Source organism: Streptomyces sp. NPDC039462, assembly GCF_055639375.1.
On sequence record NZ_JBVKAO010000007.1, the window covers coordinates 1 to 115,343 of the forward strand.

Genomic DNA, 115,343 nt, shown 5'->3' on the forward strand with positions numbered 1-115,343 from the left:
TCGGCCCCACCCCTGGCCGTCCGGGTCAAAGTCAACGTGCGGTGGAGGGGCGGGAGTCAAGGGTGGAGCGGAGCGGAATCGGCGTAGCCGACGCGACCGCAGGGAGCGCCCTTTACTCCCGGCCCGGAACCGCCACACTCCGGAAAGTCCGGGCGGCCCCGGTCACCATCCAAGGCACGGGCCCACCGAAGCCGCGCCGCGCTACTTCGACAGATTCGGCGGAGCCGGGGGTATCGGGGAAGCCGCCAGGGACTGAGGAGACGTGGCGGAGGCGTAGGCGGAGGGGGCCGCCATGGAGGCGGAGGGGTCCGAGGGGTCCTCCTGGACTGCCAGCGGCAGACCGCCCACGATACGGATCCCCGCCTCATCGAACGCCCGTTTGATACGCCAGCGCAGCTCACGCTCGACACCCAAGGACTGCCCGGGCATCGTCTTCGCCGAGACGCGAATCACCATCGAGTCGAGAAGGACGCTGTCCAGGCCGAGGATCTCCACGGGCCCCCACAGCTTCTCGTTCCACGGCTCGTCCTTGGCCATGGCCTCGCCGACCTCCGCCAGCGTCGCCTTCACCTTGTCCAGGTCCTCGTCCGGGCGGACGGTGACGTCGACGCCCGCCGTGGACCAGCCCTGGGAGAGGTTGCCGATGCGCTTGACCTCGCCGTTGCGGACGTACCAGATCTCGCCGTTGTCGCCGCGCAGCTTCGTGACGCGCAGGCCGACCTCTATGACCTCGCCGGAGGCCACGCCTGCGTCGATCGAGTCGCCCACGCCGTACTGGTCCTCGAGGATCATGAAGACGCCGGAGAGGAAGTCCGTCACGAGGTTGCGCGCACCGAAGCCGATCGCGACGCCCGCCACACCCGCGGAGGCCAGCAGCGGGGCCAGGTTGATCTCGAACGCGCTCAGGACCATCAGCCCGGCCGTGCCGAGGATCAGGAACGAGGCGACCGAGCGCAGGACCGAGCCGATCGCCTGCGAGCGCTGGCGGCGGCGCTCCACGTTCACCAGGAGGCCGCCGAGCGCCGTGCCGTCCACGGCCTGCGCCGTGCGGTTCATGCGGTCTATCAGCTTGGTGATGGCGCGGCGCACCAGGACGCGCAGGACGACGGCGATCGTGACGATCAGCACGATGCGCAGGCCGATACCGAGCCACGTGGACCAGTTCTGCTCGACCCAGCTGGCCGCGTTCGTGGCGCTCTCCTGGGCGTCCTCGAGCGTGGGCGGCTTGGTCTGTGGCGTGTCGTCCGGGTCCGTTCCGGCTGCCGACAGGACGGACAAGAACACGGCAGGTACCTCCAGGTATCGCGGCCTGCCCGGCGAACGAAGAACCGCCATCGAAGCGGAACCGGCGGAGTGGGGGGAGCCGGGCAGATTCACCACACTAACGGGGCATCGTGTGTGGATCGTTGTCATGTTCGAGGGAGAGACGGTGCTCACTCGGGAAGAACCAGGGAGAAGAAGAGAGAGACGGCCGCCGCGGCCGCTGTGGTCGAAAACACTTCAAGGCCGTTACGAGTACATGCTGGCGCTACGACCAGGCATGAGGGGAGACTGGCTTGCAGATCGTCCCGGCGCGAGCCACGCGCCGCCGGCGTACAAGGAGGCATCCGTGCCGCATGTCCTGGTCCTCAACGCGTCGTACGAGCCCCTCGGCGTCGTACCGCTCCGCCGCGCGCTCGTCCTCGTCCTGGAGAACAAGGCTCTCTGCCTCGAGGAATCCGGCGCCTTCATGCACAGCGCGACGCGCACCGTCCCCGCACCCAGCGTGGTCCGCCTCAAGCGGTTCGTCCGGGTCCCTTACAGGGGGCCCGTTCCGCTGACCAGACGGGCGCTCTTCGCCCGCGACGGCGGCCGGTGCATGTACTGCGGTGGCGTCGCAACCAGCGTCGACCACGTCATTCCCAAGAGCCGAGGCGGCCAGCACGCCTGGGACAACGTGGTGGCTTCCTGCCGCCGCTGCAACCACGTCAAGGCCGACCGGCATCTCATGGAGCTCGGCTGGCGGCTGCGGCACAAACCCGCGCCGCCGTCGGGTCTCGCGTGGCGCATCATCGGGACCGGACATAGGGATCCGCGCTGGCTGCCGTACTTGCAGCCGTTCGGCGCGGACGACGCGATGGCTCGGATCGACGGCATTTCCGCCTAGCAGTCGATCCGGGCCTTTGTTGTACGTGTGTGCGAACACACTCGGGCCGTACGCGGTCGCCGCTAATCCTCGGCGACCGCGTACGCCTCCACGGACCAGAGCGAGTAGCCGAAGCGGGTGGCCCGCTCGTTGCCCTGCACGCGGATGTAGCGGGTGTCACGCGCGTCCATGCGGACCGCCTCGCGGCCGCCCCTGCCGTCCCGGACGGTGGCCGCCGTGCGCCAGGTCCGGCCGTCGGCGGACGTCTGCACGCGGTATCCCTTCGCGTACGCGTCCTGCCAGCGCAGCACCACCTGGCCGAGCCTGACCGGCTCCGCGAGCTCCACCTGCCACCACGCGCCGTCCTCGGCCGGCGACGACCAGCGGGTCTCCGAGTCGCCGTCGACGGCGCCCGACGCGGGGAAGTCCTTCGTCTCGTCGCCCGACGACGACGCCTTCGCGCCGCGCGCCAGGTCGGGCCCTGCGGTGCGGGGGAAGGCGCGGACCGAGACCGTGCGGGTCTCGCCGCCGAAGGTGAGCGGAATCTCGTACGTCCCCGCGCGCATGCCCGCCGGCACGGTGATGTCGACCGGCACGGCGACCTCCGTGCCGCGCGGCAGCGTGGACCTCTCCGGAACCCGCACCTCGATGCCCTCGGGGGCCTTCGCCCGGAGCCGTCCGCCGACGTCACCGGGGCGCAGCGGGAGCAGCTTCGCGGAGATCCGCAGCGGGCCGCCGCCGATCTCCGCGTCGGCCTCGGTGCGGGACAGCGACAGGCGGGCGGCGGGGGTGTCGGCGAACCAGGGGACGAGGTGGCGGACGGTGCCGACGGCGGGCGCCACCCGGACCGCGTCGGCGCGCACCGGCTCTCCCTTCGTGAGGTCGAGCTCGGTGAAGCCCTTCTCCGAGAGAGCGCCGATCCGCTGCCAGCCCTTCCCCGGGACGTGCGCCTCGACGGCGCCCCGCGTGCCGGGGTCGGTCAGCGCCGTCACCGCGGCGAGCGCCCGGTCGCGGCCGAACCGCGCCGTCGCGCCGTCCGAGGCCCGCTTCCCGTCGGTCCCCGCCCACGCCGCGTACGCCTTCTGCACGCGCGCGAGGAACGGGTCGAGGACGCCCTTGCCGACGGTGACGCCGCTGTGCCCGAGCTCCTTCCTGAGCTTCGCCAGGGTGCGCGCACCGTGCCAGGCCGCCGCGCCGTCGCCGGCGGACTGGGCGGTCAGGAGGTCGACCGCGGTCTCGCCGGCCTCGCCGTAGCGCGCAAGCTGCTCGATCCAGGGGCGCACCTCGTCGTCGAGCGCGCTGTCGGCGAGGCGCTCGGGCGCCTCCCGCATCACGGTGAAGGCGGCGCGCAGGCGCTCGGCGGCGCGCGCGTTCCGCGCCCGGTCCTTCGTCGTACGGGCGCGCCACAGCTCGCTCATGAGCGGCCGCAGGTACGCCGATTCGTCGGCGCCGAGCACGGAAGAGGCGTCGTTGCCCGCGAGGGCCCGCAGCGCGCCCCGCGCCTTCGGATCGCCGCCCGCGAGGTCGTCGATGGCGGCGAGCCAGGACTCGTGGGGGCGGTAGGCGCGCGGGTTCCAGGCGTAGTCGGCGGCCGTGAAGAGGGGGATGCGGGAGGCGGCCGGCTGCTCCATGGCGTTGCCGAGGAGGGCGGCCGAGCCGGTGGCGACGGCGGGTTGGCGGCCGGTGTAGGGGCCGAGGAAGATGCGGTCCTGCGCGAAGTCGTTGACGGGGTAGTTGTCCATCGTGACCAGCGGGTGCGCGCCGAACGCCTCGCGGGCGCCCGCCAGTTCGCGCCCGGTGATGGTCCGCGGGACGACGCCGACGCCGGTCCAGGCCACCTCGACGCGGTGGTCCAGCGCGCGGGACAGGGCCGCGCGGTACTCGGTCGTCCCCTTCTGGAAGTACTCGGTCGGCATCAGGGAGAGCGGGTGCGCGCCCGGGTGGCGGGCGGCGAGGTGCGCGGCGACCGCGTTCGCGACCCGTGCCTGCGCCTTCGCGGCGGCCTCCGGCCCCGACCCGAAGGTCTCGGCGTCCTGCTCGCAGTGCCACTCGCTGTAGCTGACGTTCTGGAACTGGAGCTGGAAGGCGCGCACGCCGAGCGCCCACATGGCGTCGATCTTGCGGGTGAGGTCCTTGACGTCCCGCTCGGACGACAGGCACATGGCCTGGCCGGGGGAGACGGCCCAGGCGAGCGTGACGTGGTTGGCCTTGGCCCGCCGCGCGAGGGCGCGGAAGTCGGCCCGCTGGTCCGCCGGGTAGGGCTCGCGCCAGCGGGCCTGGCGGTAGAGGTCGTCGCCGGGGGCGTAGAGGTACCGGTTCTGCTTGGTGCGCCCCATGAAGTCGAGCTGGGCGAGCCGCTGCTCGCGGGTCCAGGGGGTGCCGTAGAACCCCTCGGCCATGCCGCGCACGGCCGTGCCGGGCCAGTCCCGGATCTGGACGCCGGGGACGAGGCGGGTGCCCTGCGCGCCGCCGACGATCTGCCGCAGGGTCTGTACGCCGTGGAAGAGGCCGTCCGCACCGGCTCCCGCGAGGGCGACGGTGTCGCGTCCGCCGACGCGGCCGACGGCCAGCCGGTAGCCGCCCGCCGGCAGGTCGCCGTGCTCGCGGGCGCCGAGGGAGCGCAGCGCCCGGTCGGCGCCGGTCCCGCCGGCGCGGACGACGAGGGTGCCGCCCGCGGGCAGCGGGTCGCCGTCCCGCACCTCGGTGATCCGGCGGGCGCCCGCGTCGCGCAGGACGGCGCGGAGGGCTTCCAGGGCGTACGGGTCGGCATCGGCGCCGTCCGGCTTCCCCTGGGGTGTCCTGCCGTCGGCCGTGACCAGCACGACGTCGTCGCCGACGGTGACGGCGCTTCCCGCCGCGCTCATCGACTGGGGGCGCGGCCAGACGGACGGCAGGTCGGAGACGGCGGCCCCGCGGCCGTCCTTGCCGCCGCCGTCGGGGGACGTGGCGGGAACGCCGGGCCGGCCGGGCGCTCCCGGGGCCGCGAGGGCGCCGTGCGCGCCGCCGAGCGTGCCCGCGATCACGGCGACCGCGATGGCGGCCGCACCCTTCCTGCGCCGCAACTGCACGGCCCTCGCCCCTGTTCTCGTCCCTCGGGGTCCTTGCGGTCCCTTGCGTCACATGTGGCAGTGAGCCCACCACTGAGGCGGCTGAGGTGTCAACGGGAGGCGGTACCGGCCGGGGGATTCTTCGCGGAACCTGCCCGAATTTCCGGAACGGGGGGCTAGGGGGTGACGACGGTGGACATCTTCCCGGCGGCGGACGGGGCGGAGCCCGTTCTTCCGGGGCGGGACGGGCTGCGGAAGACAACTTCCGTACGGGGAAGTGGATGTGACCAGGGTCACGTTGTGGCAACGTATACGTCTGCGCGTCCGCGCACTGGGTAGGGCTGCCGAGACCTGCCCCCTGAAAAGGAGCTCCCACGTGGCCGCTTCCGCCAACCTTCTGCTCTCCGCGCTCTCCAAACAGGTCTCCCACCCCGACTCGGGCCTCGACGGCTCGTTCTCCTGCGGCTGCGGCGAGCCGCCCCTCACCAGTGAGCCCCCGCTCGCCGACGCCGCGCCGCTGACCAGCGAGCCGCCCCTCGCCGACGCCGCGCCGCTGACCAGCGAGCCCACCTCCACCGGTATGGCCTCGGGCCTGGACACCATGGCGGTCTGATGCCTCTTGCGCGGCTGGCCGCTTCGTACGGCGTGGCCACCTCCTACTCTCCGTCCCCGGGGCACACCGTCCCGGCCTCCGACGCCGCGGTGATCGCCGCCCTGGCCGCCCTGGGTGTGGACGCGAGCACTCCGGAAGCCGCCGGGGCCGCGCTGGCCGCACGCGAGACGGAACTGTCCGCACGCCTGCTCCCGCCGACCGTGGTGCTCTGGACGGACGCCCCCCTGCCCCCGTCCCTCGCGGAACTGCCCGCGGGGTCACGGGTGCGGGTGGACCTGGAGGAGGGCGGAACGGCCGAGTGGACCGTGCCGGACGGCCCAGGCGCGCCGGACGGTGCCGCGCGGCTCCCCGAGCCCCTGCCGCCCGGGGTCCACCGGCTCCGCGTGCGGTGCCCCGGCCGCAGTGACGCCGAGGCCCACCTCATCGCCGCGCCCCGCCGGATCAGGACCCCGGAGCGGCGCGCGCACGGGCTGCTGGTCCAGCTCTACTCCCTGCTGTCCCGGCACTCCTGGGGCATGGGGGACCTGAGCGACCTCGCCGATCTCGCCGCGTGGTCCGGCCGCGTCCTGGGTGCGGGCTTCGTCCAGGTCAACCCGCTGCACGCGGCCGTGCCCGCCGCCCCGGAGGGGCATGGGAGCGATCCCTCCCCGTACCGGCCCTCCTCGCGCCGCTTTCCCGACCCCGTGCACCTGCGCGTCGAGGCGGTCCCGGAGTTCGCGTATCTGCGGGGCGCGGCGCGCGAGCGGGCCGAAGAGCTGTGCCGGCGGGCGGCCCGGCTGCGCGAAGGGGTCCTGGAACAGGACGAGTTGATCGACCGTGACGCGGTCTGGGCCCTCAAGCGCGAGGCGCTCGAACTGCTCCACGACGTCCCCCTAGGCCCCGGCCGCCGCGCCGAGTACAACGCCTTCCTCGCCGAACAGGGCCCCGCCCTGGAGGACCACGCCACCTGGTCGGCCCTCGCCGAGATCCACGGCCCCGACTGGCACTCCTGGCCCGCCGCCCTGCGCGACCCGGACTCGCCCGGCACGGCCCGCGCCCGCCGCGAGGCGATGGACCGCGTCGACTTCCACTGCCGCCTCGCCTGGCTCACCGACACCCAGCTGGCCGCCGCCCAGCGCGCCGCCCGCGAGGCGGGCATGGACATCGGCCTGGTGCACGACCTCGCGGTCGGCGTGCATCCGGGCGGTGCCGACGCCTGGGCGCAGCAGCGGCACTTCGCCCCGCGCATGTCGGTCGGCGCCCCGCCGGACGCCTTCAACGCGCGCGGCCAGGACTGGGGCCTGCCGCCCTGGCGCCCGGACCGCCTCGCCGAGTCCGGCTACGCCCCCTACCGCGCCCTCCTGCGCGGCCTGCTCCGGAACGCGGGCGCGCTCCGCATCGACCACGTCATGGGCCTGTTCCGGCTCTGGTGGGTCCCGGAGGGCCGCGAGCCCACCGAGGGGACGTACGTGCGGTACGACGCCGAGGCGATGCTCGCCGTCCTCGCCCTGGAGGCACACCGCGCGGACGCCCTCGTCATCGGCGAGGACCTCGGGACGGTCGAGCCGGGCGTCCGCGAGACCCTGCGCGAGCACGGCGTGCTCGGCACCTCGGTGCTCTGGTTCGAGCGGGACTGGCAGGGCACGGGCCGCCCGCTGCCCGCCGACGCCTGGCGCGCCGACTGCGTGGCCACCGCCACCACGCACGACCTGCCCCCGACCGCCGCCCGCCTCACCGGCGAACACGTCCGGCTCCGCCACGACCTGGGCCTGCTGACCAGGCCGCTGGCGCAGGAGCGGGCCGAGGCCGCCGCGGACGTGCGCGAATGGCTCGGGCTGCTCTGCCGGCTCGGCATGCTGCCCGGCGGCATCGGCTGCGAGGAGGACGAGATCCGCGCCGTGCACCGCTTCCTGCTGGCCACCCCGGCCCGCATGATCGGCGTCTGGCTCCCGGACGCGGTCGGCGACCGCAGGCCGCAGAACCTGCCCGGCACCTGGGACCAGTACCCCAACTGGCGCCTGCCCGTGGCCGACGCCGGCGGACACCCCGTCACCCTGGAGGAACTCGCCGCGTCGCCGCGGCTGCACGCCCTCATGGCGGTGTTCCGCGACGGTTCGGCGGAGGGCCGGGGCGCCCGTACGGCACCCCCGGGCGCGCACCCCGTTTAGGAGTTCGCTACGTTGGCACCGTGGACAAGAAGAACGCACTGCGCGCCGGCGCCCTGGCCTCCGGCACGACGCTGATGATGCTGCTCATGTCGTCCCCCGCCCTCGCGGCCGTGCGTGACGACGGTGACGACCCGGGCCCCGGCCTGAGCGTCATCGACACGCTCGGCCTGTACGTCGCCGCGCCCATCGTGCTGTTCCTGGTGATCGCGGGCCTCGTGATGGTCGGCGACAAGTCCCGCAAGCAGCAGAAGCAGGGCTGAACCGCAGCCTCCGGGCTTTCCGCGCCGAGGGCGCCTTCCGACGACGTACCGCAGACGTCGCCGGAAGGCGCCCTCGGCGTGCTCACGGGCGTTCGGCCGTCAGATAGCGCTGGAGCGTCGGCGCCAGCCAGTCCGTGATCTCCTCCCGCGTCAGCGCCGCCGACGGCGGGAACCGCAGGACGTACCGCGTCAGGGCGAGACCCAGCACCTGCGCGGCACAGAGCGCCGCCCGCGTCGGCGCCTCGGCCGGGTCCGGACAGACCTCGCGCGCGACCGGCAGCAGCTGTGCCGCGAAGATCTCCCGCATGCGCTCCGCCCCCGCCTCATTGGTGATGCCCACCCGGAGCAGCGCGGTGAGCACCTCGTCGCCCTCCCACACATCGAGGAAGTGCGTCACCAGGACCCGCCCCACGTCCGCTCCCGGCACCTCGGCGAAGTCCGGCAGCCGCAGGTCGACCGAGGTGGCGGCGGCGAAGAGCCCCTCCTTGTTGCCGTAGTAGCGCATCACCATCGAGGGGTCGATGCGGGCGTCCTTGGCGATGGCGCGGATCGTCGCACGCTCGTACCCGTCCGCGGCGAAGCGTTCGCGGGCCGCGGCGAGGATGCCGGCCCGAGTCGTGTCGGAGCGGCGGGCAGGGGTCGTTTCGGTCATGCCAACAAACGTAGGCCAACAGCCGTTGACAGTCCATGGGCGCGGTCGTACGTTGGCCAACGAGCGTTGACCCACAAGTGTTGACCAACGAGCGTTGACCCGCACGTGTGGCATCAGGAGGCGGCCATGAACGGCACGACCGGCGACACGAAGAAGAACGCAAATCCCACCGAAGGCACCGGCACCGGCAGCAGCCCCGTCGTGGTGGTCGGCGCCGGTCCCACCGGGCTGCTGCTCGCCGGGGACCTCGCCGCCGCGGGCGTCCCCGTCACCCTGGTGGAGAAGCGGGCGCCCGGCATCAGCAACCTCTCCCGCGCGATGGTCCTGCACGCCCGCACCCTGGAGCAGCTGGACGCGCGGGGCCTCGCCGACGAGCTGGAGGCCGAGGGGGAGCCGCTCGACAGGCTCCGCCTTTTCGGCCGCCTCTCGCTGGACTTCTCGCGGCTGCCGTCCCGCTTCCGGCACCTCCTCGTCCTCCCGCAGTATGAGGTCGAGCGCGTCCTGGAGCGGCGCGCGGCCGACGCCGGGGTGCGCTTCGCGTACGAGACCGAGGTGACCGGACTCGTCCAGGACGCGGACGGTGTGACGCTCCGGGTCCGTGGCCCCGGCGGCGAGCCGGGCACGCTGCGCGCCGCCTACGCCGTCGGCGCCGACGGCCTGCGCAGCGCCGTGCGCGAGTCGGTCGGACTGCCCTTCCCCGGCAGGTCCGTCATCCGCTCGCTCGTCCTCGCCGACGTCAAACTCGCCGAGAAGCCGCAGACGCTGCTCACCGCAGACGCCGCCGGTGACGTCTTCGCCTTCATCGCGCCTTTCGCCGACGGCTATTACCGGGTCATCGGCTGGAACCGCTCGCGCGATGTCCCCGACGACGAGCCCCTGGACCTCGACGAGGTCAAGGGAATCGTCCGGCAGGCGCTCGGCCGCGACTTCGGGATGCACGACGCCCGCTGGATGTCCCGCTTCCACAGCGACGAACGGCAGGCGCCCGCCTACCGGGTGGGCCGCGTCTTCCTCGCCGGGGACGCCGCGCACGTCCACTCACCGGCCGGCGGCCAGGGCATGAACACCGGACTCCAGGACGCCGCGAACCTGAGCTGGAAACTGGCCGCCGCGGTCCACGGCCGCGCCCCGCACGGCCTTCTGGACACCTACGAATCCGAGCGGTACCCGGTCGGCAGGGCGGCGCTCCGCAGCAGTGGCGGGATCGTCAGGCTCGCGATGGCCAAGCACCCGTGGACGCGCGCGGCCCGCACCGCCCTCACCGCCTTCGTCGACCGTGTGCCCGCGGTGCGCGCCAAGGCGACGGGCCGGGTCACGGGCGTCGGGATCGCGTACCGGTCCCCGAAGGGCGCCCACCGGCTCGTCGGACGGCGGGTCCCCGACATCGCACTCAAGGAGGGGCGGCTCTACGAGGCCCTGCGCGCGGGCGAGTTCGTCCTCATCACACCGGAGGGCGAGAAGGAGTGCGGGACGGGGCGTGCCGTGCCCGCCCACTGGTCGAGCGGCCGCCGCACGACGGTCCTGGTCCGCCCCGACGGATACGTGGCGTGGGCGGCGGACGACGCGGGGGCGGGGGAGGTGGCGGCGGCGCTGGAGGAGTGGGGCGCGGCGTAGCCCGGACAGCCCCCCACGGAACCCTTCAGTTCCCCTTCAAAGAATCGGCGAAAAGATTCGATGGACCTGATGGGTGTGAGGGTGTCACGGTGGTCCCGCACCGCACCGAGACACCCCACACACCCCGCCACCGCGGGGAGAGAGGCAAGGGATACCCCGTGGCAGTCCTGGACCGGACCCCCGCTCACACCGCGTCGGCCGCCGCGAAGGCGGCCGCGCGCCCCATCGGCGTCGGCCTCGCCCTCGCGGCCCTCGCCACGGTCGTCTGGTCGGGCAGCTTCGTCACCTCCCGGGCCCTGCACGACAGCGTGCCGCCCGTTCAGCACGCGTTCTGGCGCTGGATCATCGCCATCGCGGCGGTCGCGCCGTTCGCGGCGCGCCGGACCTGGCGGCAGCGGAAAGTGCTCCGTGAGCACCTCAAGTTCCTGCTCGTCGCTTCCCTGTTGGGCGTCACCGTCTACAACACCCTCGTGAACCAGGCGGGGATGACGACCACCGCGGGCAACATGGGCATGATCATGGCGGCGTCGCCCGTCCTGATGGCCGGCTACGAACGGCTCGGCGGCGCCCGGCTCGGCGCGCGCCGCGTCACCGGCATGCTCGTCGCCTGCGCCGGCGTCCTGCTCCTGGTCAGCAAGGGCTCGCTCGCCATGGACTTCGCGGTCGGTGACCTCTGGATCATCGCGGCCGCGCTCTCCTTCGGCTCGTACAGCGCGCTGCTCAAGCGCAAGCCCGCCGAGATCGACGGACTCCCCTTCCTCTTCTCGACGTTCGTGCTCGGCGCGCTGATGCTGCTGCCGGTGTTCCTGGTCAGCTACGCGGTGCAGGGCGGTTTCGAGCCCACCGTCGGCACGGTCTCCCCGCTCCTCTACGTCGGCGTGGTGTCGTCGGCGGTCGCCTTCTTCGCCTGGAACAAGGCGATCTCGATCATCGGCGCCGCCCGCGCCGGGGTCGTCTACTACCTCCAGCCGGTCTGCGTCGCCCTGCTCTCCTTCGCGGTCCTCGGCGAGGCGATGGGGTGGCTGCAGGTGCTGTGCATGGGGCTGATCCTGGGCGGGGTCGTGCTCGGCGCGGCCCGCACGAAGTGATGCTCCTGACCAGTCGGTACGTTGGGCTCATGAGCGAGTGGGACATCAAGAAGCTGCAGATCCTGCGCACGTTGAGTGAGCGGGGGACCGTCACGGCGACGGCGCAGACGCTGCGGATGACGCCTTCTGCGGTCTCGCAGCAGCTGTCCAACCTCGCCAAGCAGCTCGGCGTACCGCTCCTGGAAGCGCACGGGCGGCGGGTCCGCCTCACCGACGCCGCACATCTCGTGCTGCGGCACGCGGAGGCGGTGTTCGCCCAACTGGAGCGGGCCGACGCGGAGTTGACGGCTTATGCACAGGGGGAGGCGGGGGAGGTGCGGGTCGGCGCGTTCTCGACGGCCGTGCCCGCGCTGGTCGTGCCCGCGGTGCGGGCGCTGCGGGAGGCGGCGCCCGGCATCTCCGTACGGGTACGGGAGACCGAGGCGGCCCAGGCGTACGAACTCCTCGCGGCCGGTGAGGTCGACATCGCCCTGTCCCTGGCCGTCCAGGCGCCCGCGGAGACCGACGCGGACACACGGTTCACCCGGGAGTCCCTGCTCGCCGACCCGCTGGACGTGGCGCTGCCCGGCGACCACCGGCTGGCGTCGGCGGAGGGGCTGCGCCTCGCCGACCTCGCCGCCGAACCGTGGATCTTCGGCGGGAGCGGGCCCTGGTCGGAGATCACCCGGGCGGCGTGCGAGGGGGCGGGCTTCACTCCGGAGCAGGCGCACTCGGCGTCCGGGTGGACGGCGATCCTGGCGATGGTGGAGGCGGGGATGGGGGTGGCGCTTGTGCCTCGTATGGCTGCGGCGAGTCGCGCCGGTGTGACCATGCGCGCGCTCTCTGACGATCATCCCACTCGGCATGTTGTTGCTGCGGTGCGGAGGGGGGCGGCTGGGGGCACGGCGGTGGCCCGCGTCCTCGCCACCCTCCGGGCGGCAGTCCCCACGCGATCCTCTGCCCCTCACTGACCCGGCTTGCCTGCGGGTGGTGTGTGGCCCCCCGCGCAGTTCCCCGCGCCCCTGGGGTGGCTGCTGTCGTTCTTCGGCTGCCGGTTGTGTGTGGCTGGGCGCGCAGTTCCCCGCGCCCCTGGGGCGGCTGCTGTCGTTTTTCGGCTGCCGGTTGTGTGTGGTTGCTCGCGCAGTTCCCCGCGCCCCTGGGGTGGCTGGCCTCTGTCTTTTCGCCGGCGGTTGTTTGTGGCCGGTCGCGCAGTTCCCCGCGCCCCTGAAGTGGCTGGTCTCGTTTTTTCGCTGCGGCATTGAGGGGCTCCCCCGCCCCTTGGCTGCCGGCAGGCAGTCCAGGGGCGCGGGGAACTGCGCGCGCAACCACATGCGGCCGGTGGGTGGGGGACGGCGGGGGTACCCCCAGGGGCGCGGGGAACTGCGCGACCAGCCATGTGCGGGCCGCAGGGGGAGGGGCCTGCCCGGCCCCCGGTGGGGGCGGGCAGGCCGGGGGAGGTTATGCGTCTGCGGCGCGGGCTCGGAGGGCGCGGTCGATTCCGGCGCGGGACTCCGTGATGAGACGGCGCAACGCGGCCGACGGCTCCGCCGCGGCAAGCCACGCATCCGTCGCATTCAGCGTCTCCTGAGAGACCTGGAGCGACGGATAGAGCCCGATGGCGATCTGCTGGGCCATCTCGTGGGAGCGGGAGTCCCACGCGTCCTTCACCGTGGCGAAGAACTTCTCCGTGTACGGAGCGAGGAGTTCGCGCTGGTCGGTCTGGACGAAGCCGCTGATCACCGCCTCCTGGATGGCGTTGGGCAGCGTGTCGGACTCGACGACCGAAGCCCAGGCCGCCGCCTTCGCCTCGGCGGTCGGCAGCGCCGCCCGGGCGGAGGCGGCGTGCCGCTCGCCGGCCGCCGTCCTGTCCCGCTCCAGCTCCGCCTCGATGCCCGCCTCGTCGAGCCGCCCGGTCGCCGCGAGCCGCGCCACGAACGCCCAGCGCAGCTCGGTGTCCACGGCCAGCCCGTCGATCGACTCCGAGCCGTCGAGCAGGCGCTCGAGGAGCGCGAGGTCCGCGTCCGTGCGTGCCGTCGCGGCGAAGGCGCGGGCCCACGCCAGCTGGTGGTCGCTGCCGGGCTCGGCCGCCCGCAGGTGCTCCAGCGTTGCCTCGGTCCAGCGGGCCAGCGCCGCGTCCCGGCGCGCCGGGGCCGCGTACAGGTCGAGGGCCAGCTTCACCTGGCGGTGCAGCGACTGCACGACGCCGATGTCGGACTCCTTGCCGATGCCGGAGAGGACCAGGGAGAGGTACTCGTGCGTCGGGAGCTCCGCGTCGCGCGTCGTGTCCCACGCCGACGCCCAGCACAGCGCCCGCGGCAGCGACGCCTCGAAGTCACCGATGTGGTCGGTGACGAAGGCGAGGGACTCGCTGTCCAGGCGGACCTTCGCGTAGGAGAGGTCGTCGTCGTTCAGGAGGATGACCGCCGGGCGGGCCTTGCCCACCAGCTCGTCCACGGCGGTCAGTTCGCCGTCGACGTCCAGTTCCACGCGGTCCGTGCGGACCAGCTTGCCGGACGCGTCGTCCAGGTCGTAGAGGCCGATCGCGATCCGGTGCGGACGGAGCGTGGGCTCGCCCTTCGCGCCCTCGGGGAGCGCGGGGGCCTCCTGCTTGACGGCGAAGGAGGTGATGACCCCCGAAGTGTCGACGTCGACCACCGGCCGCAGGATGTTGATGCCCGCGGTCTCCAGCCACTTCTTCGACCAGGTCTTCAGGTCCCGGCCGCTGGTCTCCTCCAGCGCGCCCAGCAGGTCGGACAGGCGCGTGTTGCCGAACGCGTGCCGCTTGAAGTACGCCTGCACGCCCCGGAAGAACTCGTCCTCGCCGACGTACGCGACGAGCTGCTTCAGCACGCTCGCCCCCTTCGCGTACGTGATGCCGTCGAAGTTGACCAGGACGTCGTCCAGGTCACGGATGTCCGCCATGATCGGGTGCGTGGACGGCAGCTGGTCCTGGCGGTACGCCCACGTCTTCATGGAGTTGGCGAACGTCGTCCAGGAGTGCGGCCACTTCGAGTCCGGCGCGTACGCCTGGCAGGCGGCCTCGGCGTAGGTGGCGAACGACTCGTTCAGCCACAGGTCGTTCCACCACTCCATGGTGACCAGGTCGCCGAACCACATGTGGGCCAGCTCGTGCAGGATCGTCGCGGCCCGCACCTCGTAGGCCGCGTCGGTCACCTTCGAACGGAACACGTACTGGTCGCGGATGGTCACCGCGCCCGCGTTCTCCATCGCGCCCGCGTTGAACTCCGGGACGAAGAGCTGGTCGTACTTGGCGAACGGGTACGCGTAGTCGAACTTCTCCTGGAACCAGTCGAAGCCCTGCCGCGTCACCTCGAAGATCGCGTCCGCGTCGAGGAACTCGGCGAGCGAGGGACGGCAGTAGATGCCGAGCGGCACGGACTGGCCGCCGGGACCCTCGTACGTCGAGTGGACCGCGTGGTACGGGCCGACGATCAGGGCCGTGACGTACGTGGACATGCGGGGCGTCGGCTCGAAGTGCCAGACGTCGTCCTTCGGTTCGGGGGTCGGCGAGTTGGAGATCACCGTCCAGCCGCTCGGCGCCTTCACCGTGAACTGGAAGGTCGCCTTCAGGTCCGGCTGCTCGAAGGACGCGAAGACTCGGCGCGCGTCCGGGACCTCGAACTGCGTGTACAGGTACGCCTGTTGGTCGACCGGGTCGACGAAGCGGTGCAGTCCCTCACCGGTGTTGGTGTAGTCGCAGTCGGCGACGACCTTCAGCTCGTTGCGACCCTCGCGCAGGTGCCGCAGCGCGATGCGCGAGTCGCGGAACACCGCGGCCACGTCCAGCGCGTGGCCGTTCAGGACGACCTCGTGGACCGCGGGGGCCACCAGGTCGATGAAGGTCTCGGCGCCCGCCTCCGCGGAGTCGAAGCGCACCGTGGTCACGGACCGGTAGGTGCCTCCTTCCTGCGCGCCGGAGAGGTCGAGATCGACCTCGTACGAGTCAACGGTGAGCAGCTTCGCCCGCTGCTGCGCCTCTTCGCGGGTCAGATTGGTGCCGGGCACGCGGTCATCTCCTCGTACGACGTGTCGCGTCTTCGTGGGTGCGACTTGTGGTGTTTCCGGCCATCCTTCCATGCCCCTCCGGATGGCCGCCCGGGCCATTGTTCTCCCGCTGCGGTGCGGCTACGCTCCGCGCGTCCGCACCGGTCCCGGCAGGCCGCAGACCACGGCCACAAGGGCGGTCAGGAAGCACAGGGGGACACGGAAGATGCTGGGGACCGAGAGACCGGCCGCCACCGGCCGCGCCGCCCGACGGCCATGACCGACGTACTCGTGGCGGGCGCGGGCATCGGCGGGCTCACCGCCGCGCTCAGCCTGCACGCGGCGGGCATCGAGACCCGCGTGGTGGACGCCACCGACCAGCTGCGGCCCGTCGGCGTGGGCATCAACCTCCTGCCGCACGCCGTGCGGGAGCTGACCGAGCTCGGGCTCGGCGACCAGCTCGCGGCGACCGCCGTCGCGCCCGACGTGATGGTCCACTTCGACCGGCACGGCAACCGCATCTGGGCCGAACCGCGCGGCCTCGCCCTCGGCTACCGCTGGCCCCAGTACTCCATCCACCGCGGCGCCCTCCAGCTGCTCCTCCTCGACGCGGTCCGCGAGCGGCTCGGCGACCACGCGGTCCGCACCGGCACCGCCTTCGTCCGGCTCGCCGAGCACGAGGGCGGCAGACTCCGGGTGATCCTGCGGGACATGGCGCGCGCCCGGGAGTACGGCGTGCGGGTCCGCGCCCTGGTCGGGGCCGACGGGCTGCACTCGGCGGTACGGGCCGTGCTGCACCCCGGCGAGGGGCCGCCGCTGTGGAACGGCATCCGGATGTGGCGCGGCATCGCCGAGTGGCACCCGGTGCTCGGCGGGCGGACCGTCGCGGTGGCGGGCAGCAACGCCACCGCGAAGCTCGTCGTCTACCCGATCTCCCGGCGGGCCCTGGAGCGGGGCAGGACGCTGCTCAACTGGGTGGCGGAGGTGCGGTTCCCGCCGACGCACCACCACGGGATGGCGGGGCCCGCCGACTGGAACCGCTCCGGGCGGCTCTCCGACGTCCTGCCGCACTACACGGGCTGGCGCATCGGCGACCTGGACGTGCCCGCGCTGCTCGCCGCCACGCGGCACATCCTGGAGTACCCGATGGTCGACCGCGACCCGTTGCCCCGGTGGGGCCGCGGCCCGGTCACCCTGCTCGGCGACGCGGCGCACCCGATGTACCCGGTGGGGTCGAACGGCGGCTCCCAGGCGATCCTCGACGCCCGCGTCCTCGCCCGCTGCCTCGCCCACACCGCGCCGGACCGGGAGGCGGGGCTGCGGGCGTACGAGGAGGTACGGCGGGAGACCGTCAACGCGATCGTCCTCGCCAACCGCGACATGCCGGCCGACCGCATCCTCCAGACCGTCGCGGAGCGCGCCCCGGAGGGCTTCCACCGCGTGGAGGACGTCCTGACCCAGGAGGAACTGGCCGAACTGGACGCGGCGTACCGCAGAACGACGGGCGCGGACGTGGCGGAACTGAACGGGCGCGGGTCGTGGGGGGTGGGGTGGGGCGGCCAGTAACACGTGGCCAGTAATGCGCGGCCCGTAACGCGTGACCCATGACGCGTGACCCGTGACGCGTCGCCCGTAGCGCGATGTCCGATATCCGCCAGCCCCCTGCCCGTCCCCCGCGCGAGGCTCGTCTCATGAACACCACGCACGCAGGGACCACGGTCCCGACAGCCACCGCCTACACCCCCCTCCCCATCACCCCCGAAGTCCTCGCCCGGCTCCGCGTCACCGACGACGCGGGGCGGCCCTGCCTCCCGTACGTCGACCCGGAGGGCGGCGATCCGCTCCGCTGCTGTCTGCGGCCCGTCGCGCCCGGCGAGCGCATCGCCCTCGTCTCGTACGCGCCGCTGCGCCGCTGGGCCGCCGAGACCGGCGCCACCCCCGGCGCCTACGACGAGCAGGGGCCCGTCTTCATCCACGCCGACCCCTGCGAGGGGCCGGCGGAGGAGCGTGCCGGGTATCCGTTCTCGCGGGCCGGGGCGCTGCGCACGGTCCGCCGCTACAGCGCCGAGGGGCACATCCTCGGCGGCCGCCTCCTGGAGATCCCCGAGGACGAGGAGCGGGGCTTCGACGCCGCGTTCGCCGAGGCCTTCGCCGACCCGCGGGTCGCCCTCGTGCACGTCCGCGCCGTGGAGTACGGCTGCTTCCACTTCGAGGTGCGCAGGCCGGAGCCGGCCGGGGTCTGACAGAGGCTCAGGCGTCGTCCGCGGCCACCGCCCGCGCGAACTCCCTCACCCGCTCCGTCTCCCCGTCCCGGTGCCACACCATCCCGAGCACCGAGTCCGGCAGCCCGTCCACCGGCACGAAGACGACGTCCTTGCGGCCGTGGTACTCCGCCGTCGGACGGCACAGCAGCATCGCCCCCCGGTCCGCCGCGACCAGCGTCAGCCCCTCCTGGAGCGTGCGGACCGCCGGGCCCGGCGCGGCGGAAGGGGCGTGTGCCTCGCGCCAGTACGCGGGCGCCGGCGCCGCCGCCGCGATCAGCGGCGTGCCCGCGAGCTCCGCCGCCGCGAGCGACTCGCGCCCCGCGAAGGCGTGCCGCACCGACACGGCGACGGTCTGCCGCTCGCTGGAGAAGACGGGGCCGAGCACCAGATCGGGCTCGGCGACCGGCAGCAGCACGATCGCCGCGTCCACGGCCTTCTGCCGTACCGCCCCGAACGGGTCGGAGAAGGGGATCTCCACGATCTCCGCGACACAGGCCGGGTGCCGCTCCTGGAAGACCGCGATGGCCCGCATCAGACGGTCGTCCGCCGTCCCCTGGAAGCCGATCCGCAGCGTGCCCTCGACGCCCCGCGCCGCCGCCCTGGCCCGCCCGACCACCGATGCCAATTCGTCGTACGACGGGCGGAGTTCGGCAAGGAAACGTTCCCCTAGTGTGGTCAGTGCGACCCGTCGGCTCGTACGCTCCAGCAGGCGCGCGCCGATCCGTCGCTCCAGGGCGGCGAGCAGTTGGCTGACGCGGCTCTGCGAGACGTACAACCGCTCGCCGGCCCGCCCGAAGTGCAGCTCTTCGGCAAGCACCAGGAAACATTCCAGTTCCCGGATCTCCAGCCCGTTCCCGCTCATGGCGCGCGGCTCCTCTTCCTTGATCGTCCCGGTCGTCGATCATCGCTGATCGATGAACCCGGCTCATACAAGGATGAGATCTTCCGCGTTGTTCCCCGGCGGGCACCCCCACAGGGTGGATGCCATGTCACAGACCACACAACTCCCCACACCGGACGTCGCGTTGCAGCGACGGCGCGGCGGTCCTGCCGTCCTCGCCGTCGCCGCCGCCACCTTCTCCGTCGTCACCACGGAGATGCTCCCCGTCGGACTCCTCACCTCGATCGGCGCCGGCCTGCACGTCTCGGACGGCACCGCGGGCCTCGCCGTCACCCTGCCCGGCCTCGTCGCGGCGCTCGCCGCCCTGCTGCTGCCCGTCGCCGTGCGCCGCGCCGACCGGCGCACGGTCCTCGCCGTCCTGATGGCGCTGCTCGCCGCCGCCAACGTGGCCTCCGCGCTCGCGCCCGCCTTCGGCGTCCTGCTCGCCGCCCGCGTCCTGGTGGGCGTCTGCATCGGCGGCGTGTGGGCCATCGCCGCCGGGCTCGGCGTGCGGCTCGTCCACGAGGAGGGCGCGGGGCGGGCCACCGCGGTCATCTTCAGCGGGATCGCGGTGGCGTCCGTGCTCGGCGTCCCCGCGGGCACGCTCCTGGGTGAACTGGCGGGCTGGCGCTGGGGGTTCGCGGCCCTCGCGGTGCTCGCCCTCGCCGTCGCGGGGCTGCTCGTCGCGGTCCTGCCCCGGCTCCCCGCGGACCGGGGCGTCAGGCTCGGCACCTTCCCCGGCCTGCTGCGCATCGGCAGGCTGCGGGCCGGGCTCCTCGCCGTCACCCTCCTGGTCACCGGCCACTTCGCCGCGTACACCTACGTCCGGCCCGTCCTGGAGCGGGTGCCCGGCATCGGCGCGGGACTGGTCAGCGGGCTGCTCCTCGCCTACGGAACAGCCGGCATCGTCGGCAACTTCGCGGGCGGTGCCGTCGCGGCCCGCGACCCGCGCAGGGCGCTGCTCGCGATCTGTGCCGCGCTCGGCGCCGTGGTGCTGCTCATGGTGCCCGCGGGCGCCTCGCTCGCCGCGTCGGTGGCGCTGCTCGTGGCCTGGGGCCTGGCCTACGGCGGGGTCTCGGTCTCCGCCCAGAACTGGGTGATGGCGGCCGCCCCGCACGCCCGCGAGGCGGCGTCGGCGCTCTTCGCCGGGATCTTCAACGTGGCGATCGCCCTCGGCGCCTTCGCGGGCGGCCGGGTCGCGGACAGCCGCGGGGCCGGTGGCGTGCTGTGGCTCGGCGGCGCGCTCGCCGGGCTCGCGCTGGTGGCGGTGGCGTGCGCAAAGGGGACGGCCACTCAGGAGAAGGGGACGGCCACGCAGGAGAAGGGGGCGGCCACCCGGTGAAGGGTGACCGCCCCCTACGGGACGTACAGGAGGTCAGCCCTTGAGCTCCGCGGCGACCAGCTCCGCGATCTGCACGGCGTTCAGCGCCGCGCCCTTGCGGAGGTTGTCGTCGGAGATGAAGAACGCCAGGCCGTTCTCGACGGTCTCGTCCTTGCGGATGCGGCCCACGAACGAGTCGTCCTTGCCCGCGGCGACCAGCGGCGTCGGCACCTCGGTGACGACGACGCCCTCCGCCTGCTCCAGGATCTCGGTGGCGCGCGCGGGGCTCAGCGGACGCGCGAAGCGGGCGTTGACCTGGAGGGAGTGGCCGGTGAAGACCGGGACGCGCACGCAGGTGCCCGACACCTTCAGCTCCGGGATCTCCAGGATCTTGCGGGACTCGTGGCGGAGCTTCTGCTCCTCGTCCGTCTCGTTCAGACCGTCGTCGACGACCGAGCCCGCCATCGGCAGGACGTTGTACGCGATCGGCGCGACGTACTTGTCCGGCTCGGGGAACTCGACCGAGGAGCCGTCGTGGGTGAGCTTCGGCGCGTCCTCGCCGACCTTCTTGATCTGCTCGAAGAGCTCGTCGACGCCGGCGAGACCGGAGCCGGACACCGCCTGGTAGGTGGCGACGACCAGCGCTTCGAGGCCCGCCTCGGCGTGCAGCGGCTTGAGGACGGGCATCGCGGCCATCGTCGTGCAGTTCGGGTTGGCGATGATGCCCTTGGGGCGGTCCTTGATCGCGTGCGGGTTCACCTCGGAGACGACGAGGGGGACCTCGGGGTGCCGGCGCCAGGCCGACGAGTTGTCGATCACGACGGCGCCCTGCGAGGCGACCTTCTCGGCGAGGGCCTTCGAGGTGGCGCCGCCCGCCGAGAACAGCACGATGTCCAGGCCCGTGAAGTCGGCCGTGGAGGCGTCCTCGACGGTCACGCCGTCGATGACCGTCCCGGCGCTGCGGGCCGAGGCGAACAGGCGCAGCTCGTCGACGGGGAACTTCCGCTCGACGAGGATCTTGCGCATGACCTTGCCGACCTGACCGGTGGCTCCGACGATTCCGACCTTCACGGGGATGTCCTCCATATGTGCGTGCGGCCTCGTGACCTCGGCCGGTCTGTGGGGGGTGGCTCCATGATGCGTCTGTCCAGGGCCGCCTTGTCCAATCCATTGTCCGAGGTGCGGGACGCCACATTCGCCGTGCGCCGCCGTGAACGTTTCGCACGCCCGGGGCGTCCTAGGGGAAACGCGGGGAGGGGAGGGGCACATTGCTGCGCAGAAAAACGCGCCGTGCGCAGACGGGGGCCGGGGGAGCGGACCCGCTGGACGCGGCCCAGGAGGACCGGGTGCGGGCCGTGCTCGCGCTCGGCGGGGTGCCGCACGCCGATCTGCCGGACGGGGTGCAGCAGGTGCGGCTGAAGCTTCTGGAGCGGGCCGCGGACGGGCGCGAGGCGCCGCGTGACGTGTCCGCGTGGGCCGCCGTCGTGGCGTCGAACCTGGCCATGGACTGGCACCGGGCCCGGCGCAGGCAGGAGCGGCTCGGCGAGCGGCTCGCCGTCCTGTGGCGGGAGGCCACCGACGAGGACGGCGCGGAGGCGCGGGCCACCTCGCTGGCCGTCGCCCAGGGCCTCGGCGAGCTGCCGGACGCCCAGCGGCAGGTCCTCGTCCTGCGTTTCTACGCCGACCTGCCGGTCCGGGCCATCGCCGACGAGCTCGGCATCCCGGAGGGCACGGTCAAGAGCAGACTGCACACGGCGGTACGGCTCCTGCGGGCGCGGCTGCACGAAGGGGAGGTGGTGTGACGGTGCGGGACGAGGACTTCGACGCGCTGATGCTCGCGATCACGGACGATCCCGTGCCCGGGGAGGCGCTGCGCGACCCCGACTTCGTGGCCGCCCACGCGGCGGCCGTCGCGGACGTCGCCCTGCTGAGGGAGCGGCTCGGGGCCGTGGGCGACGCGCTGGCGGCCGGCCCCGCCCCGCCGGAGAAGGCCGTTCCGCTCAGGCCCTCGCGCGCGGCGGCCCGGCACCGCTTCACGGTCTCCCTCGGCGCGGTCGCCGCGACGGTGGCCGCCGTCGTGGTCGGCGGGCTCGGCTGGCTGGCGGTGGACGCCGGGCAGGGGACGAGCAGTGACGCGGACGGGGCGAAGGGTGCCGCGTCCGGCCAGCAGCGGGACGGGAAGCAGGAGGGGCAGCGGGACGGGGACGCCGGGGGCTCCGCGGAGGCGGACCTCACCCCCGAGGGCTTCGTCGCGTGCTCGCGGCTCATCGTGGAGGGCACGGTCACGGCGGTCGACGCGGTGCCCGGCGCCGCGCGGGACCGGGTCACGCTCGACGTGACCCGCTATTACAAGCCGAGGACGGGGGACGGCACCGTCACCTTCCCCATGGACCACGACGTCGACCCGCGTCTGAAGGCCGGCGACCGCGTCCTGATCACCATCCCCCGGGGCGGGGCCCAGCCCGACAACTGGGCCGTGGGCAAGGACCGCGACAGCCTGCGCCGCACGGTCCTCAAGGCCCTGCCGGGTGCGGCGAAGACCCGCTGCGGGGAATGATGCGGGGAACGAAAAGAGCCGGTCGGGCTCGGCAGAGCCCGACCGGCGGTACTTCAGGCGCACACCGTTACGGCGTGACCTTCTCGACCTTCACGCTGCCGCTGCCCGCGACCGTGCCGCCCGCGTTGAGCAGGGACACCTCGCCGAACAGCTCACGGCCCGCGGCGGCCGGGGCCTTCGCCTCGACCTTGGCCTCGACCTGCGCCGAGGCGCCGTTGCCGAGCTTCACCGGCTTCGACTCGTCGACGGTCACCTGGCCGAGCGCGTCCGAGAAGAAGACGTCCCGGTAGTCGTACGCGGTCGAGCCGGACGGCACCGAGTAGCCCGTCACCTCGATCGTGTACGTACCGGCGGCCGGCTTCTTCAGGCTCACGGTCTCCTCCGAGTCGCCCTCCGCCGACGAACCGACGACCTGGCCGTCCTTCTTCACGGCGAGGTCCAGGTCGGCGGCGACGTCCGCGGGGGAGCCGATGGCGACGTCGAGACGCTCCGCGCCCGCGGGCACGACGACCTCGGTGGTCTGCGTCTCGTTCTGCTTGATGCCGGGCCGCGCCGACTTGGACGAGCCGAGCGAGCCGCCCTTCAGCTTGCCGTCGACGGCCGCGAAGTTGTTCGTGGCCTTCCAGGAGACGGGCGCGGGCGTGCCGACCTTCGCCTCCGGCAGCGTCTGCACGGCCGGGTCGAAGTCGACACCGAGCGCGGCGACGTTCAGCTTGTACGGGTTGTCGAGCAGCGGCGACGTACGGCGCGACTCGACCTCGATCTCCCAGACACCGGCCTGCGGCTCCGCGTACGAACGCAGGTCGGGGCGGCAGGTGTTGGCCGGGTTCTCGTAGTTCGGGTAGCAGACGATCGACGAGGTGGAGTCGACCGGGACGCCGTACGGGTGGATCGCTATGAAGCGGGTCTGGCTCTTGTCCTTCAGGCCGCTGAGGGAGACCTCAAGGGACTTGGCGCCCTTGGGGACCGTCACGAAGTAGGACTGAGGGGCGCTGCGCTGCACCGTGCCCTCGGCGGAGAAGGTGAACGACGGCTTGGCGAGCGGCGCCGAGACGACGACCGTCGACATGACCTGCTGGTCGATGCCCTCGGTGCGCTCGTCGTCGACGGTGAGGATCGCGCTGTGCAGGCCGGCGGACTTGGCCTTCGCCTGGACCTTGACGGTGATCGGCTTGTTCAGCGGCAGCTTGATGTCGTCGTCGCCGAGCAGACGGAAGGTCTTCTCGTGGTTGTTGACGAGGTCCAGCTCGTGGCTGATGGAGCGGACCGGGCCCGAGGTGCGGGTGATCGTGACGTCGTACGTCCGCTTCTGGCCGGCCTTCAGGCCGCCCTCGCGGTCGTAGATGCCGGTGCCGGGCTTCTTCAGCTCCTGCTCCAGGGCGGTGTCGACCGGGGCCTTCACCGTGTACGTGTGGGCCTTGGCGTCGTCCTCGATGGCCTTCCAGGCGTCGACCACGTTGATGCGGCCGGTGCCCTGGGCGTACGCCTGCTCACCGCGGATGCGGTCCGCGGTCGAGGTCAGCGCGGTGCGCAGCTTCGCCGGGGTGAGGTCGACCTTCTCGCGCTTCGCGGCGGAGAGCAGCAGCGCCGAGGCGCCCGCGGCCTGCGGGGACGCCATCGAGGTGCCCTGCAGCATCGAGTAGCCGGCCGGGAGCTTGTAGCCCGCCTCGGCGACCGGGGAGCCCGGCAGCCAGGTCTGGGTGGTGTTGATGGCCGAGCCGGGCGCCGAGATGACCGGCGCGAAGCCGCCGTCCTCACGCGGGCCGCGCGAGGAGAACGGCATCATCGCGTACGGACGCTCCACCTGGGAGCCGTAGTTGGCGGCCCAGGTCTCCTTGGAGATGGCGGCGCCGACCGAGATGACCTTGTCGGCCAGGCTGGGGTCGCCGATGGTGTTGGCGCCGGGGCCCGAGTTGCCCGCGGAGATCACCAGCTGCACGCCGTAGGTGTCGATGAGGCGCGTGTAGAGCTCGGCGCGCGCGTTGTTGCCGTCGTTGAGGGCCGGCAGGCCGCCGATCGACATGTTGACGATGTCGACGCCGCGCTTCGTCACGAGGTCGATCATGCCCTCGGTGAGCGCGACGTTGGTGCAGCCGCCGGTCCAGGTGCAGGCGCGCGAGGAGACGAGCTTGGCGCCGGGCGCGGCGCCGTTCATCTTGCCGCCGAAGAGGCCGTTGGCCGCGGTGATGCCCGCGACGTGCGTGCCGTGCTCGGACTCGATGACGCCGATGTTGACGAAGTCGGCCTTCTTGCCGACCCAGTCGCCGCCGTACGGGTCGGTCGGCACGTCCTTGCGGATCTCGACGACGAACGGGACGCGCTCGACGATGTCGGTCGCCGGGTCGTCCTTGCCGAAGTAGGCGACCTGGTGGCCGTCCTTGTACGGCTTCATCACCTCGTCGTCGGTGAAGTCCTTGTTGTTGTTCAGGTCGACGCGGACGGTGCCGGCGGCCGGGTCGTAGAGCATGCCCCAGCTGTCGGTGGTGTCGCCGTCGCGGTTGATGTCGCCCTTGGCGTCGCCGCCGGTGGTGGCCGACTCGCGGAAGCGGTTGACCTGGAAGGAGCCCGCCGGGGCCTGCCAGGTCTCGCTGTCCCAGGTGAAGGTGGGGCCGGTGACCGGGTTGGTCATGCGGCGCCAGGTGCCGTCCGCGTCCACGATCGGGTCGGTCGCGGTCACCCAGTCGGTGATCTTGCGCTCGCCGGTGGTGGTCTTCTTCAGCGCGGGGTGGCCGAGGTCGACGCCGGAGTCGAGGATGCCGATGGTGGTGCCGCGGCCGTCCGCCTTCGGGTGCTTCTTCACGAAGTCGACGGCGCCCGTCTCGGCGGCCGGGTTGTACGGGTTGTCCGCCGGGGTGTTCTTGTCCGGGCCCGGGTACGTCCCGCGGGCGGCGGTCTTCCCGCCCTCGGCGCGGTCGGCGGCCGGGGTCGGGTCGTCCAGCTCGATCTCGTGGCGCAGGTCGATGGCGTGCACCGACGACAGCTTCGCGGCCGACTTGATCGCCGCGTCGGCCTTGCCGGTCGGCACGGTCGCGCGGACGTAGCCGAGCTTGTCGTAGGTGCGGCCGACCGAGCCGCCCTTGACGGCGTCGAGCTGGTCGGCGACCTGCTCGGTGGCGCCGGGCGCGGTGGCCACCATCATCGTGACGGTCTTCTCGCCCTCCGCCTTGGCGTCGGCGAGCAGGTCGGCGTCGGCCGGACCGAGCTTGCCGCCCGCGGACTTGGGGGCGGGGACGGGGGTCTCGTCCGCCGCGAAGGCGAGGGGCACGGCCCCGGTCGCGCAGAGCGCGGCGGTGAGACCGACGGCTATCGCGAGACGGGGCGCGCGTCTGGCGCTGGAACTGGATCTGGGCATCGGCATCCCTGTGCGTGAAGGTCGGGAAGGAGGGGCGACCCGGCCCCGGGCTTCCGAAGAGTTCCGGAATGCGGGGCCGGATGACCGCTCAGCCTTACGCAAGTGACAGCTGTTTGGGGAGAGTTGTCCGAGCTGTGATCAGGGCGTGACGCAATTCCGCCATGCGCCATCGAGGACATGGGCGGCTATAGGGGGACATGGGGAGCGGTTGCGCCCCTGGAAGGGGCGCGGGGAACTGCGCGACAAGCCACGGCGAACTCGCAGATGAACGACGGGCAAAGGAAGAACCGCCTAGCGTCAACCTGTGCAGAGAGAACTCCGGGTGGCGGCCTACGCCGTATGCGTACGCGACGGGCAGGTGTTGCTGGCCCGCTGGGTGGCGGGCGACGGCAGCAAACGCTGGACGCTGCCCGGCGGCGGCATGGACCACGGGGAGGACCCCTACGACACCGTGATCCGCGAGGCCGACGAGGAGACCGGCTATGTCGTCGAGCCCGTCACGCTCCTCGGCATCGACTCGCTGCGCCGCCGCTACCCGCGCAGGCTCGGCGCCGTCGCCGACTTCCACGGACTGCGGATCGTGTACGAGGGGCGCGTCACCGGCGGCGAACTGCGCCACGAGACCGACGGGTCCACGGACCTCGCGGCCTGGCACCCCCTCGCGAGCGTGCCGGACCTCGACCGCGTCGGGCTCGTCGACATCGGTCTGGAACTGTGGCGCCGCCGCCCGGCCGACGGACACGGCCGCGCCTCGGGCCCGGCGCGCTGACCTCCCCCGGAGCCTTCCCTTCCCCGCGAGGTGAACGTGGAGTGACCGCTTCCTCTCCGGTCGGAGAGGAGTGCATGACCGCGCAGGGTGCCGGGTGATCCACGTACGGTGATCGGCGCTGCCCGTTGCCGTCTCGTTCACGCGCAGGCCATTCCGGATGCCAACGATCCAGTACGAGCGGAAGTCCGCAGGCCGCAAGTCGGGCCGGGGCGACCGCGACCACTGCCGACGCGTTCGCACTCGGGGAGACCGCGCATGCCGCGCATACGCTCTGTCGCCACCGCAACAGTCACCGCAACCGCCGGCGCGACGGCCCACGCGGCCTCCGCCGTGGCCGGCGCCGCCGCCCGACTCGACCGCCGCGCGTTCCTCGCCGCCACCGGAGCGGTCACCCTCTCCGCGGGCGTCGGCTACGCGATGGGTCCCGGCGCCGGCTCCGGGAACGCCGCACCCGCGGGCCACGCCACCGTCCCGCGCTCCCGCCCGGCGCCCGCCGCACCCCTCATGCCGTACAAGAACGGCACGACCCTGCTCACCGTCGCCGCCCCGCACGGCACCACCGGCTACCGGCGGCTCGGCGACGGGCCCGCCTGGCCGCGCGTCGTGCGCGGCGACCTCGCGGCGGCCGGGGCGGGCCGCGAGGAGCGGCGGACCCCGCTCGCCGCCTTCGTGCAATTCACCGACCTGCACCTCGTCGACGTCCAGCACCCGTTGCGGTACGAGTACTTGCGTGCGCAGACCGCGAGCGCCTGGCGGCCCCACGAGTCCCTGTCCGTGGCGGGCGCCGTCGCCCTCGTCGAACGCGTCAACGCGCTGCGCGGCGCGCCCGCCACCGGCGCGCCCCTGCACTGCGTCGTGACGACCGGTGACAACACCGACAACAACTCCAAGGCCGAGCTCGACTGGTTCCTCAAGGTGATGAACGGCGGCCGCATCACCCCCAACACGGGCGACCCGCGCCGGTACGAGGGCGTGCAGGCGAGCGGCCTCAAGCTGTACTGGCACCCGGACGACACCCTGCGCGACGCCGACAAGCGGCTCGGCTTCCCGCACCTGCACGGCTTCCTCGACGCCGCGATCCGCGAGGTCAACAGCCCCGGCCTCGGCCTGCCCTGGTACTCCACGGTCGGCAACCACGACGCGCTCCCCGGCGGCTGCTGGGCGCCCAAGAACTCGTACTTCACCGACTTCGCCGTCGGGGGAAAGAAGTTGATGTCCCTCGACGAGTCGCGCGGAGCCGCCCTCTGGAAGGCGGTCAAGAAGGGCCGTGACCCCAAGGGCGCGCAGTTCAAGGAGCTCCTGCGGAGCGAGAAGCGGCGGATGCGGTCCGTCACGCCTGACCCGTCCCGGGCGCCCTTCACCCCCGTCGAGTACCTCCAGGCGCACCTCGACCCCGCCCACACCGGCCCCCACGGCCACGGCTACACCCAGCAGAACCTCGCCGCCGCCACCCAGTACTACTCCTTCCGCGTCAGCGACGACGTGCTCGGCATCAGCCTCGACACCACCGACCCCGGCGGCCACTACGAAGGCTCCCTCGGCACCGCCCAACTCCGCTGGCTGGAACGCGAGCTCAAGGCCAACGAGCGGCGCGCCGGCGGCCCGTCGTACGTCGTCGTCTTCAGCCACCACACCAGCAGGACCATGCGCAACCTCCGCCACGACCCGGCACGCCCCGGCGAGGCCCGGCACGGCGGCGACGAGATCGTCTCGCTGCTCGGCCGGTACCGCTCCGTCCTCGCCTGGGTCAACGGCCACAGCCACAAGAACAGGATCACCCCGCACCAGACCCCGCACGGGTCCTTCTGGGAGGTGTCCACCGCCTCGCACATCGACTTCCCGCAGCTCGCCCGGGTGGTGGAGATCGCCGACAACCACGACGGCACGGTCTCCGTCTTCACCACGCTCATCGAATCCGCCGCCCCGCACCGCACGGACTTCACCGACCTCTCGCAGACCGGCCTGGCCGCGCTCTACCGCGAACTGTCCTTCAACGCGCCCGGCGCGAAGCCCGCGCTGGGCGGCGAGGCGGGCGACCGCAACACCGAACTGGTGCTGCGGAAGGGCTGAAACCCGCCCAACCCCCGGGACGCCGCTCAACCCGCCGCCACGGGCCACGGGTCCCACCGGCCAAGGGCGGCGAAGCCCTGCCGAGGCGACCGGAGGGACGGTACGGACATGGCGGTACTCAGGAGACGGCGGACCGGTGTGGCGGCGGCGCTGGCCGCGGCGGCGGTGGCGGGCGCGCTCGCGGCACCCGCGGCGGTCGCGGCCCCCGGGAGCGGGGACCGGCACCGGGAGACCCTGCGCGCGATGGAGGCGGCCCTGAGCGAGGACGTTCCCGGGGTGACGGCGCAGGCCACGGACCGGCGCGGCCCGTGGAACGCCGCCGCGGGCATCGGCGACCTGGACCGGGGCACGCCCCGCGGGGCCCATGACCACTACCGCGTCGGCAGCATCACCAAGACCTTCGTCGCCACCGTCCTCCTCCAACTGGCCGCCGAAGGACGGCTCTCCCTGGACGACACGGTCGGACGGTGGCTGCCGGGCGTGGTCGAGGGCAACGGCCACGACGGCGACCGCATCACGGTCCGCCAACTCCTCAACCACACCAGCGGCATCTTCAACGTCACGGCCGACAAAGGCTTCCGGCAGCGGGTCTTCACCGAGGAGTTCCTCGACCACCGCTACGACACCTGGACACCCCGGCAGCAGGTCGCCATCGCCATGCGCCACGAACCGGACTTCGCCCCCGGCACCGCCTGGAAGTACTCCAACACCAACTACATCCTCGCGGGCATGATCATCGAGAAGGTCACCGGCACGCCGTACGCCCGGCAGATCGAACAGCGCGTCATCGAACCGCTCGGCCTGCGCGCCACGTCGGCCCCCGCCACGAAGCCGACCCTGCCGCGGCCCAGCTCACGGGCGTACACGAAATTCTCCGACGCACCCGGCGCCCCGCACCACGACGTGACGGAACTCAACCCGTCCGTGGCGGGCGCGTCCGGCGGCATGATCTCGGACTCGGCGGACCTCAACCGCTTCTACACGGCACTGCTGCGCGGCAGGCTCCTGCCGAAGAAGCAGCTCGCCGAGATGAAGACGACCGTCCCGAAGGGCGGGGAACAGCCGGGCGGACGCTACGGACTCGGCATCGAACCCGTCACCACCTCCTGCGGCACGGTCGTCTGGGGCCACGGCGGTGACATCCACGGCTCGGAGTCCGTGGCCATGGCGACGGCGGACGGCCGCCACGCGATGGCGTTCAACTTCAACGGTCCCGGTGCGGACTTCATCCCGGTCATGGAGGCGGAATTCTGCGGACGTGACTGAGGCCCGCCGGGAGCCGCCGGGAGCCGTCGTTCACTGTCCGACGGCTCCCGTCCCACGTGTCATCGGGGCAGCACCGCGACATACGCCGCCGGCTCACGGTCCGTCGACGCCATCAACGCGGTCCGCACCACGGTGGCCTGCTGCTCCGCCGAGTCCCTGAGCTTCTTCGGGGTGATGTGGACGACGGTGATGCCGAGCCGCTCCAGGTGCTCCCGCTTGCGGACGTACTCGGACCACAGCATGTCGTCGTCCTGCCGGAGGCCCTGGCGAGGGGCCCGCGTGTCCAGCTCCACCGCCACGGCCTGGTCGGGCCAGTAGGCGTCGACACCGCCGAGCGGCGGACCGCCGGGCAGGCGCAGGTCGACGTTCCACAACGGGGCGGGCAGCCCGTAATCGTCGACCATCCGGTACAGCCGGTCCTCGGCGATGGCCCGCCCCTCGGCGAGCAGCGAGTCGACGGCGTCCACCACGTGCGGCCGGGTCAGCAGCCGGGCGAGGTTCAACTCCCGCACGACGGCGGCCGGTTCGCAGTGCCCGCCGCGCACCGCCTCGGTGAGCAGCCGGCGCACCGCACCCGCCTCGGAGAGCCGCGCCACGGCGTCGGCGATGGCCCGCGGCACGGGCGCGACCGGAACCCCCGTGACCTGCTGCGGAGTCGGCATCGCCGAGGTGCGCACGAGCCGGGCGAAGCCGACCGAACGCAGGCGCCGGGTGCGGGGCACCAGGACGTCGATGCGGTCCAGGGAGAGCAGCGGGGGAGCGGACGCGAAGCGGTGCAGGGCGAGCGCGGCGAGGCCCGTGATCATCGCGTCCGCGTACGCGGCGTGCGGCTCGCCCGCGCGGGGCTGGGCGGGCACGCCCCCGGCCTGCCTGGCCGGCGGCCGCCCCGCGTACAGCAGCGCGCCGTGCAGCCGCTCCTCGCTGGTCGGCGGCCCCGGGTGCAGCAGGCAGACGCCCGGCAGCAGCTGCTGCCAGGGGCCGCCGGGACGGCAGTGGGCCCCGGCGTCCGCCGCGGAGACGCCGTGCTCGCCGAGCTGGGCGGTGCTCATGACGCGGGGCCGGGCGTCGGCGAGGTGCCGGAGCGGCAGGGGGAGAGGGAGGGGGGAGAGCGGGGTGTTGTAGTTCATGACCCGGTCGTTCCTCGCCCGGTCACCCCGCTAACCGCTGTTACAAGCCCGTCGACAAACCCGGACAAGCTCGCCCTAAAGCACGGGCGTTCGACAGCCGATGAGTGTCCGCGCAGACCGGCCCCCCTGACCTGCGCCCGCGGGCGCCCCACCGTGCCCAGGGAGCACCGTGGAACGCCCGCACCTCCTCGGGTGACCCAGGGCGTGTCCTAGGCCGCGGCCCCCGCGTCGCACGCCTGTGCCCGCAGCGCGCGGGCCAGGTCGTCCCGCGCCTCCAGGACCAGGCGGCGCAGGGCCGGCGCGGCCCCCTCGTGGGCGGCGAGCCACTCGTCCGCCGCCGCGAGCGTCGCCGCGTCACCCTGCAGATGGGGGAAGAGGCCCTTCACCACGTCCATGCCGATCTGGATGGACCGCTCCGCCCACACCCGCTCGAGGGCGGCGAAGTACTTCGCCGCGTACGGCGCGGTGAGCTCACGCTGCGACGGCTGCGTGAATCCCGAGATGGTCGCCTCGACCAGCGCGTTGGACAGCGCGTCGGACTCGACCACCGAGGCCCAGGCCTGCGCCTTGACGGCCGCCGAGGGCCGCGCGGCCAGGCACCGCACCTGGTGCCGCTTGCCGGAAGCAGTGTCGTCCCTGGCCAGCTCGGCGGCGAGGACCTCCTCGTCGGCGGCGCCGTGCGCGGCCAGCGGGTTCAGGAACGCCCAGCGCAGCTCCTGGTCGACGTCCAGACCGTCGATCTTCGCGCTGCCCGCCAAAAGCCCCTGCAGCAGCTGCAGATCGGCGGGCGACGACGCCACCGCGGCGAAGAACCGCGCCCACGTCAGCTGGTGCTGGCTGCCCGGCGCCGCGATCCGCAGCTCCCGCAGCGCGCCCTCGGCGAGCGCGCGGCCGCCCTCCTCGCGCCACTCGGGCGCGGCGTAGTGCGTGAGGGCGGACCGCACCCACGCGTGGAGCATCTGGAGCACGCCGATGTCGCTCTCGCGCCCGGCGAAGCGGAGCACGAGCCCGATGAAGTCGCGCGCGGGCATCAGGCCGTCCCGCGTGAGGTTCCACAGCGCCGACCAGCACAGGGCGCGGGCCAGCGGGTCGGTGATGTCGCCGAGGTGGTCCCGCAGGGTGGCGAGGGAGTTCTCGTCGAAGCGGACCTTGCAGTACGTCAGGTCGTCGTCGTTGACCAGGACGAGCTCGGGCGCGGCCTCCCCGGCCAGCTCGGCCACGACGGTGCGCGGCCCGTCGACGTCGATCTCCGCGCGGGCGTACCGCTCCAGGTCGCCGTCCGGCGTCCGGTGGTAGAGGCCCACGGCGACGCGGTGCGGGCGGAGTTCGGGGTGGGACTCGGCGGCTTCCTGGAGGACGGAGAGCTCGGTGATCCGGCCCTCCGCGTTCAGGATGACCTGCGGCGTCAGGGTGTTGACGCCGGCCGTCTGGAGCCAGGACCGCGCCCAGGAAGCCATGTCGCGCCCGGACGTCTCCTCCAGGACCGAGAGGAGGTCGCCGAGGACCGTGTTGCCGTACGCGTGCCGCTTGAAGTAGCGGCGGGCGCCCTCCAGGAACGCGTCACGGCCCGCGTACGCCACGAGCTGCTTGAGCACCGAGGCGCCCTTGGCGTACGTGATCCCGTCGAAGTTGAGCTTGGCGTCCTCCAGGTCGCGGATGTCGGCCGTGACCGGGTGGGTGGAGGGCAGCTGGTCGGCGCGGTAGGCCCAGGCCTTGCGGTTGTTGGCGAAGGTGATCCAGCCGTTGGTGAAGCGGGTGGCCTCCACCATCGAGAAGGAGCCCATGAAGTCGGCGAAGGACTCCTTGAGCCACAGGTCGTCCCACCAGCGCATGGTGACGAGGTCGCCGAACCACATGTGGGCCATCTCGTGCAGGATGACGTTGGCCCGGCGCTCGTACGACGCCTGGGTCACCTTGCCGCGGAAGATGAACTCCTCGCGGAAGGTCACCAGGCCCGGGTTCTCCATGGCGCCGAGGTTGTACTCCGGCACGAACGCCTGGTCGTACTTCCCGAAGGGGTACGGGTAGTCGAAGTTGTCGTGGAAGAAGTCCAGGCCCTGCTTGGTGACCAGGAAGACGTCGTCGGCGTCGAAGTGCGGGGCGAGACCCTTGCGGCACATCGCGCCGAGCGGGATCTCCAGGCGGGTGCCGTCGTCGAGGACGCGGGTGTAGGAATCGGTGACGTAGTGATAGGGGCCCGCGACGACCGCCGTGATGTACGTCGAGATCGGCTTCGTCTCGGCGAACCGCCACACTCCGTCGGACAGTTCGCCCACGCCGTTGGACCACGCGGTCCAGCCCTCGGGGGCCTGCACCGAGAAGCGGTAGGGCGCCTTCAGGTCGGGCTGCTCGAAGTTGGCGAAGACGCGGCGGGAGTCCGCGGGCTCGTACTGCGTGTAGAGATAGACCTCGCCGTCCTCCGGGTCGACGAAGCGGTGCATGCCCTCACCGGTGCGGCTGTAGGCGCACTGGGCGTCCACCACCAGTTCGTTCTCCTCGGCGAGGTCCTCCAGGGTGATCCTGGTGCCGTCGAAGACCTCGGAGGGGTCCAGGTCCTTGCCGTTGAGCGAGAGGGCCGTGACGCTCGGCGCGATCAGGTCCGCGAAGGTCGCGGCGCCCGGCTCGGCGCTGCGGAACCGGATCGTGGTGACCGAGCGGAACGTGCGCGGCTCCTGACCGCTCTCGCCGACCGCCGACCGCAGGTCGAGGAAGACCTCGTAACCCTCGACGGAGAGCAGCGCGGCCCTCTCGCGGGCCTCGTCGCGGGACAGATTCTCACCGGGCACGGGCGGCACTCCCTTGTGACTCGCATGACTGTGATTCGCATGATCGGCACGAGTCGACTCGACTCGCATGACTCACGTGACTCGTACGAATGTCTACGATCCTCGCATGTGCCGTCTGCGGCCGACATCCGGGAATGCCCCGGTGCGCCACTGACGTTTCCCCGGCCAGATGCGAACGGATTCCCTAGGGAGAGACATGTCCGAGAACGGCAGCAAGACCCCCGTCGACTTCTGGTTCGACCCGCTGTGCCCCTGGGCGTGGATGACGTCGCGCTGGATGCTCGAGGTCGAGAAGGTCCGCGACGTGGAGGTCCGCTGGCACGTGATGAGCCTCGCCGTCCTGAACGAGGACAAGCTCGACGAGCTGCCCGAGGAGTACCGCGAGATGCTGGCCACGCAGGCGTGGGGTCCCGTCCGCGTCGTCATCGCCGCCCAGCAGAAGCACGGCGACGAGATCACCGGCAAGCTCTACACCGCGCTCGGCACCCGCTTCCACAACCGCGGCGAGGGCGCGACGCGCGAGGCCGTCGTCGGCGCCCTGGAGGACGTCGGCCTGCCCGCCGACCTCGTCGACTACATGGACTCGGACGCCTACGACACGGAGCTGCGCGCCTCCCACAAGGAGGGCATCGACAAGGTCGGCCAGGAGGTCGGCACGCCCGTCATCGCCGTCCCCGGCGCCGACGGCGGCCAGGTCGCCTTCTTCGGGCCCGTCGTCACCCCGGCCCCCAAGGGCGAGGCCGCGGCGAAGCTCTGGGATGGCACGCTGCTCGTGGCGTCGACCCCGGGCTTCTACGAGATCAAGCGGACCCGCACCCAGGGCCCGATCTTCGACTGATCCGGGGCCGCTCCGGCGGCCGGCGCGTACCGAAAGGCCCCCGTGAGTCACGTCCTCACGGGGGCCTTTCCTTCATTCACCTGCCTCGGTGAAGGTTGAGAAGACGATCACGAGGCAGGATCTTCACGGGCTGTCAGCCGGGGGAGCGGACGACAGCCCTGGCTCACGGGGCGAGCAGCAGGCTGTTGACCCGCTCCTTCGCGGCGGCGTAACGCTTCGCCACGTCCTGCCAGTTGACGACCTGCCACATGGCCTCGATGAAGTCGACCTTCTGGTTCTTGTACTGCAGGTAGAAGGCGTGCTCCCAGGCGTCGAAGACCAGGATCGGCGTCGAGCCCTGGCCGACGTTGCCCTGGTGGTCGTAGACCTGCTCGACGATGAGGCGGCCGCTGAGCGGCTCGTAGGCGAGCACGCCCCAGCCGGAGCCCTGCGTCGTCGCCGAGGCCTTGGTCAGCTGGGCCTTGAACTTGGCGAAGGAGCCGAAGGACTCGGTGATCGCGTCCGCGAGGTCGCCGACACCGTCGGCGGCCAGCGGCTCGCCGCCGCCACCGTCCTTCGGGCTGTTCATGTTGTGCCAGTAAATGCTGTGCAGGATGTGACCGGAGAGGTGGAAGGCCAGGTTCTTCTCCAGGCCGTTGATGGCGCCCCACGTCTCCTTGTCGCGAGCCTCCTCCAGCTGCTCAAGGGTGTCGTTCGCGCCCTTCACGTACGCCGCGTGGTGCTTGTCGTGGTGCAGCTCGATGATCTGCGGGTTGATGACAGGTTCGAGCGCCGCGTAGTCGTACGGAAGTTCAGGAAGCGTGTAAATGGCCATGAGTCCGAGCCCTCCGACTGCTGCTCTGCTGTGGTGCGCTGTTGTGTTGCCCAACTTATTGCAACTATCTCGCAAGTGCAGGCTAGCAGCAGGAACCCTGAGAAGTTGATCAGCCCTTCGTCCTAGGTCCGCAGGGGAATACCGGGACGCGAGAAGGCCCCGGACCACGAGGTCCGGGGCCTTCTCGTACGTCTCGTCTCGGGCTGCGACGCCCTAGGCGGCCGCCGCCCGCTTCTCCGCCATCTTCTGCCGCACGAACCCGATCACGGCGAGCCCCAGCGTCAGCGCGCCCGTGGCGAGCAGCTGCTTGCGCGTGTCCGGCTGGTCGGTCATCAGGTAGAAGACGTACGCCATGGCGGCCAGCGCCACCCAGGTGAGGAACGGGAAGCCCCACATCTTCACGACCAGCGTCTCCGGAGCCTCGCGCTCCGTCCTGCGGCGCAGGATCAGCTGCGAGACGGCGATGAAGATCCAGACGACCAGGATCATCGCGCCGATCATGTTGAGCAGCCAGGGGAAGACGTCGTCGGGGCTCCAGTAGCTGAGCAGGACGCAGACGAAGCCGAAGACCGAGGAGGCGAGGACGGCCAGGCGCGGGACGCCGCTGTACACGCGGCCGAGCACCTTCGGGCCCTGGCCGCGCTCGATCAGGGAGTACGACATGCGCGAGGCGCCGTAGATGTTGGCGTTCATCGCGGAGAGCAGGGCGACCAGGACGATGACGTTCATGATCTCGCCGGCGCCGGGGATGCCCAGGTGGTCGAGCGTGGCGACGTACGGGCCCTTGGCGACGACTTCCTTGTTGTCCCACGGCAGCAGCGTGACGACGACGAGCATCGAGCCGACGTAGAAGACGGCGATGCGCCACATTGCCGTGCGCACGGCCTTGGCGACGCTCTTGACCGGGTTCTCGGACTCGGCGGCGGCGATCGTGACGGTCTCCAGGCCGCCGTACGCGAAGACGGAGGCGAGGAGGCCGATGATCAGGCCGTCCGTGCCGTTCGGCATGAAGCCGCCCTCACCGGTGAGGTGGGCCGTGCCGGGGGCCGGGACGTCCGAGCCCGGCAGGATGCCGAGGATCGCGAGGGCGCCGATGCCGAGGAAGAGCGTGATGGCGCCGACCTTGAGGGCGGCGAACCAGAACTCGAACTCGCCGAAGTTCTTCACGGCCGTCAGGTTCGCGCCGCAGAACACCAGCATGAAGAGGGCGACCCACATCCACTTCTCGGTGTCGGGGAACCAGCCCACCATGATCTCCGCAGCGCCGATGCCCTCCAGGCCGACAGCGACGCAGAGCAGGAACCAGAAGCCCCAGCCCGCGGTGAAGCCCGCCCACGGGCCGATGGCCCGCTCGGCGTGGACCGAGAAGGAGCCCGACGCCGGGTTCGCGGCCGACATCTCGCCCAGCATGCGCATCACGAGCATGACGAGCGCGCCGGACAGCGCGTAGGCGAGGACGATCGAGGGGCCGGCCGCGGCGATGCCCGCCCCGGACCCCACGAAGAGACCGGCCCCGATCACGCCACCGAGAGCGATCATGGAAAGATGCCGCTGCTTGAGGCCGTGCACGAGCGGCGAGTCGGCCTTGGGGACCTCTTCGGGTGCTGCGTCCTGCTGGGTGGACGTCCGAGACATGGGCGTGCCCTGTTCAGTAGCCGAGACGGGGGAGCGAGCGGCCCACAGTCTGAGGTCCGGTACCGCTGACAGGGAACACTTGACCGCTATACGGACACGACGCTCACACGTCGTGAAGAAATGCGCACAACAAGTTCATCTGCCGTTCACACGTGCCGCGTGCCACTCCCGCAGCCCCGCGATCGCCAGGACGAGCCCCGTCGCCCCCGCCGACCACAGCAGCTGTGGCCGCGCCCCCTCGTCCGTCAGCATCAGGCCGAGCACGGCGGCCATCGCGGCCAGCGCCGCCCACGTCAGATACGGGAACGCCCACATCCGCAGCACGAGCCGCTCAGGGGCCTCCCGCTCGATGCGCCTGCGCAGCCGCAGCTGCGAGACCGCGATCAGCGCCCATACGAAGAGGAGCACCGCCCCGACGGAGTTGAGCATGTAGAGGAAGACGGAGTCCGGCCACTTCAGATTGAGGACGACCGACACGAAGCCGAAGGCGACGGACGCGAGGACCGCGCGGCGCGGCACCCCACCGCCCGACACCTTCAACAGGGCCTTCGGCGCCTCGCCGCGCTCCGCCAGCGAGAAGACCATCCGGGACGAGCCGTAGAGGTTGGCGTTGAGCGCGGAGAGCAGCGCCACGAACACCACGATGTTCATGATGGTCCCGGCCGACGGCACTCCGATCGAGTCGAGGACCGTCACATACGGACTGGCACCGGCCCGCTGCGCCGTCCAGGGCAGCACCGTCACGATGACGAGCATCGACCCGACGTAGAAGAAGAGGATGCGGTAGACCGCGCTGCGCACCGCGCGGGCGACCGAGCGCACCGGGTCGTCGGACTCGGCGGCCGCGATCGTCACGACCTCCAGGCCGCCGAACGCGAAGACGACGGCGAGGACGCCCGAGACGACGCCCTCCCAGCCGTTCGGCAGGAAGCCGCCCTGCCCGGTGAGGTGGGTGAGGCCCACCGGGTCCGTGTCGGGCAGCACGCCGAAGACCGCGAGCAGCCCGAGGACCAGGAACGCGACGATCGCGAAGACCTTCAGGGCCGCGAACCAGAACTCGAACTCGCCGAAGTTCTTCACCGAGGCGAGGTTGGCCGCGGTGAAGACCAGCATGAAGATCAGCACCCAGGCCCACTGCGGCACCGCGGGCGCCCAGCCGTGCGCGATCTGCGCGGCGCCCGTCGCCTCCACGGCGAGCACGACCACGAGCAGGAACCAGTAGAGCCAGCCGACGCTGAACCCGGCCCACCGGCCGAGCGCGCGCTCGGCGTGCACGGAGAAGGAACCCGAGGCGGGCATCGCGGCCGACATCTCGCCGAGCATCCGCATCACGCACATCGCGAGCGCGCCCGCGATCAGGTACGAGACGACGATGCCGGGGCCCGCGACCGAGATCCCCGCCCCCGACCCCACGAACAGTCCGGCGCCGATGACGCCGCCGAGCCCGAGCATGGTGAGGTGACGCTGCTTGAGGCCGCCGGAGAGCGGCTCCGACACCGTCTCCGGCATGCCCCCGGTGCCGGGTACCGAGCGGTCGGGGGGTGCGTCGTGCATGGTGCTCAGGCTGCTCTCGGGGTCACAGGACTTTGGCGGGACTCCACAGTCTCCCCGGGCGGCCGCCCCTCGCGCAAAACGGGGCACCCACCCGCCGACCTCCGTGACGAGCGTCACGCCGCCCGAGGTGTACGAGCACCGCTTTGTACGGAGCCCACCAAGGCCCCGCCCCCGGGTTGTCGGCCGATGACCGTGTTCCCGCGCCACCGCCTGGGATAGCGTCGACGCGTTCCCCACCTGCCCACGTCCCCGCGGAGTCCCGATGAGCATCGCCGCTGCCACCACCCGTCCCGGCCAGGTCCTCGCGGACCTGCTGCCCGCGTCCCGCGTGAAGGACGCGGCGCTCGTGCTCGGCGGCGCCGCGCTCACCGGGATCGCCGCCCAGATCGCGGTGCCCGTGCCGGGCTCCCCGGTGCCGGTGACCGGCCAGACCTTCGCCGCGCTGCTCGTCGGCACGTCGCTGGGCGCCCGCCGCGGCTTCCTGTCGCTCGCGCTGTACGCCCTCGTGGGCATGGCGGGCATGCCGTGGTTCGCCCAGGCGGGCTCCGGCGTCGCCGCCCCGTCCCTCGGCTACGTCCTCGGCATGCTGCTCGCCGCCACGGTGGTGGGCGCGCTGGCCCGCCGCGGCGGCGACCGCTCGGTGCTGCGCACGGCGGGCACGATGGTCCTCGGCTCGGCGATCATCTACGCGGTCGGCGTCCCGTACCTGGCCGCCGCCACCGGCATGTCGCTGACCCAGGCCGTCGCCGCCGGCCTCACGCCCTTCCTGATCGGCGACGCCCTGAAGGCCGCGCTCGCGATGGGCGCGCTGCCCACGGCGTGGAAGCTCCTCGACCGCTGACAGCGGGCGTCTAACCGACGTTGTGGTTCCGCCTGAAGAGGTTCGCCGGGTCGTACGTGGCCTTCAACGCGGCGAGCCTCTTCAGCGTTTCCGGGTCGTACAGCCCCTCCGGCCGGTCGTTGCCGCCGAAGACGAAGTTCAGGGAGCGCCCCAGGGTCTGCGGTGCCAGGAGCCCGAACGCCTCCGCGTGCACCTTCCGCTGGGCCTCGACGTCCGTCCCGTCCAGCGGCGACAGGAGCCGCAGGAGCCAGCCCGCCTCGCGGTAGGGCACCGCGTTCCGCGCGGGCCGGGCCAGGGCTCCGCCCAGGTGGTTGAGCTGCAGGACGTGCATGGTGGCCGCGCCGGGCCCGGCGAGCGCGAGGACGTCGGCGGCCGCGTCGACGTCGAGCTCGCTCAGGAGCACGTTGTCGCCGTAGAAGGCGTGCGGGAAGTCCGGGTCGCCGTGGATGGAGGGGCTCTCGGCGTACGGCATCTCGCGCAGCGTGTCCGAGACGGTGGGGCCGATCTCCCGCAGGGGTGCCACGAGCCGCTCGCCGTCGGCCGCCGAGCCGGTGGAGGCGACCCGGATCAGGAGGAGGTAGCGGCCCTTCAGATGCGGCGGGAGCTGCGGCAGGTCCGGGTAGACGAGCGCCGCGAGCGACGAGGTCACCTCGTCGGGCAGGGTCCGCGTCCACTGCTCGTAGCCGCGCAGCACGGCGGCCGGGTCGACCACGCCGCCGTCGAACGCGAGAGCGCCGCCGTACAGCCTGGCCACCGGCACCAGACCGATCTCGAGCCCGGTGACGACGCCGAGGTTCGCGCCGCCGCCGAGCAGCCCCCAGCAGAGCTCGGGGTCGCTGTCCGCCGTGACGTGGCGCAGGACGCCATCCGCGGTGACGACGTCGAGCGAGCGGACGTGGTCGGCCGCGTATCCGAACTCCCTGCCGAGGATGCCGAGTCCGCCGCCGAGGGTGTACGAGACGGCGCCCACGCTCGGCGCCGTGCCGTTGAGCGGGGCGAGGCCGTGCCCGACCGCGGCCTCGACGACCTGGCCCCAGCGGGCACCGGCGCCCACGGTGACGGAGCGCGCTTCGGGGTCGACGCGCACGGAGTCCATCCGCCGCGTACTGATCAGGACGCCGCCCTCCGACGCGCCCGGCACGCCGTGCCCGGTGGCCTGGACGCCGACGGGCAGGCCGGCCCCGGCGGCGTACGACACCGCGGCGACGACGTCGTCGGCGCTCTCCGCGCCGAAGACGATGGCGGGCCGCGTCGCGAAGCCGGTCTGCATGCCGGCGAGTTCCTCGTCGTATCCGGGATCGCCCGGCCGGAACACGAGTCGCTGTGCGGTGAAGTCCACGGGAGCCTCCGTTGAGCGGCCGGGCGGCGTCCGACCGCCGCCCTGCCTGCATACGTTGAGACGGGTGTCTCGTCTGACAGGGAGAGCATCCCTCACAGACGTGAACACCCGTCGTCAACTGTCCCGGCGCTCCACCGGAATTCAGGTCAGGCGGCCGTCCGGGGCCGCACCTTCTCGCGGACGAGCGAGAAGACGACGACGAAGGCGGCGGCGAGGAGCGAGAGCAGTACCTGCTTGCGTCCTGCCTCGTCGGTCAGCATGTAGACGAGCACGAACGAGATCATCGCGATCGTGACCCACGTCAGGTACGGGAAGAGCCACATCTTCACGACGAGCTTCTCCGGCTCCTCGCGCAGGATGATCCCGCGCATCCGCAGCTGCGTGAAGCTGATGATCAGCCACACGAAGAGGGCCACCGCGCCCGAGGAGTTGAGCAGGAAGTCGAAGACGGTGTCCTTCCACTGGTAGTTGAACCAGACGGCGACGAAACCGAAGACGACGGAGCCGAGGATCGCGGCCATCGGCACGCCCCGCGCGTTGGTGCGCGCGAAGGACTTGGGCGCGTCGCCGCGCTGGCCGAGCGAGAAGGCCATGCGGGAGGCGGTGTAGAGGCCGGAGTTGAGGCAGGAGAGCACGGCCGTGAGGACGATGACGTTCATGACCTGGCCGGCGTGCGGAATGCCGATCGAGTTCAGTGCGGCGACGTAACTGCCGTGCTCGGTGATCGACTTGTCGTTCCACGGCAGGAGCGTGATGACGACGAAGATCGAGCCCAGGTAGAAGACGCCGATGCGCCAGATGACGCTGTTCGTCGCCTTGGTGACGGCGCGCTGCGGGTCCTCGGACTCGCCCGCGGCCAGGGTGACGATCTCGCTGCCCATGAAGGAGAAGACGACCATCAGTACACCGGTGAGGATGGCGCCGGCGCCCTTGGGCATGAACCCGCCCGCGTCGGTGAGGTGCGCGAATCCGGCGCCGGGGTTGTCGGAGCCGGGCAGCAGCCCGAAGACGGCGAGCAGACCGATGACGACGAAGCCGCCGATGGCGACGACCTTGATCCCGGCGAACCAGAACTCGAACTCGCCGTACGAGCCCACCGAGACGAGGTTCGTCGCGGTGAGGACGACCATCACGATCAGCGCCCAGCCCCACTGCGGGACGGCGGGTATCCAGCCGTTGAGGATGACGGCGCCGGCGGTGGCCTCCACGGCGAGCACGACGACCCAGAAGAACCAGTACAGCCAGCCGATGGAGAATCCGGCCCAGCGGCCGAGCGCCTGGTCCGCGTAGGTGGAGAAGGAGCCGGAGGCGGGCCGGGCGGCGGCCATCTCGCCGAGCATCCGCATCACGAGGACGACCATCGTGCCGACGAGGGCGTACGAGATCAGGATCGCGGGCCCGGCGGCGGCGATGCCGGAGCTGGAGCCGACGAAGAGGCCGGCGCCGATCACGCCGCCGATGGCGATCATCGAGAGGTGGCGGTTCTTCAGACCCGCCTTGAGGCCGTCGCCGGTGTCACCACTCTGGCCTGACTGCGGATCCCCAGGGGATGCGGGGCTGCTGTCTGCCTTCGCAAGGGAGGGTTGCGAGGTCATGGACGAATCCTTAAGTTCTCGGGTCACGAGCCCCCGCATTCAAACTCAGGGGCGAACGGGACGGAAGTCCTGAATCCGGATCGTTGTATTCCGGCCAATGGCCTGGACCAAGGTCCCGTCCGGAGTGATTCCGGGGAGATCTCGACAAGATCAAGGTCCTGCCCGCTCGCGGCCACCCGCCCCGCGACATGCCACACTCGGTCCCATGCGCGTGTACCTCGGCTCGGATCATGCCGGCTACGAACTCAAGAACCACCTGGTCGAATGGCTCAAGAGCCACGGCCACGAGCCCGTCGACTGCGGGCCCCACATCTATGACGCCCAGGACGACTACCCGCCGTTCTGCCTGCGCGCCGCGGAGAAGACCGCCGCGGACCCGGAGGCCCTCGGCATCGTCATCGGCGGCTCCGGGAACGGCGAGCAGATCGCCGCGAACAAGGTGAAGGGCGTGCGGGCGGCCCTGGCCTGGAGCGAGCAGACCGCGGCGCTCGGCCGCGAGCACAACAACGCCAACGTGATCTCGATCGGCGGCCGCATGCACACCCAGGAAGAGGCGACGAAGTTCGTCGAGATCTTCCTGGCCACGCCGTACTCGGGTGAGGAGCGTCACACGCGCCGCATCGAGATGCTGTCGCGGTACGAGGAGACGGGCGAGCTGCCGGAGATCCCGGCGCACCACCCGCAGCCGTAGCGAGGCCACGGGGCCCTGCCCCGGACCCCGTCCTCAATCGCCGGAGGGGCTGATCCTCAGCCCCTCCGTACTCACGTCCGGAGGGACACCGTGCCGGAGGGGCACACCATTCACCGGCTGGCGGCCGACCACCGGGAACGCTTCCTGGGCCGCCCGGTCCGGGCCACCAGCCCGCAGGGCAAGTTCTCCGACAGCGCCGCCCTCCTCACCGGCCAGGTGCTGGACAGCGCCGAGGCCCACGGCAAGCACCTCTTCCTGGGCTTCGCCGAGACCGGCTGGGTCCACATCCACCTCGGCCTCTTCGGCAAGTACGCCCTCGGCGAGTGCCCCGCCCCGCCCCCCACGGACACCGTCCGCCTGCGCCTGCAGACCGAGTCGTACTACTCCGACCTGCGCGGCCCCACCACCTGCGCCCTCATCACGGACGAGGAGAAGCGGGCGATACACGACCGCCTCGGCCCCGACCCCCTGCGGGACGGGGACGACCCGGAGAAGGCCTACCGCCGCATCTGCCGCAGCCGCACCACCGTCGCCGCCCTCCTCATGGACCAGAAGGTCATCGCGGGCGTCGGCAACGTCTACCGGGCCGAGGTCCTCTTCCGGCACGGCATCGACCCGTACACCCCCGGCAAGGACCTCACCGAGGCGCGGTGGACCGCGATCTGGGCGGACCTCGTGGAGTTGATGCGCGAGGGGGTGCGGCTGAACCGCATCGACACCGTCAGGCCGGAGCACACCCCGGAGGCGATGGGCCGCCCGCCGCGCGTCGACGACCACGGCGGCGAGGTCTACGTCTACCGCAGGGCGAACCAGCCCTGCCACCTCTGCGGCACCGACATCCGCACCGCCGACCTGGCCGCCCGCAACCTCTTCTGGTGCCCGACCTGCCAGCGCCCGGCCTGACCCGGGCCTTTGCCCCGCTTAAGATCCACTGACCGCTTTCACCAGTTTCACCGGCTCAACGGGGGCTCTCGCATGTTCGGCACCACATGGATCGACGGACCGATCGCCATCGCGATCGGCGTGCTCTTCGTCGCCTTCTTCCTGCTGCCGTCCCTCATCGCCTTCAACCGGGACGCCGAGAACCGCTGGCTGGTCCTCGTCATCAACCTCGCCTTCGGCGCCTCGGTCATCGGCTGGCTGATCGCCCTCTACCTCGCCACCCGCCGGCCGAAGGCGGCCCGGTCGCCCCGAACCGCCTAGCGTCTGCCCGGCAGATCCTAGAACCCGTGCGGCAGCCACGGCGCCACGTCGGAGCCGAAGGCCACCGAGGCCTCGGTCAGGGCGCCCTGGCGCAGTTCCCGCACCCGGCCCGCGCCCGCCAGTGACGTCAGGGATGTGCCGCCGAGGTAGGCGGCGCCCAACTCCCGTACGGACAGGGTGAGATCGGCCGCGTCGTCCGTGCGCTCGCACGAGGCGCCCTTCGTGTCGCCGGTGAGCCGCCAACGCCCCGCGTTCCAGGGGCAGAAGGCGTCCTCGACCTCGAACACCACGTCCAGGGGCGTCTGATACGTCCGCGCCTCCAGCGCCGCGCCCACCTCGACGAGCCGCACGTGCAGCGAGTCGGCCACCCGCAGGTCGCACCGGCGGACGTCCGAGACGAGCTGGAGCAGCGGGTCGTCCACCGGCCGGTTCCGGGCGACGACCGACGACGTCAGGTCGATGTCGAAGAGGAACCGCCACAGCGCCGCGTACGCCGCCGGGTCGAGCGCCTCGATGTCGCGCACCCTCACCACGCCCTTGGGGCCCTTGGTGTCCCACTCCGGCTTGATGGCGTACCGCACATAGCCGACGAGCTCCCCCGCGCGCTCGGCGACCACGCACTGCAGCGGTGACGCGCCGTCCCTGCCCTCCTTCGGGTCGAGCAGCCCGAGCCGCTCCCAGCCCGGCTGCCGGGCCAGCATCCCAGGACGCCCGGTGACCCGGCGTGCGTACAGCGCCTCGCACGCGTCGTGGACATCGGCGGCCTTCGCGTACCGGAGAGATACGTCATCCGTGCCGACGGGGACGGACAGCCGCACCCGGGTCGTGTCGATGTCGGCCCGCAGTATCTGGGTGGCCGCGCCGTACCCGAAGCGGCCGTAGATGGCCGGCTCCGACGCGGTGAGCACGGCCAGCGCCTCGCCCCGCGCGCGCACGTCGTCGAGCTGCCGCCGCATCATCGACGTCAGGATCCCGCGCCGCCGGTGCGTCGCCGCGACGCCCACCATGGTCACGCCCGCCGCGTCCACCAGCGCGCCGCCCGGCACGGAGATCCGGAAGGAGAACGCCCCCGCCGCCCCGACACAGGCGTCCCCGTCCCACACGCCCATCGACCGGTCGAACTCGACGAGCTCGTGCCACAGCTCCTGCTCCTCCCGGGACTCCGGCACGCCGCCGAACGCGACGTCCAACGCCCCGTACCAGGTGTCCCATTCGGTCTTCGCGAGCGTGCGCAAGTCTGTCGTCATATGCCATGCCTACCAGGGCGATACGCCCGGTGCGACAGGATTTCCACGCCCGCGGCCCGCCTCCGACGGGGGACAACCGGGACCTCCCGTGCGAAGTACGCGGCCCGCTGGATAAGGTCCACGAGCAATGGTGGTACGACGAGAAGGGCGCGCGCACCGCGAACGGCGCGCGGAAGCCGACACGTTCACGGCCCGGATGAAGAAGAGGGTGCACCGGGCCCGTATCGTGCTGCGCAAATCCGGGGTCGACTACTTCCGCGGCGACGGCTCCGACTGGGTCGCGCTGGCCGGACTGCTCCTCACCGTGCCGGTGATCACCTTCTGCACGATCGTCAACAACGTGTGGTTCTCACCGGCCGCGCTCGTCCTGCCCATCGTCGCGGGCGGCCTGCTGCTGCGCCCCGCCAGCCTGCTCGGTCTCTACGCGGCGTCGGCGGTGGCCCTCATCGTGGAGTCCGTCCGGCTCGGCCCGTACACGGAAGGCGCCTCCCGCGTCACACCCGGCGTCGTCCTGGTGGTCGCCGCCTGCGGTTTCTTCGGACTCCTCATCGCCCAGTTCCGCAGCCGGGTCGGCGTCCCCTGGCGCGGCGGCGGCACCATGCTCTTCGACCTGCGCGAACGCATCCGCGTGCAGAGCAAGCTGCCGAAGCTGCCGCGCGGCTGGCACCGTGAGATGGCGCTGCGCCCGGCCGGCGGCCAGTCCTTCTCCGGCGACTTCGTGGTCGCTGCCCGCACGAACGGCGGCCGCACCCTGGAGGCCGTCCTCACCGACGTCTCGGGCAAGGGGATGGACGCCGGGTCGCGGGCGCTGCTGCTCTCCGGCGCGTTCGGCGGGCTGCTCGGCTCGCTGCCCCCGCACGCCTTCCTGCCCGCCGCCAACGGCTATCTGCTCCGCCAGGACTGGGACGAGGGCTTCGCGACCTCCATCCACCTCGTCCTCGACCTGGAGACCGGCGACTACGAACTGTTCTCCGCGGGCCACCCGCCGGGCCTCCAGCTCAGCGCGGGCAGCGGCCGCTGGGAGGAGAAGGCCGGGCAGGGCCCCCTCCTCGGCGTCTACGACGGCGCGCAGTTCGACCCCGTCAAAGGCGTCCTGCGCCCCGGCGACGTCCTGATGCTCTTCACGGACGGACTCGTCGAGACGTCCGACCGGGACATCGCCGAGGGCATGGACCGGCTGACGGGCGAGGCCGACCGGTATGTGGCCGGGGGCTTCCACGGCGCGGCCTGGCATCTGATCGAGGCGGTCGCGAAGGACGTGAACGACGACAGGGCGCTGCTGCTGATCTGCCGGGAGGCGTGAGCCGCCCCCGGGCACGGCCTAGGCCGCGTCCGCCAAGGCGTGGTCGCGGCCACCCGGCAGGATCCGCGCCAGCCACTCCGACCGTCCCGCGGCCAGCGGTCCGAGGACCGCGAGCAGCAGCACGTACCCCGCGATGAAGGGGGAGAGCCGCTCGTCGAGGCCCGCGCCCGCCGCCATCGTGGCGAGGATCAGCGCGAACTCGCCGCGGGCGAGCAGCGTCGTGGAGATGTTCGCCGCGGGGCCCGCCCCGAAGCCGTACACCCGCGCCGCCCCGAGGCCCGCGAGGACGTTCATCAGGAGCGTCACCGCGACCGCCGCGAGGACGGGCCAGAGCACGACCGGCAGGTCGCCGGGGTCGATGGAGAGTCCGAACGCGAAGAAGAAGATCGCCCCGAACGCGTCGCGCAGCGGATGCACCAGCTTGCGGATGCGGTCGCCGGACGCCGTGCTGCCCAGCATCAGACCGACCATGAACGCGCCGATCGCGTCGGCCACGCCGAACCACTCGGAGACTCCGGCGACGAAGACGGCGGCGCCGAGGAAGGAGATGACGAGCAGCTCGTCGTCGCGGGTGTCCATCAGCCGGCCGACGAGCCGGGTGCCGAAGCGGGCCGCGAGCGCGAGGAGCAGCAGGAAGCCGAAGGCCTTGCCGCCGTCGAGCACGGCCGCCGAGAGGCTGTCGGCGCCGGACAGGATCGGCTGGAGCGCCGCGAGGTAGAGGGCAAGGAAGATGTCCTCGACGACGATGATGCCGAGGATCGGCTTGGTCTCCGGATTGCCGAGGCGGCCGGTGTCGACCAGGACCTTCGTGACGATCGCGGAGGACGAGATGCCGAGCACTCCGGCGAGGACCAGCGCTTCGGAGGTGCCCCAGCCGAGCGCGAATCCGAAGCCCAGGCCGGCGCCGACGTTCAGGGCGAGGTAGGTGCCTCCGGCGACGGCCATCCTGCGGCCACCGGTCTTGAGGTCGTCCATGTGGAACTCGAGGCCCAGATAGAAGAGCAGCAGGACCAGGCCGAGCGCCGAGAGCATCTCCAGGTCGTGGGGGTCGGAGACCAGGACCACGCCGGGGGTGTGCGGGCCGAGGAGGATCCCGGCCAGGATGAACAGGGGAATGGTGGGAAGTCCGATGCGGCCGCCGAGGCGGGCGAGGACGGCGGCGGCCAGAAAGGCACCGCCCATGGCTATCAGGGTGTCTGCGTGTCCGATGGGCCCGCTCCTTCGAGATATCGGGTCAAGGATTCGTAAAGAACGCGTCAATAGTTAGCTTACCAAAGGGTTTCCCGGGGGTGCCGGTGAGTCGCCCCCGGGGGTGCGGACGAGCCGAGGGGTGGGGTTTCCCCTACCTGGCATCGGCCGGGAGCCGTCATGGTCCACAGCACCCCCTTCTCCGTACGTTCGAGAGGTCGAATTCGTACGGAGAGGTGGACAGGAACATGGGGCTGCGGCGGAAGAAGAACCAGGTCGTCGAGGAGGACGTGCGCGTCGTCGGCGCGTCGGCACACGGCGACTGGGCCGTCGAACTCCGGGGCGTCCGCCGCCAGTACGGCCGTGGCTCCGGCGCCGTGCACGCCCTCGCCGGCATCGACCTCGCCCTGCCCCGCGGCAGCTTCACCGCCGTCATGGGACCCTCCGGCTCCGGCAAGTCCACCTTCCTGCAGTGCGCCGCGGGCCTCGACCGGCCGAGCGCCGGCACCGTCCGCCTCGGCGGCACCGAGATCACCGGCATGAGCGAGAACAAGCTCACCGCCCTGCGCCGCACCCGCCTCGGCTTCGTCTTCCAGGCCTTCAACCTGCTGCCGTCGCTGACCGTCGAGCAGAACGTAGTCCTGCCGATGCGCCTCGCCGGACACCGCCCCGACCGCCGCAAGGCCGCCGAGATGCTCACCCGCGTCGGCCTCGGCGACAAGGCGCGCCGCCGCCCCGGCCAGCTCTCCGGCGGCCAGCAGCAGCGCGTCGCCATCGCCCGCGCCCTGGTCACCCAGCCCGACGTGATCTTCGCCGACGAGCCGACCGGCGCCCTGGACACCACCACCGCCACCGAGATCCTCGCCCTGCTGCGCTCCGCCGTCGACGGAATGGGCGCCACCGTCGTCATGGTCACCCACGACCCGGCCGCCGCGGCCTACGCCGACCGCGTCCTCTTCCTCGCCGACGGCTCCCTCGTCGACCGCCTGGAGCGCGCCTCCGCCGCACAGATCGCCGCCCGCATGACGGCCCTCACCGCGCCCTCGTACGCGGGGGTGGCCGCGTAATGGCGTACGTGCCCAACGGCCTCGCCCGCGCGGCCGTCCGCTTCAAGCCCGCCGCGTTCGCCGGCACCTTCGTCGCCCTGATGATGGCCTCGCTGATCGTGGCCGCCTGCGGCATCCTCCTGGAGACGGGGCTGCGCGCCTCCGTGCCGCCCGAGCGCTACGCGGGCGCCCCCGTGGTCGCCGCCGCCGACCAGTCCGCCCACTTCGTCAGCGGCAGCGGCGACAGCAGGTCCGAGTCGAACACCCCGCTGCCCGACCAGGCCCGGCTCGACGACTCCCTGGTCGCCAAGGCCGGTGCGGTGCCCGGCGCCCGAGCCGCCGTCCCCGACGTCACCTTCCCCGTGCACTCCGGCGGCAAGGACGTCACCGCACACGGCTGGGGCTCCACCGCCTTCACCGGCGAGAAGCTGACCGCGGGCCGCGCCCCGCAGCCCGGCGAAGTCGTCCTCGCCGCACCCGGCGCCTCCGTCGGCGACCGCACCACGCTCACCACCGCGGACGGACCGCGCGACTTCCGCGTCTCCGGCACGGTGAAGGCCCAACAGGGCGCGCCCACCGCCTGGTTCGCCGACGCAGAGGCCGTCCGCCTCTCCGGCCACCCCGGCCGCGTCGACGCCATCGCCGTGCTGCCCAAGGCGGGCGTCCCCGCCGACACCCTCAAGTCACAGGTGGCGCACGCCCTCGGCAAGAAGGCCGACGTCCACACCGGCGACGACCGCAGCGCGGCCGAGGGCTCCGAGCTCGCCTACGCCAAGGAACTGCTCACCGCCCTCGGCGGCTCCTTCGGCGGCATCGCCGCGCTCACCGCCGTCTTCACCTCGGCCGGCACCGTCGCGCTCTCCGTCGGCCAGCGCGCCCGCGAATACGCGCTGCTGCGTGCCATCGGCACCACCCCGCGCCAGGTCCGCCGCACCATCGCCACCGAGACCCTGCTCGTCGCACCGGTCGCGGGCGCGGTCGGCGTGCTGCCCGGCATCGCCCTGGCCACCTGGTGGTTCGGGCAGCTGAAGGAGAAGGGCGCGGTCCCCGAGGCCGTCGACCTGTCCGTCTCCTTCATCCCGCTCGTCTCCGCCGTCGGCGTCGCCGTCCTCACCGCACTCGGCGCCGGGTACATGGCCGCCCGCCGCCCCTCCCGCATCAAGCCGGGACAGGCGCTCAGCGAGGCGTCCGTGGAGCGGGTGCCGCTCGGCTGGATCCGTACGCCGCTGGGCGTCGCCGCCGCCGTCGGCGGCGCGGTCTTCGCGGGCTTCGCCGCGCACAACACCGGCGAGGACGCGGCGAACGCGGCGCTCGGTGTCGTCATGCTCTTCATGCTCGCCGTGGCCCTGCTCGGCCCGCTGGTGGCCCGCGGCTGCGCCGCCCTGTTCGGCCTCCCGCTGCGCGGCGCCGGAGCCCCGGCCGCACTGGCCGCCGCCAACTCCCGTACGAACGCCCGCCGCCTCGCCTCCGCGATCACCCCGATCGTCCTCGCCATGGCCTTCTCCTCCGTCCTCGTCTTCATGCACACCAGCGAGGACCGGGTCGCCGCCGACCAGCAGCGCGCGGGCATCACCGCCGACCACATCGTCACCTCCGCGTCGGGCCTCGCCCCGGGCGCGGTGACGAAGGCAGCCGACGCCGACGGGGTCACCTCCGCCGTCGGCCTGCTCAAGACCTCCGTGCTCGTCCCCGTCGGCTCCGGCGGCGACCGCTGGCTGGAGTCGGCGTCGGCGCAGGGCGTCACCGGCACCGCCGCCGACCTCGCGAAGGTCCAGGACCTGAAGGTCGAGACGGGCGCCCTGCGACTCGGCAGGGGCGAGATCGCGGTCGACGCCAACCTCGCCCGGTCCGCGCACGTGAAGGCCGGCGACCGCATCGACATCCGCCTGCCCGACGGCACCAAGGCCGCGCCGAAGGTCGTGGCGACGTACGGCAGGGGGCTCGGCCTCTCCCAGGCGACCCTGCCCGCGGCCGACCTGAAGCAGCACGTCACCTCGTCCTTCGCCACCGAGATCTGGACGAAGGGCGGCTCGGAGCGGTCCCTCGCCGGCCTCGGCACCCTCAGGGACCGCGACGGCTACGCCACCGCCCAGTCCCTCGACCGCGAGCTCAACGCCTGGGCCAACACCACGATGGCGGCCGTGCTCGGCGGCTTCGCGGCCGTCGCCGCGGTCAACACCCTGGTGATGACGGTCCTCGACCGCCGCCGCGAACTCGGCACGCTGCGCCTGATCGGCTCCACGCGCCGCCAGGTGATGCACATGATCCGCTGGGAGGCGCTGCTCGTCGCCTGCGCGGGCATCGTGATCGGCTCGGCGATCGCCCTCGCCACGCTCGTCCCGATGATGAAGGGCCTGACCGGCGAGTCCCCGTACATCCCGCCGCTGACGTACGGCTCCTTCGTGGGCGCGGTCCTGGTCCTCGGCCTGGCCTCGGCGACGATCCCGGCGCGGGCGGCGCTAAAGTCGGCCGCATGACGTCCGTCGGCCGAGGTCAGCAGCTCCTGTCCCTTCCCGAGGTGGAGGCCCTCGCCCGCGAGGCCCACGCCACCCAGACCGACAAGGCGGGCCGCCCCTACGCCGAGCACCTGCGGGCCGTGGCCGACGGGGTGCGCGCGAGGGGCGGCGACGACGAGCAGATCGCCGCGGCCTGGCTGCACGACTCCGTCGAGGACGACGCCCTGTCGGAGCGGTGGCTGCGCGAGGCCCCCCTCGCCCCGCGCACGAAGGACATCGTCCTGGCGCTCACCAAGCGCGCCGGGGAGTCCAAGGAGTCGTACGCGGAACGCATTCTCGCCACCCCCGGCGCCCGCCTGGTGAAGGAGGCGGACCTGGCCCACAACGCGGACCCGGCCCGCCTCGCGGTGCTCGACGCGACGACAAGGGCGCGCCTGACGGCGAAGTACGCCACCATGCGCGCCCTGTTGGGGATCCGCTGAGGGTCCGCTAGCCGGACCTGCCCCGTTCCCGGGCGAGCTGCGCCGCGTCCCGCCTGAAGGCCCACTCCATCTTGGGCTCCATCGCGAAGCGGAACATCCGCTGCACCGGAGGCGTGCACAGCAAGGTGACGACCGTGGCGGCGACCACCGTCACGAAGATCTCGCCGAGCGGCTTGTGCAGCCATGCGTAGTCCTCGAACCAGCCCCAGAAGCGGGAGCCCTTGGCGAGGAAGCCGTGCAGCAGGTAGCCGTACAGCGTGCCGGCGCCGAGGATCGTGAACCACATCTTGCGGCGCGGCACCCATGCGAAGAAGCACGCGGTGAGGACGACGGAGCAGCCGAAGAGCGCCAGCGTCATCACGATGCCGACCCACCACGGCACGCCCAGCTCCTGGGCGCTGTCGCGGCGGTAGAACCACACGGAGGTCATCCGGGGCGCCGCCCAGTAGGCGAGGAGCACCGCGGCGGCGAAGACCGGCACGGACAGGATCCGCACCTCACGGCGGCGCACCAGCTGGAAGTACTCGGGCTTCATGAAGAGGCCGAGCACGAAGAACGGCATGAACTGCAGGACGCGCTGCAGATCGAGGTCGTCGCCGATGTCGGGCGAGATCACGGCGAGCATGGCGACGGCCAGCGCGAGCGGCACCGGCCAGCGCACGATCTTCCACAGCGGCACGGTGAGCCGCCACACGAAGAGCGCGACCAGGAACCAGGTGAGGTACCAGGGGTCGAGCAGGCTGATCGGATGACCGGGATCGTCGTCGGCCCAGCGCTTGAAGAGGCTGTACGCGACCTCGAAGATGACGTACGGCACGGCGACGCCGGTCACGAGCCGCTTCAGCCGGTCGGGGCGCATGTCGAAACTGCGCGAGAAGTAGCCGGAGATCACGATGAACGCCGGCATGTGGAAGGTGTAGACGGTCATGTACAGCGCCTCGGCGGCGCGGCTGTGATCCGTCAGCGGTTCCCATGCGTGGGCCATCGCCACGAGGACGATCGCCAGGTACTTGGCGTTGTCGAAGAACGCGTCCCGCTGCTTGGCGGGCTTCGACGTGCTCTGGGCGGTGCTGCGGCCGACCGGGGTGGGGGGAGCTGTGGCGGTGGCCTGCTGGGTCGTCGGGTGGGGGGCGCGGGGGATGGTGACTCCGGCCGCCGGCGCCTGGGCCGGGGGGAGCGGCGCCCGGTGGCGTCCGTGCGGGTGCACCGAGTTGGTCACAGGCCCTCCCACCACGAGCTCGGTGAGACGATCCGGGACCGCACTGCGCCTGCGGGGGTGGTGGCAGCGTGGAACATCTGAGGCACCCTAGCGTCGCCCCGGTGTATTCGTAAAACCCCCGTCGCTTTCGTCGGCTCAATCCCCGGGAATCGGTTGAGGCGACAAAGAGAGTCGACAAAGAGATGTGCCAGTATGCGCGCGCATCGCGTCCGGTACGTCACAACTCATCCGGTTTAAATGGTGCATAACACCCCCGGCCGACTCCGGTGAAATGTCCGGTTGGCCGAATGGGAATTTCTTGCGAACGTCGTGTGTGGCGGTGGCAACGATCACGTCGAATTCACGTGTCCGTACGTCGTCGAATTGCTGTGCGACCGTGCGCCGCGCGGGCCCCCGCGGGGCGCCCCCGCGCGCCGGGGTCGGAAAGCGTTGGCCGACGATGTGTCACCGGCCGCATGGAGGACGCCTGTTGGTGGCACGATGGTTTCTGGCGGGGGTGTGCGGGGCCGTACCCCCCGGGCCGGGAGAGCGACCGACCTAGGGTGTGATCAGTGTGGCCATTTCGCTGTCAGTGGTGCTGCTGTTGGCGATCATCCTTGTGGTGCTGATCCGCGGGGGATCGCTCAAGACGGGCCCCGCGATCGTCGCGGTGCTCTTCGGCTTCTTCCTCGCCTCCACGGGCATGGCTCCGTCCATAAACCGCTTTCTTAACGAAGTGGCGGAGACCATCAACTCGATCAGCTTCTGACCGATCGGCTTCTGACCGATCGGCTTCAGAAACGGCGAAACCCCAGACCGTCGCCGACCTGGGGTTTCCTCGCAAGAGCGGGCGACGGGAATCGAACCCGCGTAGCTAGTTTGGAAGACTAGGGCTCTACCATTGAGCTACGCCCGCACAGTTCGCGCCACGGGCGGAAGCCGCGGCACGACAGGCATCGTAGCGGGTCCCCGGGCCCGGGCGCACGTGCCCCCTCACATCCGGCCCCGTTTAACCGGGAGCCGCACTGCCTGCGGGCATGTACCCTACGTGTCGCACCGACGGGGTGTGGCGCAGCTTGGTAGCGCGTCCGCTTTGGGAGCGGAAGGCCGTGGGTTCAAATCCCGCCACCCCGACCACCTTGTTCCTCCCCGCGAGGCCCACCGTTCCTCTCCGCGAGCCTCCGGCGAAGATCGCATTGTGGCTCGGCTCCCGCTTGCCGTTACTATGCAAGTTGTGTGCCCGTGTGTCTCTGAGCCGGGCAGAATCCCAAGAAGTCAGCCCCAAGGAGACCGAACCGTGAAGAGCGCCGTGGAGACCCTGAACCCGACTCGGGTTCGGCTCACTGTTGAGGTGCCCTTCGAGGAGCTCAAGGACAGCCTCGACGCGGCCTACAAGAAGATCAACCAGCAGGTCACGGTGAAGGGCTTCCGCAAGGGCAAGATCCCGGCCCGAGTCATCGACCAGCGGTTCGGCCGTGGCGCCGTCCTCGAAGAGGCCGTCAACGACGCGCTCCCGAAGTTCTACACCGAGGCCGTCAACGAGGCCGAGCTCAACGTCCTGGGCCAGCCCGAGGTCGACATCACCGAGCTCAAGGACAACGAGACCCTCAACTTCACCGCTGAGGTCGACGTCCGCCCCACCATCGAGATCCCGGACTACTCCGGCATCGAGGTCGAGGTCGACGCCATCGAGGTCAGCGACGAGGACGTCGACAAGGCCGTCGAGGAGCTGCGCGAGCGCTTCGCCTCCACGTCCCCGGTCGAGCGTGCCGCCGAGGACGGCGACGTCGTGACGATCGACCTGCAGGCCAAGGTCGACGGCGAGGTCCTGGAGGACGGCGTCGCGAAGGACGTCTCCTACACGATCGGCTCCGGCGAGCTCCTCGAGGGCATCGACGACGCCGTGAAGGGCCTGGAGGCCGGTGGCGAGGCCACCTTCACCTCCGAGCTCAAGGGCGGCTCGGCCGCCGGCAAGGAGTCCGAGGTCACCGTCAAGGTCACCCAGGTCGCCAAGCGTGAACTGCCGGAGCTGGACGACGACTTCGCGCAGCTCGCCTCCGAGTTCGACACCCTCGACGAGCTCAAGGCCGACAGCCGCAAGCGCCTCGAGAACATGAAGCAGTACGACCAGGCCACGCAGGCCCAGGAGCGCGTCCTGGAGAAGCTGCTCGAGCTGGTCGAGGTCCCCGTCCCCGAGAAGCTCCTCGCGGACGAGATCCAGACCCGCAAGCACAACCTGGTGAACCACCAGCTCGGCCAGATGGGCCTCGACCTCGCGAAGTACCTGGAGATCCAGGGCAAGACCGAGGAAGAGTTCGACGCCGAGACCAAGGAGCAGGCCGAGAAGGGCATCAAGACGCAGTTCGTCCTCGACGAGCTCGTCAACAAGGAGAAGCTGAACGTGAACCAGGAGGAGCTCACCGAGCACCTCATGCGTCGCGCGCAGTCCTCCGGCATGTCCCCCGACCAGTTCGCCCAGGCCGTCGTCGAGGGCGGCCAGGTCCCGATGCTGGTCGGCGAGGTCGCCCGCGGCAAGGCCCTCGCGGTCGTCGTCGAGGCCGCCACGGTCAAGGACACGAACGGTGAGGTCGTCGACCTCGAGGACGACGAGGACGAGACGGCCGAGACCGTCGAGGCTTCCTCGGACGAGGCCGCCGAGGAGAAGACCGAGGCGTAAGCGCTGCCGCTCGGCTGAACGCACACCGGGGCTCCCAGGACTTCACGGTCCCGGGGGCCCCGGTGCCGTTCAGGGGCGCGGGGAACTGCGCGAGCAACCACGCACAAGCCGCACCCGCCGTGAAACCTGGCCCGGCAGACGCGCCTGCGGCCCGGCGGGGGCTGGCCGCGCCCACGCGGCGGAGCCGCAAATCGATACGGCCCCGCGCCCCTGACGGGGCACGACCTGCGCTCACAGCGAACAGTCAGGCCTCCGGGATTCCCGGAGACCCCCCGCGCGTTAGGGTCCATGAATACGAGGGCAGGGGAGTCCCCGACGCCGCCCCGGAGCGGCGCCGCACGCGGGCCCCCGGCCCCAGCTGAAGACGTGAGACGGCCCGGCGCCGTCGTAAGACGAGCAGGTGGATACGTGACGAATCTGATGCCCTCCGCCGCCGGCGACCCCTCCATCGGTGGTGGCCTCGGCGACCAGGTCTACAACCGGCTGCTCGGCGAGCGGATCATCTTCCTCGGCCAGCCGGTCGACGACGACATTGCCAACAAGATCACCGCACAGCTGCTGCTCCTTGCCTCCGACCCGGACAAGGACATCTACCTCTACATCAACAGCCCCGGCGGCTCGATCACGGCCGGCATGGCGATCTACGACACCATGCAGTACATCAAGAACGACGTGGTGACGATCGCGATGGGCATGGCCGCCTCCATGGGTCAGTTCCTGCTCAGCGCCGGCACGCCGGGCAAGCGCTTCGCCCTGCCGAACGCCGAGATCCTGATCCACCAGCCGTCCGCGGGCCTCGCCGGCTCCGCGTCGGACATCAAGATCCACGCCGAGCGCCTCCTCCTCACCAAGAAGAAGATGGCCGAGCTCACGGCGTTCCACACCGGGCAGACCGTCGAGCAGGTCACGCGCGACTCGGACCGCGACCGCTGGTTCGACCCGCAGGAGGCCAAGGAGTACGGCCTCATCGACGACATCATGTCCAGCGCCGCCGGCATGCCGGGCGGGGGCGGCACCGGAGCCTGAGCCCCTTGGTTCAGCGCCCCGAAGCCAATACCCAAGCCCCTCCCTCCTCAGGAGAATCAGAGATGAACCACTTCCCCGGCAGCGGCCTCCTCGGGCGTGCGCAGGCCGAGAGCGGCCAGGCCGAGTTCACCGGCGCCAGCGCCGAGTCCCGTTACGTCATCCCGCGCTTCGTCGAGCGCACCTCGCAGGGCGTGCGTGAGTACGACCCGTACGCGAAGCTCTTCGAGGAGCGCGTGATCTTCCTCGGCGTGCAGATCGACGACGCGTCCGCCAACGACGTCATGGCGCAGCTCCTGTGCCTGGAGTCGATGGACCCGGACCGCGACATCTCGATCTACATCAACAGCCCGGGCGGCTCGTTCACGGCCCTCACGGCCATCTACGACACGATGCAGTTCGTGAAGCCCGACGTGCAGACCGTCTGCATGGGCCAGGCCGCGTCCGCCGCCGCCGTGCTCCTCGCGGCCGGCACGCCCGGCAAGCGCATGGCTCTGCCGAACGCGCGGATCCTGATCCACCAGCCCTACAGCGAGACCGGCCGCGGGCAGGTCTCCGACCTGGAGATCGCCGCCAACGAAATCCTCCGGATGCGTGCGCAGCTGGAGGAGATGCTGGCCAAGCACTCCACGACGCCGATCGAGAAGATCCGCGACGACATCGAGCGCGACAAGATCCTCACGGCCGAGGACGCGCTCGCGTACGGCCTGGTCGACCAGATCATCTCCACCCGGAAGATGAACAATTCCTCGGTGGCCTGACGCAGCGCTGTAGCATCTGCCGCTCCTCGGCACGGTTCGCGCACGACTCGCGTCGAAGTGAACCGTGCCAAGGGGGGCCCGAACGGGGGGCCCGGCAAGGTACCGTCGGATAGAGGCACCAGGAGCCGCTGAACGTGGCGTCTCCCAGGCGAAGGGGAAGCACCTCGTGGCACGCATCGGTGACGGCGGCGATCTGCTCAAGTGCTCGTTCTGCGGAAAGAGTCAGAAGCAGGTCAAGAAGCTCATCGCAGGCCCCGGTGTGTACATCTGCGACGAGTGCATCGACCTCTGTAACGAGATCATCGAGGAAGAGCTCGCGGAGACGAGCGAGGTGCGCTGGGAGGAACTCCCCAAGCCTCGCGAGATCTACGAATTCCTTGAGGGCTACGTCGTGGGCCAGGAGCCCGCGAAGAAGGCCCTCTCGGTAGCGGTGTACAACCACTACAAGCGGGTCCAGGCCGGAGAGAACGGCGGCGCACAGGGCCGTGACGACGCGATCGAACTCGCGAAGTCCAACATCCTGCTGCTCGGCCCGACCGGCTCCGGCAAGACACTCCTCGCGCAGACACTCGCCCGCATGCTGAACGTCCCGTTCGCCATCGCGGACGCGACGGCGCTGACGGAGGCGGGCTATGTCGGCGAGGACGTCGAGAACATCCTCCTGAAGCTCATCCAGGCCGCTGACTACGACGTCAAGAAGGCCGAGACCGGGATCATCTACATCGACGAGATCGACAAGGTGGCCCGCAAGAGCGAGAACCCGTCGATCACGCGCGATGTGAGCGGCGAGGGCGTCCAGCAGGCCCTGCTCAAGATCCTGGAGGGCACCACGGCCTCCGTGCCTCCGCAGGGCGGCCGGAAGCACCCGCACCAGGAGTTCATCCAGATCGACACGACGAACGTGCTCTTCATCGTGGGCGGCGCCTTCGCCGGCCTCGAGAAGATCATCGAGTCGCGGGCGGGCGCGAAGGGCATCGGCTTCGGCGCCACCATCCGCTCGAAGCGCGAGCTGGAGGAGAAGGACCAGTTCGAGGACATCATGCCGGAGGACCTGGTGAAGTTCGGGATGATCCCCGAGTTCATCGGCCGCCTCCCCGTGATCACCTCGGTCCACAACCTCGACCGCGAGGCCCTGCTCCAGATCCTGGTCGAGCCGCGCAACGCGCTGGTGAAGCAGTACCAGCGCCTGTTCGAACTCGACGGTGTGGAGCTGGAGTTCGAGCGCGAGGCGCTGGAGGCCATCGCGGACCAGGCGATCCTGCGGCAGACCGGCGCCCGAGGGCTCCGCGCCATCATGGAAGAGGTTCTCCAGTCGGTGATGTACGAGGTGCCGTCCCGCAAGGACGTGGCCCGCGTCGTCATCACGGCGGACGTCGTCCGTTCGAACGTGAACCCGACGCTGGTGCCCCGCGAGGCGCGCGGTCCCGGCGCCGGGGAGCAGAAGTCGGCGTAGGTCCGGCACACACGCACAGGGGCGCCCGGCGATTCGCTCGCCGGGCGCCCCTCTGTGCGTACCGCAGGATTACTTGATCTCGACGCGGACGTCGTCGCGCAGGTTCGCGACCTGGGTGGCGACGTCGTCCAGGGAGATCTCCTCGCCGCTGCCGGTCGCGGCGACGTCGGAGTACGTGGCGGACGCGACCGTGCTGTGGTCGCCCCAGACGCACACCGGCGTCTGGAAGCTGCCCGGGACGCCTTCGTCGTTCGCGCCGGTCTCGCCCATCTTGAACTCGGCCTTCTGGCACTTCATGATGCCGTTCTCGAAGCCGTCCGGCGTGAACTCCTCGGGGCTGCCGGTGAGCTTGAAGCCGCCCTCCGAACCGTTCGCCTGGTTCTTCTCCATCTCGGCGAACATCGCGTCGACGACCTTCTCCGGGTCGTCGATCTCGCCGTACACACCGGAGTAGTTGAGGGACTTCATCGTCGCGCCCTTGCCGTAGTTGTACGCGGCGTGGGCCTCCTTGGGGTTCTTGACGCCCTGCTTCTCCAGCTCCGCCAGGTCGCTCGACGACATCCCGCCCCCGTCGCCGGCCGACGTGTCCTTCTTGTAGCTGCCGAGCACCGTCTCGGGCGCCGTCAGCTTGTACGTCTTGCCGTCGTCGGAGACGGAGGAGGCGCTGACCTTGTCGTAGACGAAGTACCCACCCACCGCGAGCGCGGCCACGACGACCACGGCGCCTACGACAAGCCCGGTCTTCTTCTTGCCGCCGCCCTGCGGGGGGACGGGGCCGTAGGGGGCCTGCGGGTACTGGCCGTACGGCTGCTGCGGCGGGACCCCCTGCGGCGGCTGGCCGTACGGACCGGGCTGCTGAGGCTGTCCGGCGTACGGACCGGGCTGGTTGTAGCTCACTGCGTGGGTTCCCCTCGTTGGTCTTGCGGTGGTGCGGTGGTGCGGTGGTGCGGTGGTGCGGGTGTCGTGGTGCGGGGCGCGTCAGGCCTTCACGCGGACTTCCTTGCGGACCTTGAGCGCGGTGGCCGAGGCGCTGCTGAGCGAGGTCTTGCCGGCCATGGCGTCGACGACCTTGACGGGGACCACGACGGCGACGGTGCTGTGGTCGCCCCAGATGCAGACCGGCATGTGGATCTCCTTGGGGCCCGAGGCCGATCCGCCGCCCGCGTTGTCGTTCTTCAGTACGGACTCCTGGCACTTGATGACCACGTCGTCCGTGCTGAAGTCCTTGGGGCTGCCGACCATCTTGCCCGTCTTCGCGCCCGGCTTCTCGGAGTCCTTCTTGACCTTGGCGAACATGCCGTCGACGACCTTGCCGGGGTCGTCGATCTCGCCGTACACGCCCATGAACTGAATGAGCTTCTGGGACAGGGGGTTGCTCTCGTCCCCCGCCTGGTACGCGGCGTCGACGTCCTCGGCGTTCTTCACGCCCGCCTTCTCGGCGGCCTTCATGTCACTGGAGTTGAAGCCACCGGCCGGGCCGTCGCCCTTCTTGTACTCGCCGAGGATCGTGTCGGGCGTCGTCAGCTTGTGCGGGCCGTCGTCCGCCACGGAGCCGCCCCCGCCCCCACTGCCGCTGTCGCTGCCGCCGAGGACGAAGTACGCGCCGACGCCGAGCGCGGCGACCACGGCGACCGCGCCGATGATGATCCCGGTCTTCTTCTTGCCGCCGCCCGGGGGCGGGGGCGGGACCTGGCCGTAGGGGGCCTGGGGCTGCTGGCCGTACGGGGGCTGCGGGGGGACCTGCCCGTAGGGGCCCGGCTGCTGGGGCTGGCTGTAGCCGCCCTGCTGCGGGGCCTGCTGCGGGTAGCCGTAGCCGGGCTGGGGCTGCGGCGGGGGAGCCTGCTGGGGGTAGCCGTAGCCGGGCTGCGGAGCCTGCGGCGGCTGGCCGTAGGGGCCGGGCTGCTGCGGCTGCTGGCCGTACGGCCCGGGCTGCTGGGGCTGCTGCCCGCCGTACGGGCCCGGCTGGTTGTAGCTCATGGAGTTCCCCTCCGAAATGCTGATGTGTTCCCGACATCCTGACGCAACCGGGCCGGGCCGGATGACCGAGCCCGGTCGCTCGGCGACAACAGGCGTCAGATCTTCACGCGGACTTCCCCGCGGAACTTCGCGGTGGTGGTCGCCGCCTCGTCGAGGTCGGCCGACGTGCCGGACACCGCGCTCGCGACATCCGTCGTGACCACGTAGCCGAGGGTGCTGTGGTCGCCCCAGATGCAGGTCGCCGCGGACATCTCGCTCGGGCCTGACGAGCCGGCAGTGGAGCCGGACGTGCCCGCGCCGCCGCCCAGGTCGACCTTCATCTCCTGGCACTTCAGGACGGCGCCGTCGAGCTCGGCGGGCTTGTACTCCTTCGGCTCGCCGACCAGCGTGACGCTCTCGCCGGTGCCGGTGCCCGCCGAGGACTCCTCCTTCTGCTTGGCGTTCGTGAACATGTAGTCGACGACCTTCTCCGGGTCGTCGATCTCTCCGTAGACGCCGCCGAAGCTCAGCACCTTCTGCGCCATCGGGTTGTCCTTGCTGCCCGACTGGTACTGCGCCTGGACGTCCTCGGGGTTCTTCACCCCGGCGGCCTCGGCCCGGTCGGGGTCGACGCTGTTCAGACCGCTGGAGCCCTGCGGGTCCTTCTTGTACTCGGTCAGGACCGTCATCGGCGTCGTCAGCTTGTGCGGACCGTCGTCCTTGATGCCGGCCTCGCCCCCGCCCCCGCCGCCGTCCGCCACGTTCGACGAGCCGCCCTTCTTGCCGCCCTTGTCGTCGTCGCCGCCCGCGAGGACGAAGTAGCCGCCGACGGCCGCGGCGGCGACCACGGCGACGGCGGCTATGACGAGACCGGTCTTCTTCTTGCCGCCGCCCGGGGGTGGGGGCGGGACCTGCCCGTAAGGGGCCTGGGGCTGCTGGCCGTAAGGGGCCTGCGGAGGGACCTGCCCGTAGGGGCCCGGCTGCTGGGGCTGGCTGTAGCCGCCCTGCTGCGGGGCCTGTTGGGGGTAGCCGTAGCCGGGCTGGGGAGCCTGCGGCGGCTGGCCGTAGGGGCCAGGCTGCTGCGGCTGCTGGCCGTACGGCCCGGGCTGCTGGGGCTGCTGCCCGCCGTATGGGCCCGGCTGGTGGTAGCTCATTGCTGGGGTTCCCTCCCGATGCTTATGCGTTCCGAACATCCTGGCGGATGGGCATACGGGGTCGGGGCATCGGACCGGATCGATGCGGAGTTGTTGAAGGGCTGTTCCCGAGCGCGGACGTACGAGGGCCCGGGGCGGTCCGACCGCCCCGGGCCCTCGTACGTCCGCGCTCCACTCCCCGGCGCTACGCCTTCACGCGGGCCGCCTTGCGCAGGTCGGCCGCGAAGGAGGCGACGTCGTCCGTGGACATGCCGCCGCTGCCCTTCATCATCGCCTCCACATCGATTCCGAAGACGATGCCGTACGTGCTGTGATCAGCCCAGATGCAGATCGGCAGCCTCGTCTCCTTGCCGTCTTCCTCGATGCTCGCGGTCTGGCACTTCATGACGGCGTTGTCGAGTCCGTCGGGCTCCACGGTCTCGGGGCTGCCGACGAGATCGAACTTCTCGTCGTCGCCCGCGTTGTCGCTCGACTCCTTCGCCGCGTTCTCGTCGGCCTTGGCGAAGCCGTCGTCGACGGACTTCTCCGGGTCGTCGATCTCGCCGTACATGCCCTGGAAGCTCATCTGCTTCCCCTTGAGGGCTTCACCGAATTCGTACGACGCCGCCACATTCTCCGGGTTCTTGATGCCGATCGCCTCGGCGTTCTTCTTGTCGCCGGAGCCGAGCGGCCCCTCGTCGGGGGATTCGGAGTCGCGGCCCTTCTTGTACTCGCCCACCGAGGCAGGCGGCACCAGCTTGTGCGCCCCGTCGTCCTCGACCGACGTCGAGCCGCCGTCCCCGCCGAGGACGAAATACGCGCCGACGCCGAGCGCCGCGACCACGGCGACCGCGCCGATGACGAGGCCGGTCTTCTTCTTGCCGCCGCCCTGCGCAGGCGGGGGAGGCGGCACCTGGCCGTAGGGCTGCTGCTGGCCGTAGGGAGGCTGCGGCTGCTGGCCGTAGGGCCCCGGCTGCTGCGGCTGGCTGTAGCCGCCCTGCTGGGGCGCCTGCTGGGGAGGCTGCGGGAAGCCGTACCCCGGCTGCGGCTGCTGCGGCGGCTGTTGCGGCGGGACCCCCTGCGGTGGCTGCCCGTACGGGCCGGGCTGCTGTGGCTGCTGCCCGTACGGGCCGTTGTTCGGGCCGTTGTACGGGCCTGGCTCGTTGTAACTCATTGCGTGGTCCCCCTCCGAACGCCGACGTGTCCCGGTCATCCTGAACGAAGTTCAGGCCTCATGGCGGCCCGGGCCACAAGCGATGTCGAACATTCCGGTTTCGGGACCGCTCCACGACCCCTCTAAACTGGCCGCGTGACCGAGAACGCTCAGCAGCAGCCCCCAGCGACCACCCCCGAACTGCCGACCCAGTACGCGCCGGCCGAGGTAGAGGGGCCGCTGTACGAGCGCTGGGTAGAACGCGGTTACTTCTCCGCGGACGAGAAGAGCGAGAAGCCTCCGTACACCGTCGTCATCCCCCCGCCGAACGTCACGGGCGCGCTCCACCTGGGCCACGCCTTCGAGCACACGCTCATCGACGCCCTCACCCGCCGCAAGCGCATGCAGGGCTTCGAGACGCTGTGGCAGCCCGGCATGGACCACGCCGGCATCGCCACGCAGAACGTCGTGGAGCGCGAGCTGGGCAAGGAGGGCAAGTCCCGCCACGACCTCGGGCGCGAGGCGTTCATCGAGCGCGTCTGGAAGTGGAAGGGCGAGTCCGGCGGCCAGATCTCCGGCCAGATGCGCCGCCTCGGCGACGGCGTCGACTGGGACCGCGAGCGCTTCACCATGGACGAGGGCCTCTCGCAGGCCGTCCAGACGATCTTCAAGAAGCTCTACGACGACGAGCTGATCTACCGCGCCGAGCGCATCATCAACTGGTGCCCGCGCTGCCTGACGGCGATCTCCGACATCGAGGTCGAGTACCAGGACGACGACGGCGAGCTCGTCTCGATCAAGTACGGCGAGGGGGAGGAGACGCTCGTCGTCGCCACCACCCGCGCCGAGACGATGCTCGGTGACACGGCCGTCGCGGTCCACCCCGACGACGAGCGGTACAAGCACCTGGTCGGCAAGCAGATCAAGCTGCCGCTGACCGACCGCACGATCCCCGTCGTCGCCGACGAGCACGTCGACCCCGAGTTCGGCACCGGCGCCGTCAAGGTGACCCCCGCGCACGACCCGAACGACTTCGAGATCGGCCAGCGCCACAGCCTGCCGAACATCGCGGTCATGGACGAGCACGCCGTCATCACCGCGCACGGCCCCTTCCAGGGCCTTGACCGCCTGGAGGCCCGCTCCGCCATCGTCGGCGCGCTGCGCGCCGAGGGCCGCATCGTCGCCGAGAAGCGCCCGTACACCCACTCCGTGGGCCACTGCTCGCGCTGCAAGACCACCATCGAGCCGCGCCTGTCGATGCAGTGGTGGGTCAAGGTCGGCCCGCTCGCGAAGGCCGCCGGTGACGCGGTCCGCGACGGCAAGGTCAAGATCCACCCGCAGGAGATGGAGAAGCGGTACTTCGACTGGGTCGACAACCTCCACGACTGGTGCATCTCGCGCCAGCTCTGGTGGGGCCACCGCATCCCCGTCTGGTACGGCCCGAACGGCGAGGTCGTCTGCGTCGGCCCCGACGAGGAGCCCCCGACCGGCGAGGGCTGGCGCCAGGACAACGACGTGCTCGACACGTGGTTCTCCTCCGGCCTGTGGCCGTTCTCCACGCTGGGCTGGCCCGAGCAGACGGAATCGCTCGCGAAGTTCTACCCGAACTCGGTGCTCGTCACCGGCTACGACATCCTCTTCTTCTGGGTCGCCCGGATGATGATGTTCGGCCTGTACGCGATGGACGGCACCCCGCCGTTCCACACGATCGTGCTGCACGGCATGGTCCGCGACCAGTTCGGCAAGAAGATGTCGAAGTCCTTCGGCAACGCGGTCAATCCGCTGGACTGGATGGACAAGTACGGCTCGGACGCCCTGCGCTTCACCCTGGCCCGCGGCGCCAACCCGGGCACGGACGTGCCGATCGGCGAGGACTGGGTCCAGGGCTCGCGCAACTTCGCCAACAAGATCTGGAACGCCACGCGCTTCGCGATGATGAACGGCGCCACGATCGAGGGCGACCTGCCCCCGGCCGAGCAGCTGTCCGCCACCGACCGCTGGGTGCTCTCCCGCCTGAACGCGACCGTCGCCGAAGTCGACGCGCTCTACGACGACTTCCAGTTCGCCAAGCTCTCCGACGCCCTCTTCCACTTCGCGTGGGACGAGGTCTTCGACTGGTACGTCGAGCTGTCCAAGACGACGTTCATGGCGGGCGGCGACGGCGCGAAGGTCTCGGCCCGCGTCCTCGGCGAGGTCCTGGACGTCACGCTGCGCCTGCTCCACCCGATCGTCCCGTTCGTGACGGAGACGCTCTGGACGGCGCTGACGGGCCGCGAGTCCCTTGTCATCGCCGACTGGCCCTCCGACAGCGGCTTCCGGGACCCCGCCGCCGAGCAGGAGATCGAGACGCTCCAGCAGGTCATCACCGAGGTCCGCCGCTTCCGTGCCGACCAGGGCCTCCAGCCGGGCCAGAAGGTCCCGGCCCGCCTGACCCTGGACGGCACGGCGCTCGCCCCGCACGAGGCCGCCATCCGCCAGCTCCTGCGCCTCCAGCCGGAGGGCGACGCCTTCACGGCGACGGCGACGCTGCCGGTCTCGGGCGCCACGGTCGCGCTCGACCTGTCCGGCACGATCGACGTCGAGGCCGAGCGCAAGCGCCTGGCCAAGGACCTCGCCGCCGCCGAGAAGGAGAAGGCACAGGCCGAGGCGAAGCTGGGCAACGAAGCGTTCCTGGCGAAGGCCCCCGACCAGGTCGTGGACAAGATCCGCGGCCGCCTCACGAAGGCGGAGACCGACATCACCCGCCTGACGGCACAGCTGGAGACGCTGCCGGCCGCATAACCGCGCACGCACACAAAGGCCCCGGGACCGCCACTGGCCCCGGGGCCTTCGCGCGCCCGCTGGTCTCGCGTGCCCGTTGGGCCTTGTGCGCCCGCTGGGCCTCGCGGCCCGCTGGGTCTCGCGTGCCTGCAGAGTCCCACGTGTCTCTTGGGTCCCGCGTGCCCACGGGTCTTCACGCACCTGCTGGGCCTTGTGCGTCTCTTGAGCCTCGTCGCGCATAGGGGCTCCCGTGGCCGCAGAGTCCCACGCGTCTCTTAGGCCTCGCGTGCCCGCAGGGCCTCGCGTGCCGAAGAGCCCCAGCGCCTCTTGGGTCTCGCGTGCCCGCAGGGCCTCGTGCCCGCGGGCCCAGGGCCCCGTGCGTCTCCTGAGCCCCTCGCGTCTTCTAGACCTCGCTGGCCACCGGGCCCACGATCGTCTCCGTGGCCTGGGCCGGGACCGGGTGTCCTAGGGGGCCGTAGTCGGGGCGGTGAGGGAGGAGGTCGAGTCCCAGCCGTTCCAGTTCCGCCGCGGCCAGCGCGTCCAGTGTCTCCGGATCGCCGTGCCGCCAGCCCCAGGCGAGGCTGCCGGGCGTCGCGTCCGGGATCTCCGACGCGGTGGCGGCCACCTCGTGGAGCGGCCGCAGCAGCGTGCGCAGGGCGAGCAGCTCGCGGCCGTCGTCCGACGCGGCGAGGTCACGGGCGGCGCCCGCCTGCCGGACCCACCGCAGCCGGCGCGGCAGCCACGCGTTCAGGAGCAGGCCGACGGGCACGACGAACAGAGCGACGGCGCCGACGGCCACGGCGGCCCTGACGACCACCGGGTCCATGGCGTCGACGGCCCCCGCGACGCGCCGCAGCGCGAGGTCGACACGGCCGCCGACCAGCGGCAGCGGCGCGCTGTGTTCCCGGAGGGCGCGGGGGAGGGCGAGCGCGCAGGCCAGCCGGTACGCGATGACGGCCGCGGCGGCCCACAGCGCGGTCCAGACGAGGACCCCGGCGTCACCGGCGAGCTGATGGGTCCTCTTGGCGGGATTCTGGGCATACCACATGGTCCGATTTGACCCCCGGCGCGCGTCGGGACCGGGCAGCCGCGCCGGAAATACACCCTCACCGCGCCGGAAGTACACCCGCCCGGGGTGCGGCAAATCACCAAAACAGGGACGTAAGTCCGGCGGTACGGGCCGAAAGACCTTGGATGATGGAAGGCATGCGCACCCTGCCCGCCACCCAGGCGATTCGCCAGGCGGCGGCCACGGCCGGCCGCCTCTGCGGGCACTGGTCGCAGGCGCCGCGCGCCCTCGACGTGCTCGCGGCACTGAGCGCCTTCGCGCTGATGAGCCTCGACATCCCGGGCCTCGCCGAGGCGGAGGACAACGGCCTCAACGGCCCGCTGGCCGCACTCGCCCTCGTGGGCGGCGCGTCCTCGCTGCTGCTGCGCCGCAGGTGGCCCTGGCTGACGTACGGGGTCGCGCTCCTCTTCCTGGGCTGGCTGCACGAGCTGACGCTGGCCCAGTTCGCGCTCTACTCCCTCGGCCGCTACCGGGGCCGCGCGGCGGGGACGCTGGGCGTCGTCGGCTACGTCTCGTTCGCGTACGTGATGTTCAATCTGCCGGGCTGGCCGGTGCACCGCGGGGACACGCTCAGCTCGTTCCTGAGCCTGGTCGTCCCGATCGGCGTGCTCGCGGCGGGCGTCGGCGTCGCCGCGAACCGGCAGGACCTGGTCGGCGCGCTGGAGGCGCAGCGCGCCGAGACGGACACGCTGCACGCCGTCCAGCAGGAGCGCACCCGCATCGCGCGGGACGTGCACGACTTCGTGGGACGCGAGCTGACGCTGTTGAGCGTGCGCTCCCAGGTCCTTGCGCGGAGGGCCGAGGGCGGGCCCTTCGAGGAAGGCTTCGAGGAGCTCTCGGAGACGGCGCGCAGCGCGCACCGGATGCTGAACGAGATCATCGTGCAGCGCGGCACGGACGGCGCCCCGACCCCCGGCCTCGACGCCCTCCCCGAACTCGCCGAGCGCAGCGTCCGCGCGGGCAGTCCCGTCGACCTCCTGATCGACGACGCGGCCCACCGCCTCTCGCCGCTCCGGCAGGCGGCGGTGCACCGGGTGGTCCAGGAGTGCCTGACGAACGCGGCGAAGCACGCGCCGGGCGAGCGGGTCACGGTCCACGTGGCCCTGAACGGCCCCCGCCTGGAGATCACGGTCCGCAATCCACTCCCCACCAGGACCCCGCCCTCCGCCCCCGTCTCCGCCGGCACGGGCACCACGGGCATGGCGGAGCGGATCCGCGCGGTGGGCGGCACCTTTGCCGCGGGGCGGCGGGGGGCGGTCTACGAGGTCCGGGCGACTCTCTCGCCCGGCGAACTCACGTAGGTCCGACGCGCCGACGCCTGCTGCGGGCCGTGGGGGCTTGTCGCGCAGTTCCCCGCGCCCCTTTGGCGGCACCTTCGGCATCCGGCGGGGGAGGACCACCCAGGGGCGCGGGGAACTGCGCGAGCAACCCCCACCGGCCCGCAGACGACAAAGGGCACCCCGCGCCGCAGGCTCACGCCGCGGTCATCACCCGCTCCAGCCCGTCGAAGTCCTCCACGCACTTCCCGCACCCCATCGCGACGCTGTCCAGCGGATCGTCGGCGACGAAGACGGGAATCCCCGTGCCGGAGGCGATCCGCAGGTCGAGCCCCGGCAGCAGCGCACCGCCACCGGTCAGCACGATCCCGTGCTCCATGATGTCGCCGGACAGCTCCGGCGGGCACTCCTCCAGGGTCGCCTTCACCGCGGCGATGATCTGCTCGACGGGCTCGTCCAGCGCGGCCCGCACCTCACGCGCGGTGAGGTCTACCGTCTTAGGCAGCCCGCCCACCTTCTCCCGCCCGCGCACGGTGAACGTCCGCATCTCCAGGGCGTCGTCGCCCGGCACGGGCCACGCCGATCCGATGGCGACCTTGATGTCCTCGGCGGTGCGCTCCCCGATGAGGAGCGTGTGCTCCTTGCGCACGAAGTCGGTGATGGCCGAGTCCAGCCGGTCACCGCCCACCCGCAGCGACTGGGCGGTGACGATGCCGCCCAGCGAGATGACGGCGACCTCGGTCGTCCCGCCCCCGATGTCGACCACCATCGACCCCCGGGGCTCGGAGACCGGAAGCCCCGCCCCGATGGCCGCCGCCATCGGCTCCTCGATCAGGTGCACGGCCCGTGCCCCGGCCCGCTGCGACGCGTGCACGATCGCGCGCCGCTCGACGGGCGTGACCCCGCTCGGCACGCACACGACCATGCGCGTACGGGGCCGGCGCCCCGGCAGGGCCTTCCGCACGAAGTGCCGGATCAGTTCTTCCGCGGCTTCGTAGTCACTGATCACGCCGTCCCGCAGCGGGCGGATGGCGGTGATGGACCCGGGCGTCCGCCCGATGGTCTCCTTGGCCTCCGCCCCCACGGCGAGCACCCCGCTCTTGCCGCCCCGGTCGGCCCGCACGGCGACCACGGACGGCTCGTTGAGCACGATCCCCTTGCCGCGCACGTAGAGGAGTGTGTTCGCAGTGCCGAGGTCGATACCTATGTCCATGATCGCCAAGTTTGCCCGGCGGCCGCCCGAAGCGGAGGGACCAAAGTCCCGAATCGGACGGGCCTAAAGTCCCGACGAGTGGATCCTGGGCCCTCTCGGAGGTCCTGACGGCGAGTGTCGGTGCCGCTCCGTAGACTGGCGTACGTGAGTGATCTCCCCCCGTACGACGACAGCGCCGACCGACCCGCCGACGGCGACCCCTTCGACGAGATCGTCGGTGCCGAGACGGACCGCGACCCCGACCTCGCGGTGATCGAGGCGGGCAGCCGTACCCTCCGCGCCCAGGGGGGCCCGCCGCAGGGTGACGTCCCCACGCGCCCCACCGATCCGGAGGTGGACAGGGCGTTGCGCGAGGTGGAGACGGAGCTCGCGTCCCGCTGGGGCGAGACCAAGCTGGAGCCCTCCGTCAGCCGCATCGCCGCCCTGATGGACGTCCTGGGCGAGCCCCAGCGCGCGTACCCCTCGATCCACATCACGGGGACGAACGGCAAGACGTCCACGGCCCGCATGATCGAGGCGCTGTTCTCCGCCTTCGAGCTGCGCACCGGCCGGTACACCTCGCCCCACGTCCAGTCGATCACCGAGCGCATCAGCCTGGACGGCGCCCCCGTCGAGGCCGAGCGCTTCATCGAGACGTACAACGACATCAAGCCGTACGTCGAGATGGTCGACGACCGGCAGGAGTACCGCCTCTCCTTCTTCGAGGTCCTCACCGGCATGGCGTACGCGGCCTTCGCGGACGCCCCGGTGGACGTGGCCGTCGTCGAGGTCGGCATGGGCGGCAGCTGGGACGCGACGAACGTGATCGACGGCTCGGTCGCCGTCATCACCCCCATCGACCTGGACCACACGGACCGCCTCGGCTCCACACCGGGCGAGATCGCCAAGGAGAAGGCCGGCATCATCAAGCCGGACGCGACGGTGATCATGGCCCAGCAGCCGGTGGACGCCGCGCAGGTGCTCCTGAAGAAGGCCGTCGAGGTCGACGCGACGGTGGCCCGCGAGGGCCTGGAGTTCGGCGTCGTCGCCCGCCGGGTCGCGGTCGGCGGCCAGCTCCTGACGCTCCGCGGACTCGGCGGGGAGTACGAGGAAATCTTCCTGCCCCTCCACGGCGAGTACCAGGCGCACAACGCCGCCGTGGCGCTCGCCGCCGTCGAGGCGTTCTTCGGCGTCGGCTCGCAGCACGCGCGCACGCTGGACATCGACACCATCCGCAAGGCCTTCGCCTCGGTCTCCTCGCCGGGCCGTCTGGAGGTGGTGCGCCGCTCGCCCACCGTCGTCCTCGACGCCGCGCACAACCCGGCGGGTGCCCGCGCCACCGCCGCCGCGATCAGCGAGGTCTTCGACTTCAGCCGGCTGATCGGCGTGATCGGCGCGAGCGACGACAAGGACATGAAGGGCTTCCTCGAAGCCTTCGAGCCGATCTTCACCGAGGTCGTCGTCACGCAGAACTCCAGCCACCGCGCGATGGACGCCGACACGCTGGCCGCGCTCGCCGTGGAGGTCTTCGGCGACGAGCGCGTGCAGGTGGAGCCGCGCCTGGACGACGCGCTGGAGGCGGCGATCACCCTCGCCGAGGAGGAGGGGGAGTTCGCCGGCGCCGGCGTGCTCGTCACTGGTTCCGTCATCACGGTCGGCGAGGCCCGACTGCTCCTGGGGAGAGGCTGAATTCCTGTGCGTATGCTCTGCGCTTCGACGCTGATCGGCGAGTTCTTCGTCATCGGCTTCGCGGGTCTGGTCGCCATGAAGGACGACGACCTGTCGATGGGCACGGTCTGGACGGTCTGCGGCATCGCGATGCTGCTGAGCCTCCTGCTCTGCGGCATGATCACCCGGCCCGGCGGCATCCAGCTCGGCTGGGCCCTGCAGATCGCGCTGATCGCCAGCGGTTTCGTGGTGCCGACGATGTTCTTCCTGGGCGCGGTGTTCGCCGCCCTGTGGTGGGCGTCGGTCCACTTCGGACGCAAGATCGACGAGGCGAAGGCGCGCTTCGCGGCCATGGCGGAGGGGCAGCCGGAGGCCGGAGGTAACGCCGCGTAGCCGACCCCGGTATCGTGCGGCCCAATCCCCCGTGATCGCAGAGATCGTACGAACACCTCTTGGAGCCGCACATGAGCCAGCGCACCCTCGTCCTGCTGAAGCCCGACGCCGTCCGTCGCGGCCTGATCGGTGAGATCATCGGCCGCATCGAGCGCAAGGCGGGCTGGACGATCTCGGCGCTGGAACTGCGCTCGCTGGACCAGGAGACCCTGGAGCAGCACTACGGCGAGCACAAGGGCAAGCCCTTCTACGAGCCGCTGGTCGCCTTCATGTCGTCCGGGCCCGTCGTGGCGCTCGTCGTCGAGGGCGAGCGGGTCATCGAGGGTGTCCGCGCGCTCGCCGGGCCGACCGACCCGATCGCCGCGGCGCCCGGTTCGATCCGCGGTGACTTCGGCACGATCGTCCGGGAGAACCTGATCCACGCTTCGGACTCGGAGGAGTCCGCCGAGCGCGAGCTGAAGATCTTCTTCCCGGGCGTCGCCTAGTCCACAGGACGAGAGACCGAAAGTGCGACATACGGTTTTCTGACCGCACGTCAGCAGCGCGCCGCCCGCCCCTGGACGGCCGAAGGAATTCGGCCGTCCTTTGGCATATGCGCCCCAATTGGGGGAACCCGTGCCTCCGATGGCACGTCTCCAAAGGCGAGGCGGCACATCATCTGCTGACAATGGCGAAGACCCTCGCGCCGTCTTCGCGCGGCCGAGACTACGATGGAAGCCTCCACTGCCACTCAGCACCCACCTCGCCTACCTAAAAAGCCATCACAAGCTCCAATAGGGAAGGCCAGACGCATCCTCATGGGGAACAACATGTCGTTCATCGGCCGTGACATGGCTGTCGACCTCGGGACCGCCAACACGCTGGTGTACGTCAGGGGTCGGGGGATCGTACTCAACGAGCCGTCCGTCGTCGCGATCAACACCAACACCGGCGGCATCCTCGCGGTCGGTGCGGAAGCCAAGAAGATGATCGGGCGCACCCCCGGCAACATCGTCGCGGTGCGTCCGCTGAAGGACGGCGTGATCGCCGACTTCGAGATCACCGAGCGGATGCTCCGCTACTTCATCCTGAAGATCCACAAGCGGCGCTACCTGGCCCGCCCGCGCGTGGTCGTCTGCGTGCCCTCGGGTATCACGGGCGTCGAGCGCCGCGCCGTCATCGAGGCCTCCTCGCAGGCCGGCGCGCGTCAGGTGCACATCATCGAGGAGCCCATGGCCGCCGCCATCGGCTCCGGCCTGCCGGTCCACGAGGCCACGGGCAACATGGTGGTGGACATCGGCGGCGGCACCACCGAGGTCGCCGTCATCTCGCTCGGCGGAATCGTCACGGCACAGTCGATCCGCGTCGCCGGCGACGAGCTGGACAACGCGATCATCCAGCACATCAAGAAGGAGTACTCCCTCCTCCTCGGCGAGCGCACCGCGGAGCAGATCAAGATCACCATCGGTTCGGCGTACGACATGGACGCCGACGAGCACACCGAGATCCGCGGCCGCGACCTGGTCTCCGGGCTGCCCAAGACCGTCGTCATCTCCGCCGCCGAGGTCCGCAAGGCCATCGAGGAGCCGGTCAACGCGATCGTCGACGCGGTCAAGACCACCCTCGACAAGTGCCCGCCCGAGCTGTCGGGTGACGTCATGGACCGCGGCATCGTGCTGACCGGTGGCGGCGCCCTGCTGCGCGGCCTCGACGAGCGGCTGCGCCGCGAGACCGGCATGCCGATCCACATCGCCGAGGACCCGCTGGACAGCGTGGCGCTCGGCTCCGGCAAGTGTGTCGAGGAGTTCGAGGCGTTGCAGCAGGTGCTGGACGCCCAGCCGCGCAGATGATCTGACGCGAGAACATCCGCCGTACGAGTGCCTGCCACTTCGTGCGGCGGATCGTTGATATAGAGGCAAGACACACAATTCCCGCAAGGCACGACAATTCCCCAGAACCTCGTGGAACCCGCAGTTTCCACGGAATCCGATTGAGGAAGGCACGCCGCCGCACGTGAGGGACACACGAGAGAGCCGGCTGCTTCTTGTGCTGCTGGTCGCCATCGCGTTCGCTTTGATCACGGTGGACATCCGCGGCGGTGAGGACTCGCCGGTCGACGGCGCCCGCCAGGCCGCCGCCACGGTCTTCGGTCCGGTCGAGGAGGGCATGTCCTCCGCCGTCGACCCGATCGGGAACGCCATCGGCGCGGTCCGCGACTCGGGCGAGCGCCACAGCCGCATCGCCGAACTGGAGCGCCAGAACGCCGCGTTGAAGGCCAAGCTCGGCAGCGACGACCGCAACCGCAGCCGCGTGCGCCAGCTCGACGGCATGCTCAAGAAGGCGGGCGCCGGGCAGTACGGCATCAAGGGCGCCGAGGTCATCGGGATAGGAGCGGCCCAGGGCTTCTCCTGGACCGTGACGATCGACGTCGGCGCCAAGGACGGCATCAAGCGCGACATGACCGTCCTGAACAGCGACGGCCTGGTCGGCCGGGTCACCACGGTCGGCCCGGGCACCGCGACCGTCCTGCTCGCCAACGACCCCGACTTCACCGTCGGCACCCGCATGGAGAAGACCGACGAGCTCGGCTTCGCCACCGGACAGGGCGACCGTCCGCTCTCCGTCCAGCTGCTCAACGGCAAGGCCGAGGTCAAGAAGGGCGACCGGCTCGTCACCTTCGGCTCGCAGAAGGACCGGCCGTTCGTGCCGGGCGTCCCGGTCGGCGAGGTCGTCCGCGTCGACCCCTCGGGCGGCGACCTCACCCGCAACGTCTTCGTGAAGCCGTACGTCGGGTTCACCAAGCTCGACATCGTCGGTGTCGTCGTCGAGGCGCCCCGTGAGGACCCGCGCGACACGGTCCTGCCGAAGAAGCCCGAGAAGCCCAAGCCGACCCCGACGGTGACCGTGACGGCCACCCCGTCGGGACAGCCCCCGGCCGACGGCGCCGCCGCCGACGAGCAGTAGGAGACCGGACCCATGCGCTTCAACCGAATCCTGCTGTCCACCACCCTGGTCGTCGTCGCCCTGGTCATCCAGGTCAGCGTCCTGGCCCGGCTCCAGCTGCCGGGCGCCGTGCCCGACCTGGTGCTGCTCACCGTCCTCGGCCTCGCCCTCGTCTACGGCCACGTCGGCGGCGCCCTCGTCGGCTTCGGCGCGGGCCTCCTCGCCGACCTGGCCCCGCCCGCCGACCACGCCGCCGGGCGGTACGCCCTGGTGCTCTGCGTCATCGGCTACCTCGCGGGCCTCGCCAAGCCCGACGGCGGCAGACTCCGCTCCGCCACCGGGCCGCTCGTCGTGGTCGTCAGCGCCGCCATCGGATCGACGCTGCTCTACGCGGGCGTCGGCTCCCTCGTCGGCGACACCGCAGCCCGCCACGTGGGCCTGGTGGGGCTGCTGTTCACCGCCGCGCTCTACGACCTGCTGCTCGCGCCCTTCACGGTGCCGCTGATCATCGCGCTCGCCCGGCGCGCCGACAACGACCCGCTCGGGGAGAACGGACCCGCCAACAAGGCGGCCGACGTCTCCTCCGGCTGGCTCTCGTCCGGCACCGGACTGCGCATCGGCGACCAGCGCGGCGGCGGCCTGCGGGCGAAGGCGGCCAAGGCCCGCGTCGCCCGCGCCGGACGCATCAAGGGGGTCAAGCGCCTGTGACCAACATCCCCGAGACGGGACGCACGCCCCGCGTGCAGATCCGTCTCGTCATCATCCAGATCCTCGTCGTCTCCCTGCTCCTCACCCTCGGCGGCCGCCTCTGGTACCTCCAGATCCGCAACGGCGACGAATACGCCGAGGAGGCCTCCGGCAACCACGTCCAGCAGGTCGTCCAGCCCGCCGTGCGCGGCTCGATCCTGGACGCCCGCGGCGTGCCGATCGCCGACAACGAAACGCGGCTCGTCGTCTCCGCGTCCCGCACGGACCTGATGAAGATGAAGGACGACGGCAAGGCGGTCCTCGCCAAGCTCGCCGACGTCCTGGAGATGGAGCCCAAGGAGGTCTCCGACAAGGTCCGCCTCTGCGACTCCAAGACGCCGCAGCCCTGCTGGAACGGCTCGCCGTACCAGCCGATCCCGATCACCGACGAGGCGACGCCCAAGCAGGCCCTGCAGATCCGCGAGCGCTCCGAGGACTTCCCCGGCATCACCGCCGAACCCACCGCGGTCCGCCGGTACGCGGCCCCCGGCAAGTCCAACACCGCGCAGGTCCTCGGCTACCTCTCGCCCGTCACCGACGAAGAGATCAAGAAGGCCGAGCACACCGACTCGCCGTTCCTCCGCTCCGACCAGGTGGGCCGCTCCGGCCTGGAGCGGACGTACGACAAGCAGCTGCGCGGCAAGGCCGGCGTGACCCGCTACGAGGTCGACAACCTCGGCCGCGTCATCGGCAAGGCCGAGTCCGACGCGGCCCAGCCCGGCGCCAACGTCGTCACCAGCATCGACGCGCGCGTGCAGGCCGTCTCCGAGTACTGGCTCAACGACGCGATGAAGAAGGCGCGCCAGGAGTTCGACAAGAACACCGGCGAGAACTACAAGGCCGACGCGGGCGCCGTCGTCGTCATGGAGAACAAGACAGGCCGCGTCGTCTCCATGGCCTCCAACCCGACGTACGACCCGAACGCCTGGGTCGGCGGCATCTCCGGCAAGGACTACGCGAGGCTCACCGGCAAGAAGTCCAACTACCCGCTGCTCAACCGCGCCATCCAGGGCCAGGCGGCCCCCGGCTCCATCTTCAAGGTCATCCCGACGACCGCCGCGGTCAACGCGGGCTACGACTTCAACGGCCGCTACCCGTGCCCCAGCTCGTACTCCATCGGCGGCCAGACCTTCAAGAACTTCGAGTCCAAGGGCCACGGCTCCATCACCCTCGGCCAGGCCCTCGAGGTCTCCTGCGACACCGTCTTCTACAAGCTGTCGCACGACCAGTGGGCGAAGGACGGCGGCAACAAGCCGAAGAAGGACGCCAAGGACTGGTTCTACAAGACCGCCCACCAGTTCGGCCTCGGCAAGGAGACCGGCATCGACCTGCCCAACGAGGTCACCGGACGCGTCCCCGACCGCCAGTGGAAGAAGGACTACTGGAAGGCCAACAAGGACGCCTGGTGCAAGCAGGGCAAGAAGAGCGGCGGCGACTACGCCGAGCGCATCGCGTACGAGAACTGCCTCGAAGGCATGAAGATGCGCGCCGGTGACTCCGTCAACTACTCCATTGGACAGGGCGACACCCTCGTCACGCCGATACAGATGGCGACGATCTACAGCGCCATCGCCAACGGCGGCACCATGTACGACCCCACCGTCGGCAAGGCGATCATCAGCGCCGACGGCAAGCGGATCGAGGAGATCAAGCCGAAGTCACACGGCAGGCTGCCGATGGACGCCAAGCTCCGCAAGGACATAGACGGTGCCCTCGCGGACGTCGCGACGCGCGGTACGGCCGCGTGGCGGTTCGGCGGCTGGCCGCAGGACAAGATCCCGATGCACGCCAAGACGGGTACCGCCGAGGTCTACGGCAAGCAGACCACCTCGTGGTTCGCGACGTACACCAAGGACTACACGATCATCATGACGATCTCCCAGGGCGGTACGGGTTCCGGCGCCTCAGGACCCGCCGTCCGCAAGATCTACGACGCGATCTACGGCCTGGACGAGAACGGCAAGCAGGACCTGAAGAAGGCGCTCCTGCCCGAGCCGCAGAAGTCCCTGCCCAGGATCAAGGGCGACGGCTCGATCCACTCCCCGAAGATCAAGCCGTACAAGCCCGAGCCGCCCAAGGAGCCGGCCGAGCAGCAGGAGCTGGCCGGTGCCCCGGCGAACTGGAGGCGGGACTGATGACCGGAAGTGGCTTCTCCGTCTCCGGCTACGGCCCCGAGCGCTCCGGCATGTCGCGGCTCCTGGCCCGCGACTCGGTGGTGCGCAGGCTCGACTGGGTGATACTGCTCTGCGCCCTCGCGCTGTCCGTGATCGGCTCCGCGCTCGTCTACTCGGCGACCCGCAACCGCACGGAACTCGTCGGCGACGACCCGTACGCCTTCCTGCTCAAGCACGTCATGAACATCGGCATCGGGCTCGCCCTGATGGCCGGCACGATCTGGCTCGGCCACCGCACCCTGCGCACGGCCGTGCCGATCCTCTACGGCATCTCCGTCTTCCTGGTGCTGCTCGTCCTCACCCCGCTCGGCGCCACCATCAACGGCGCCCACGCCTGGCTCGTGATCGCGGGCTTCTCGCTCCAGCCCTCCGAGTTCGTGAAGATCACGATCATCCTGGGCATGGCGATGCTGCTCGCGGCGCGCGTCGACGCCGGCGACCGCGAGCACCCCGACCACCGCACGGTGGTGCAGGCCCTCGGCCTCGCCGCCGTCCCGATAATGATCGTCCTGCTCATGCCCGACCTCGGCTCGGTCATGGTGATGGCGATGATCGTGCTCGGCGTGCTGCTCGCCTCCGGCGCCTCCAACCGCTGGGTGTTCGGACTGCTCGGCGCGGGCGTCGCGGGCGGCATCGCCATATGGCAGCTGGGCGTCCTCGACGACTACCAGATCGCCCGCTTCGCCGCCTTCGCCAACCCCGCCCTCGACCCGGCGGGCGTCGGCTACAACACCAACCAGGCGCGCATCGCGATCGGTTCGGGCGGCCTGACCGGCACCGGACTGACCAAGGGCTCCCAGACCACCGGCCAGTTCGTCCCCGAGCAGCAGACCGACTTCGTCTTCACCGTCGCGGGCGAGGAGCTCGGCTTCGTGGGCGCGGGCGCCATCCTGGTCCTGCTCGGCGTCGTCCTGTGGCGCGCCTGCCGCATCGCCCGCGAGACCACCGAGCTCTACGGCACGATCGTCGCCGCGGGCATCATCGCGTGGTTCGCCTTCCAGGCCTTCGAGAACATCGGGATGACCCTCGGCATCATGCCGGTCGCGGGCCTGCCGCTGCCCTTCGTGAGCTACGGAGGCTCGTCGATGTTCGCGGTCTGGGTGGCCGTCGGACTACTCCAGTCGATCAAGGTGCAGCGGCCGATGTCCGCGTAAGCCGTCGCCGGAAGTCCTGTCGCGGGCATGTTTGGCCTCGCGTTTCGCGTCTAGATTCAATTCATGGCGGAGACGAAGCGCGAGATCGAGCGGAAGTACGACGTCGGGGCGGGCGCGACGCTGCCCGACCTGTCGGGCGTCGCCGGGGTCGAGGACGTCGTCGACAGAGGCGTCGTCGAACTGGACGCCGTCTACTGGGACACCCCCGACCAGCGCCTCGCCGCGGGCTCGGTCACGCTGCGGCGGCGCACCGGCGGGGACGACGCGGGCTGGCACCTGAAACTGCCGGTGTCCCTCGCGGAGGGCGTGCGCGACGAGATCCACGCCCCGCTCTCGGACACGGTGCCGCGGGCCCTCTCCGGCCTCGTGCGCTCCCGGGTGCGCGAGGCCGAACTGGTCCCCGTCGTCAGGCTCCGGTCCGCCAGGAACCTGTGCCACCTCCTCGACGCCGATGGCACCCTGCTCGCCGAGGTCAGCATCGACGGCGTGCGGGCCGAACGGCTCGACGGCGGCACCGGCACCGCCGAATGGTCCGAGGCCGAGGTGGAACTGGCGGACGGCGGCGACCCCGCGATCCTCGACAAGATCGAGAAGAAGCTGAAGAAGGCCGGCGCGCGCCGCTCCTCCTCACCGTCGAAGCTGGCCAGGGCTCTCGCCGAGACCGCTCCGAAGAAGAACGGGACGCAGAAGAACGGGACGAAGAAGAACGGGACGGAGCGGGCCGAGCCCGAGACCGCGACCCGTAGCGGCAAGAAGGCCGGCAAGAGCGAAGCCGTGGCCCACGTGGTGCGCGAAACCGTCGGGGAAGGCCCCGGAACCGCGGGCGACCACGTCGTCGCCTACCTCCGCGCCCAGCGCGACGCGATCGTCTCGCTCGACCCCGCCGTCCGCCGCGACTTGCCCGACTCCGTGCACCAGATGCGGGTGGCCACCCGCCGGATGCGGAGCGCACTCAAGTCGTACCGAAAACTCCTGGACCGGACGGTCACCGACCCCGTCGGCGACGAGCTCAAGTGGCTCGCGGGCGAACTCGGCGTCGACCGCGACCAGGAAGTCCTCGCCGAGCGGCTCACCACCCGCATCGACGCGCTGCCCAGGACCCTGCTCCTCGGCCCGGTGCGCGGACGGCTCCGCATCTGGAGCGTCGCCCGCCGCGCAGGCTCCCGGCGCAGGACCGTCACCGTGCTCGACAGCAAGCGCTACCTCGCCCTCCTGGACACCCTCGACGCCCTCCTTGCCGCGCCCCCGCTGCGCCCCGCCGCCTCCGCCCCACCCGCGAAGGCGCTGTCCAAGGCCGCCCTCAAGGACTACGCCCGCCTCGCCGCCCGCGTCGAGCACGCCCTGGAGCTGCCCCCGGGCAAGCAGCGCGACGTCGCCCTGCATGACGCCCGCAAGGCCGCCAAGCGCGCCAGGTACACGGGCGAGTCGGCGGTGCCCGCGCTCGGCAAGCCCGCCAAGCGGTTCGCCAAGAGGATGAAGGCCGTGCAGAGCGTGCTCGGCGACCACCAGGACAGCGTCGTCGCGCGGGAGGCCCTGCGCGCCCTGGCGATCCAGGCGCACCTCGCGGGGGAGTCCGCCTTCACCTGGGGATTGCTGTACGGCCAGGAGGAGGCGGCGGGCGCCGACCGGGAGCGCGAGCTGCCCGAGGTGTGGGCCGAGGCGTCCCGGGCGAAAGTGCGGGCGGCGCTGGGCGGGTGAACGCCGGGGTACGCTTGATGGTCACCCCTGCCCGCTCATGAAGGTTCGCGATGTCTGCCGAGTCGGTCTTCCCACAGCTCGAAGCTCTGCTCCCGCATGTGCAGAAGCCCATCCAGTACGTCGGCGGTGAGCTGAACAGCACCGTCAAGCCGTGGGAATCCTGCGACGTCCGCTGGGCGCTCATGTACCCGGACGCGTACGAGGTGGGCCTGCCCAACCAGGGCGTCATGATCCTCTACGAGGTCCTGAACGAACGCGAGGGCGTGCTCGCCGAGCGCACCTACAGCGTCTGGCCCGACCTGGAGGCCCTGATGCGCGAGCACCAGGTGCCCCAGTTCACGGTGGACAGCCACCGCCCCGTCGGCGCCTTCGACGTCTTCGGGCTCAGCTTCTCCACCGAGCTGGGCTACACCAACATGCTGACCGCCCTGGACCTCGCGGGCATCCCGCTGGAGTCCAAGGACCGCACCGTCGACCACCCGATCGTGCTCGCCGGCGGCCACGCGGCCTTCAACCCCGAGCCGATCGCCGAGTTCATCGACGCCGCGATCATCGGCGACGGCGAGCAGGCCGTGCTCGACATGACCGAGATCATCCGGGCCTGGAAGGCCGAGGGCCGTCCCGGCGGCCGCGAGGAGGTCCTCTTCCGCCTCGCCAGGACCGGCTCGGTCTACGTCCCGGCGTTCTACGACGTCGAGTACCTCCCGGACGGCCGCATCGGCCGCGTCGTCCCGAACCGCAGCGGTGTGCCGTGGCGCGTGTCCAAGCACACCGTCATGGACCTCGACGAGTGGCCCTACCCCAAGCAGCCCCTCGTCCCGCTCGCCGAGACCGTCCACGAGCGCATGTCCGTGGAGATCTTCCGCGGCTGCACCCGCGGCTGCCGTTTCTGCCAGGCCGGCATGATCACGCGTCCCGTGCGGGAGCGAAGCATCACCGGCATCGGCGACATGGTCGAGAAGGGTCTCAAGGCGACCGGCTTCGAAGAGGTCGGCCTGCTCTCGCTCTCCTCCGCGGACCACAGCGAGATCGCCGACGTCGCGAAGGGCCTCGCCGACCGGTACGAGGAGGACAAGATCGGCCTGTCCCTCCCCTCGACCCGCGTCGACGCCTTCAACGTGGACCTGGCCAACGAACTGACCAGGAACGGCCGCAGGTCGGGCCTGACCTTCGCCCCCGAGGGCGGCTCGGAGCGCATGCGCAAGGTCATCAACAAGATGGTGTCCGAGGAAGACCTCATCCGCACCGTCTCGACCGCGTACGGCAACGGCTGGCGCCAGGTGAAGCTGTACTTCATGTGCGGCCTGCCCACCGAGACCGACGAGGACGTCCTGCAGATCGCCGACATGGCGACGAAGGTCATCCAGAAGGGCCGCGAGGTCTCCGGCTCGAACGACATCCGCTGCACGGTGTCGATCGGCGGCTTCGTGCCCAAGCCGCACACCCCCTTCCAGTGGGCCCCGCAGCTCTCCTCCGAGGAGACCGACGCCCGCCTGGAGAAGCTCCGCGACAAGATCCGCGGCGACAAGAAGTACGGCCGCTCGATCGGCTTCCGCTACCACGACGGCAAGCCCGGCATCGTCGAGGGCCTGCTCTCGCGCGGCGACCGCCGCGTCGGCGCCGTCATCCGCGCCGTCTATGAAGAGGGCGGCCGCTTCGACGGCTGGCGCGAGTACTTCAGTTACGAGCGCTGGATGCGGTGCGCCGAGAAGACGCTGCCCGAGATGGGCGTCGACGTCGACTGGTACACCACGCGTGAGCGGACGTACGAAGAGGTCCTGCCCTGGGACCACCTGGACTCCGGTCTCGACAAGGACTGGCTCTGGGAGGACTGGCAGGACTCGCTCGACGAGACCGAGGTCGAGGACTGCCGCTGGACGCCGTGCTTCGACTGCGGTGTCTGCCCGCAGATGGACACGCACATCCAGATCGGCCCCACCGGCAAGAAGCTCCTGCCGCTCACCGTCGTCAAGTAGGGCCGGGACGCTCCGTTGCCCCGACTCGCCCTGCCCACCGGCCTGGTGCACCGCTCCTACCTCACCGCGATGGAGGAGTTCCGGGCCGAGGGGCGGGGCGGGCCCGACGACGACACGACGCTCGGCGCCACCCTGCGCGACTACGGCAGCCGCTGGCGCGACCGGGCCGTCTTCGACGCGTACGTCGCCGAGGTCCGCGCCGCCGCGCACCCCGCCGAACCCTTCGCCGTCCCCGTCACCACCCTCTGGTACGTCGACGGCGCCGACTACTTCGGGCGCGTCAGCATCCGGCACACCGTCGCCACCCGCTTCCTGCGCGAGTACGGCGGCCACATCGGCTACGACGTCCGGCCCACCGCACGCCGCCGCGGCCACGCCACCCGCATGCTGCTCGGCTGCCTCCCGTACGCCGCCCGACTCGGCCTGGAAGCCGTCCTGGTGACCTGCGACACCGACAACACCGGCTCGCGGAAGGTCATCGAGGCGGCGGGCGGCACGTTCGAGGACGAGCGGGGCGGCAAGCTGCGGTACTGGATCCGAACCGGCGCCATGAGCGTCTAGGACTACATGGACCTGGAAAAGCGGCCTCCCCAGGAGGCCGTCCCGCAGCCCTCGCCGGGGCGGACCGACCGGCAGCCCCCGCAGGCCGAAGGGTGTCTCGCCGTCGCGATCCGCATCCCGGTGCGGATCGTCGTGCTCGTGCTCGTCGTCCCCGTGCGCCTGGTGTGGGACGCGCTCGCCGTGTGCGGCCGCTTCGTCCACCGCACCGTGCTGCGGCCCGTCGGACGCGCCATCGGGACGGTACTGACCTGGCTGTTCAAGGCCGTCTTCGTGTGGCCGTGGGTGGGCCTGTGGCGGTATGTGCTGGTGCCGGTCGGCAAGGGCCTCGCCTGGCTGGCCCGCATGCTCATCGTGGTTCCCGTGGCATGGCTCTACGCGCGCGTGCTGACGCCCGTCGGCCGCGGCATCGCCTGGCTCGGACGGGTCCTGTTCGTGATCCCCGCGGGCTGGCTGTACGCGCGCGTGCTGACGCCGATCGGGCACGGACTCGCCTGGCTGGCACGGCGGTTGGGCGCCGGGGCCGCCGCTGCCGGGCGCGGCATCGGTGCCGTCCTGGTGTGGCTGTTCAAGGCGGTCTTCGTGTGGCCGTGGGTGGGTCTGTGGCGGTACGTGGTCGTGCCGGTCGGCGTCGCGCTCGCCTGGCTGGTGCGGACGCTCGTCGTGGTGCCCGCGGTCTGGCTGTACCGGTCCGTGCTCACACCGGTCGGACACGGCATCGCGACGCTGCTCCGCTGGATCTTCGTCGTGCCCGCCGTCGCCCTGTGGCGGTGGGTGCTCGCCCCGGTCGGGCGGGCGATCGCCGTCGTCGCGCGGGAGGTCGGCGACGCGTTCGGACACGCCTGGCGCATCGCCGGGCACATTTCCCTCGCCGTCGGCCGGTTCCTCGGCAAGCTCCTGCGGTGGATCTTCGTCGAGCCCGTGCGGTGGGCGTACCGCTCGATCCTCACGCCCGTCGGGCACGTGGTCCGCGACGCGATATGGCGGCCCGCCGCCGCGGCGGCCCGGAGCGTCGGCCGCACGGCACGCCAGGCCCTCGCGTCCGCGCGCGACAGTGTGCGCCAGGCCAGGGCCGACGTACGGCGCATGCTCTTCGGCGCTCCGAGGGAGCCGGTGCCCGTACCGGTGGCCCGGCGGGAACCTGACGCGCCGGAGACACGTACTCTAGGTAGCAGTACGACGGCACTCATGAAGGACTGACGACACTGGGCAAGCGACAGCCCGTAGGCCCGCCGCCCGCACCCGCGGTGCAGCGCATCCGACTGCGCTACACCAAGCGCGGCCGCCTCCGGTTCACCAGCCACCGCGATTTCCAGCGCGCTTTCGAGCGTGCGCTGCGCCGCGCCGAGGTGCCCATGGCGTACTCGGCGGGGTTCACCCCGCACCCGAAGGTGTCGTACGCCAATGCCGCACCCACCGGCACGGGCAGTGAGGCCGAGTACCTGGAGATCGCGCTCACCGCGCCGCGCGACCCCGACAAGCTCCGTGAGCTCCTCGACGAGTCGATGCCCGCCGGGCTCGACATCATCGACGCCGTCGAGGCCCGCACCTCGGGACTCGCCGACCGCCTCACGGCCTCCGTCTGGGAGCTGCGCCTCGTCGGTGTGGAGCCCGCGGAGGCGGAGCGTGCCGCCGGGCTCTTCGCGGCCGCGGACAAGGTCGAGGTCCAGCGCCGCACGAAGAACGGCATGCGTACCTTCGACGCACGCGAGGCCGTCGTGAGCCTCGCACTCGCCGACGGCGAAGCAGTCGCTCACGACGCTGATAGGCCGACCGACAAGCCCTGTGCGATACTGCGGCTGGTTGTTCGGCACGTGACACCTGCCGTACGACCTGACGACGTCCTGTCCGGTCTCCGAGCTGTGGCCGACCTGGCGCCGCCGGTCCCCGCAGCGGTGACCAGGCTGGCGCAGGGGCTTTTCGATGAAGAGACCGGCACGGTGACCGACCCGCTCGCGCCCGACCGCGAGGCAGACACGGCCGCCCCACCCACGGCCGCCGTACCTGCCGCCGCGAAGGCGCCGGTGCCGGAAGGCCCCCGTTAGGGACGTACGTCGACGCGCAGCCCTCGTACTCGGGAGCCACCTGGGTCGGGCAGCGCACTGACCGAGACTTTCGCCAGGCCGTCCGCACATGGGCGTACGGAACCGGCGAGACAAGACATAGAGCTCCCGTGCGGCGCCCCGCCCCCGGATGGCGGCCCCGCGCACAGCGCGAGCCGCGGACATCACCGGACCAGGCGCGGCGCCCGGGAGCGTGACGGGAGAACAGCCCGCATGCTTGAGCCGAACGACCCCACTGAGGGTTCGCAGAACAACACCCCCAGCGACACCCTGCCGCCGCGCCGCAGGCGCCGTGCCGCGTCGCGTCCGGCGGGCCCGCCGACGGGCGCCGCCGAAGCCGCGGCCCCGGCCATAACGGCCACCCCTGCCGCCGAAGAGGCCCCCGAGGTCGACGAGACCGAGGAGACGACCGAGGCCGCCGAGGTGTCGGCGCCGGTCGCCGAGCCGGAGCCCGAGGCCGCACCGGCCGCGCGCCCCCGCCGCCGCGCCACCCGCCGCGCCTCCGCGCCGGCCGGTACGCCGCAGGCCGCGGAGGTGACGGAGCCCGCCACCGAGACCCCCGCGCCCGCCGCTGCGGAGCAGGAGAGCGCCGAGGAGGCCGCCCCGGCCGCGCGCCCGCGCCGCCGTGCGACCCGCCGCGCCTCCGCGCCCGCCGGTGCCCCGCAGGCCGCCGAAGAGACGGCGACGGCTGCCGCTGTCGTGGAGACTCCCGCGCAGGCCGAGCCGGTCGCCGAGGAGGACGCGCCCAAGGGGCGCACGCGTCGCCGCGCCACCCGCACCGCTTCCGCGCCCGCCGGCACGCCGAAGGCCGCCGAGGAGACCCCCGCGCAGGCCGAGCCGGCCGCCGAGCCGGTGGCCGAGGAGGACGCTCCGAAGGGGCGTACGCGCCGTCGCGCCACGCGCACCGCCTCCGCGCCGCAGCCCGTCGAGGAGACGGCCGCCGCTGTCGTGGAGACCCCCGCGCAGGCCGAGCCGGTCGCCGAGGAGGACGCGCCCAAGGGACGCTCGCGTCGCCGCGCCACCCGCACCGCTTCCGCGCCCGCCGGCACGCCGAAGGCCGCCGAGCAGGAGGTGGCCGCCAAGCTCGCCGAGCAGCCGGCCGCCGTCGAGAAGGCGACCGCCGAGAAGGCCCCGGTCGAGGACGCCGCCGAGGCCGCCGACGAAGAGCCCCGTGGGCGTCGCCGCCGCGCCACCCGCAAGACCGCGGCCACCGGCTTCTCCGCGCCGTCCGGCCACAAGGCCCGCAGGGCCCAGCGCGCCGAGGAGTCCGGCGAGGACGGCGGGCGCAAGCCCCGCCCGGCCGTCGCCGTCTTCCAGGCGCCGGTGTTCGCCGAGCCGATGTTCCAGACCCCGGAGCGCGCCGCAGCCGCGGCCGCCGCCGAGGCCGCGGAGGAGAGCGCCGAGCCCGCCCCCGTGGCGGAGGAGGAGCCGACGCCGCGCAGGCGCCGCCGCCGTCGGGCCGCGGACGAGCAGCCCGCCGTCGAGGAGCGCGAGTCCGCCAGGCCCGTCAAGGCCGCCGACGAGCAGCCCGCCGACGAGCCCGAGGACGCCGCCGACCAGGCCGAGCAGGCCGACTCCGACGACGACACGGAGGAGTCCGGCGAGCGCCAGGGCCGCCGTCGCCGTCGCGGTGGCCGCCGCCGTCGCCGCGGTGACTCCGCCGACCAGGACGCCGAGCAGCACGAGTCCGCGCGCCACGCCCAGGATTCCGACGACGCCCACCACGCCGACGACGACGCCGACACGGTCGCCGCCGAGCAGGCGGAGCAGGACGCCGAGGACAGCGCCGAGCAGGAGGCGGAGGACGCCGAGGAGTCGGAGTCGAACGGTTCCGGCTCCAGCAGCAGCAGCCGTCGCCGTCGTCGCCGCCGGCGCCGTGCCGGTGACTCCGTCGAGGGCGAGCCGGCCGACGGCGACCCCGAGCGCACCGTCGTGAAGGTCCGCGAGCCGCGTGAGCGGCGCGCGAAGGACACCGAGCGCGAGCCCGGCACCGGCGCCGACGAGGTCCAGTCCATCAAGGGCTCGACCCGCCTTGAGGCCAAGAAGCAGCGCCGCCGCGAGGGCCGCGAGCAGGGCCGCCGCCGCGTGCCGATCATCACCGAGGCCGAGTTCCTGGCGCGCCGCGAGGCCGTCGAGCGCGTGATGGTCGTCCGTCAGAACGGCGAGCGCACCCAGATCGGCGTCCTCGAGGACAACGTGCTCGTCGAGCACTACGTCAACAAGGAGCAGGCCACCTCGTACGTCGGCAACGTCTACCTGGGCAAGGTCCAGAACGTGCTGCCGTCCATGGAGGCCGCCTTCATCGACATCGGCAAGGGCCGCAACGCCGTGCTGTACGCCGGTGAGGTCAACTTCGAGGCGCTCGGCATGGCCAACGGCCCCCGTCGCATCGAATCGGCCCTGAAGTCCGGCCAGTCGGTCCTCGTGCAGGTCACGAAGGACCCGATCGGCCACAAGGGCGCCCGCCTCACCAGCCAGGTCTCGCTGCCCGGCCGCTACCTGGTCTACGTGCCCGAGGGCTCGATGACCGGCATCAGCCGCAAGCTGCCCGACACCGAGCGCGCGCGTCTGAAGACCATCCTCAAGAAGATCGTCCCCGAGGACGCGGGCGTCATCGTGCGCACCGCCGCCGAGGGCGCGAGCGAGGACGAGCTGCGCCGCGACGTCGAGCGGCTCCAGGGTCAGTGGGAGGAGATCCAGAAGAAGGCGAAGGCGATCTCCACGAGCTCGCCGAGCCTGCTGTACGGCGAGCCGGACATGACGGTCCGCGTCGTCCGCGACATCTTCAACGAGGACTTCTCCAAGGTCATCGTCAGCGGCGACGAGGCGTGGGAGACCATCCACGGCTACGTCTCGCACGTCGCGCCCGACCTGGCGGACCGCCTCTCCCGGTGGACGTCCGAGGTCGACGTCTTCGCGACGTACCGCATCGACGAGCAGCTCGCGAAGGCCCTGGACCGCAAGGTCTGGCTGCCCAGCGGCGGCTCGCTGGTGATCGACAAGACCGAGGCGATGATCGTCGTCGACGTCAACACCGGCAAGTTCACCGGCCAGGGTGGCAACCTCGAAGAGACCGTGACGAGGAACAACCTCGAAGCGGCCGAGGAGATCGTGCGCCAGCTCCGGCTGCGCGACTTGGGCGGCATCGTCGTCATCGACTTCATCGACATGGTCCTGGAGTCGAACCGGGACCTGGTCCTGCGGCGCCTGCTCGAATGCCTCGGGCGGGACCGTACGAAGCACCAGGTCGCCGAGGTCACCTCGCTGGGCTTGGTCCAGATGACCCGCAAGCGCGTCGGTCAGGGTCTCCTGGAGTCCTTCTCCGAGACCTGCGTCCACTGCAACGGCCGCGGCGTCATCGTGCACATGGAGCAGCCCACCTCCGTGGGTGGCGGCGGCAAGCGCAAGAAGCGCGGCCGCGGCGGCTCCGACCACCAGGACCACGGTCACGAGCACACGCACGAGCTGGAGGCGGCGGACGACTCGGCGGAGACCGAGACCGCGGCCGAGGTCGCGGCGGAGGTGGCCGCTCCGGTGGCGCTGCCCGAGCCCGAGTTCGTCGCGGACGAGGAGCTGTACAGCAGCGCGGCCGAGGCCGAGGCGGCTGCTTCCCGCGGCCGTTCGCGGCGTCGTGCCACGCGGCGCGCGTCGGCTCCGGCGGGCGCTCCCCGTGTGGAGGCCGCTCCCGAGGAGGAGGCCGCGCAGGCCGACGCCCCGCAGGCGGAGGCTCCCCAGGCGGACGCTCCGAAGGCCGCGAAGAAGTCCGGCAAGCGGGCGGCCAAGGCCGCCGAGCGCGCCGAGCGGGCCGCGAAGGCCGAGGCGGAGGCCAAGGCCGCCGAGATCCCGGCCGTCGAGGCCGAGACCGCGCGCACGGTGGCTCCGGCCGTCGAGGACCCGATCGTGGGCAGCCCCGAGGCCGTCGAGGCGGCCCACGAGGCCCACGACGCCCACGAGGAGGCTCCGGCGGCTCCGGTGGACGATGCCGCGCCGAAGGGGCGTACGCGCCGCCGTGCGGTCCGCAAGGCGACGTCGCCGGCCGGTTCGCCCAAGGCCGCCGAGGGCGCTGCGGGCGCCGACAGCGCCGAGGTGGTCGTGGAGGCCCCCAAGGCCGAGCCGGTCGCCCCTGCGGTCACCGAGCCGGTGTCCGAGCCCGTCGCCGAGGCGCCCGTCGCCGACGCCGCGCCGCCGCGTCCGCGCCGCCGTGCGGTGCGCAGGGCCACCGCGCCGACCGCGTCCGCGGAGGCGGCCATCGTGGTCGTCCCGTCGGCGGAGAAGGCCGCTGAGAAGCCCGCCGAGAAGCCGGCCGAGGCCGAGCAGGCCGGGACGGAGACCGAGGCCCCCGCCGAGGAAGCCGCTCCGGCCAAGAAGACGGCGCGCAAGGCGGCCAAGAAGGCGCCCGCCAAGAAGACGGCGGCGACCAAGACGGCAGCCAAGAAGACCGCGGCCAAGAAGACGGCCGCAAAGAAGACGACGGCCAAGAAGGCGTCGAAGGCGACGGCGAAGAAGGCCGCGGCGGCGGAGCAGACGCCGTCCGGCGTCTCCGCGAGCGCGACCAGCGAGGACTGACCTCTTCGCGACCGGTGCCCCCCGCTCGGCGAGAACGCCGGGCGGGGGGCACCGCTGTGTCCGGGAAACGGCGTCGCACACCCCGAAAGCGTGAAGTGGGAGGGCCCTCCTTGGAGCTCCGGGGGGATACCTGTAAAACTCATGCGGTCTGATGAACGAACAGGGACGTGTGCGTGCGTTTGGGGAGACTGCGCGCCTTCGTCAGGGGAGGGATGACATATGGCGCACGGGCGCCTGCGAGGCACGGGACGGCACCGTGCGGTGAAACCGGTCAAGGGCGGCCGCCAGGCGGTGGCCCTGGCCACGGTCCTGTCGGCGGCGGGAATCCAGGCCGCGGGCTCCGTGGGGACCGCTTCGGCGGACCCGCTGCCCACCTGGACGGAGGGGCCGATCTTCAACGATCCCAAGGGCTCCGTCGACCAGCAGCACGCCATCAGGACCCGGCTGATCGAGCTGACGAACGCCGCCGTGCCCGGCTCGACGATCAAGGTCGCGGTCTACCACGTCTGGGAGGCGTCGGTCGTCGACGCGCTCGTCGCCGCCAAGAGGCGCGGCGTGCGCGTGCAGGTCCTGCTCGACGAGACGAGCAGGAGCGACCGGCCGACGAACACCTCGTACAACACGCTGAAGTCGGCACTCGGCACCGACAAGACCAAGTCGTCGTTCGTGTCCCTCTGTCCGACCGGCAAGTCCTGCCTGGGCAACCCCCAGTACGGCAAGTCGATCATGCACAACAAGTTCTGGCTGTTCTCGGAGGTCGAGGGCGCCAGGGACGTGGTCGTGCAGACCACGTCGAACTCGACGCCGTCGGCGCACACGAAGTTCTTCAACGACGCGCTGCTGCTGCCGGACAACCCCGCCATGTACGACGCGTACGCGGAGTACTTCACGGACATGCTCGGCAAGCGCTGGGCGGACTGGGACTACCGCACGGTCAGCAGCGGCCGCTACAAGGCCTACTTCTTCCCGCGCAACGGCACGGTCAACGAGACCGACACCATGTACTCCGTCCTGAACAACGTGAAGTGCACGTACAAGGACTCGGCGGGCGTGACGCAGCACACCAAGGTGCGCGCCGCCATCTTCAAGATCACGCGGAAGCAGATCGCCGACAAGCTCGTCTCGCTGAAGAAGGCCGGCTGCTCGGTCAGCATCCTGTACGCGGAGACGGACAGCGCCAAGAGCCAGGGCGGCACCCCGGGCACCTGGGAGCAGCTGCACACGTCGGGCGGCCCGTCCGTGCGCTGCTACAACGACGACCGGGACCCGCTGCACCCCGGCTCCCGCCTCACGACGCCGTACATCATCCACTCGAAGTACCTGCTGGTCGACGGCGTGTACGACGGCAAGCGGAACAAGGTCTCCTTCACGGGCTCGCAGAACTACACCGCGCCCGCGCTGAGGGAGAACGACGAGGCGATCGTCAAGATAGACGACGACTCGGTGCACGACACCTACCGCTCGCACTTCGACCGCACGCGGGCCGTGGCGTGGCCGGGCAGCGCCGACAAGACGGACCTGTGCAAGGGCGTCAAGCCGCTGCCGCCGGACGGTGAGAATCCGGTCAGGTGAGCGGGGGTACGGGGCCGGTTTGACCCGCCAGGACCGGCCCCGTAACCTTGACCGTCGGCGTGTTCCTATGCACGTCCGCCCTCTGTAAACCTATTTCCTCTCGTGGCTCCGGGCCGTGAGAGAGGCTGTTCCGCTTCTGCGGGCGGCTGGACTGCAGGGGTCCCGTTCCGAGCGAGAGAGAGATCCGCGTGTACGCCATCGTGCGCAGCGGTGGTCGTCAGCACAAGGTTGCTGTCGACGACATCGTTGAGGTTGACAAGATTTCCACTGCCAAGGTTGGCGACACGGTCGAGCTCTCGACCCTGCTCGTGGTCGACGGCGATGCCGTGACGAGCGACCCGTGGGTGCTTGCGGGCATCAAGGTCCAGGCCGAGGTCGTGGACCACCACAAGGGCGCGAAGATCGACATCCTTCGCTACAAGAACAAGACCGGTTACCGCCGTCGTCAGGGTCACCGCCAGCAGTACACGGCGATCAAGATCACCGGTATCCCCACGGCTGCGAAGTAAGGGACTGAGACAAGATGGCACACAAGAAGGGCGCATCGTCCACTCGGAACGGTCGCGACTCCAATGCTCAGCGGCTCGGCGTGAAGCGCTTCGGCGGTCAGGTCGTCAACGCCGGTGAGATCCTGGTCCGCCAGCGCGGCACGCACTTCCACCCGGGCTCGGGCGTCGGCCGCGGCAAGGACGACACCCTGTTCGCGCTGGACGCGGGTGCGGTGGAGTTCGGCACGCACCGCGGCCGCAAGGTCGTCAACGTCGTTCCGGTCGCCTGATCCAGGCTTCCGTAGAACACGTTCTTCGCGAGGGCGGACCTCTCTTCCCGGTGTCGGGAAGAGGGTCCGCCTTTCGCGTGTTAGACGTAAGACATTTCCGTTCTTTTCTGGAGGCACCGAACCATGACCACCTTCGTGGACCGCGTCGAGCTGCACGCCGCCGCGGGTAACGGGGGCCACGGCTGTGCCTCCGTCCACCGTGAGAAGTTCAAGCCGCTCGGCGGCCCGGACGGCGGCAACGGCGGCCGTGGCGGCGACGTGATCCTGGTCGTCGACCAGGACGTCACCACCCTCCTGGACTACCACCACAGCCCGCACCGCAAGGCCACCAACGGCCAGCCCGGCGCCGGCGACCACCGCTCCGGCAAGGACGGCCAGGACCTGGTCCTGCCCGTCCCGGACGGCACGGTCGTCCTCGACAAGGAGGGCAACGTCCTGGCGGACATGGTCGGCCAGGGCACCACCTTCGTCGCGGGCCAGGGCGGCCGCGGCGGCCTCGGCAACGCGGCGCTGGCCTCGGCCCGCCGCAAGGCCCCCGGCTTCGCGCTGCTCGGCGAGCCGGGTGAGACGCGGGACGTCGTCCTGGAGCTCAAGACCGTCGCCGACGTCGCGCTCGTGGGCTACCCGAGCGCGGGCAAGTCCTCGCTGATCTCCGTGCTGAGCGCCGCGAAGCCGAAGATCGCCGACTACCCGTTCACGACGCTCGTCCCGAACCTCGGCGTGGTGACGGCGGGCTCGACCGTCTACACCGTCGCGGACGTCCCCGGCCTCATCCCGGGCGCCAGCCAGGGCCGCGGCCTCGGACTGGAGTTCCTGCGGCACGTCGAGCGGTGCAGCGTGCTCGTGCACGTGCTCGACACGGCGACCCTGGAGTCCGACCGCGACCCCGTCTCCGACCTTGACGTCATCGAGGCCGAGCTGCGGGAGTACGGCGCGGGCCTGGAGAACCGGCCGCGCATCGTCGTCCTGAACAAGATCGACGTACCGGACGGACAGGACCTCGCCGAGATGGTCCGGCCCGAGCTGGAGGAGCGCGGCTACCGCGTCTTCGAGGTGTCGGCCGTCGCCCACAAGGGCCTCAAGGAGCTCTCCTTCGGGCTGGCCGAGCTGGTCGCGGCGGCGCGTGCCGCCAAGCCGAAGGAGGAGGCGACCCGCATCGTCATCCGTCCCAAGGCCGTCGACGACACCGGCTTCACGGTCACCCGCGAGGAGGTCGGCGGCGAGCCGCTGTACCGCGTGCGCGGCGAGAAGCCGGAGCGCTGGGTGCGCCAGACCGACTTCCAGAACGACGAGGCCGTCGGCTATCTCGCCGACCGGCTCAGCCGTCTCGGCGTCGAGGAGGCGCTGATGAAGGCCGGTGCGCGCAACGGCGACGGCGTCGCCATCGGCCCCGAGGACAACGCGGTCGTCTTCGACTGGGAGCCGACGATGATGGCGGGCGCGGAGATGCTCGGCCGCCGTGGCGAGGACCACCGTCTGGACGCGCCCAGGCCGGCCGCCCAGCGGCGCAGGGACCGCGACGCGGAGCGGGACGAGGCCCAGAAGGAGTACGACGACTTCAAGCCCTTCTAGTACGGGCAGGGCGATCCCCTGGGCAACGTCTCAGGGCGGCGCATACGAAAGGGCCCCGGAGCTTGGATCCAAGCTCCGGGGCCCTCTCGTATGCGCTCAGTCGGTCAGGCCGAGATCGAGTCCTCCGCGCCGTTCGGCTCGTTCGACTCGTTCGGGTCCTGCTCCGTCTCCTCCGCCGCTTCCTCCGCGACGCGCTGGCCCGGGATGTCCGCGTCGATGCGGGACGTCATGCGGGCGCGACGGGCGTCGGCCTTGGCGCTCAGGGCGAGGGCCGCGGCGTTGAAGCGGACCAGGGAAGGCGGGTCGGAGGGGCCCAGGAGGTGCTCCTTGAGCTCCGCGCGGGCCTCCGCGTGCGGGTCCAGCTCCGGGGCGCGCACGGCCTTCAGGAGGGCCGCCACGCCGTCCGCCTCGGGGGTGAGGATCGTCGCCGCGGACGCCGTCGGGAAGCTCGCGCGGAACTCCGCCTCCGACATGCCCGCCGTGTTGGCGACGGCGTACGGCTTCTCGCTGCTCAGCCAGTCGGAGACGACCGAGGAGACATCGCTGATCAGCAGGTCCGCCTGGTTGAAGCAGGCGAAGATCGCCGGGCGCGCGGACGTGATGATCTGGTGCTCCCACTCGGGGAAGGAGGCCCAGAACGCGGCCTCCCACGCGGCCGTCGCCGCGGCCACGGCCGCCTGCTGGCCGCCGTCCGGGGAGCCCTGGAGCATCATCCGCTCCTGTTCGTCCGCGCTCTTGCGGAAGCGCCGCGCGGTCAGCCGGTCCAGCTCCTCGGTGCGCCGGACCAGCTCGGCGGCGGCCTCGGGGCCCGGACGGGCGCCGGAGCGCTTCGCGTTCGCCGCGAGGATCATCGCCTTGATGCGCTCGTTGGCGGCGCCCGCGCGCGGGTCCTGCGAGCCGGTCATCGGATGCGGCTTGTACAGGAGGCGTACGCCCGGGTCCGCGAGGAGCTCGCGGACGATGTTCTCGCCGGCGAGGACCACCGAGGTGTTGCCGGGGTTGCCGTCCCAGCCCTCCCAGGTGGGGGCGTACAGGACGGTCGTGTACGGCCCGGTGGGCGCGCCGGAGAACGGGCGGATCGGGGACAGCTGGGGGCGGCCGACCTCGACCACGTCCTTGTCGTCCACGCCGATGTCCGCGAGCTGGTAGCGGTCGCGGGCCGCGGGGCCCGCCACCCACACCTCGTCGTACGCCTTCGCGTAGGGGTTGCAGGAGGAGAGCTTGTCGCTCTCGCCGTGGTTGATGAAGGCGTGCTTGATCGTGGGGATGCGCAGCACCTGGGAGGTCTTCGCGGCGTTCGCCGGGTGCAGCATCATCTTCAGCGTCGACGTCTCCAGGGAGAACATCGTGGCGACCTTCGGGAAGCAGATGATCGGGACGTCGGTCGCGTCGATCTTCTGCACCATGAACCGCTCGCGCAGCACGATCAGCGGCTTGCCGTCGAGCGCGGCGAGCGTGGAGAGCCACATGTTCGCCTGGTACGCGGACGTGGTGCCGCCGGAGAAGTACATGGCGACGGTCGGCTTGTACTCGGCGAGCCACGCGTCGAGCCACTCGATGACCTTCTGGTCGTTCTTCGCCCGCTTCTTCGGCAGCAGCCAGGTGGCGAGGTAGAGCGCGCCGGCGCCGATCAGGGTGATGGAGACGGCGAGCCCGATGCCGCCCCAGTACGCGTCGGTGGTGGCCGCGGTGAGCAGCAGGCCGACCGTCGTCGGGACCGAGAAGGTCAGCAGGCGGTGGGCCTGGCGGCGGGAGAGGATCCGCGGCGGGGCCGCGGTCAGGTGCAGGTCCGACGCGTCGATGTTGCGGGTGACGATCGGCAGCGAACGGGTGCGGCGCACGAGCACGGCGACGGCCTGGCAGGCGAAGTGCAGGGCGTAGAAGCCGAGCAGCGCGATGGTCAGCGGCGACTGCTCGGCGAGCGGCTCTATGCCGTCGATGCGGAGCAGCCCGACGAGGATCAGCATGTCGCGCAGGAGCTGGCGCACCGTGACGTCGAAGCGGATCTTGCCAAGGAGGGAGAGGAGGCCCGGCTGCTTGTACTGCAGATAGATGTCGAGCGCGAGATTCGCGGCGGCCGCGGCGATGAACACCGGGACGATGGGGATCAGCGCGGTCGCGAGCTGTGTCGCGAAGAGCGCGAACATCGCGAACAGCGCTGACAGCTGCACGATGCGTCGGGGGGCGAGTCCGGCAGAGGGCACGGGCTTGGGCTCCTGGCGGGGATGAAGGGGGATGAAGGGAAACTGGGGGGAAGTCGACCACTGACCGTATGACGCGCAGTGGCTCCCTAGCAATCTTCCGTGACATCAATCACCGGATAAAGGGGCAAAGGAGACTGAACCCCGAGGCCGTTTTCTGCCTCTGACTCGAATACGCCTTCCCGCGCCACGTAGATTGCACATCCGGAGCATCGGATCACTTGGGGAAAAGCGTGACAGCGGCAAGGCAGTCAGTGGCAGAGGCCCGGCGGGTCGTCGTCAAGGTCGGGTCGTCGTCCCTGACCACCGCGGCGGGAGGCCTGGACGCCGACCGTGTCGACGCCCTCGTCGACGTACTGGCGAAGAGCAGGAGCGGCGGCGAGCGCGAGATCGTGCTTGTCTCGTCCGGTGCCATCGCCGCGGGCCTTGCCCCGCTGGGGCTCGTGCGGCGCCCCAAGGACCTCGCCCGCCAGCAGGCCGCCGCCAGCGTGGGCCAGGGCCTGCTCGTGGCCCGCTACACCGCCTCCTTCGCGCGCTACGGCGTACGCGTCGGGCAGGTGCTCCTCACCTCCGACGACATGGCCCGCAGGGCCCACCACCGCAACGCCTCGCGCACCCTCGACCAGCTGCTCGCGATGGGCGCGCTGCCGGTCGTCAACGAGAACGACACCGTGGCGACCGACGAGATCCGCTTCGGCGACAACGACCGGCTCGCCGCCCTCGTCGCCCACCTCGTCCACGCCGACCTCCTCGTCCTCCTCTCCGACGTCGACGGGCTCTACGACGGCGACCCCGCCAAGCCCGGCACCTCCCGCCTCGACGAGGTCAGGGGCCCCGCCGACATGGCGCACGTCGAGATCGGCAGCGCCGGCAAGGCGGGCGTCGGCACCGGCGGCATGGTCACCAAGGTCGAGGCGGCGCGGATCGCCGCGGCCGCAGGGATCCCCGTCGTCCTGACCTCCGCGAGCCAGGCGGGCGACGCCCTCGCGGGCCGCGCCACCGGCACGTACTTCCACCGCACCGGACGCCGCTCCGCCGACCGCCTCCTGTGGCTGCAGCACGCCTCCGAGCCGCGGGGCGCCCTCACCCTCGACGAAGGCGCGGTGCGCGCGGTCGTGGAGGGCCGCAAGTCGCTGCTGCCGGCCGGGATCGCCGCCGTCGAGGGCGACTTCACCGCGGGCGACCCCGTCGAGCTGCGGGACGCCGCGGGCCGGCCGGTGGCGCGCGGCCTGGTGAACTTCGACGCCAAGGAGATCCCGATGCTCATCGGTCGCTCCACCCGGGATCTGGCCCGCGAACTCGGACCTGCGTACGAGCGGGAGGTCGTGCACCGGGACGACCTCGTCCGGCTGCACGGATAGCGCCCGGAAAGCCCCAGGTCGCGTCGGACCGTCCGTCCCACACGCCTCACGCGCCCCGGCTGAAAACCGTCGTGGACGGCCCCGGCCGTCCAGTCCGCGGAAGGTAAAACTCCCCAAAACCGCCCCGCGGGACTGCTTGGCCTGCTCAACTTTGTTGAAGACAGTTCTGCACGACCGTTGCGTATCAGCACCACCATTGCGTAAAGGAGGCCGTCGTGAGACGAGTGCGCCCAGGGGCGGCGTCCCGCGGCTCGGCTGAGCGGACGCTGACGAGCGTCGCCGCGGGTACGGCGTACGAGAGCGACCCGCACGACGCCCGGGAGAGCGCCGCGGGCGAGAGCCAGGAGGGCGAGAGCGCGGCGACGCCCCGGCTGTGGCACGTCACGCTGAGCGTCTCGGGCGCCGAGGCCCCGCTCGACGAGCTCAGGCGCGGACTCGAACAGCTCGCCCACGACCACCCCTTTCTCCTCACCAGCAGGTACGCGCCGGACCACGCAGAGATCCGCTACTGGGAAGAGGCCCGCGATCTGCACGACGCCGCCGCGGTCGCGCTGCGGCTGTGGGGCGAGCACCGGCAGAGCGCGCAGCTGCCCCCGTGGGAGATCGTGGGGCTCGAAGTGATCGGCCGCGACACATACCACCAACGCATCGCAGAGGGTTACGGTCCGTTACCGGCCGCCCCCGTCGGCGTACACCCCTTTTGAGCCGTCGTCCCCCGGAGGTGCCGTACCGGTCTCGGGGACTGGAACACCGGGTGGACGCCCCGCGCGCGGGGATTACCCTGCGGGCATGACGTCGCTCTCTCCCGTCTCGCCCTACGACAACCTCTCACCGGTCGCCCAGGCCGCCTACCGCGCCCGCGGCGCAGCCGCCACGCTCGCCCCGCTGCCGCGCTCCGCCAAGGACGACGCGCTGCTCGCGATCGCCGACGCCCTCGAGGTGCGGACCGCCGAGATCGTCGAGGCCAACGGCAAGGACACCGAGCGCGCCCGCGAGGCCGGGACCAGCGAGTCCATCGTCGACCGCCTCACCCTCACCCCGGAGCGGGTCCGCGCCATCGCCGCCGACGTGCGCGACGTGGCCGCCCTGCCCGACCCGGTCGGCGAGGTCGTCCGCGGCTCCACCCTCCCCAACGGCATCGACCTGCGCCAGGTCCGCGTGCCGCTCGGCGTCGTCGGGATCATCTACGAGGCCCGCCCGAACGTCACCGTGGACGCCGCCGCCCTCTGCCTGAAGTCCGGCAACGCCGTCCTGCTGCGCGGCTCGTCGTCGGCGTACGCCTCGAACACCGCCCTCGTGCGCGTCCTGCGCGACGCGGTGCACGGCGCGGGACTGCCCGCCGACGCCGTCCAGCTCGTCCCGGGCGAGAACCGCGACTCCGTGCGCGAGCTGATGCGCGCCCGCGGCCTCGTCGACGTCCTCATCCCGCGCGGCGGCGCCTCGCTGATCAAGACGGTCGTCGAGGAGTCCACCGTCCCCGTCATCGAGACGGGTACCGGCAACTGCCACGTCTACGTGGACACCGCGGCCGACATCGACACGGCCGTCGACATCCTGATCAACTCCAAGGCCCAGCGCCCCAGCGTCTGCAACGCCGCCGAGACCCTGCTCGTGCACCGCGACATCGCCGACGCGTTCCTGCCGCGCGCCCTGGACGCCCTCGCGGAGGCCGGGGTGACCGTGCACGCCGACGAGCGCGTCCTCACGTACGGGGACGCCTCCAAGGCCACCGTCGTGCCCGCGACCACCGAGGACTGGGAGACCGAGTACCTCTCGTACGACATCGCGGCCGCCGTCGTCGACACCCTGGAGCAGGCCGTCGAGCACATCCGGCTGTGGACCTCCGGGCACACGGAGGCCATCGTCACCACCTCGCAGCAGGCCGCGCGCCGCTTCACCCAGCTGGTGGACTCCACGACGGTCGCCGTCAACGCCTCGACGCGCTTCACCGACGGCGGCCAGTTCGGCTTCGGCGCCGAGATCGGCATCTCCACGCAGAAGCTGCACGCGCGCGGCCCGATGGGACTGCCCGAGCTGACCTCCACCAAGTACATCGTGACGGGCGACGGCCACATCCGCTGAATTCCCTTTCCGGCTGCCCAGATTGCCCCTTCCAGGGCTACGCTGGAGGGGTGCCGGAGGACGTGGGGGGCACGCCGTCGTTCCCTGACGGCTGGGAGCCCGACGACGACCGCGACCGCGGGGGTGCGGACGAAGAGTTCGCCTCCGTGGTCTTCGACGAGGACTTCGTGCGGGCCGCGGAGATTCACGAACCGACCGCGGTGGAGCGGCTGTTGGCCGCCGCCCAGGCGCGCGCCGAGGCCTCCGAGGCCGAGGCCCGCCGGGCGCGCACCCGCGGCCGCGGCCCCGACGCCACGGACGACGAGCTCCACGACGACGGCTTCGGCCCCGACGACGGCAGCGAGTTCGGCCGCGACGACGAGTTCGACGACGCCTACGAACACATCGCCCGCGGCGAGGGTTACGGCCGCCCCGGCCGCCACCCCGGCCAGCTCCGCTGGCACCGCCCCATCGCCTGGATGCTCGCCCTCGTGATGGGCATCGGCATGGTCGCCCTCGCCTTCACCGCCGTGTACCGCGGAGCGTCGTCGGGCCGCCAGGACCAGGTGCCCGCACCCGCCTCGACCGAGGTCGGGCAGGGCGCAGGCAAAGACACGCCGCCCAGCCCTTCCGTCTCCGCCGAGTTCGGCAGGTCGACGGTCCCCGCCGAGCCGCGCACACCGTGAGGACCGGGCCGCGCACACCGTGAAGAGTTGACTGAACTTGTCGTGTACCAGGGCGTTTACCCGGCGTCCCGGAGACCTACTCTGAAGGTATGGGCGGGCCAGGAGACCCACCCGCAGGGACACCCGAGGGCGCTCCCGGCGGTGGCGACGACGAGTACGGGTCGGTTGTCTTCGACGAATCGTTCGTGCGCGCTGCCCGCCTCCAGGAGTTCTCCGCACAGGAGCGCATGGGCGACCACACGCGCGCCGTGCGCCGCCGCCCCGGACTCCACCGGAGCCTCTCCCGCCAACTCGTGGTCCTCGCCGTGCTGATGGCCGTCGCCTTCGGCACGGCGATCTACATGGGCGTACGACACCCCTACCAGTCCCCGGCGGCCAAGCGCCCCGAGCCGCTGCGCATGACGGTCATACCGCTCGCCCCAGCGGGCCGCGTGCCCGGCTCGGCCAGCGTCCCCGACCTCTACGCACGCAGCCCGGCCGCCCAGCTCCGGGTGGGCGCCGCCGGCATCAACCTCCCCGGCGCGCGCCGCACTTCACACTTCTCGGACAGCCAGGTGATGGCCGCGCTCGTCACCGCGAAGGACTATCTGGTCGAGTCCTCGCTCGACCCGGACGTCCTCACCGGCGGCTCCGCGCGCTCCGTGCGGATCCTGGTCGACCCGCAGCAACTGGCCCAGTTCGACCGGAGCTTCGCGCACCCGACGGCCGACGGGCGGCACGCGGCCACCGGGTGGCTGGTGCGGTTCGACCCGGCGAAGACCGCGCTCGCCGACAAGCGGGTCAGGGCCGAGGGCACGATGCGGGTCGAGGAGGCCGGCAAGAACGCGCTGGAGGTCACCTCGGACCACACGTTCGTGTACGCGCTGCGGCCCGCGGGCACGGCGGCCGGCGGGGACCGCGTCGAGGCGTCCCTGTTCACCGTCCGCCGCGAGCTGCGCTTCCGCTTCGACCGCGACGACCTGCGGATGCACCGGGCCGAGCTGGTCACATCCGCCACCCAGGCGGGCCCCCTCGCCTGCGGGGGCGAGACGGCGAACCACCTGCGGCCGCTGCTCGCCGGGCAGAAGGCGAAGGCGGCGGGCCCGGCGGGCACCGATCCGTACGCGACGGGGGACGCGACGGCGCTGTGCGGATCGCTGGCGGCCTCGGCCCAGCCCTCGCTCGCTCCGTCGTGACCTGAGATCTCGCTCGCGACCTGGGCCGTTACGGCTGCTTGTCGTCGGTCGTGGAGCCGGGGCCGGAGCCCGTGAACCTCCCGCGGAGCTTGCCGCCCAGGTCGCCCGCGCCGCCCGCGATGTCGTTGACCAGCTTCATCAGCGGGTCCTTGCTGTTGCGCACGTCGTCGGCGTACGCGGAAGCCGACTGCCGGAAGGAGTCGGAGACCGAGGTGTCCTTGTCCTCGTCGCGGCGCGGGTAGTGGCCGTCCATGATCCGCTGGTAGTCGCGCGATTCGGCCCACTTCTTCAGCTCGGCGGCGCGGACCGTGGCGAAGGGGTGCGTGCGCGGCAGGACGTTCAGGATCTTCAGGACGGAGTCGCGCAGGTCGCCCCCGGCCTCGTACTCCTCGGCCTGCTCCAGGAACGCGTCCACGTTCATCTCGTGCAGGTGGTTGCCGCCGGCGAGCTTCATCAGGCCGCGCATCGAGGCCTTCAGGTCCTGCCCGACCAGCAGCCCCGCGCGGTCCGCCGACAGCTCGGACTTGCGGAACCACTCGCGCAGCGCCGTCACGATCGCCATGATCGCGACATTGCCGAGCGGGATCCACGCGACCTTCAGGGCGAGGTTCGTGAGGAACAGCAGGATCGTGCGGTAGACGGAGTGGCCGGAGAGGGCGTGGCCCACCTCGTGGCCGACGACCGCCCGCATCTCCTCCTCGTCCAGCAGCTCGACGAGGCCCGTCGTCACGACGATGATCGGCTCGTCGAGGCCGATGCACATCGCGTTCGGATTCGGGTCCTGGTTGACGTACATCGGCGGGACCTTCTCCAGGTCCAGGATGTAACAGGCGTCCCGCAGCATGGTGTTGAGGTGCGCGAACTGCGCGTCGGACACGCGCACGGAGTCCGACAGGAACAGGAGCCTCAGGCTCCGCTCGGGCAGCAGGCCGCTGAGCGCCTTGAAGACCGTGTCGAAGCCGGTCAGCTTGCGCAGGGCCACCAGGGCCGAGCGGTCCGCCGGGTGCTCGTAGGCCCGTGACGAGATGCCGGGGAAGCGCCTGCGCTGCCGGCTCGGCACGCGCTCGTAACCCTCGCCGCTCCCGCCGTGGTCGTTGTCGTCGGTCATGCCGCATCCCCCATGTCTCGTCCTCTCGTGCCCCCGAGGTGGGGCCCAGCCTAGGCGGAGATACCGTGACAGGGCAGCACACAGAAGGAGTCTTCCGTCATGGAGCACAGTCCTGGAGCCGTCTGGCTCACGGAGGCGGCCAAGGCCGCGGAGCAGCAGGGACCGGGCAATCTGCTGCGGATCGTGCTGATCGTCATGGTCGTCGGATGCGTACTCGTCGGCTGGTTCCTGTTGCGCGGTTACCGCCAGGGCGCCGACACCGGGGCGCGTACGGCCGAGAAGGGTGCGGAACGTACCCCTGAAGAGCGCAATGAGAGCAGCGACAGCGACGGAGCGAGCGCGGAACGTACGCCCGACAAGGGAGCGGACAACCGCAACGGCTGAGTCGGCGTAAGCAGGAGCGAGCCCCCCGCTTACGATGGGCCGGAAATCTTTATGTCCATCCCACCTCCGGATAGGTCCTGCCTGAGATGAGCCTCCACAGCAACGCCGCCCAGCTGGTCACTCTCGCCTCCGAGGGCGGCGAGCACGGCGGCAACCACGAAAGCCTCAGCCCTCTCCTCACCGGCGGCGGCGCCTTCGTCGTCCTCATGCTCCTCCTGTGGATCACCACCCTCTTCAACCGGGACCGCTAGGACCGGAGCAGGGCCCCTCGACCGGGCCGGTAGGGTCTGCACGCATGGGAGAGCAGGACATGCCTACCGGTCCGGTGAGCAACGGCAAGCGCCGCCTGGGCGTCATGGGCGGAACGTTTGATCCGATCCACCACGGACACCTCGTGGCGGCCAGTGAGGTCGCCGCGCAGTTCCACCTCGACGAGGTGGTGTTCGTGCCGACCGGACAGCCGTGGCAGAAGAGCGACAAGCAGGTGTCACCTGCCGAGGACCGTTATCTGATGACGGTCATCGCGACCGCCGAGAACCCGCAGTTCTCGGTCAGCCGCATCGACATCGACCGCGGCGGGGCCACCTACACGACGGACACGCTGCGCGATCTGCGTGCCCTCAACCCCGACACGGACCTCTTCTTCATCACGGGCGCCGACGCCCTCGGCCAGATCCTCACCTGGCGGGACACGGAAGAGCTGTTCTCCCTCGCGCACTTCATCGGGGTCACCCGGCCCGGCCACACGCTGGCCGACCCCGGGCTGCCCAAGGGCGGTGTCTCCCTGGTGGAGGTGCCGGCCCTGGCCATCTCCTCCACGGACTGCCGCGCGCGGGTCGCCAAGGGAGACCCGGTCTGGTATCTGGTGCCCGACGGTGTGGTGCGTTATATCGACAAGCGTGAGCTGTACCGCGGCGAATGAGCCGAGAGGGGCACCGGTGAACGACCGACAGTACGACCCTTATGCGGGCAGCGATCCGTATGCGGGCGAGTACGCGGGTGAGTACGCGGCCGACCAGTACCAGGTCGTCGGGTACGACGAGTACGGGCAGCCGGTGTACCAGCAGGTGCAGCAGCAGCCGCAGGTGCAGCCGCAGCCACAGGTGCCTCAGCAGTACCAGGGGTACGGGTATGGGTACGACCCGTACGCGGGTGGTCAGGGCGATCAGCAGCAGGGCGTCGCCGCGACGTCGTACGACACCGCCTGGGTCCCCCAGCAGCAGCAATATCAGCCGCAAGCGGCCCCGGCTCCTGCTCCTGCTCCTGCTCCTGCTCCGGAACCCCGACGTGCACCCGAACCAGAACCAGAACCGGCACCGGAACCGAAGCCCGAGTACAAGACCGAGCAGTTCTCGTTCATCGAGGAGCCGGACGAGGACTCCGAAGACGTCATCGACTGGCTGAAGTTCACCGAGAGCCGCACCGAGCGGCGCGAGGAGGCCAAGCGGCGCGGGCGGTCCCGGGTCGTCGCGCTCGTCGTGGCCCTCGTGCTGGTGATCGCGGGCGGCGTCGGCTACCTGTGGTTCGCGGGCATGCTGCCCGGCCAGTCGGACGGCGAGGACGGCGCGGCCGCGGCGACCGGGCCGCAGAAGCGCGACGTGATCGTCCTGCACCTGCACAACACCAAGGGCAAGGGCACCTCCACCGCGCTCCTGGTGAACAACACCACCACCAAGCAGGGCGCCACCGTCCTGCTGCCCAACTCCCTCGCCGTGACGGACGACAACGGCACGGCGACCACGCTCGGCAAGTCCGTCGACGACGACGGCTCGACCGGCACCCGCGAGTCGATCGACACGGTGCTCGGCACCCAGGTCGAGGGCACCTGGCGCCTCGACACCCCCTACCTCAACAACCTCGTGGAACTCGTCGGCAACATCGACATCGACACGAACACCGACGTGCCCGACCCCAAGGGGAAGAAGGGCGAGGCGCCCCTCGTGAAGAAGGGCGAGCAGCAGACACTGAGCGGGCCGATGGCCGTCGCGTACGCCACCTACCGCGCGCCCGGCGAGACCGAGACCGACCAGCTGAACCGCTTCGGAGAGGTCATGCAGGGCGTCCTGCGCAAGCTCTCCTCGGACCCGCAGGCGGCCACGACCACCGTGCAGTCCCTCGCGCAGATCCTCGACCCCTCGCTGGAGGAGAAGGACCTCGGCGCCTTCCTCGCCAAGCTCGCCGACCGGGCCAAGGGCGGCGACTACAAGACGTCGCTGCTGCCGGTGCGGCAGGACGGCACGCTGACCGAGCAGGCCGGCGAGACCGTGGTCAAGGACGTCCTGGGCGGCACGGTGAAGAGCCCGGAGAAGGGCGAGGCCCTGCGGGTCGGTGTGCAGAACGCCTCGGGGAAGAAGGCAGCGGGCGAGGACGCCCGGGTCTCCCTCGTCAACGGCGGCTACACCTTCATCGACGGCGGCACGGGCTCCGCGGCCCGGCCCACCTCGCAGGTCACCTACGCCGAGGCGAGCAAGAAGGCGCAGGCCACCGAGGTCGCCAAGACCCTCGGCCTGCCCGCGAGCGCGGTCCGCAAGGGGAAGACGGCGGCGAACGCGGACGTCTCCGTGGTCCTCGGCCAGGACTACCGGACCGGGTAGCCGGGGGGCGCCCCGAGGCGGTGACGTAATCGTCTGGGGCGCTGTCGGCGGTCCGTGAGACCCTTGGGGTGTATCCACCAGCCGAAGGAAAGCTCTCTAGTGACCGCCACGGACCGCTCCATCGAGCTCATCAACGTCGCCGCCCAGGCGGCTGCCGACAAGCTCGCGCACGACATCATCGCGTACGACGTCAGCGACGTGCTGTCGATCACGGACGCGTTCCTGCTCGCCTCCGCTCCCAACGACCGCCAGGTCAAGTCGATCGTCGACGAGATCGAGGAGCAGCTGAACAAGCAGCTCGGCGCCAAGCCGGTCCGCCGCGAGGGGGACCGCGACGCCCGCTGGATCCTCCTCGACTACGTGGACATCGTGGTGCACGTCCAGCACAGCGAGGAGCGTGTCTTCTACGCCCTCGAGCGCCTGTGGAAGGACTGCCCCGAGATCGGCCTGCCCGAGGACGCCAAGGCCACCCGCGGCAAGGCCGCCGAGCACGCCGAGCAGCGGGCCGCGGAGGAGGCCGACCTGGACGGGGAGCTGCGGTGAGCAACCGCGGCTGCCGGATCATCCTGTGGCGGCACGGCCAGACGGCGTGGAACCTGGAGCGCCGCTTCCAGGGCTCCACGGACATCGAGCTGACCGAGACGGGCGTCGCCCAGGCCAAGCGCGCCGCCCGGCTGCTCGCCTCCCTGAAGCCGGACGCCATCGTCGCCTCCGACCTCAGGCGCGCGGCGGCCACGGCCGCCGAGCTCTCCGCGATCACCGGCCTCACCGTCACCCACGAGGAGTCCCTCCGGGAGACGTACGCCGGTGAGTGGCAGGGCCTGACGCACGACGAGATCATCGCCCGCTTCGGCGAGCAGTACGCCGCGTGGAAGCGCGGCGAGGCCGTGCGCAGGGGCGGCGGCGAGCTGGAGACCGAGGTGGCCGACCGGGCCGCCCCTGTCGTCCTGCGCCATGCCGAGAAGCTGCCCGAGGACGGCACGCTGGTGGTGGTCAGCCACGGCGGCACGATCCGCACCACGATCGGCCGTCTCCTCGGCCTGGAGCCCCACCACTGGGAGGGGCTCGGCGGCCTCACCAACTGCTGCTGGTCGGTCCTCGGCCAGGGCGCGCGAGGCTGGCGCCTCCTCGAGCACAACGCCGGCACGCTGCCGGAGCCGGTGCTCGGCGACGACGACTGAGCGCTCCCGCGGCCGCTTCCGGGCGGCTCCGGAGCCGCTCCGGCGGGCGGCCCGACCCGGATTTCACATTCCGGCTGGTCGCAGGCTAAAGTTCTTCTTGTTCGCCCGCCGAGCGGGAAGAACGCAAGGGGCTATAGCTCAGTTGGTAGAGCGCCTGCATGGCATGCAGGAGGTCAGGAGTTCAATTCTCCTTAGCTCCACAGTCCCGGAAATCCCGTCCCCACCAGGGGGCGGGATTTTCTTTTGCCGCCGCCCGTCAGCGGGTGCCGTGTCCGGACTGGTACGAATGCGTCGCTGACCGGGTCGCTCGTGCCGTGGCAGAATCGGACGGCCGGAAGGGGACGCAGCCCGACGGGAGGGAGAGCGCGATGCCTGCGAGCATCCTCGGAGAGGTCGACCGCCTCTCCGAAGCGGCGGACGTACGAGAACGGCCCGTGCCCCGCACGCTCCTCGACTGCCCTTCCTGCGGCTCGTCCCACGTCGCTCAAGTGCTCGGTGACAACGGCGGAATCTCGTACGTATGCACCGCCTGCGGCCACAGCTGGAGCTGATCGATGGGTGCACACAGGCGGAAATGCGACTGGTGCGACAGTGGCACACCGATCGTCCGCGACATGGAACCGGTCAACCAGGAGTACCAGTACTGGTGCGAGGAGTGCGCACGGGCGCTGATCATAAAAGGCGACCCCATCGAGACGTACCGCGAACTCGAAGGGGAGCCGATCTACGGCCGGCTGCTGGACGAACACTGCACGCTCAAACGGTTCTACTCGTTCGCGACCGCGTGATCCCCGCTGTCGTCACTGACGTCACTGTCGTCACTGCCGTCGCCAGGAGAAACCCGAAAGCGGTCACTACGTAGAGGGCGGACAGCGTCATCTGGCCATGGTCCTGGGCGAGTTCGAGCCGTCCTCCGCCGTGCGGCACCCACCACAGGGCGTACGAGCAGAAGACCAGGGACGCGGCCCCGACGGCCGCCCACCTCCACCGCCCGCCCCGGCGCCTGGCCTCCGCGCCCAGGAGCAGCACCATCGGCACGCACCACACCCAGTGGTGCGACCACGACACGGGACTCACCAGGAGCGCGGTGGCCGCACAGGCGAGGACGGCCCGGGCGCGCTCCCCGCGCAGCGCCGCGGCAACCGCGACCGCGAGGCCGAGCGCGCCGGCCGCGGCGGCGGCCAGGGCCCAGTGGGCGCCGGGCTCCCCGGTGTGCAGGAGCCGGGCCAGGACGCCGCGCAGCGACTGGTTCGCGGTGTCCTCGGCGAACCCGACCCGGCCCGCCTCGAAGACCATCCGGGTCCAGAAGCGCCACGAGTCGTACGGCAGGACGGCGGCCGCGAGGACCGTCGCACCGGCGAAGGAGACGGCCGCCACGCACGCGTGCCGCACGGCCGCCCGCCACGGCCCGTGCCGCAGGGCCTCCACGGCCCCCGTGAGCAACAGGAACGCCGCGAAGAGCGCGGGCGTGAGCTTGACCGCCGCCGCCAGCCCGATGCCCACGCCCGCCCAGCGGTGACCGGGGCGCCGGGTCAGGTCCCACAGGACGAGGACCGCGAGCAGCAGATTGACCTGTCCGTAGCGCAGCGTCGTCCACACCGGCTCGCACCAGACGGCGAGGGCGGACGCCCACAGGACGCTCTCCACGCGCGTGTGCCGCTCGCCGTGGATCAGCCTCAGGGAGAGGTGCACGAAGACGATGAGGAGCAGCAGGTTGCCCAGCGTCGCGAGCGTGCGCATGTCCGCCGGGTCCAGGAGCGTGAGCGGGGTGAAGAGCAGCGCGGCGAACGGCGGGTAGGTGGTGGGCAGCTGGGCGCCGGTGGCGCGCAGCGCGTAGAGGTCGCCGCCCGCGCGCACCGTCTCGCCCTCGGCCCGGTAGACCATCAGGTCGATCATCGACACGTCGGCGGCGCGCTGCGCGAGCCAGAAGGCCGTGAGGGAGAGCAGACAGCCCCCGGCGGCCAGCGGCACACGGCGACGGGCGGTGGCGAGCGCGGTCGCGGTCACGGGCACGGTCACGAAGGCTGACAGTACCGGTCGTATCGACCGGTATCCGCCCAGACCGGAAACGATTTGGTGGAGCACGGGTATGACCGTGTAATGTTGGCGGAGCCGCCGGGGAAACCGGGCGGACAAGCAAGGGGCTATAGCTCAGTTGGTAGAGCGCCTGCATGGCATGCAGGAGGTCAGGAGTTCAATTCTCCTTAGCTCCACAGGATATGAGCGGGCCACCCGGATCGGGTGGCCCGCTCTTTCGTTGTCACGGCCGTTGTCCCGGCTTTCGTTGTCACACCCTTCTTGCCGTCGCTACTGTCTGCCGCTGCCGAGTGCGCGGCGGCCCCGGCCCGGCGGGAGCACGGCCGGCAGCGTCCGGGGCGCGGGAAGGGCCGTCTTCGGGGCCTCCTCGATGCGCAGGGCGAGCGCGGGACAGCGGCGCACCGCGCGGGTGGCGCGTGCTTCGGAGTAGCGCGGTACGGACGCCTCCGCCACCGAGGGGAAGCCGTCCGGGCCCAGTTGGATGAGTTCGGGGACGATGTCCGCGCACAGCCCGTGGCCCTGGCAGAGCGTCCAGTCGACGGCGAGCTTGCGGCCACTGGGTGTCTCCGCCCGGGGCGCGTCCGCCTGGAGGGGCAGGACTCCCTCGACGGGGCGGCCGCAGCCGCCGCCCAGGACATGGGCCGCGAGGTCGTCCGTGAACGCCGAGATCGACGACTCCAGGAAGGCCGCCGAGCCGTCCGGGTGCTTGCACGCGCCGCGCCGCTTCACGGCCCGGGTCACCTCGCGCAGCGCTTCGAGAGCGGTCGGCCCGCCGCCCTGGAGGACGTCGGCGAGGCCGCGGGCCGCCGCGGGGAGGCCGAGGTAGCAGGGTCCGCACTGCCCCGAGCTCTCGGCGGCCAGCCAGTGCGCGACCCGCAGCGACTCCCCGAGCGGGCAGGTGCCCGCGCCGATCGGCAGGATCGCGCCCGCGCCGAGCGCGCCTCCGCAGGCGTCCAAGGAGGCGCGTGAGACGACCGCGTCGTGTGCCGTCATGCCGTCGAGCCACTTGCCGTGATAGCCGCCCGTCAGCACGCCCTGCGGGAGCGCGGGCGCGCCGGCGAGTTCGAGGACGTACCGCAAGGGCACTCCGGTGGGGACCTCGACGACCATCGGCCGTGCGACCGCTCCGGAGAGGGTCAACAGGACCGTGCCCGGCTCGTCGCGCAGGCCGGTGCGGCAGTAGCGGTCGGCGCCGGCCCGGGCGGCGACGGCGAGCTGCGCGAAGGTCTCCGCGTTGGAGAGCAGGGTGGGGGCGCCGCCCACTCCGGAGTCGGCCGTCCGCACCTTGCGGCCCGGTGGCAGGGGAGGTCCGCCGTCCGCCGAGCGGACGAGCGCGGAGGACTCTCCGGTGACCATGCGTACGGGATTGCGCTGCACGCGCGCGCGGAGGGCGGGCCCGCGCCGGTTGCCGAGGCCGCGCTCGGCCAGCGCGGTGCGCATGGAGTTCTCGGTGGAGTCGCGGGTCACGCCGACGACCAGCGTGCGGGCTCCCAGGGCCTCGGCGGCGAGCAGGGCGCCGTCCAGGATGAGGTGCGGGGCGCGGTTGATCAGGACGGTGTCCTTGCGGCAGGCGGGCTCGTCCTCGCTGCCGTTGACGACGACCACGGGGCGTACGCCGCGGCGTATCGCCGCGTCGGCGACGGCCCGCAGCTTCTGGGCGAAGGGGAAGCCCGCGCCGCCCCTGCCGCGCAGCGCGATCTGCTCGGCGAGGCGGGCGAGAGGTTCGCCCGCCATGGGTTCCAGAGGGCCGTGGACCTTCAGGTGCATGGCGAGGTCGAGGCGTTCGACCAGGTCGAAGCCGGAGGTGAGCAGGGGCAGGCCGACGACGCGGACTTCCGGGACATCGGGCAGCGGGGCGTTCACGGGTGGCCTCCGGTGGCGGCGTTCCAGGGCTCGCCCGCGCCGGGGGCCTGAAAGGGCCGGGGCAGCGGTTCGGTGGCGGGGCCACTGTCGTACGCGGGGTCGAGGGGCGCGTCGTACGAGGGGTCGTAGACGGGCTGAGGGGTGGTGTCGTACGTGGGCGCGGGCGCGATGTAGGGCGACTCGGCGGGTGGTGGCGGGGAGGGCGCCGGCCAGCGGCCTGTGGGGTCGGCGCGGGGTGGTGGGACGGTGGGGTGCGGGGGAGCGTTCGGGGTCAGCGCGCGGTAGGCCGCCGAGATGCCGGCGACCGGCTCCGGAGAGGGGGTGGGGGCGGAGGTGCCGGGCAGCGGGGTGGAGGCGGTGTCCCGCGCGGGCGGCTCGGCCCGGAGTGCGGTGTCGCGTTTTGACCGTGGTGCGGCGTCGCGGTCCGGTTCGAGCAGGGCGAGGATCCGGGCGGCGACCTTCCGCTTGACCGGGCGTGGGGCCGCACGCAGCGCGACGGCACCGGCGACCCCGACCAGGCACAGGGCGTACAGCGCGATCACCCACCCCGCCGGCGGGCGGCCCGCGTACAGGCCGTGGATCAGCCCCGCACACCAGGCGGGATAGGCGAGCATGTGCAGCGACCGCCAGCGCGATGCGATCCGCGCGGGAGAGGCGAAGGCGCTGCGCAGGGCGCCGGTGACGGCTGTGGCGATCATGAGGATGCCCGCGAGCGAGCCGAGGCCGATGAGTCCGGCGCTGCCGGAGACACCGAGCCCGAACGGCATGAGAGCGCCGAACAGCGACACGTGGTCGAGTGCCACCTTGACGGTGCCGTGCAGCAGCAGGAAGCCGACGGAGGCGATCGCGGTGGTGCGGTGCACGGCCTGGGCGAGCAGGCGCTGGCGCGGATGCAGGAACAGGCGGTCCGTGGCGACCAGGCCCCAGACGACGGCGGCGGTCAGGCAGACCAGGGAGAGGACGCCGGTGGTGAAGTCGATGGCGGCCCGTAAGCCGTCGCTGCCCGCGAGGACGAGCAGGGGTATCAGCAGCAGGGCTCCGGTACCGAGCAGAGCACTCTTGCGGTGGAGGTGCAGAGGGTTCATGGGGGCGGCTCCGAAATGGTTCGGTCCCGCCGCATGCTAAGTCGCTCCATACCGGTGGGTACGGGATTTGAGTTATTGCGTTGTTATCAAAGTGCGACACGATCTTGGTGTTGCCCCGATAGTGGGCGGTACGCGGAGTAACCCATGGCCAATGGTTGGGGATCGGCCAGGGCCGGCAGGGCGCCGCTCGGGAATCGACCGGTTCTCAGGCCGCCCGGGCGGCGTGGGCGGAAGCTCGTCGCGGGGCGCGGGAGGGCTGCGGTACCCTGACGCCATGCGTGCCGTACGCCTTCTGCTTAGCGGGCCGCGCTGATCAGTCCCGACCGCCGGTGATCGCGGTCGGAATCGGCGCGGCGTCCCCTCCTGTGCGAGGGGCATTTTTATTTGGCCCAGCAGGCCGATTCCGTGGGCAGAGACGATCGATGGAGCTTTGAGGATCATGAGCGAGACGAATTCTGCTGCCGCCTCCGAGGTGGCCGCGCCGCACCGCTATACGGCCGCTCTGGCCGCCGAGATCGAGGCACGCTGGCAGGACTTCTGGGACGCCGACGGCACCTACGAGGCGCCGAACCCGAGCGGAGACATGGCCGCGCGCGACGAGGCCGAGACCGCGCTGGTCGGCAAGCCCAAGAAGTTCATCATGGACATGTTCCCGTACCCCTCCGGAGCGGGCCTGCACGTCGGCCACCCGCTGGGCTACATCGCCACGGACGTCTTCGCGCGCTTCCAGCGCATGACCGGACACAACGTCCTGCACACCCTGGGCTTCGACGCCTTCGGCCTGCCCGCCGAGCAGTACGCCGTGCAGACGGGCACCCACCCGCGCGTCTCCACCGAGGCCAACATCGAGAACATGAAGGCCCAGCTGCGCGCACTGGGCCTGGGGCACGACAAGCGGCGCTCGTTCGCGACGATCGACCCCGAGTACTACAAGTGGACCCAGTGGATCTTCGTCCAGATCTTCAACTCCTGGTACGACGCCGACGCCGAGAAGGCCCGCCCGATCGCCGACCTGGTCGCGCAGTTCGACAGCGGTGACCGCGCCGTACCGGGCACCACGCGCGCGTGGAGCGAACTGGACGCCGCCGAGCGCGCCGACGTGCTGAGCCAGTACCGCCTGGCCTACGCCTCCGACGCGCCCGTCAACTGGTGCCCGGGCCTGGGCACCGTCCTGGCCAACGAGGAAGTCACCGCCGACGGCCGCTCCGAGCGCGGCAACTTCCCCGTCTTCAAGGCCAAGCTGCGCCAGTGGAACATGCGCATCACCGCGTACGCCGACCGCCTGCTGGACGACCTGGACGCGCTGGACTGGCCCGACGCCATCAAGCTGCAGCAGCGCAACTGGATCGGCCGCTCCGAAGGCGCCCGCGTGAACTTCCCCGTGGGCACCGAGGGCGACGCGATCACCGTCTTCACCACCCGCCAGGACACCCTGTTCGGCGCGACCTACATGGTCCTGGCGCCCGAGCACGACCTGGTCGACAAGGTCGTCCCCGCGGCCTGGCCGGAGGGCACCCACGAGACGTGGACCGGTGGACACGCCACGCCCGCCGAGGCCGTCGCCAAGTACCGCGCCTTCGCCGCGTCGAAGTCCGACGTGGAGCGCCAGGCCGACGCCAAGGAGAAGACCGGCGTCTTCACCGGCGTCTACGCCACCAACCCGGTCAGCGGCGGGCAGGTCCCCGTCTTCATCGCCGACTACGTCCTGATGGGCTACGGCACCGGCGCGATCATGGCCGTCCCGGCGCACGACAGCCGCGACTTCGCCTTCGCGCGCGCCTTCAACCTGCCGATGCGCTGCGTGGTCGAGCCGTCCGACGACCGGGGCACCGACACCCGCACGTGGGACGACGCCTTCTCCTCGTACGAGGCGAAGCTGATCAACTCGTCGAACCAGGAGATCTCCCTGGACGGCCTGGACGTGGCGAGCGCCAAGGCCCGCATCACCGGCTGGCTGGCCACCCGCGGCATCGGCGAGGGCACCGTCAACTTCCGCCTGCGCGACTGGCTGTTCAGCCGCCAGCGCTACTGGGGCGAGCCCTTCCCGATCGTCTACGACGAGGACGGCATCGCCCACTCGCTGCCCGAGTCGATGCTGCCCCTGGAGCTGCCGGAGGTCGACGACTACTCCCCGCGCACCTTCGACCCGGACGACGCGGACACCTCTCCGGAGACGCCGCTGTCCCGCAACGAGGACTGGGTCAACGTCACCCTGGACCTGGGCGACGGCCCCAAGCAGTACCGCCGCGAGACCAACACCATGCCCAACTGGGCCGGTTCCTGCTGGTACGAGCTGCGCTACCTGGACCCGCGCAACGACCAGCAGCTGGTCGACCCCGCCGTCGAGCAGTACTGGATGGGCCCCCGCGAGGGGCAGCCGACCGGCGGCGTCGACCTGTACGTGGGCGGCGCCGAGCACGCCGTGCTGCACCTGCTGTACGCGCGCTTCTGGTCGAAGGTCCTGTTCGACCTGGGCCACATCTCGTCCGCCGAGCCGTTCCACAAGCTGTACAACCAGGGCATGATCCAGGCCTACGTCTATCGGGACAGCCGCGGCTTCCCGGTGCCGGCCGCCGAGGTCGAGGAGCGCGACGGCAAGTTCTTCTTCGAGGGCGAGCCGGTCAAGCGCGAGCTGGGCAAGATGGGCAAGTCCCTGAAGAACGCGGTCACGCCGGACGAGATCTGCGACGAGTACGGCGCGGACACCCTGCGCCTGTACGAGATGGCGATGGGCCCCCTGGACGTGTCGCGTCCCTGGGACACGCGCGCGGTCGTCGGCCAGTACCGTCTGCTGCAGCGGCTGTGGCGCCTGATCGTCGACGAGTCGACCGGTGAGGTCACCGTCGCGGACGTCGCCGAGGCCGACATCGACGAGGCCACCCTGCGCGCCCTGCACAAGGCCATCGACGGCGTCCGCCAGGACCTGGACGGCATGCGGTTCAACACCGCCATTGCCAAGATCACCGAGCTGAACAACCACCTGACGAAGGCGGGCGGCACGGTGCCGAAGTCCGTCGCGGAGCGCCTGGTGCTGCTGATCGCGCCGCTGGCCCCGCACATCGCCGAGGAGCTGTGGCGCAAGCTGGGCCACACCGACTCGGTCGTCCACCAGGACTTCCCGGTCGCCGACCCGGCGTACGTCGTGGACGAGTCCGTGACCTGCGTCGTGCAGATCAAGGGCAAGGTCAAGGCGCGCCTGGAGGTCTCCCCGTCGATCTCCGACGCGGAGCTGGAGAAGGTGGCGCTGGCCGACGAGAGGGTCGTGGCCGCGCTGGACGGCGCGGGCATCCGCAAGGTGATCGTGCGGGCGCCGAAGCTGGTGAACATCGTTCCTGCGTAACGGCACGCGCCGGGCGGTGCGTAACGGCACGCGCCGGGCGGCATAGGGGTCTTCCCTTACGGGCAGGTTGGGGGTTCCGCTGGAACCTCCGACCTGCCTTCTCCGTTTACGGTGGAGGAGTCGCTGAAGCGGACCTCGCCGGCGCACGCTGGACTGGACCGGATGCGGAGAGGAGCGTCATGGAAGCCGTGGGCGCGATCGTGGCGCTGCTTTTCGTGCTGTTCTTGGTGCTGGGCGTCTATCTGACGGTGAAGGCCGTGCGGGCGGCCAAGCGGGGCGTGGACCGCACCATCCAGGAGGCCCGCCGGACGGTGGAGGACACCACGCTGCGGGCGAAGAGCTTCGCGGTCGGCCCCGCTGCCGAAGTGGCCCAGCTGCGCCTCTCCTTGCGCACCTCCATGCGCGCCACACAGGACGTCCTGCAGGCGGGCGCCGCCGACGACGCGTCGCTGAAGGAGACCCTGCAGCTCTTCGACCGGCTCAGCGTCCACGGACACGAGCTGGACGACGACCTCCGGCGCCTGGAGCGAGACCCGGACAAGGCCGCCCTGGCCGAGCGGCTCCCCGAGATGCGGGAGCGCACGGAGCAGATCAAGAAGGCCGCCGACTCCCTGCGCTGG

Annotated in this window: 92 protein-coding genes and 4 tRNA genes (1 of these 96 running past the window's edge); 67 read left to right on the top strand and 29 right to left on the bottom strand. The window is 71.4% G+C overall.

Translation table 11 applies throughout. The annotated features are described in order from the left end of the window. Positions 1-201: 201 nt before the first annotated feature. On the bottom strand, positions 202-1,335 hold the full coding sequence (locus tag ACZ7LU_RS30955) for a mechanosensitive ion channel family protein (RefSeq protein ID WP_471918617.1): 1,134 nt from the start codon (positions 1,333-1,335) through the stop codon (positions 202-204). A gap of 274 nt (positions 1,336-1,609) precedes the next feature. Between ACZ7LU_RS30955 and ACZ7LU_RS30960 the strand changes: the two genes are divergently transcribed. Next, positions 1,610-2,146, top strand: a complete 537-nt coding sequence (locus tag ACZ7LU_RS30960) for an HNH endonuclease (protein ID WP_150184145.1) — start codon at positions 1,610-1,612, stop codon at positions 2,144-2,146. Between the two features lie 62 nt (positions 2,147-2,208). Here the strand turns inward: ACZ7LU_RS30960 and ACZ7LU_RS30965 are convergent, their stop codons facing one another. Next, positions 2,209-5,193, bottom strand: coding sequence for a beta-N-acetylglucosaminidase domain-containing protein (locus tag ACZ7LU_RS30965; RefSeq protein ID WP_471918618.1), 2,985 nt, complete (start codon positions 5,191-5,193; stop codon positions 2,209-2,211). A 355-nt stretch (positions 5,194-5,548) separates the two neighbouring features. Here ACZ7LU_RS30965 and ACZ7LU_RS30970 point away from each other — a divergent pair, with 355 nt between their 5' ends. From ACZ7LU_RS30970 to ACZ7LU_RS30980, 3 genes are read left to right on the top strand one after another with little or no spacing between them, the layout of a single operon-like run. Continuing rightward, complete coding sequence (locus ACZ7LU_RS30970; protein WP_398297845.1) at positions 5,549-5,785, top strand: hypothetical protein; 237 nt, start codon at positions 5,549-5,551, stop codon at positions 5,783-5,785. Further along, positions 5,785-7,932 (top strand): 4-alpha-glucanotransferase, encoded by a 2,148-nt coding sequence (malQ, locus tag ACZ7LU_RS30975; protein WP_471918619.1) that lies wholly within the window; start codon positions 5,785-5,787, stop codon positions 7,930-7,932. The genes ACZ7LU_RS30970 and malQ overlap by 1 nt, the downstream gene beginning before the upstream one ends. Positions 7,933-7,952: 20 nt before the next feature. Then, positions 7,953-8,192 carry a hypothetical protein gene (locus ACZ7LU_RS30980; protein WP_150167792.1) on the top strand — a complete coding sequence of 80 codons (240 nt, stop codon included), beginning with the start codon at positions 7,953-7,955 and terminating at the stop codon, positions 8,190-8,192. Between the two features lie 82 nt (positions 8,193-8,274). On the opposite strand, the gene ACZ7LU_RS30985 is transcribed toward ACZ7LU_RS30980, so the two are convergent. Next, on the bottom strand, positions 8,275-8,844 hold the full coding sequence (locus tag ACZ7LU_RS30985) for a TetR/AcrR family transcriptional regulator (RefSeq protein WP_468082935.1): 570 nt from the start codon (positions 8,842-8,844) through the stop codon (positions 8,275-8,277). Between the two features lie 126 nt (positions 8,845-8,970). On the opposite strand from ACZ7LU_RS30985, the gene ACZ7LU_RS30990 reads away from it, so the two are divergent. From ACZ7LU_RS30990 to ACZ7LU_RS31000, 3 genes are all read left to right on the top strand, one after another. After that, positions 8,971-10,458, top strand: coding sequence for an FAD-dependent monooxygenase (locus tag ACZ7LU_RS30990; RefSeq protein WP_471918620.1), 1,488 nt, complete (start codon positions 8,971-8,973; stop codon positions 10,456-10,458). A gap of 167 nt (positions 10,459-10,625) precedes the next feature. Then, entirely contained in the window at positions 10,626-11,546 is a 921-nt protein-coding gene (locus ACZ7LU_RS30995) for a DMT family transporter (protein WP_471918837.1), read from the top strand. 29 nt (positions 11,547-11,575) lie between these two features. Beyond that, positions 11,576-12,496 (top strand): LysR family transcriptional regulator, encoded by a 921-nt coding sequence (locus ACZ7LU_RS31000; RefSeq protein WP_468303392.1) that lies wholly within the window; start codon positions 11,576-11,578, stop codon positions 12,494-12,496. Between the two features lie 487 nt (positions 12,497-12,983). Here ACZ7LU_RS31000 and pepN (ACZ7LU_RS31005) read toward each other — a convergent pair whose 3' ends face one another. Next, a complete protein-coding gene (gene pepN, locus ACZ7LU_RS31005; RefSeq protein WP_471918621.1) occupies positions 12,984-15,551 on the bottom strand; it encodes an aminopeptidase N in 2,568 nt (855 codons plus the stop codon). A 255-nt stretch (positions 15,552-15,806) separates the two neighbouring features. On the opposite strand from pepN (ACZ7LU_RS31005), the gene ACZ7LU_RS31010 reads away from it, so the two are divergent. Both ACZ7LU_RS31010 and ACZ7LU_RS31015 read left to right on the top strand, forming a co-directional pair. After that, the gene (locus tag ACZ7LU_RS31010) at positions 15,807-17,096 is read left to right on the top strand and encodes a flavin-dependent oxidoreductase (RefSeq protein ID WP_398297831.1); all 1,290 of its coding nucleotides are present in this window, start codon (positions 15,807-15,809) and stop codon (positions 17,094-17,096) included. Between the two features lie 125 nt (positions 17,097-17,221). Further along, positions 17,222-17,773: a DUF1203 domain-containing protein gene (locus tag ACZ7LU_RS31015; RefSeq protein WP_471918622.1), complete on the top strand. Its 552-nt coding sequence runs from the start codon at positions 17,222-17,224 to the stop codon at positions 17,771-17,773. A gap of 7 nt (positions 17,774-17,780) precedes the next feature. On the opposite strand, the gene ACZ7LU_RS31020 is transcribed toward ACZ7LU_RS31015, so the two are convergent. Then, positions 17,781-18,656 (bottom strand): LysR family transcriptional regulator, encoded by an 876-nt coding sequence (locus tag ACZ7LU_RS31020; RefSeq protein WP_471918623.1) that lies wholly within the window; start codon positions 18,654-18,656, stop codon positions 17,781-17,783. A 124-nt stretch (positions 18,657-18,780) separates the two neighbouring features. Between ACZ7LU_RS31020 and ACZ7LU_RS31025 the strand changes: the two genes are divergently transcribed. Next, positions 18,781-20,016, top strand: coding sequence for an MFS transporter (locus ACZ7LU_RS31025; RefSeq protein WP_471918624.1), 1,236 nt, complete (start codon positions 18,781-18,783; stop codon positions 20,014-20,016). A 33-nt stretch (positions 20,017-20,049) separates the two neighbouring features. Here ACZ7LU_RS31025 and ACZ7LU_RS31030 read toward each other — a convergent pair whose 3' ends face one another. Next, positions 20,050-21,066 carry an aspartate-semialdehyde dehydrogenase gene (locus ACZ7LU_RS31030; protein ID WP_468303403.1) on the bottom strand — a complete coding sequence of 339 codons (1,017 nt, stop codon included), beginning with the start codon at positions 21,064-21,066 and terminating at the stop codon, positions 20,050-20,052. Positions 21,067-21,263: 197 nt separating this feature from the next. On the opposite strand from ACZ7LU_RS31030, the gene ACZ7LU_RS31035 reads away from it, so the two are divergent. Both ACZ7LU_RS31035 and ACZ7LU_RS31040 read left to right on the top strand, forming a co-directional pair. Next, a complete protein-coding gene (locus ACZ7LU_RS31035) occupies positions 21,264-21,797 on the top strand; it encodes an RNA polymerase sigma factor (protein ID WP_468082949.1) in 534 nt (177 codons plus the stop codon). Beyond that, positions 21,794-22,552: a hypothetical protein gene (locus ACZ7LU_RS31040; protein ID WP_471918625.1), complete on the top strand. Its 759-nt coding sequence runs from the start codon at positions 21,794-21,796 to the stop codon at positions 22,550-22,552. The genes ACZ7LU_RS31035 and ACZ7LU_RS31040 overlap by 4 nt, the downstream gene beginning before the upstream one ends. A gap of 67 nt (positions 22,553-22,619) precedes the next feature. On the opposite strand, the gene ACZ7LU_RS31045 is transcribed toward ACZ7LU_RS31040, so the two are convergent. Next, the gene (locus ACZ7LU_RS31045) at positions 22,620-25,904 is read right to left on the bottom strand and encodes a S8 family serine peptidase (RefSeq protein WP_471918626.1); all 3,285 of its coding nucleotides are present in this window, start codon (positions 25,902-25,904) and stop codon (positions 22,620-22,622) included. Positions 25,905-26,208: 304 nt separating this feature from the next. Here ACZ7LU_RS31045 and ACZ7LU_RS31050 point away from each other — a divergent pair, with 304 nt between their 5' ends. From ACZ7LU_RS31050 to ACZ7LU_RS31060, 3 genes are all read left to right on the top strand, one after another. Beyond that, positions 26,209-26,673: an NUDIX hydrolase gene (locus ACZ7LU_RS31050; RefSeq protein ID WP_471918627.1), complete on the top strand. Its 465-nt coding sequence runs from the start codon at positions 26,209-26,211 to the stop codon at positions 26,671-26,673. Positions 26,674-26,928: 255 nt separating this feature from the next. Continuing rightward, a complete protein-coding gene (locus tag ACZ7LU_RS31055) occupies positions 26,929-28,743 on the top strand; it encodes a TIGR03767 family metallophosphoesterase (RefSeq protein ID WP_471918628.1) in 1,815 nt (604 codons plus the stop codon). A 108-nt stretch (positions 28,744-28,851) separates the two neighbouring features. Continuing rightward, a complete protein-coding gene (locus ACZ7LU_RS31060; protein ID WP_468716784.1) occupies positions 28,852-30,009 on the top strand; it encodes a serine hydrolase domain-containing protein in 1,158 nt (385 codons plus the stop codon). 59 nt (positions 30,010-30,068) lie between these two features. On the opposite strand, the gene ACZ7LU_RS31065 is transcribed toward ACZ7LU_RS31060, so the two are convergent. Together ACZ7LU_RS31065 and pepN (ACZ7LU_RS31070) are read right to left on the bottom strand one after the other, a co-directional pair. Then, entirely contained in the window at positions 30,069-31,136 is a 1,068-nt protein-coding gene (locus tag ACZ7LU_RS31065) for a hypothetical protein (RefSeq protein WP_471918629.1), read from the bottom strand. Positions 31,137-31,345: 209 nt separating this feature from the next. Beyond that, complete coding sequence (pepN, locus tag ACZ7LU_RS31070; RefSeq protein ID WP_471918630.1) at positions 31,346-33,922, bottom strand: aminopeptidase N; 2,577 nt, start codon at positions 33,920-33,922, stop codon at positions 31,346-31,348. Between the two features lie 196 nt (positions 33,923-34,118). On the opposite strand from pepN (ACZ7LU_RS31070), the gene ACZ7LU_RS31075 reads away from it, so the two are divergent. Next, positions 34,119-34,760 (top strand): mycothiol-dependent nitroreductase Rv2466c family protein, encoded by a 642-nt coding sequence (locus ACZ7LU_RS31075; RefSeq protein WP_468082959.1) that lies wholly within the window; start codon positions 34,119-34,121, stop codon positions 34,758-34,760. A 163-nt stretch (positions 34,761-34,923) separates the two neighbouring features. Here ACZ7LU_RS31075 and ACZ7LU_RS31080 read toward each other — a convergent pair whose 3' ends face one another. From ACZ7LU_RS31080 to ACZ7LU_RS31090, 3 genes are all read right to left on the bottom strand, one after another. Continuing rightward, positions 34,924-35,574 (bottom strand): superoxide dismutase, encoded by a 651-nt coding sequence (locus ACZ7LU_RS31080; protein WP_362339562.1) that lies wholly within the window; start codon positions 35,572-35,574, stop codon positions 34,924-34,926. 213 nt (positions 35,575-35,787) lie between these two features. Further along, the gene (locus ACZ7LU_RS31085; RefSeq protein ID WP_468560446.1) at positions 35,788-37,209 is read right to left on the bottom strand and encodes an amino acid permease; all 1,422 of its coding nucleotides are present in this window, start codon (positions 37,207-37,209) and stop codon (positions 35,788-35,790) included. Between the two features lie 135 nt (positions 37,210-37,344). Next, positions 37,345-38,763, bottom strand: a complete 1,419-nt coding sequence (locus ACZ7LU_RS31090) for an amino acid permease (RefSeq protein ID WP_471918631.1) — start codon at positions 38,761-38,763, stop codon at positions 37,345-37,347. A gap of 262 nt (positions 38,764-39,025) precedes the next feature. On the opposite strand from ACZ7LU_RS31090, the gene ACZ7LU_RS31095 reads away from it, so the two are divergent. Next, entirely contained in the window at positions 39,026-39,604 is a 579-nt protein-coding gene (locus ACZ7LU_RS31095) for a biotin transporter BioY (protein ID WP_398297800.1), read from the top strand. A 10-nt stretch (positions 39,605-39,614) separates the two neighbouring features. Here ACZ7LU_RS31095 and ACZ7LU_RS31100 read toward each other — a convergent pair whose 3' ends face one another. Together ACZ7LU_RS31100 and ACZ7LU_RS31105 are read right to left on the bottom strand one after the other, a co-directional pair. After that, positions 39,615-40,874, bottom strand: a complete 1,260-nt coding sequence (locus tag ACZ7LU_RS31100; protein WP_468083915.1) for an FAD-binding oxidoreductase — start codon at positions 40,872-40,874, stop codon at positions 39,615-39,617. Positions 40,875-41,089: 215 nt separating this feature from the next. Beyond that, positions 41,090-42,538 (bottom strand): amino acid permease, encoded by a 1,449-nt coding sequence (locus ACZ7LU_RS31105; protein ID WP_471918632.1) that lies wholly within the window; start codon positions 42,536-42,538, stop codon positions 41,090-41,092. A 205-nt stretch (positions 42,539-42,743) separates the two neighbouring features. On the opposite strand from ACZ7LU_RS31105, the gene ACZ7LU_RS31110 reads away from it, so the two are divergent. From ACZ7LU_RS31110 to ACZ7LU_RS31120, 3 genes are all read left to right on the top strand, one after another. Further along, on the top strand, positions 42,744-43,229 hold the full coding sequence (locus tag ACZ7LU_RS31110; protein WP_398297796.1) for a ribose-5-phosphate isomerase: 486 nt from the start codon (positions 42,744-42,746) through the stop codon (positions 43,227-43,229). Between the two features lie 90 nt (positions 43,230-43,319). Continuing rightward, positions 43,320-44,132, top strand: a complete 813-nt coding sequence (locus tag ACZ7LU_RS31115) for an Fpg/Nei family DNA glycosylase (RefSeq protein ID WP_471918633.1) — start codon at positions 43,320-43,322, stop codon at positions 44,130-44,132. Positions 44,133-44,204: 72 nt separating this feature from the next. Then, complete coding sequence (locus tag ACZ7LU_RS31120) at positions 44,205-44,432, top strand: superinfection immunity protein (RefSeq protein WP_398297792.1); 228 nt, start codon at positions 44,205-44,207, stop codon at positions 44,430-44,432. 17 nt (positions 44,433-44,449) lie between these two features. Here ACZ7LU_RS31120 and ACZ7LU_RS31125 read toward each other — a convergent pair whose 3' ends face one another. Beyond that, positions 44,450-45,679, bottom strand: coding sequence for a GNAT family N-acetyltransferase (locus ACZ7LU_RS31125; RefSeq protein ID WP_471918634.1), 1,230 nt, complete (start codon positions 45,677-45,679; stop codon positions 44,450-44,452). Positions 45,680-45,806: 127 nt separating this feature from the next. Here ACZ7LU_RS31125 and ACZ7LU_RS31130 point away from each other — a divergent pair, with 127 nt between their 5' ends. Beyond that, complete coding sequence (locus ACZ7LU_RS31130) at positions 45,807-46,982, top strand: PP2C family protein-serine/threonine phosphatase (RefSeq protein ID WP_398297788.1); 1,176 nt, start codon at positions 45,807-45,809, stop codon at positions 46,980-46,982. An 18-nt stretch (positions 46,983-47,000) separates the two neighbouring features. Here ACZ7LU_RS31130 and ACZ7LU_RS31135 read toward each other — a convergent pair whose 3' ends face one another. Beyond that, positions 47,001-48,164: a cation:proton antiporter gene (locus ACZ7LU_RS31135; RefSeq protein ID WP_471918635.1), complete on the bottom strand. Its 1,164-nt coding sequence runs from the start codon at positions 48,162-48,164 to the stop codon at positions 47,001-47,003. Positions 48,165-48,418: 254 nt separating this feature from the next. Here ACZ7LU_RS31135 and ACZ7LU_RS31140 point away from each other — a divergent pair, with 254 nt between their 5' ends. Genes ACZ7LU_RS31140 through ACZ7LU_RS31150 form a run of 3 tightly spaced genes read left to right on the top strand, consistent with a single transcriptional unit; the run spans position 48,419 to position 52,154 of the window. Next, on the top strand, positions 48,419-49,237 hold the full coding sequence (locus tag ACZ7LU_RS31140; RefSeq protein WP_471918636.1) for an ABC transporter ATP-binding protein: 819 nt from the start codon (positions 48,419-48,421) through the stop codon (positions 49,235-49,237). Further along, complete coding sequence (locus ACZ7LU_RS31145) at positions 49,237-51,693, top strand: ABC transporter permease (protein WP_471918637.1); 2,457 nt, start codon at positions 49,237-49,239, stop codon at positions 51,691-51,693. The genes ACZ7LU_RS31140 and ACZ7LU_RS31145 overlap by 1 nt, the downstream gene beginning before the upstream one ends. After that, positions 51,690-52,154, top strand: coding sequence for an HD domain-containing protein (locus ACZ7LU_RS31150; RefSeq protein WP_470976385.1), 465 nt, complete (start codon positions 51,690-51,692; stop codon positions 52,152-52,154). Before ACZ7LU_RS31145 ends, ACZ7LU_RS31150 begins: the two co-directional genes overlap by 4 nt. 7 nt (positions 52,155-52,161) lie before the next feature. Here ACZ7LU_RS31150 and ACZ7LU_RS31155 read toward each other — a convergent pair whose 3' ends face one another. Continuing rightward, positions 52,162-53,373 carry an acyltransferase family protein gene (locus ACZ7LU_RS31155; RefSeq protein ID WP_471918638.1) on the bottom strand — a complete coding sequence of 404 codons (1,212 nt, stop codon included), beginning with the start codon at positions 53,371-53,373 and terminating at the stop codon, positions 52,162-52,164. Positions 53,374-53,926: 553 nt separating this feature from the next. Between ACZ7LU_RS31155 and ACZ7LU_RS31160 the strand changes: the two genes are divergently transcribed. Continuing rightward, entirely contained in the window at positions 53,927-54,121 is a 195-nt protein-coding gene (locus tag ACZ7LU_RS31160) for a hypothetical protein (RefSeq protein WP_398297777.1), read from the top strand. A 76-nt stretch (positions 54,122-54,197) separates the two neighbouring features. Here ACZ7LU_RS31160 and ACZ7LU_RS31165 read toward each other — a convergent pair. Further along, positions 54,198-54,268: transfer RNA gene (locus ACZ7LU_RS31165), tRNA-Gly, on the bottom strand. A 144-nt stretch (positions 54,269-54,412) separates the two neighbouring features. On the opposite strand from ACZ7LU_RS31165, the gene ACZ7LU_RS31170 reads away from it, so the two are divergent. The 5 genes from ACZ7LU_RS31170 to clpX all read left to right on the top strand — a co-directional run bounded on the left by ACZ7LU_RS31170 (position 54,413) and on the right by clpX (position 59,266). Then, positions 54,413-54,489 (top strand) — tRNA-Pro (locus tag ACZ7LU_RS31170). 160 nt (positions 54,490-54,649) lie between these two features. Then, complete coding sequence (gene tig, locus ACZ7LU_RS31175; protein WP_468082974.1) at positions 54,650-56,029, top strand: trigger factor; 1,380 nt, start codon at positions 54,650-54,652, stop codon at positions 56,027-56,029. A gap of 420 nt (positions 56,030-56,449) precedes the next feature. Further along, positions 56,450-57,055 carry an ATP-dependent Clp protease proteolytic subunit gene (locus ACZ7LU_RS31180; RefSeq protein ID WP_190329594.1) on the top strand — a complete coding sequence of 202 codons (606 nt, stop codon included), beginning with the start codon at positions 56,450-56,452 and terminating at the stop codon, positions 57,053-57,055. Positions 57,056-57,117: 62 nt separating this feature from the next. Beyond that, the gene (locus ACZ7LU_RS31185) at positions 57,118-57,813 is read left to right on the top strand and encodes an ATP-dependent Clp protease proteolytic subunit (protein WP_362987667.1); all 696 of its coding nucleotides are present in this window, start codon (positions 57,118-57,120) and stop codon (positions 57,811-57,813) included. A 166-nt stretch (positions 57,814-57,979) separates the two neighbouring features. Then, positions 57,980-59,266, top strand: coding sequence for an ATP-dependent Clp protease ATP-binding subunit ClpX (gene clpX / locus ACZ7LU_RS31190; protein ID WP_398297773.1), 1,287 nt, complete (start codon positions 57,980-57,982; stop codon positions 59,264-59,266). 69 nt (positions 59,267-59,335) lie between these two features. Here clpX and ACZ7LU_RS31195 read toward each other — a convergent pair whose 3' ends face one another. The 4 genes from ACZ7LU_RS31195 to ACZ7LU_RS31210 form a co-directional block, all read right to left on the bottom strand. Continuing rightward, positions 59,336-60,163, bottom strand: coding sequence for a hypothetical protein (locus ACZ7LU_RS31195; RefSeq protein ID WP_471918639.1), 828 nt, complete (start codon positions 60,161-60,163; stop codon positions 59,336-59,338). An 81-nt stretch (positions 60,164-60,244) separates the two neighbouring features. Then, positions 60,245-61,243 carry a hypothetical protein gene (locus ACZ7LU_RS31200; protein ID WP_468303449.1) on the bottom strand — a complete coding sequence of 333 codons (999 nt, stop codon included), beginning with the start codon at positions 61,241-61,243 and terminating at the stop codon, positions 60,245-60,247. Positions 61,244-61,338: 95 nt separating this feature from the next. Continuing rightward, positions 61,339-62,376, bottom strand: a complete 1,038-nt coding sequence (locus tag ACZ7LU_RS31205) for a hypothetical protein (protein ID WP_471918640.1) — start codon at positions 62,374-62,376, stop codon at positions 61,339-61,341. Between the two features lie 184 nt (positions 62,377-62,560). Beyond that, positions 62,561-63,529: a hypothetical protein gene (locus tag ACZ7LU_RS31210; RefSeq protein ID WP_470976371.1), complete on the bottom strand. Its 969-nt coding sequence runs from the start codon at positions 63,527-63,529 to the stop codon at positions 62,561-62,563. A gap of 135 nt (positions 63,530-63,664) precedes the next feature. On the opposite strand from ACZ7LU_RS31210, the gene ACZ7LU_RS31215 reads away from it, so the two are divergent. Next, on the top strand, positions 63,665-66,289 hold the full coding sequence (locus ACZ7LU_RS31215; RefSeq protein WP_471918641.1) for a valine--tRNA ligase: 2,625 nt from the start codon (positions 63,665-63,667) through the stop codon (positions 66,287-66,289). Positions 66,290-66,671: 382 nt separating this feature from the next. Here ACZ7LU_RS31215 and ACZ7LU_RS31220 read toward each other — a convergent pair whose 3' ends face one another. Beyond that, positions 66,672-67,316 carry a hypothetical protein gene (locus ACZ7LU_RS31220; protein ID WP_471918642.1) on the bottom strand — a complete coding sequence of 215 codons (645 nt, stop codon included), beginning with the start codon at positions 67,314-67,316 and terminating at the stop codon, positions 66,672-66,674. A 158-nt stretch (positions 67,317-67,474) separates the two neighbouring features. Between ACZ7LU_RS31220 and ACZ7LU_RS31225 the strand changes: the two genes are divergently transcribed. Further along, positions 67,475-68,638 carry a sensor histidine kinase gene (locus tag ACZ7LU_RS31225; protein WP_471918643.1) on the top strand — a complete coding sequence of 388 codons (1,164 nt, stop codon included), beginning with the start codon at positions 67,475-67,477 and terminating at the stop codon, positions 68,636-68,638. A gap of 172 nt (positions 68,639-68,810) precedes the next feature. Here the strand turns inward: ACZ7LU_RS31225 and ACZ7LU_RS31230 are convergent, their stop codons facing one another. Then, complete coding sequence (locus ACZ7LU_RS31230) at positions 68,811-69,827, bottom strand: rod shape-determining protein (RefSeq protein WP_398297757.1); 1,017 nt, start codon at positions 69,825-69,827, stop codon at positions 68,811-68,813. A gap of 144 nt (positions 69,828-69,971) precedes the next feature. Between ACZ7LU_RS31230 and folC the strand changes: the two genes are divergently transcribed. The 18 genes from folC (at position 69,972) to obgE (ending at position 93,647) form a co-directional block, all read left to right on the top strand. Beyond that, positions 69,972-71,495 carry a bifunctional tetrahydrofolate synthase/dihydrofolate synthase gene (folC, locus tag ACZ7LU_RS31235; RefSeq protein ID WP_398297755.1) on the top strand — a complete coding sequence of 508 codons (1,524 nt, stop codon included), beginning with the start codon at positions 69,972-69,974 and terminating at the stop codon, positions 71,493-71,495. A 6-nt stretch (positions 71,496-71,501) separates the two neighbouring features. Continuing rightward, a complete protein-coding gene (locus tag ACZ7LU_RS31240; protein WP_398297753.1) occupies positions 71,502-71,867 on the top strand; it encodes a DUF4233 domain-containing protein in 366 nt (121 codons plus the stop codon). 71 nt (positions 71,868-71,938) lie between these two features. Continuing rightward, on the top strand, positions 71,939-72,352 hold the full coding sequence (ndk, locus tag ACZ7LU_RS31245) for a nucleoside-diphosphate kinase (protein WP_127911807.1): 414 nt from the start codon (positions 71,939-71,941) through the stop codon (positions 72,350-72,352). A 324-nt stretch (positions 72,353-72,676) separates the two neighbouring features. Next, on the top strand, positions 72,677-73,696 hold the full coding sequence (locus tag ACZ7LU_RS31250) for a rod shape-determining protein (protein WP_030362602.1): 1,020 nt from the start codon (positions 72,677-72,679) through the stop codon (positions 73,694-73,696). Between the two features lie 163 nt (positions 73,697-73,859). Continuing rightward, the gene (gene mreC, locus ACZ7LU_RS31255) at positions 73,860-74,810 is read left to right on the top strand and encodes a rod shape-determining protein MreC (protein WP_471918644.1); all 951 of its coding nucleotides are present in this window, start codon (positions 73,860-73,862) and stop codon (positions 74,808-74,810) included. 12 nt (positions 74,811-74,822) lie between these two features. Beyond that, entirely contained in the window at positions 74,823-75,497 is a 675-nt protein-coding gene (gene mreD, locus ACZ7LU_RS31260; RefSeq protein ID WP_398297749.1) for a rod shape-determining protein MreD, read from the top strand. Continuing rightward, positions 75,494-77,671 carry a penicillin-binding protein 2 gene (mrdA, locus tag ACZ7LU_RS31265; protein WP_471918645.1) on the top strand — a complete coding sequence of 726 codons (2,178 nt, stop codon included), beginning with the start codon at positions 75,494-75,496 and terminating at the stop codon, positions 77,669-77,671. The genes mreD and mrdA overlap by 4 nt, the downstream gene beginning before the upstream one ends. Continuing rightward, positions 77,671-78,864: a rod shape-determining protein RodA gene (gene rodA / locus ACZ7LU_RS31270; protein WP_398297745.1), complete on the top strand. Its 1,194-nt coding sequence runs from the start codon at positions 77,671-77,673 to the stop codon at positions 78,862-78,864. The genes mrdA and rodA overlap by 1 nt, the downstream gene beginning before the upstream one ends. Before the next feature lie 63 nt (positions 78,865-78,927). After that, positions 78,928-80,562: a CYTH and CHAD domain-containing protein gene (locus ACZ7LU_RS31275; RefSeq protein WP_471918646.1), complete on the top strand. Its 1,635-nt coding sequence runs from the start codon at positions 78,928-78,930 to the stop codon at positions 80,560-80,562. 50 nt (positions 80,563-80,612) lie between these two features. Next, positions 80,613-82,538, top strand: a complete 1,926-nt coding sequence (locus ACZ7LU_RS31280) for a TIGR03960 family B12-binding radical SAM protein (protein WP_398297741.1) — start codon at positions 80,613-80,615, stop codon at positions 82,536-82,538. 15 nt (positions 82,539-82,553) lie between these two features. Then, positions 82,554-83,099, top strand: coding sequence for a GNAT family N-acetyltransferase (locus ACZ7LU_RS31285; protein WP_471918647.1), 546 nt, complete (start codon positions 82,554-82,556; stop codon positions 83,097-83,099). Between the two features lie 6 nt (positions 83,100-83,105). Further along, positions 83,106-84,296, top strand: coding sequence for a hypothetical protein (locus ACZ7LU_RS31290; protein WP_471918648.1), 1,191 nt, complete (start codon positions 83,106-83,108; stop codon positions 84,294-84,296). Positions 84,297-84,343: 47 nt separating this feature from the next. Continuing rightward, entirely contained in the window at positions 84,344-85,141 is a 798-nt protein-coding gene (locus tag ACZ7LU_RS31295) for a TIGR03936 family radical SAM-associated protein (RefSeq protein ID WP_398297735.1), read from the top strand. Between the two features lie 231 nt (positions 85,142-85,372). Then, positions 85,373-89,725, top strand: a complete 4,353-nt coding sequence (locus ACZ7LU_RS31300) for an Rne/Rng family ribonuclease (RefSeq protein ID WP_471918649.1) — start codon at positions 85,373-85,375, stop codon at positions 89,723-89,725. 219 nt (positions 89,726-89,944) lie between these two features. Then, entirely contained in the window at positions 89,945-91,297 is a 1,353-nt protein-coding gene (locus ACZ7LU_RS31305) for a phospholipase D-like domain-containing protein (protein WP_398297731.1), read from the top strand. 188 nt (positions 91,298-91,485) lie between these two features. Further along, positions 91,486-91,806: a 50S ribosomal protein L21 gene (gene rplU, locus ACZ7LU_RS31310; protein ID WP_055566950.1), complete on the top strand. Its 321-nt coding sequence runs from the start codon at positions 91,486-91,488 to the stop codon at positions 91,804-91,806. A gap of 14 nt (positions 91,807-91,820) precedes the next feature. Further along, entirely contained in the window at positions 91,821-92,075 is a 255-nt protein-coding gene (gene rpmA, locus ACZ7LU_RS31315) for a 50S ribosomal protein L27 (RefSeq protein WP_365355700.1), read from the top strand. Between the two features lie 123 nt (positions 92,076-92,198). After that, the gene (gene obgE, locus ACZ7LU_RS31320; RefSeq protein WP_398297728.1) at positions 92,199-93,647 is read left to right on the top strand and encodes a GTPase ObgE; all 1,449 of its coding nucleotides are present in this window, start codon (positions 92,199-92,201) and stop codon (positions 93,645-93,647) included. A 104-nt stretch (positions 93,648-93,751) separates the two neighbouring features. Here the strand turns inward: obgE and ACZ7LU_RS31325 are convergent, their stop codons facing one another. Then, complete coding sequence (locus ACZ7LU_RS31325) at positions 93,752-95,851, bottom strand: hypothetical protein (RefSeq protein ID WP_398297727.1); 2,100 nt, start codon at positions 95,849-95,851, stop codon at positions 93,752-93,754. A gap of 251 nt (positions 95,852-96,102) precedes the next feature. Here ACZ7LU_RS31325 and proB point away from each other — a divergent pair, with 251 nt between their 5' ends. From proB to ACZ7LU_RS31350, 5 genes are all read left to right on the top strand, one after another. Further along, complete coding sequence (gene proB, locus ACZ7LU_RS31330) at positions 96,103-97,209, top strand: glutamate 5-kinase (RefSeq protein ID WP_471918650.1); 1,107 nt, start codon at positions 96,103-96,105, stop codon at positions 97,207-97,209. A gap of 224 nt (positions 97,210-97,433) precedes the next feature. Beyond that, the gene (locus ACZ7LU_RS31335) at positions 97,434-97,913 is read left to right on the top strand and encodes a hypothetical protein (protein WP_471918838.1); all 480 of its coding nucleotides are present in this window, start codon (positions 97,434-97,436) and stop codon (positions 97,911-97,913) included. An 85-nt stretch (positions 97,914-97,998) separates the two neighbouring features. Then, the gene (locus ACZ7LU_RS31340; RefSeq protein WP_471918651.1) at positions 97,999-99,291 is read left to right on the top strand and encodes a glutamate-5-semialdehyde dehydrogenase; all 1,293 of its coding nucleotides are present in this window, start codon (positions 97,999-98,001) and stop codon (positions 99,289-99,291) included. A gap of 50 nt (positions 99,292-99,341) precedes the next feature. Continuing rightward, positions 99,342-99,956, top strand: a complete 615-nt coding sequence (locus tag ACZ7LU_RS31345) for an SCO2584 family spore wall biosynthesis protein (protein ID WP_468715898.1) — start codon at positions 99,342-99,344, stop codon at positions 99,954-99,956. Between the two features lie 89 nt (positions 99,957-100,045). After that, positions 100,046-101,131, top strand: a complete 1,086-nt coding sequence (locus ACZ7LU_RS31350; protein ID WP_471918652.1) for an SCO2583 family membrane protein — start codon at positions 100,046-100,048, stop codon at positions 101,129-101,131. Positions 101,132-101,159: 28 nt separating this feature from the next. Here ACZ7LU_RS31350 and ACZ7LU_RS31355 read toward each other — a convergent pair whose 3' ends face one another. Further along, positions 101,160-102,239 (bottom strand): M48 family metallopeptidase, encoded by a 1,080-nt coding sequence (locus ACZ7LU_RS31355; RefSeq protein WP_398297715.1) that lies wholly within the window; start codon positions 102,237-102,239, stop codon positions 101,160-101,162. Between the two features lie 99 nt (positions 102,240-102,338). On the opposite strand from ACZ7LU_RS31355, the gene ACZ7LU_RS31360 reads away from it, so the two are divergent. The 9 genes from ACZ7LU_RS31360 to ACZ7LU_RS31400 all read left to right on the top strand — a co-directional run bounded on the left by ACZ7LU_RS31360 (position 102,339) and on the right by ACZ7LU_RS31400 (position 107,186). Next, positions 102,339-102,623 (top strand): hypothetical protein, encoded by a 285-nt coding sequence (locus tag ACZ7LU_RS31360; protein WP_471918855.1) that lies wholly within the window; start codon positions 102,339-102,341, stop codon positions 102,621-102,623. 86 nt (positions 102,624-102,709) lie between these two features. Next, positions 102,710-102,874: a hypothetical protein gene (locus ACZ7LU_RS31365; protein ID WP_362995757.1), complete on the top strand. Its 165-nt coding sequence runs from the start codon at positions 102,710-102,712 to the stop codon at positions 102,872-102,874. 44 nt (positions 102,875-102,918) lie between these two features. Then, positions 102,919-103,545 carry a nicotinate-nucleotide adenylyltransferase gene (gene nadD / locus ACZ7LU_RS31370; protein WP_356262450.1) on the top strand — a complete coding sequence of 209 codons (627 nt, stop codon included), beginning with the start codon at positions 102,919-102,921 and terminating at the stop codon, positions 103,543-103,545. 16 nt (positions 103,546-103,561) lie between these two features. After that, positions 103,562-105,217, top strand: a complete 1,656-nt coding sequence (locus ACZ7LU_RS31375) for an LCP family protein (protein WP_471918653.1) — start codon at positions 103,562-103,564, stop codon at positions 105,215-105,217. A gap of 99 nt (positions 105,218-105,316) precedes the next feature. Beyond that, positions 105,317-105,760, top strand: coding sequence for a ribosome silencing factor (gene rsfS / locus ACZ7LU_RS31380; protein WP_398297710.1), 444 nt, complete (start codon positions 105,317-105,319; stop codon positions 105,758-105,760). After that, positions 105,757-106,398, top strand: a complete 642-nt coding sequence (locus ACZ7LU_RS31385) for a histidine phosphatase family protein (protein WP_398297708.1) — start codon at positions 105,757-105,759, stop codon at positions 106,396-106,398. The genes rsfS and ACZ7LU_RS31385 overlap by 4 nt, the downstream gene beginning before the upstream one ends. A gap of 127 nt (positions 106,399-106,525) precedes the next feature. After that, positions 106,526-106,598 (top strand) — tRNA-Ala (locus ACZ7LU_RS31390). Between the two features lie 168 nt (positions 106,599-106,766). Continuing rightward, positions 106,767-106,949 carry a hypothetical protein gene (locus tag ACZ7LU_RS31395; protein WP_362995749.1) on the top strand — a complete coding sequence of 61 codons (183 nt, stop codon included), beginning with the start codon at positions 106,767-106,769 and terminating at the stop codon, positions 106,947-106,949. A gap of 3 nt (positions 106,950-106,952) precedes the next feature. After that, complete coding sequence (locus tag ACZ7LU_RS31400; protein WP_365132444.1) at positions 106,953-107,186, top strand: hypothetical protein; 234 nt, start codon at positions 106,953-106,955, stop codon at positions 107,184-107,186. Here the strand turns inward: ACZ7LU_RS31400 and ACZ7LU_RS31405 are convergent. After that, positions 107,155-108,417 (bottom strand): glycosyltransferase 87 family protein, encoded by a 1,263-nt coding sequence (locus tag ACZ7LU_RS31405; RefSeq protein WP_471918654.1) that lies wholly within the window; start codon positions 108,415-108,417, stop codon positions 107,155-107,157. The two genes, ACZ7LU_RS31400 and ACZ7LU_RS31405, sit on opposite strands and share 32 nt — an antisense overlap. Positions 108,418-108,538: 121 nt before the next feature. Here ACZ7LU_RS31405 and ACZ7LU_RS31410 point away from each other — a divergent pair. After that, positions 108,539-108,611 (top strand) — tRNA-Ala (locus tag ACZ7LU_RS31410). Positions 108,612-108,705: 94 nt separating this feature from the next. Here ACZ7LU_RS31410 and ACZ7LU_RS31415 read toward each other — a convergent pair. Both ACZ7LU_RS31415 and ACZ7LU_RS31420 read right to left on the bottom strand, forming a co-directional pair. Beyond that, complete coding sequence (locus ACZ7LU_RS31415; RefSeq protein ID WP_471918655.1) at positions 108,706-110,298, bottom strand: ferredoxin; 1,593 nt, start codon at positions 110,296-110,298, stop codon at positions 108,706-108,708. After that, on the bottom strand, positions 110,295-111,383 hold the full coding sequence (locus ACZ7LU_RS31420) for a hypothetical protein (protein ID WP_471918656.1): 1,089 nt from the start codon (positions 111,381-111,383) through the stop codon (positions 110,295-110,297). The genes ACZ7LU_RS31415 and ACZ7LU_RS31420 overlap by 4 nt, the downstream gene beginning before the upstream one ends. A 439-nt stretch (positions 111,384-111,822) precedes the next feature. Here ACZ7LU_RS31420 and leuS point away from each other — a divergent pair, with 439 nt between their 5' ends. After that, positions 111,823-114,723: a leucine--tRNA ligase gene (gene leuS / locus ACZ7LU_RS31425; protein WP_471918657.1), complete on the top strand. Its 2,901-nt coding sequence runs from the start codon at positions 111,823-111,825 to the stop codon at positions 114,721-114,723. 179 nt (positions 114,724-114,902) lie between these two features. Beyond that, positions 114,903-115,343: the 5' portion of a hypothetical protein gene (locus ACZ7LU_RS31430; protein WP_471918658.1), read on the top strand. 300 nt of this gene lie beyond the right edge of the window; 441 of the gene's 741 nt are visible here — the first part of the coding sequence; its start codon is at positions 114,903-114,905; its stop codon lies off the right edge, out of view.

What these genes read in the sequence shown, in the direction of transcription:
- ACZ7LU_RS30955 (WP_471918617.1), bottom strand. Translation starts at nt 1,335, where the DNA reads ATGGCGGTTCTTCGTTCGCCGGGCAGGCCGCGATACCTGGAGGTACCT.
- malQ (WP_471918619.1), top strand. Translation starts at nt 5,785, where the DNA reads ATGCCTCTTGCGCGGCTGGCCGCTTCGTACGGCGTGGCCACCTCCTAC.
- ACZ7LU_RS30985 (WP_468082935.1), bottom strand. Translation starts at nt 8,844, where the DNA reads ATGACCGAAACGACCCCTGCCCGCCGCTCCGACACGACTCGGGCCGGC.
- ACZ7LU_RS30990 (WP_471918620.1), top strand. Translation starts at nt 8,971, where the DNA reads ATGAACGGCACGACCGGCGACACGAAGAAGAACGCAAATCCCACCGAA.
- ACZ7LU_RS31000 (WP_468303392.1), top strand. Translation starts at nt 11,576, where the DNA reads ATGAGCGAGTGGGACATCAAGAAGCTGCAGATCCTGCGCACGTTGAGT.
- ACZ7LU_RS31010 (WP_398297831.1), top strand. Translation starts at nt 15,807, where the DNA reads ATGACCGACGTACTCGTGGCGGGCGCGGGCATCGGCGGGCTCACCGCC.
- ACZ7LU_RS31015 (WP_471918622.1), top strand. Translation starts at nt 17,222, where the DNA reads ATGAACACCACGCACGCAGGGACCACGGTCCCGACAGCCACCGCCTAC.
- ACZ7LU_RS31020 (WP_471918623.1), bottom strand. Translation starts at nt 18,656, where the DNA reads ATGAGCGGGAACGGGCTGGAGATCCGGGAACTGGAATGTTTCCTGGTG.
- ACZ7LU_RS31025 (WP_471918624.1), top strand. Translation starts at nt 18,781, where the DNA reads ATGTCACAGACCACACAACTCCCCACACCGGACGTCGCGTTGCAGCGA.
- ACZ7LU_RS31045 (WP_471918626.1), bottom strand. Translation starts at nt 25,904, where the DNA reads ATGCCCAGATCCAGTTCCAGCGCCAGACGCGCGCCCCGTCTCGCGATA.
- ACZ7LU_RS31055 (WP_471918628.1), top strand. Translation starts at nt 26,929, where the DNA reads ATGCCGCGCATACGCTCTGTCGCCACCGCAACAGTCACCGCAACCGCC.
- ACZ7LU_RS31060 (WP_468716784.1), top strand. Translation starts at nt 28,852, where the DNA reads ATGGCGGTACTCAGGAGACGGCGGACCGGTGTGGCGGCGGCGCTGGCC.
- ACZ7LU_RS31065 (WP_471918629.1), bottom strand. Translation starts at nt 31,136, where the DNA reads ATGAACTACAACACCCCGCTCTCCCCCCTCCCTCTCCCCCTGCCGCTC.
- ACZ7LU_RS31075 (WP_468082959.1), top strand. Translation starts at nt 34,119, where the DNA reads ATGTCCGAGAACGGCAGCAAGACCCCCGTCGACTTCTGGTTCGACCCG.
- ACZ7LU_RS31080 (WP_362339562.1), bottom strand. Translation starts at nt 35,574, where the DNA reads ATGGCCATTTACACGCTTCCTGAACTTCCGTACGACTACGCGGCGCTC.
- ACZ7LU_RS31085 (WP_468560446.1), bottom strand. Translation starts at nt 37,209, where the DNA reads ATGTCTCGGACGTCCACCCAGCAGGACGCAGCACCCGAAGAGGTCCCC.
- ACZ7LU_RS31090 (WP_471918631.1), bottom strand. Translation starts at nt 38,763, where the DNA reads ATGCACGACGCACCCCCCGACCGCTCGGTACCCGGCACCGGGGGCATG.
- ACZ7LU_RS31095 (WP_398297800.1), top strand. Translation starts at nt 39,026, where the DNA reads ATGAGCATCGCCGCTGCCACCACCCGTCCCGGCCAGGTCCTCGCGGAC.
- ACZ7LU_RS31100 (WP_468083915.1), bottom strand. Translation starts at nt 40,874, where the DNA reads ATGCAGACCGGCTTCGCGACGCGGCCCGCCATCGTCTTCGGCGCGGAG.
- ACZ7LU_RS31105 (WP_471918632.1), bottom strand. Translation starts at nt 42,538, where the DNA reads ATGACCTCGCAACCCTCCCTTGCGAAGGCAGACAGCAGCCCCGCATCC.
- ACZ7LU_RS31110 (WP_398297796.1), top strand. Translation starts at nt 42,744, where the DNA reads ATGCGCGTGTACCTCGGCTCGGATCATGCCGGCTACGAACTCAAGAAC.
- ACZ7LU_RS31120 (WP_398297792.1), top strand. Translation starts at nt 44,205, where the DNA reads ATGTTCGGCACCACATGGATCGACGGACCGATCGCCATCGCGATCGGC.
- ACZ7LU_RS31125 (WP_471918634.1), bottom strand. Translation starts at nt 45,679, where the DNA reads ATGACGACAGACTTGCGCACGCTCGCGAAGACCGAATGGGACACCTGG.
- ACZ7LU_RS31130 (WP_398297788.1), top strand. Translation starts at nt 45,807, where the DNA reads ATGGTGGTACGACGAGAAGGGCGCGCGCACCGCGAACGGCGCGCGGAA.
- ACZ7LU_RS31135 (WP_471918635.1), bottom strand. Translation starts at nt 48,164, where the DNA reads ATGGGCGGTGCCTTTCTGGCCGCCGCCGTCCTCGCCCGCCTCGGCGGC.
- ACZ7LU_RS31140 (WP_471918636.1), top strand. Translation starts at nt 48,419, where the DNA reads ATGGGGCTGCGGCGGAAGAAGAACCAGGTCGTCGAGGAGGACGTGCGC.
- ACZ7LU_RS31145 (WP_471918637.1), top strand. Translation starts at nt 49,237, where the DNA reads ATGGCGTACGTGCCCAACGGCCTCGCCCGCGCGGCCGTCCGCTTCAAG.
- ACZ7LU_RS31150 (WP_470976385.1), top strand. Translation starts at nt 51,690, where the DNA reads ATGACGTCCGTCGGCCGAGGTCAGCAGCTCCTGTCCCTTCCCGAGGTG.
- ACZ7LU_RS31180 (WP_190329594.1), top strand. Translation starts at nt 56,450, where the DNA reads ATGCCCTCCGCCGCCGGCGACCCCTCCATCGGTGGTGGCCTCGGCGAC.
- ACZ7LU_RS31185 (WP_362987667.1), top strand. Translation starts at nt 57,118, where the DNA reads ATGAACCACTTCCCCGGCAGCGGCCTCCTCGGGCGTGCGCAGGCCGAG.
- ACZ7LU_RS31200 (WP_468303449.1), bottom strand. Translation starts at nt 61,243, where the DNA reads ATGAGCTACAACCAGCCGGGCCCGTACGGCGGGCAGCAGCCCCAGCAG.
- ACZ7LU_RS31205 (WP_471918640.1), bottom strand. Translation starts at nt 62,376, where the DNA reads ATGAGCTACCACCAGCCGGGCCCATACGGCGGGCAGCAGCCCCAGCAG.
- ACZ7LU_RS31210 (WP_470976371.1), bottom strand. Translation starts at nt 63,529, where the DNA reads ATGAGTTACAACGAGCCAGGCCCGTACAACGGCCCGAACAACGGCCCG.
- ACZ7LU_RS31220 (WP_471918642.1), bottom strand. Translation starts at nt 67,316, where the DNA reads ATGTGGTATGCCCAGAATCCCGCCAAGAGGACCCATCAGCTCGCCGGT.
- ACZ7LU_RS31225 (WP_471918643.1), top strand. Translation starts at nt 67,475, where the DNA reads ATGCGCACCCTGCCCGCCACCCAGGCGATTCGCCAGGCGGCGGCCACG.
- ACZ7LU_RS31230 (WP_398297757.1), bottom strand. Translation starts at nt 69,827, where the DNA reads ATGGACATAGGTATCGACCTCGGCACTGCGAACACACTCCTCTACGTG.
- ndk (WP_127911807.1), top strand. Translation starts at nt 71,939, where the DNA reads ATGAGCCAGCGCACCCTCGTCCTGCTGAAGCCCGACGCCGTCCGTCGC.
- ACZ7LU_RS31250 (WP_030362602.1), top strand. Translation starts at nt 72,677, where the DNA reads ATGTCGTTCATCGGCCGTGACATGGCTGTCGACCTCGGGACCGCCAAC.
- mreD (WP_398297749.1), top strand. Translation starts at nt 74,823, where the DNA reads ATGCGCTTCAACCGAATCCTGCTGTCCACCACCCTGGTCGTCGTCGCC.
- rodA (WP_398297745.1), top strand. Translation starts at nt 77,671, where the DNA reads ATGACCGGAAGTGGCTTCTCCGTCTCCGGCTACGGCCCCGAGCGCTCC.
- ACZ7LU_RS31275 (WP_471918646.1), top strand. Translation starts at nt 78,928, where the DNA reads ATGGCGGAGACGAAGCGCGAGATCGAGCGGAAGTACGACGTCGGGGCG.
- ACZ7LU_RS31280 (WP_398297741.1), top strand. Translation starts at nt 80,613, where the DNA reads ATGTCTGCCGAGTCGGTCTTCCCACAGCTCGAAGCTCTGCTCCCGCAT.
- ACZ7LU_RS31290 (WP_471918648.1), top strand. Translation starts at nt 83,106, where the DNA reads ATGGACCTGGAAAAGCGGCCTCCCCAGGAGGCCGTCCCGCAGCCCTCG.
- ACZ7LU_RS31300 (WP_471918649.1), top strand. Translation starts at nt 85,373, where the DNA reads ATGCTTGAGCCGAACGACCCCACTGAGGGTTCGCAGAACAACACCCCC.
- ACZ7LU_RS31305 (WP_398297731.1), top strand. Translation starts at nt 89,945, where the DNA reads ATGGCGCACGGGCGCCTGCGAGGCACGGGACGGCACCGTGCGGTGAAA.
- rpmA (WP_365355700.1), top strand. Translation starts at nt 91,821, where the DNA reads ATGGCACACAAGAAGGGCGCATCGTCCACTCGGAACGGTCGCGACTCC.
- obgE (WP_398297728.1), top strand. Translation starts at nt 92,199, where the DNA reads ATGACCACCTTCGTGGACCGCGTCGAGCTGCACGCCGCCGCGGGTAAC.
- ACZ7LU_RS31340 (WP_471918651.1), top strand. Translation starts at nt 97,999, where the DNA reads ATGACGTCGCTCTCTCCCGTCTCGCCCTACGACAACCTCTCACCGGTC.
- ACZ7LU_RS31350 (WP_471918652.1), top strand. Translation starts at nt 100,046, where the DNA reads ATGGGCGGGCCAGGAGACCCACCCGCAGGGACACCCGAGGGCGCTCCC.
- ACZ7LU_RS31355 (WP_398297715.1), bottom strand. Translation starts at nt 102,239, where the DNA reads ATGACCGACGACAACGACCACGGCGGGAGCGGCGAGGGTTACGAGCGC.
- ACZ7LU_RS31360 (WP_471918855.1), top strand. Translation starts at nt 102,339, where the DNA reads ATGGAGCACAGTCCTGGAGCCGTCTGGCTCACGGAGGCGGCCAAGGCC.
- ACZ7LU_RS31365 (WP_362995757.1), top strand. Translation starts at nt 102,710, where the DNA reads ATGAGCCTCCACAGCAACGCCGCCCAGCTGGTCACTCTCGCCTCCGAG.
- nadD (WP_356262450.1), top strand. Translation starts at nt 102,919, where the DNA reads ATGGGAGAGCAGGACATGCCTACCGGTCCGGTGAGCAACGGCAAGCGC.
- ACZ7LU_RS31395 (WP_362995749.1), top strand. Translation starts at nt 106,767, where the DNA reads ATGCCTGCGAGCATCCTCGGAGAGGTCGACCGCCTCTCCGAAGCGGCG.
- ACZ7LU_RS31400 (WP_365132444.1), top strand. Translation starts at nt 106,953, where the DNA reads ATGGGTGCACACAGGCGGAAATGCGACTGGTGCGACAGTGGCACACCG.
- ACZ7LU_RS31420 (WP_471918656.1), bottom strand. Translation starts at nt 111,383, where the DNA reads ATGAACCCTCTGCACCTCCACCGCAAGAGTGCTCTGCTCGGTACCGGA.
- leuS (WP_471918657.1), top strand. Translation starts at nt 111,823, where the DNA reads ATGAGCGAGACGAATTCTGCTGCCGCCTCCGAGGTGGCCGCGCCGCAC.